The sequence below is a fragment of the Bdellovibrio sp. HAGR004 genome (assembly GCF_055397015.1).
Genome location: NZ_AP029176.1, coordinates 2,501,477 through 2,613,779, shown reverse-complemented (window position 1 = coordinate 2,613,779; position 112,303 = coordinate 2,501,477). Strand labels below are relative to the sequence as shown.

Sequence of the window (112,303 nt, the reverse complement as noted above, 5' to 3'; positions counted from 1 at the left end):
ACACGCTTGTATCGGATCAGTACGCGGATCTCCGGAGAGATTTTTTGCAGTTCTGCGATGGTTTCAGTCTGCTCGGCTTCGATGGCCTTTAAAAGTCTTTTGTCGACAACAACTTTGCCGTCTTTTCTTTGTGCTGTTTCCAACAGAGCTGGGTTGGAAAGTTTGATGATAAAGATATAAGGCTCTTCAACCGTCGGGCGGGTGCTGTAAAGGCCTTGCAGGAAGTCAGAATTGAAAATCTCGCCTTGGGGTGCTTGGGCAGAGGGACTGCAGGCTGTGAAGAGCAAAGCTGAAATCAGCAGTGATGAAAAATATCTTAGCTGTGTCGTGGTTTTAAACGTTCTCATTATCTGCCTCTTTCGTTTAAGTGCCAAAGCGACACCGAAATCGGGTTAAATCATTTCCAGTCAGGCAATGTTCCAAGAACCGTGCCGGAAATTTTGCCACCGGAATAGGCAGATTTTGTAGTGCTTTAGGGGGCTTAGCGCAAGGGAAATGCCCTTCAATACAGTGCGTTTTATGGGGTGTTTGAACTCAGCCAATCCCTAAGCAGGAGGTCGAAAACCTGGGATTCTTCAAGTTGAGGGTAGTGGCCGGATTTCTCAAAGACTTTTACCGTGAAATTGGGGGAAGTGTTGCGCAGCTCATTCCAGGTCCAAAACGGCGCAACGCCATAGTCATGAAGTCCGCAGATCAAAAGGATCGGTGCTGAAATTTCCTGCAGGGCTTGTCGGGTGTCGTAATCACGAAAAACTTCGCCGTAGAGATAGTCCATCGCATCGTCATTCGCCTTCACATCCTGCCACAAAGGGGACGCGTCGAAGTGAGGGTCAAACCAGCTTTTGGCATTAAGAGCCTGGCAATAGGTGATGAATCTTCGTCCTGATTCTGCGCCAGACAAAGAATATTGAGTTTGATCCAAAGCGAATTGGGCTTTGCGTTCGGGAGCAATGGTTTCTTCCCACCGGCGAAAGGCCTCGTTCATCGGGGCTCCGTGACTGGGGCCGGTGCAGATCATGACCACCTGGCTCACGGACTTAGGGTAACGTCGGGCATATTCCAGGGCAAGATAGCCATGGGCAGAGTGTCCGACAACGACGGATTGGGTAAAACCGCAGGCCTGGCGCAGATCTTCAGTATCTTGGCAGATTTTCCCCAGTTCATAGTCAGTGCGGTTGAAGGGTTTGGCTGTTGCCGCGAATCCGCGATAATCAACAAACCCCAGGCGAAGATGTTGGCGTAAGCTTTGTGAAAACGTGCGGGGATAAAATACAGACGAACCCAGCACCAGGGTGTTTAAGCCCTGACCTTGCACCACAAAGCGCAGATTGAAATCATCTTTATCTATTTGCCCTGAGAGGTCTGTGGAATCTTTTTTCATATAGTTGCAATATACAACCAACTAGTTGTATATTGCAACTATATGAAGGTCCGAGGGTAAAATGTCCAAAAATGATTCAGAACTGCTGGGTATAAGCCTGGCTGACACACTGGTGGCTATGAAAAGGTATCTTCTGATGTCGTTTGAGCAAAACCATTCCGCGATCACTTTTGAAGAATGGATGAACCTGCGTCCGTTGTTGGATCAGGCGCTGACTCAAAGGGATCTGGCATTTTATCTGGGAAAGGATAAAACCACGGTGTCACGCCTGTTGGACGATTGGGAAAAAAGAAAACTGGTGCGTCGGGTGCCACATAAAACAGATGGGCGGACAAAATTGATTGAAATGACCTCGACGGCGCGAAGGATTCATCAGCACCTTGCGGGATTGGTGAGCAAGGCCGATCTGAAATTCTGTTCGTTATTAAACAAAAAAGAGCGGGATCTTTTGATTCAAGGCACCGCCAAGATACGGGCGGCGTTACTTGAACCAAAAAAAGAAAGTTCCGATTGATCTGGATCTTTGCTGCCGACTTATTTAACCAGTTCCTTAGGCTGTTGGATTGAACTCAATAATGTGAGTAAGTTCTATGATATCAGCCACTTGCCAAACCAGACTTGCGGGCTGTCAAATCACAGGTATCATCAGGGGCGGAGGGTTATTCAATGAAATATGGTCTGCTGTTTACGGTTTTGTCTATTTTTGTGCTTCAAACTCAAGAGGTTTCCGCAAAAGAGATTCCCGTGCAGGCCAGGCTGTTCCGTTTCACTTAGTTTGACCGGGTTCGTTTCAGATACTTTGACCACCTGATTTTTGAGGGTTTATTGGTCTTTCTACTCGCTGTCAATATCGTTGAAAGTTATTCGTCCCTTCATGCGGTGACTGGGGCCTTCAAAAATGCAAATATGGGCATTCTCGAACATCCTGTCGATGGCAGCACTTGCCAGGATCGGATCGGTAAAAACTTGTGGCCATTCTTCAACGTCGCGGTTGCTGGTTAAGATCATAGCCGAATTGTGCTTGCGTCGATCAAATAAATCGAAGATCTCCTCACTCACGTCTCGTGGCATTGTTACGACGCCCCAGTCATCCAAGATCCATAGCTTTGATGTTAGAATTTGTTTGAATAAAACATCGAGCTTATTGTTCTCGCGCGCTTTACGGATCTTTGTCCCAAGTCTTTTTACACTCGTACAAAAAACACTGTGACCAGCCTGCGCAGCGCTCATCCCAAGAGCAATCGCAAGATGACTCTTGCCCGTGCCGGGACTTCCCAAAAACAATGCAATTTCGTTGTTCTCGATAAACTTTAAATCTTTCAGATCCTCGATTTTTTCGCGCGGGAGTTTTTTATTGAAATCCCAATTGAACTGCTCAAAGCTTCTTCGCTCTGGGAACTCCGCTTTCTTAATCCTTTTTTCTACGGCGTTATCTGCCCTTGCATCTAATTCCGTGGATAGAAGCTCACTGAGCCACTTAAGATCCTGGCTGCGTTTTCCTTTTTGAACTAAACCCTCGATCTCTGCGGATGCCGCGGGCATTCGTAACTGCTTTAACTGATCGCGTATCACATCTATTGTCATAACTGTCTTTCCTTTCAGTGGGCCTGGTTGCTATGAACCAGACGTAAATGGTTTTTATACTCACTCATGTCGCGCGCAAACTTACCTCCCACCGTCTGCGCGGATAAAACCTCCTCATGACGAGGAGCTTTGGGTTTTGGCTTTGCCATAATATTCAATAGTTGATGAACTGTTTTTAAATTTACCTGTGATAACTCCAGCGCTGAAAGGCAGGCCTTGTCGATGTCGGCATTGCTGTACTTCTTGTTCAGCGTCAGAAGACCCCATACGCTGCGTGTATCAACAAAACCTTCGCCTCGAGCCAAAATAATTCCTACAAAGCGCTCAACATTGACGCCGATAATTTTTGCTTGCTTCAGATAGTGACCATGATCTTGAAGAGTCTTCTCCCAAGACTCCTTGTAATGATCTTTACAGGCTTTACTTGTGAATTTATCTTGGATGCGCTCGTAAACTTCTAACAGTCGACCGTTGCAGTAGATACTTACTTGAACTGAATTACCAATCACCAAAGCTATTTCGCCTTTGAGTCTTGTGTCTACTCGGTAGTACTTGTTTGCAAAGCGAACATAACCATCAGACCTCACTGTTGAGCGAGTGATGGTTTCCACTTCGTAGCGTAATAAAGGAAGAGGCTTTAACAACGAGGCTTCATCGTTAAGAAACACATCCAAAGGTTTTTGTAGGTGAGTCCCGTGCTTTCTCTCATTGGCGATACTCATCTTTTTATTCATGTGTGACTGTGCGCCGCTCAGTGAATATTGGGACTTATCGTAGGATTCAAAAAGGCGACGCTTCATTGGAACCATTCGCTCCACTTTGCCTTTTTTCTCTGGAGAATAAGGCGGCAATGCCTCGACAACGAACCCGTAGTGCGAGGCCAGTCTTTCAAAGGCCGGGTTCAACGTCGGCTCGTGCTTTGATGCCTCATGAACAAAGACTTTGGGATTATCAGAAGTCACTTTACGAGGGACTCCGCCAAGTTCCTCAAACATGCTTATTAAAACTTCGGCAGTTGTTTCAAAGTCGAGTTTCTCTACAACTCGGGCCATCTCGTAACGAGAATGCCCAAGAACGCCAACGAAAATCCAAATTGTTTTTTTCTTTTTTGTGACAGGATCGACGACGTCAAAGAGCTTTCCCCAGTCCACCTGCAGACATTCCCCCGGTGAGTGAACAAGCTCCATCACATTGCGCGCAGGTGCGGATCGCATAAGTTTGTGGCGGTGAATGTAGCGGTAGAAGTTAGATCGCGGGACAGAGAGCGGAAGCTCTTCAAAAATACTTTGCGGACTCCAGCCAAGTTCAATGCGCTCCTTGATCCATTCGCGCTTGGGATCTAAGATGGCATCCGTTTCAATGGCCTTCTCGCTGCGACCATCGCGCAGCGGAAACAGCGCCTCTGGGTAAGGTGGGATTTCTTTTGAGGTTTTGCAGTAGATTTTCTTCTCTGGGTTTGCGACGGCTACATAGCCATGCTCTATCGCCTGGTCGCGGATTTTTATGACGTAACCTTTGCCTTTACCAGTTGATTTAGTCAGTGCGGTGAGTGAGTGTCCTTCGCGAAGGCCTTCGACGATTTTTCGGTCCACTGTGATTTTCTCCAAGTCCTTTTTTCTGAGTTTCCGCATGCGTATTCCTTGCTGTAGTCTGGTTGTTAAACCAGCAGCTTAGCGCATGGGATCAGATGGAGAAAATGTGCTGAAAACGTAAGCAATTGCCCGGTCAAATTAGGTGGGATTTACTTCCCCCAAAGCCGGTCCACTTACGTGGGATTTGCCCCCCTTGAAACCGGTCAAACTACGTGGGATTGGACAGCCAGGCTTTTTATGGGAATGACCACAGTAAAGCCAGATAATGCCAATGAAACTATCGAAGCCCAGGGTCTAAAAAAAATGGAAGGGATCAGTCAATTGGGAGTGGAGATCACTTATCCTCTGATGAATTACCTGGACGTTGGAGCCCGTTACGCCAAGAAGATGGCCTCAAGTGGAGAAGATCTTGTGGTTGAGGCAGATGATTATCAGGCCCGCTTGGACCAGGATGCTTTTTTGTTGATCGCCCGGGTTCCTCTGAAGAAATCGGACTTCATGAGGGTTGATGTTTTTGGTGGAGTCGGTGGCACCAACACCTCGTTTAAAATAGAAACGGCCAGTCTGAATGGCGAGCTTAAAAAGAGTGTCGGGGATGAGTGGTATGCTTCTCCTTATGCGGCTGCGGGAGCCTCGCTAGCTTTTGGTTATAAGAGGATCTATCTGGTCTTGGAGGTTGGTTATGAATACAACAAGATCGACGGCTTTAAGCGTTCGGGGAACCCCGGTGCGATTGACACCTTGGATCTTTCTGGTGGTTATTTCACTCTGGGGCTGATGTTTGATGGTATTCCGGGGACTGTGAATTAAGTAGGGTCCAGGCGGAGCGGCCTTTTATTGGTTCCCAGTTGTCCGCCGTTTCTAACAGCGGTCGCGCGCCTGGTCTGGCCTCGCGGCTTTCGTTTCACACCTACATGGCATTCGACGTCTGCTTCACCTTTTTATTGGGTCGACTGACAAACTGCCGCACATATATTGGAAAATCCGAGGATCCTTTCTCAGAATAGAATGCAAGGAGGAACATCGTGTTCAAAGACCCGAGCAGAAACTTCTTTTGGATTTTCTTGGCGTTCCTGGCCTTTGTCTGGCTTCAGAACATGTGGAGGGACCCTCTGAGGGTTCAGAACATAGCCTATAGCGAGTTTGAAGAGCTGCTTCAGCAGCAAAAGGTCGCCAATCTTGTCATTTCGGAAACGACTGTTCGTGGCGAGTTTAAAGAACCTCGTGAAGGTTTTAAAGGATTTGTCACCAATCGCGTTGCGCCGGAGATGGTTGAAAACCTCAAAGGCACAGGAGTTCAATACCGCCAGGTGGTTGAGAACACCTTCTTTCGCGATCTTTTGTCGTGGACAATTCCTGCATTGATCTTCATCGGTCTCTTCATCTTTCTGACGCGAAGAATGGCGGAAAAAGGGGGGCTGGGAGGCTTGATGTCGGTGGGAAAAAGCCGGGCACGGCTTTACGCTGAAACAGATGTGAAGATATCCTTCGATGATGTGGCCGGGGTTGATGAGGCTAAGGATGAACTTTATGAAGTTGTGCAGTTCTTAAAGAGTCCCTCTGAATATGGTCGTTTGGGGGCACGAATGCCCAAAGGCATCTTACTTGTGGGCCCACCAGGAACTGGCAAGACCCTGCTGGCTCGTGCCGTCGCAGGGGAAGCCCAGGTGCCATTCCTGTCCATCACGGGTTCTGAGTTTGTAGAGATGTTTGTCGGAGTGGGAGCCGCCCGGGTGCGTGATCTCTTTGAACAGGCCCGAAAGAATGCCCCTTCCATCATTTTTATAGATGAACTGGATGCCTTGGGAAAGGTCCGGGCTGTTGGCGGAAGCATTGGGGGACACGATGAAAAGGAGCAGACGCTCAATCAACTTTTGGCAGAGATGGATGGTTTCGATGCCCGCTCGGGCGTGGTGATTCTGGCTGCGACCAATCGCCCCGAAGTTTTGGATCCCGCCCTGCTCAGGGCGGGGCGCTTTGACCGTCAGATTCTGGTGGACCGGCCGGACAAACAGGGGCGTGAGCAGATTCTCAGTGTGCATCTGAAAAAGATTAAGGCGGAACCACAACTTAATATTGAACATTTGGCGGCACTGACTTCGGGATTTACCGGAGCTGATATTGCCAATCTTGTGAACGAAGCCGCGGTGGTGGCCACGCGAAGAAATGCCGAAACGGTCAACGAAGAGGATTTTGTTGCAGGTATCGAACGCATTATAGGTGGACTTGAGAAAAAAAGCCGTGTTCTGAGTGAACACGAAAAGAGAATTGTGGCACACCATGAAATGGGTCATGCTGTGATGGCAAGTTTGTTTCCAGGTGTTGATAAAGTGCAGAAGGTCTCCATCATCCCTCGAGGATTGGGAGCACTGGGGTACACCATGCAAAGACCCATCGAAGATCGCTATCTCATGACCGAAGCCGAACTCTTGCATAAAATCTGTGTCTTATTGGGAGGACGCATTGCCGAAGAGGTGATCTTTGGCGAGATCTCCACCGGGGCTGCGGATGATCTGGTCAAGGTGACTAATATTGCCGAAGCGGTGGTGACCCGCTACGGAATGAGCCGCCATCTGGGCAACATCGTCTTTGAGCAGCCGGCCAACACTTTTTTGGAGACCCCAGGCATGAACTATCGCAATCGTCTTTACAGCGAAAAAAGTGCCACCGAAATCGATGCTGATATTCGGAGAATTGTCTTTTCTTGCACGGAGCTGACACGAAAGGCTCTGCGTGCCAATAAATCCCTTCTTGAAAAAGGCGCAGCTTTGTTGCTAGAAAAGGAAACGCTGGAGCAGGATGAGATCAAAGTTTTGATGCAGGAACTTGTTCCGATTTCTGAACAAGCGGGGCCGGAGTTGAGGTTGTGAAGGAAGACAGATACAAAATCGTTAACGGTGTGCAAATCATTGAGGTCCGGGTTAAGGATCTGCAGCAGCTTTTTGACTATCGCGACCCGGCACCGTTTCGGCAGCGGGACCTGGACGAGGAATTCGCAAAGTATCTGGAATCCTATCTTGACGAAATATCCCCCAATCGACCTCTTCAGATTCACATTCACATCGAGTCAGCTACAGATGTTGTTTCTCATGATGACATCAAAGAATCTATTCACGATTACTTCCACTATCAGATTCAGCTCAAGCGGGGGCAGCTTTCCAAAACATATCGAACGGCGCAGATATTTTTGGGAATCGGATTGGTTCTTGTCGCGGCCTGCCTGACAATCGCTCATGCCATTTCCACGATGAAGCCAGGGCCTGTCAGTGGTGCGGTTCGTGAGGGATTTGTGATATTCGGGTGGGTGTCTCTTTGGAGGCCCATCGACCTCATTCTTTTTGACTGGTATCCTATTTACGACCGCATACGTATCTATCGACGGCTGGCCAGTGCTGAGATGGAGGTGACGATGGGAAAAAAATATTCCTAGTTTTCTGATTCCGGTTTATTTCTGTTCTATTTCGGGTTGAGGCAAAGTGAAGTGGAAGGTGGAGCCTTTGCCAGGCTGGGACTCTGCCCAAATCTGCCCACCGTGCAGTTCAATCACCTTACGACAAGTGGCAAGACCGATCCCCGCTCCGGGAGTATCTGAGGCATCCTGCAGCTTCTTATACAGAGTGAAGATGTTTTCTTTATCCTTAGGGTTGAAGCCGATCCCCCTGTCTTGAAGACTGAACAAGTAAGTGTGATCTTGCCGTTTAAATTCTATTTGAATATGGGGAGGCGAGGCTCCGTGGAATTTGATGCTGTTGGCGATGAGATTTTGAAAGAGCTGAGTCAGCAGGTGCGCATCGCCGTTTACTGTTGGCAGCACGGGCATAAGAATTTTGGCGTGAGTTTTTTTGATGGATTCATGCAGATTCTGCAGGACATGATTCAGGATCTCGTTAAGATCAACGGGCTGGAAAGGTTTCTCGGGTTTTGTAAGCCGGGCATAGTCCAGCAGTCTGTCGATAAGCCGGCGCATGCGCTCGGAAGCTTTCTGCATGACGTTGATGTACTTTAATGGTTCTTCCCCGAGAACGTCTTTTGTTTCGTCCGTAAGCAGATCCAAGTAACCGGATATGGTGGCCAGAGGAGACTTCAGATCATGCGCGGCAATGGCTGCAAAATGTTCCAGATCCAGATTGCTGGCTTCTGCTTTTTCCAGGGCCCGCTTAAGGCGTGTTTGATGAACATCCGCAAATTCTGTGGCGGCCAATGAGATCGCAGCATCCACGGCCTCGTTGATAATTGCCCCCACTTCGTAGCTGAGTAAACCCGTTTTATGGAGATCTTCCGTGATCACGGCCCTGAGAATGCTAAATTCCTGAAAAAGTTGTGGAAGAAAGTAACCTGTAAGTTGAGCTCTTTGTTCCCCATGCAGTCGCGACATTCCATGTTCCCCCAAGCGGAAGTTGGAGTTCAGTGTGGACTTCTCAAGAGAATCACAAAGCTCGTCTAAAAAGATTTCCATCGAGTTGAGCAGAGCCGGGGATGTCTGGCCTTCGGCAGCGGGAATTTTATTGCGCACTTTCATTTCCCACGCTGCTTTTATCTTGCTCTTGTCTTTTTTTATTTGTTGGGCGGCGGCTTTATGGATGCTGGATACGTGGTGCTTTTCGTTGTGTTCTTTTGGAAAGAGACTCTTCTCCATTGGCAACCCCCAGTCGCTAGTATGGTGGTGTGGATCGCATTTATTATCAGACGGGGGGAGTGTTTTTTAAACAAAGTTGTTTGGAACCGATAAAATAAATGGGCTAGGGTGGCAAATGGCATAGATTGGCTTGCTTCTCGCTTTGCTTGAAGCTCGCTTTTTGGCTCTTGGTTTTGCGACGATTGGGGCTCGTCGCATCACGCTCCTCGGGGCTTTGCCCTGCGCTTTCGCGCACCCTCGCGCTCGCGTCCTGCGAGGGCGATGACAAAAATAGCAGGATGCTATTTTTGCGCGTAAGCCCCGAAGGGGTTGAGGGCAGGAGCCCGAAACAACCCCTGTTGTCGGCGCACGATGCTTTGCTGGTGATTTGTAGGTTTTTTTGCGCCGACCTTCTAAGTTCAAGTCCGCTGAAGACAGTAAATGAAAATAAAAAAGCCCGATCTTGCGATCGGGCTTTGTTATTTTCAAAAATTGGCGTCCACACGTTGAAGAATTCAGAAAAAAGTGCTCCGAAGTGCATGGAGTACCAACTTCATGAAACCTCTCAACAAAACTCGCAGTTCGAGGGTGAAAGAAGCGGTTAAAAGTTTATCTCAAGGAGAAGCTAACAGAACCGCTTGTTCCTGTAAATATACCCGTGGGCGTACTGATGAAAATAACGCGCCGAAGTTGAGCGAGACGGATTTTGCCGCGCTCGCTCGGTTCTCTGAGGCCGTTTTTGTTTCCGCCACGGCCTTGCTGGATCGCCTCCAAAAGCTGCAACCGGATGACCCCTCCCTGGCCGAAATTGGGGCCCTGTTAAAACGCGCAGGTCTGAGCTTTGGGGGGTTCAAAGCTCGGACTCAGGGTTGCCCGACGGGGGTGACGCCGTGAAGCTTAAAACCCGGATTAAACGATTGGCGGCGGCGGTGGGACTTTGCCGCCGCCGCCATCACCAGCCCCGCATGATAGAAATTTTCAGCCGACAAACTTTGCTGGCCGAGGCTTCTATTTTGAGCGGTGGCGTTGAACGCAGAAGCTCAAAACCGCTTTTGATCCCGGAGGTCAAAAGCCTACCAAGGGGGATGACCATGCGGCTTTGAAATGCGTTAATTGAAAGTGTCAACAACCCGACAGCATGAGCAGTCGGTTCCTTCCGCATGAGTGGGCAACATTGGTCTATGGAAGGAGACTCTATGAAAAACTACGATGGAATCACCATCACGATCCCAGGTTTTGAAAACTACAACGGGAGAAAAGATATTAAGAAGTGCTCATGGCTTCGCTTGGAAAATGCCATTTCCACAAGCGAAGCCATGTTTGGATTGGACGCTGCCGAAAGATACGTCTTTGTCGAAATCCTCTGTCGTGCATCAGATAAACAGACAAAGCACGTTCGGATCAACGTCGAATATCTGGCACAAAGAGCCGCCGCCACCGCCGCGCAAGTCAGCTCGGCCATCACAAAACTGCTCTCAAACGGAACTTTTGAACATCACGAACAGATCCGTCCGAATCCGAACGGATCTGAACGGACTGGTGAGGATGAACCGCCAGCACGTTCGGACTTGGAAGGTTCACGGCCAGAATTGGCCCTTACGGACGGACGAGACGAACAGGACGAACCTGACGAGACGGACGAACGAGACGATGATAGCTCGGCACCGGAAATGCCGAGCCTTCTCGCTGAAGCCCTTCGGCCTTTTGATCCTGAATCCAAACTTGAACTGACATTTCTTCAACGCAAAGTTCCCATCGAAACTCAGCAAGCCCTGCTTGATGCGTATCCCGATCCGAAATGGGTCGCGCAGCAAGTGTTCAAGGCCCTTGCCTGGGAAACGATGAACCCCCACAAGCGAAAGAAAAACTTCCCTCGGTTCCTAGGAAACTGGCTGTCGCGGGGGTGGGATGACCACACGTCAAGGCTTCCAAGCAATTCGTCTTTCACGAAGGGGGGATATACTCGGCCTGCCGGAGCTCATGAGCGCGAAGAAGATCTTGATGCCGTAATCGAGAAAATCAAAACCGAGACTCTGGGGGAAGTTGGAGGCGTCAATGCAGCCAATGGCTAAGGCGTTCACTCCGATCCTTGTTTCCAGTGCCGATGACCTGGAAACCCCGCAGGATCGGTGCCCTGAATGCGGCGAGGTTTTTCAGTACGAAAAGAACCCCGAGTTTTCGGCAAAGGATTCCTCCGCACTTCCGCGCACGGTTTTGTCACGTCTTGCGTGGCGGCCCATCACGCACCTCAACTGTGAATCCAGAATGCGTGAGCGCGCACACGCGGCGGCCGCCATTCGGCGAAAACAAGAAATCAATCACGTCCTGAAACGCTCAGGCTTTCCGGGCAACGTGATGTCTAAAACGCTTTCAAGTTTTCAAGTGGACCCGGATTGCGCGCGAGAGTTGGAACTTGTGAAGCGATGGCGGCCAACGGATCGCTATGGCTTTTGGTTTCAGGGGCCTCCCGGCAGCGGCAAGAGTCACCTCATGGGATCTTTTGTTCACCGCTACTTTGAAGCGTCCACCGAAAAAGTGCCTCACATGGTCTGGTGGTCCGTGCCCTTTTTGTTCGATCAGATCACGAAGGACTTTGCGCGCGAGGACCGAGCGGAGCCCACGTTTCAAGATGCGCTCAACGCCGATGTGCTTTTTCTTGATGACTTGGGAACTCAGCAAGGAAAGCCCTGGGAAACGGAACGCCTTTTCCAGATTTTGGATCGGCGGCTTAACTGGGAACTTCCAACGTTCGTGACCACGAATCTTGCCACGGGCGAAGTGAAGAACCTCATGCACGAACGATTGACCTCGCGGCTTTTGGGTCTCTGTATTCCAGTCACCCTCAAGGCCCGAGACCGCCGCCGTGACGTGCTCGCTGAAAGGCTAAGGGATCTTCATGGAAGGGTTTAAAGGGGTAAAAACGCATATTTTACGAATTGCACCCACTTTAAGACTTTGGGTCGCATTCGTAAAAAATGGCGTCTCAAGTCGAGAAATGGAGGCTAAGTGATTGATTTTACTATGACTCATTTATTTACGAACTGCACCCACTTGACTTCATTGGGGGCATTTCGTAAAATAAAGGACATGAACAGACCAGAATTTAAAAAGCTCCTAGAGCTCCCATCATTCACCGGCAAAGAGGCCAAAGCCCACGGGGTCGATCCCCATGTGCTGCCGTACTATGTGAAAACCGGAGTCCTTGAGCGTGTTGCTCGCGGGGTTTACCGCAATCCGAATGTCGCCACCTCTGCACCTTTCGAGATTCAGGACCTACTCGAAACGGCTCAGAGTATTCCCGAGGGAACGATCTGCGGGGTTTCAGCCCTGAGTTATTACGGACTGACCCTTGAGATTCCTCGGCAGCTTTGGATTGCTGTCCCTCACTCTGGGGGGACTCCACGGCGGCCCAAAACGAAGATCCTCCGAATGCGTAACCTTGAGCTCGGAAGAGTTCCGCTGAAGGTGGACAAGTATCAAACTTTTATTTTCGACCGAGAGCGAAGTGTCGTGGATGCCTTTCGTTATCTTTCAATTGAATCAGCCATCCACTCGCTCAAGGAATATCTGAAAATGACAAAAGACCATAAGCCTGACATCGCAAAACTTGGAAGATATGCGCGCGAACTTCGCGTGAATATCAGCCCTTACCTGGCGGCACTTACATGAGTCAGGGCAAAGAACAATCCGTCAAAGACCGCGTGAAAAAGATTGCGGACCAACACGGGAGAACTTTCGGGGAGGTCTGGCAAGAAGTCGTCCTTGAACGCTGGCTGGCTCGCTTGGCTCAATCGAAGTATCGGAAGAATTTTATTTTTAAAGGTGCCATGTGCCTTGCAAGATATACGGATCTGCAACGTCAAACAAAAGACTTGGATTTTCTTTTGAGGGATCTCCAAGGCAGCATCGAGGACGTAAAAAACTATCTCGGTGAAGTCGCGGCCATTTCCATTGATGACGGATTCACGTTTGAGTCGCTGGATGTGCAGCTTCTCTCGCACACTCACATGCAATATCCTGGTTATTCTGTTTCAGTCGTTGCTCACCTGGGGAAAACGCGAACGAAAATTTTCATCGACGTGGGCGTCGGTGATGCCGTGAAGCCGACAGAAATCACAATGCGTCTTCTGAGCACGGACAAAGCTCCACTCTTTGAAAAAGACATCGAGCTATGGGCGTATCCGGTTGAGTTCATCTTTGCCGAAAAGCTGCAAACCGCAATCGCTCGCTCGCAAGAAAACAGCCGCATGAAAGACTATCACGATTTGATCTTCCTCATGCGGGGGGAGATCGTCGAAATTCCGAAAGCGAAGTCTGCAATTCAAGACACGTTCACGAATCGCGGAACGGCAATTGGTCCTATCGACATTCCTGCCGAAGACACGAAGAAGCTTCAGGCTTATTGGAACGCCTATCGTGGGACCCTTGCTGAAACCACGTCTGCGGAATTGAACGCGGATATTTTGGAAATCATCAAAGAGATTAACGAGTTTTTAGAAAAGCACGAATTGTTAAAATAGGAAGTCACATGAAACCGAAAAACATAAAACCAGATCCAGATGACGTAAGCACACTTTGCATTGAGCGCGATTTCACTCCTCAAGCGATCAAAAAGTTTTACGAAGAGACTTTCCCTAGAGCCCCAGACTGGGCAATCCCGAAATTTGAAAGGTCAGGATACAATCCTCCCAAAAAACCGCCGATCTTTGAATCCAAAGAAGAAATGAATCCTTATTTGCGGGACGTTTTCATGCTTGTTGATGAAGATGAAATGAGTATTCGAGACGATATGTTTTCACAGGCTGGAATCAAATACGGAATGCTGATGACGATTGCTCGGCGACGTTACGTTTACAAATACGCATGGGCCATTCCCTGCAAGGCGGCGCTTGAGGCCATCACGAAAGAAGGACCGATTGTTGAAGTCGGCGCTGGAAGCGGATACTGGGCGCATCTTTTGAGTCAGATGGGCTGCGATATTATTGCCTACGACATCGAAAAAGAAAATCGCTACGCACTTAGCGGCCCGACGAGCTTCCATCACCGATGGTTTGAAGTGATTCAAGGCGATGAAAAGTCAGCAGCTCGCCACCCAGACCGCGCTCTTTTTCTGTGTTGGCCGCCCTACGGGGAGACAATGGCCTACAACTGCTTGAAGAGTTACAAGGGAGACACGGTGATTTTCGTGGGCGAAGACAAAGGTGGATGCAATGGCGATGACAAGTTTTTCGATCACCTTGAAGAACATTTTCACGAAGTCGAATCCATCGAGATTCCGGTTTGGTGGGGTCTGCACGACAGACTCTACATTTTTAAGAGGAATAAAAAATGAAAGTGAAAGACCTCATTGAAAAGCTGAGAGCCTTTGACCCCGAGATGCTTGTCGTCACTCGGGGTCTTGATGAGGAAGGGTTTGCCGATATTTATAATCTTGAAATTGTATCTGTTCAGGAGCGCACTTCGGAGGCTGCAAGGCAAGCCCTTGGAGAATACAAGAAAGCCGGCGACGATGCGGACTCTACACGCTTAGCGGCTGTTTTGGTTGACCACGATTAAGGGTCTCGAGATTCATTACGACTTCTTTTGCGTTTTAAATTGTGCCGATTCCTGCTGCAACATCTGGTCTTTTTCTCTCAAGATAAATTGCTTCGGCGAAATGCCAACTTGAAATCGAAAACTCTCTGAAAAGGCGCTCGTGGTCGGATAATTCAGTTCCGCGGCCACTTCCGTCACGCTCTTTCCCAGCAAAAGCAATTTGATTCCCTCATAAACTTTCGCTCGCTGCCGCCAAATGGAAAACGACAGACCAGTTTCCTTGAGGAAGTAATCCGTAAAAGACCGTCGTGACATCCCGGCAACGTCGGCCCAGTAATCAAGTCCGTTCTTATCTGCGGGGTCATTTAAAATTCGAGCGACGACAATACAAAGCGCCGATGACGTTGGCATCGGAACAATTAAATGACGGACGCTTTGAAGTGTTTCAAGCTCATCGAGGAAAGTTAAAACAAGCCGCTTCTGCGCTGCCGTTTTGTTGTGACTCATGATCGGTCCCCAGCGAGTGATCTCTCCGGCGATCCTCAATATCAAACTTGAAGGTTTCAAGACGTGAATTTTGTTGGGCGCAAGAACCGAACGGTCTCCTGGGATATTGATATAATAGCCTTCAACTTTTTCCGTGAGGACTTCTGAGCGGAAAATCACACCTGGCGGAACATAGATCAGCATTCCCGAAGAATAGACAACGCACTCGTTATCCGTTCTTGTCGAGAGCAAACCGGATTCAACCACAATAAGAATCCCATTCTCACACTCGGACCATTCCATCCGAAAAGATGAATCAATTGAAAAACGAAAACCGGCAACCACGTCGGGACCTTGCACCTTTGCAATCGACAAGGCGGCATCAGGAAGTGGAATGGCTTTAAGTTTCTTCATTCGTTTTGCCCAATAATGATATTTTTATGCCGTAATGGGATAGCAAGATAAATCAAAAGACTCTAAAATCAATCAACTTGATTGGTTCGTCGCATAGCAAAACGGTTTTCTATTTAGTTTTCATTAAGTAAACCATTTAAGTTCAAGTAAACTTAAGAGTTCTTAAGTTCTAGGTGTTGAAAACTATACGGCGAACTTTCCTTCTAAGGAATCTATCCTGAAGGGGTCGCGCCCTTGGCGCGTCCTGCACTTCAGGAGGGAGTCCGCATGAAGGCCAGGGACGGCCACTTTAAAAGCCGTTTTGCTAAAAAATCAAAGTTAATGAATCGTCGTGTGTCCATCGACGGAAAAACTTTTGCCTCAAAGCTTGAGGCCGCAGTTTATTTAGAACTCAAGAATCTTTCAAGGACAGGCATTCTTCAGATTCTTGAAGTTCAGCCGCGTGTCTATTTGACCGAAGCAAAGATTCTCTACATCCCGGACTTCAAATGCCTTGATCTTAGATCCAACGAAGTTTTTTTCGTTGAGGCCAAGGGACAAGAAACAACAGACTGGAAAATCAAAAAATGTCTCTGGGAACATTACGGACCCGCAACACTTCACATCTGGAAAGGCACGTTCAAGCGGCCTTCTCTTCAGCAGAAAATCCCAATCATAAAAAATAACTAAGTTTTGTTTACCTTAATTCAGCTTCGACTGCATGGGGCACCTCTAGCCTTGGGCAAAAATCGCAATTCCGCAGTTTTTTTAAACCAAGGCGGAAAGAGGAACGCCATGAGCGAAAACAAGAAAACTGAAAAACAGAAGCGCGTCGCTGTGCTGAGCCGTTATCCCGGCGAGACGATTCTCGTTGGTGAAACGGTCATCAGGATTCTGAAGGTCGATAAGAAAAGGATCTCAATTTACGTTGAAACGTCATTGGATCAAGAAATCAAAAGACTTCCGAAAGATCAGAGTGAAGCTGTTTCGTCAGTGATTGCAAATGAGGGGGTGAAGAAGAAAGACTAAATCACCCTTAGAATACCTTGGGGACGGATTCCCGAGGCGTTCTTTTTAGAACGCCCAAACTTAAAGACACAATCCCGTCTGTCTGACCTTGCCAATGATGGCAGGCACTTTTGAATACTTCCCACCATCACGAAGCACGGCCCAATAAACGCCGCTCGCTAAAATCACGTTTCCTTTCTTTTTAATCTGATTCGCCAGGATTCGCATTCCGCACTCTAAGTTTATGAGTGGATCAAGAATCGTCTTTTTTGAACTGGTGACTTCAAGACCTTTATCCTTCTGCCATTCAATACGACAAAGCGGATATTTCAAGACCGCACCATAATTCGGAACATCTTGATAGCTCAACTGAAGCAGTCCCTCGCTGACGACTTGTTTCTTCGTCACGGGATCTGTGCCCATCGTCGTTTCAGTCATCCGACTGACTGGACTCCATCCACTTTCATAGTAGGCCGTGGCCGAAATCAACTCACTCCAAACCGCAATCCTTTGATCCCTCGCAAGAGTCTCATACTTCGGACAGATCCTGGTCGCGTCCTTTGCAAGATCGAACGCTTCAAACAGTTCAGCACTTAAGAGTTCTGAAACGAAGGCGCTCCACTCTTTTCTTTCGGGGTGATTCTTCTCCCAACTCAGTGCCAATTTCTCAACAGGCTTTTCAGGTATTGGCGTCGGCTTCACCTCAATAGGTGTCGTCGGCACCTTCCTCGACATCGCAAAACTTTCGTTCTGCTCTACAAGCCATAGCATTCCGATCAGTAAAAAAAGTGACATCATATATTTCACGCTCATCCTCCTTGTGAATGAATTTGAAATCCATTCTGTCAGCGATGGGTGGCGCGCATAATGTTCCTGATTCGACAGTTGAGAGTTTGACGGCGACGACTCGCGGTAAAATTTAAAAATAATTTTTCCGCCCAAGGATAAATTCGGAACTGCTTTTGCGCCCGAAAATCGCTCGTCTCTTTTTTGAGTTTAGATGACGGTTCATCTCGTAGGGCCAAGGAGTAGAAGTCAGAAATGGTGTCGAAAAATACGCGGTGACGTTGAAAATTTAGCTGCGCGAAACTCGACAGTGTATGGAAACTAACAGTTTAAATTTTAACGGCGACGATGAAATCACAATATCAGTAAAGCTTCCTCTGAATCTTCCAGATGTCTTGGAGAAGTTCCAAGCCACTCTGCTTGAAAAAGCGATGGAGCGAAGTCAAGGGAACCGCACTCACGCGGCTCACGCGCTTGGACTGAATCGAACAACTCTCATTTCAAAAGCTAAACGTCACGGGGTGATCTCAGACTCTGGCAACGGCCACGACTAAAGAGGTATCTGATGAAATCAAAAAGAACCTCCTTAGCTCAACTCCCTGGGAATCCGAAGAATCCGCGAAGAGTGACCGATCAGAAACTCGAAATGCTGAAAAAAGCATTGGCAGAGTTCGGGGATCTTTCCGGCATCATCTTCAACCGAAAGACAGGACAACTCGTTGGGGGTCATCAACGGGTCAAAGTCCTGCCTCCTGACGCGAAGATCACGCTGCGAAAAACTTTTGATAAACCCACGCGCACCGGAACCGTGGCCGAGGGGTTTATTGAAATAGATGGCGAAGAGTTCGCCTATCGTGAAGTTCAATGGAGCGAAACGAAGGAAAAGGCTGCCAACATTGCCGCCAATAAAGGGGCTGGTGATTGGGACTTTCCGCAGTTGACCGAATGGATGACGGAGCTTGAGGCCGAAGGCTTCGACAAAGAACTGACCATGTTTGATGAGGAGGAACTGGATCGACTTTTCGGGGGGTGGGAAACCGGAACTGAATCCGTCGATAAGACTTCAGAAAATCTCGATGGCATCACAGCCACGATCAAAATCAAATGCCCTCAAGAAATCTATGACGAAGTTTGCATCTACCTGAAGGCAAAAATCATGGAGACCAGTTTCACGGGGGTGGAAATTGTCTAAGCGGCCTCCGTTGAATCTTCTGATGGCTTATCCCTACATCAAGCCCGATGTCTTACGTTTTTTCGTCGAAAGAAAAAGTGAGATTCGGGTCCTGATTGATTCGGGCGCTTTCACAGCTTGGAAAGCCGGAACATCCATTTCAGTTGATGATTATTGCCGCTTCATTGAATCGCTTCCGATCAAGCCTTGGAGGTACTTCACCCTTGATGTCATCGGTGATCCTCACGGGACTCTTAAAAATTACGAAATCATGCTGAAGCGCGGATTTAAGCCTGTTCCGATTTTCACCCGTGGCGAAGATCCGAGTCTTTTGGAGGAATACTATAAGACTTCGGAAGTTGTCGGCATCGGCGGCCTTGTCGGAACCGAAAAGAATAAGGGATTCGTCAAGGGCATCATGGGAAAGGTCAACGGTCGCAAGGTCCATTGGCTGGGCTTTACGAACTTGGCATTTCTAAAAGTCTTTAAGCCGTACATGGCCGATTCAAGCACCTGGGAAATGGGTGCTCGATACGCTTCTTGCTCACTCTATTTAGGACGAGGCTTGCCACTTGTCCAAGTCACGAAAAAGGCCCTGGGAAATCAGCTCCGGGACCCTGTGATTGTTCAAGCCATTCAACGCTACGGCTTCAACCCGAATGATCTTTTGAAACCTGAAAATTGGAATGGAGGCCGCAGCATCACTCGGCGTTTGGGGGCAAAGAGTATGCGCCAGCTCAGTGATGATGTCGGCAAAAACATTGGAACAAATTTATTTTTAGCGGCTGCCACGAGGTATGCCGCGGAACTTCTCTTGGAGGAATAAGAAATGAAAACACTCGTCGTCCTTTCCGGTGGCATGGACTCCACCGCAGCACTGGCCCAGGCAAAAGAAAACGGTCATGAAGTAATCGGTGCCGTTCACTTTCAATATGGGTCAAAACACAATAAGCAAGAACTTGCAGCGGTCAAAGCTGTCACAGAGTTTTTCGATGTCCCGTTGAAGGTCGTTGATCTTCCGTTCATCAATGACCTTTTCAAAAGTGATCTTCTTCAATCCGGTGGGGAGATTCCCGAAGGCCACTACGAAGATCAATCCATGAAGCGCACCGTGGTTCCCTTCAGAAATGGGATCATGCTCGCTATTGCGGCGGGGTTAGCGGAGAGTCTGGGGGGTGAGATGGTCACGATTGGCAATCACATCGGCGACCATGCGATTTATCCAGATTGCCGCGAAGAGTTTATCAAGCCCATGTTTGAGGCCATTGAGCGCGGCACCTACGCCCGAATCAAAATCTGGTCTCCGTTCATGCACAAGACCAAAGCTGAAATTGCCAAAATCGGATCGGAGCTCGATGTCCCATTTAAGCTGACTTGGAGCTGCTACAAAGGCGGCAAAGTCCATTGCGGGAAATGCGGGACTTGCGTTGAGCGCATTGAAGCCTTCGCAAAAGCGGGAGTGAAAGATCCGACCGTTTACGAGGTGAAATCATGAGCCGCGCCCAACTTCGATCAACGAAATCGTTTTGGAATTATCCTTGCTCACACCGCCAATGGCGTCACGCGGGTCACTGCGCCTTCATTCACGGCTACTCTCGAAGTTTTCACTTCACATTTGAAGCCTCGGAATTGGATTCGTTCGGCTTTGTCGTTGATTTTGGAGCTTTCAAAAAATTCCGCGCAAAACTGGATGAATGGTTCGATCACACTTTGCTGCTGAACGAAGACGATCCTTTGCTTGGTGAGTTCCGAGCTCTGGAAGCTAAGGGGGCTTGCAAAATCACTGTTCTTCCCAATGTGGGCATGGAAGGCACCGCGCACTTTCTTTATGAACAAATGAACGAGTTCTTGTCTGTTGAAACTGCGGGACGCGCAACGTGCGTGAAAGTCGAAGTCCGCGAGAACGACAAGAACAGCGGCATCTATATGGATTGGAGATAGAGATGAAAACCTATCAGGTGAAATCTATCTTCGGCCCCACAATTCAAGGCGAAGGCAGTCATGTCGGAACTTGTGTTCTCTTTCTGAGGTTTGCGGGGTGCAACCGCTGGTCCGGTTTGGAAAAAGATCGAGCGCGTTCATTTTGTCGCTTCTGTGACACCGACTTCAGGGGAGGAAATCCCATGACTGCGCAAGGTATTGCAGCGGCTCTGAATGACTTGAGCGGCCCGAAGACCGTTGTCATCACGGGGGGAGAGCCCACACTTCAGATCGACAAGGATCTGCTCCTCACTCTTCGAGAGAACGGCTTTGCAATTCATCTTGAAACCAACGGCTCTAAGTCGTTGGGTGAGCTTTTGCCTTTGATCGACCATGTGACGATGAGTCCAAAGCAAGGCCGCGCGCAGACAAAACTTGAAAGCTGCGACGATCTTAAAATTCTGTTTCCGTTGAGCGATCCGCTCGTCACGCCGGATGCGTTTTCTGACTTTCCTGCAAAACAGAAGTTCCTTCAGCCCATCGCTGAAGATGGTTACGAAATCAACCGTGACGAGACGCTTGCCTTTATTTTCAGACGCCCTGAGTGGCGGCTCTCGTTACAGACACACAAAATTCTTGGAGTTGAATAATGAAAAACTATCCTGACTTGATTCGTGAAGTATTGGTCGCCATCGGCGAAGACCCAGACCGTGAGGGTCTGAAAGACACTCCAAAACGTGTCGTGAAATCTTGGTCCGAGCTCTACGCCGGATATATGCAAAAACCCGCAGACATCCTTTCGACGGTTTTTGAAGATGGTGCGTGTGATGAGGTCGTGATTTTAAAGAACATCGCGTTTTCGTCCATGTGCGAGCATCACATGATTCCTTTCATCGGGGTGGCGCACATTGCGTATCTTCCCGCTGGAAAAGTCGTTGGACTGTCGAAACTTGCACGTCTGACCGAGTGCTTTGCTCGTCGTCTTCAGATTCAAGAGAAGATGACGGCCCAGATTGCCAACGCCATTGAAGAACATCTCAAGCCCAAGGGCATTGCGGTTGTCGTTGAGGCCCATCACCAGTGCATGAGTGCCCGAGGGATTAAGAAACAAGCAACGACGATGGTCACTTCCGCCATGCGCGGAGTCTTTCGTGAGGACCAGGCCGCAAGGAGCGAGGTTCTGGCATTGCTGAAGGCTTAGGACTGTCGAGCTTTCAACGGCTGGCAGCGATCCGGCAGCGATAAAAACAAGGATGTGAATGGTGGCAAAGGGTAAGAAAACCGGAGGGAGAGATTTTAAAAAGGGGCAATCTGGTAATCCCAGAGGCCCTAAACCCGTGCCTTTAGAAGACCGTATGAAGTTGCGGCTCTCTCACGCGCAGTTTGTACTCACCGCGAACAAGTATCTGTTTTCGACGAAAGAAGAAATCCGCTCAATTCTCAACGATCCCAACACAATTGCCCTGGATCTGGCCGTCGTGTCGTTGATCCATGAAGCGATCAAGGGCGACGGACGAATGCTTGAACTTCTTCTGAGTCGTCTTATTGGCAAGGTCACTCAGCCTATTGAACACTCAGGTCCTGCGGGTGGCCCGATCCCAGTTCAAGACCTTTCACACCTAAGCGATGAGGAGCTGGACCAAGAAGTTCGCAAGATTCGCGCCCGCCTGAATATGGCGGTCGGTGATGAGTCGTGAGGCGTTGCTACGCGCTTACCTCGATGCCCGAGCCCGTGAGTACGAACTTTGTACTCGCTCCCTCAATCAATTCGTCGTCGGCGCGTGGGATGTCCTAGAGCCTCAGACACCGCTTCTCTGGAATTGGCACCATGACTTAATTTGTGAATATCTGATGGCCGCTGAGCGCGGCGAAATCAGACGCCTCATTATCAACATCGCCCCTCGTTCAACAAAGTCGCTCCTGGCAACTGTTTCCTTCCCTGACTGGATCTGGACTCACTCGCCAGCGACGCGCTTTCTATTTGGATCTTATGCGGAGACTCTTGCAACCAAGCACTCTCTTCTTCGCCGAAACCTGATTGAGTCCGACTGGTATCAAAAAGGATGGGGGCACAAGTTTCAGCTTTCGGGCGACCTGAATAAAAAGACCGAGTTTGCCAATAACAAAACCGGACAAATGAAATCCGCCGGCATCAAGGGAGCGATCACTGGTGAAGGTGGCGACTTCATTCTTATTGATGACCCTCACAATCCAAAAGGTGCTGAGAGTGACGCTGATCGTGAGGCGACACTTCAGAACTTTGACCTGGCTTGGTCAAACCGACTCAACAACAAGAAAACGGGCCGAATCATTCTGATTATGCAAAGGCTCCATCACCAAGATCTAACAGGTCACTTGATTGCAAAGAACCTGGGCTACGAAGTTTTAAAAATTCCTTCCGTCTGCGAGAAAAAAACGATCATCACTTTTCCGATTTCTGGAAAGGAACTGATTCGTGAGCCTGGGGAGCTGATGCACCCCGAGCGCGACGGCAAAGAGGAACTTGAACAAGCAAAGAAAGACCTCGGTTCATACGGGTTTTCTGGACAACATCAGCAAGATCCGTCGCCTCGGGCTGGCGGTATCATCAAACGTGCGTGGATCAAGTATTACAAAGAGCTTCCTGATAAACTCGATGAGAAAATCATCGTCGCGGATCTTACCTATAAAGATGCAAAGACTTCGGACTTCACGGTGATTGAAGTTTGGGGGCGCAAGGGTTCAAGTTTGTATTTGATCGACCAGATTAGGGATCGAATGGGTTTCCCGGCGCAAGTTCAGGCGATTAAAGCCATGTCTGCGAAGCACCCCGATGCCATTGCAAAGGTGATCGAGGAAGCTGCCAACGGTGCGGCCGTCATTCAAACCCTTCAAGATGAAATCATGGGGATCGTTCCCTATAAACCGCAAACCGGAAAAGATGCGCGTCTTGCGGCGGTGTCTCCGATTTATGAGGCTGGCAATGTCTTCTATCCAGATCCGACAATCGCGCCGTGGGTGGGAACCAATGTTGAGGAGATCGTTTCGTTTCCGAATGCGGCTCATGATGACACCGTGGATTGCGCTTCGCTTGCGATCATGCGCTTGCGCGAGACCTCTTCAAAACGACTTGAAATGCTCCTGAAAATGTAACCTCTGACTTGATTCGGGACTGCTGGGAAGCATCAGGCTTGATTTACGACGGGTGTTCAGTCTATTCTTGAGTTCAGGCAATGGAGTCTGCCTTGAACCGCCGCTCAATTTAGAGATCGTGCTAATGACTCCTACCAATCAAAGGTAGGAGTGTATCTTGAAGAAACCAAAAACCCTTCAATCAATTTTCCAGCATTACATTAAGTGGATTTTTCTCTCAAGCTTGATCGGCGTCGGTTGCGGCGTTGCCTCGGCCATTTTCTTTCGGACTCTTGAACTGACAACGGAGTTTCGGGAAGCCCACTCGTGGCTGCTTTTTCTTCTTCCCCTGGGGGGCCTTATCGTGGGGGCTGCTTATCACTACTGGGGAAGGTCCGTTGAGGCCGGAAACAATCTCATCATAGATGAATTTCATGATTTAAAAAATGTGGTCCCGTTTCGTATGGCTCCGCTTGTGTTATTCGGAACGATAGCAACGCATCTCTTCGGCGGATCGGCAGGACGTGAAGGCACTGCCGTGCAAATGGGTGGCTCGATTGCCGATCAGTTCACACGCATTTTTAAAATGAATCCTGAAGATCGGCGCACACTTCTCATGGCAGGAATGGCCGGAGGCTTCGGCTCTGTTTTCGGTGTTCCGTTTGCTGGAACTATCTTTGGCCTTGAAGTGCTGGCGATCGGAAAGCTTCACCTCTGGGCGCTTGTTGAATGTGCCACCGCAGCTTTCACCGCGCACCATGTGACGCAACTTCTAGGCGTTCATCACACAAGTTACGTTCATCCGACTTTAGAAATTCCAAACTCGTTCGTGTTCTGGGCATCCGTGATTTTCGCAGGGGTGCTTTTCGGTCTGACTGCAAAACTGTTTGCGCTGATGACGGAACAAATTAAAGCGAGCTTTAAAAAGATTTTTCCGTATCTGCCAATAAGAGCACTCATTGGGGGCGCGTTTATTTCACTTGTTTTCTTTTTGGTTCCTCTCACGACTCGCTACGCGGGGCTTGGAGTTCCGATCATTGTTGATGCTCTCAAAGTTCCACTTCCGGCCTATGACTGGATTGGAAAACTGGCTTTCACTGCGTTCACGTTAGGAGTGGGATTTAAAGGCGGCGAAGTGACTCCGCTTCTATTCATTGGCGCGGCTCTCGGAAATTCTTTGAGTGGGTTTCTACCGATTCCGTTGCCGATCCTAGCTGTGATGGGGTTTGTCGCTGTGTTCGCGGGAGCGGCCAACACGCCACTGGCTTGCACGATCATGGCACTTGAACTTTTCGGGCCGCAAATTGGAATCTATGCTTTGGTTGCTTGCTTTGTGAGTTACGCCGTATCGGGCCACCGAGGAATTTATCACGCGCAGAGAGTTCACAAGCGAAAGAATAGTCGGATCATTCTTTCGCTTGTGCAAATCAGGGTCAGTGTAAAGCGCGTCTTAGCGGACCCTGGGCGAAGAAAAAAGTAGAACACGTCATTTAGATTTTGGTTTTTCTAAACTGCAAATGGCAACACCATCCCAGTCCACTCCAACGGTGGCGTGTTCAATTTTGAATCTTTCTCTTAATTCATGTTCGACTTGTTTTGCCACTGTCGGAACGTCAGCGTCAGGTTTTGGTTGAATCTGTAAAGTTGCTAGAGTTCGACCTGACGTGATTAACCAAACGTGGACGTGACTGACTTTATTTAAGCCCTCAACACTTTTAAGCAAATGAGTTTCAACGTCAGATGCAGTCATGTCAGGGGGAGCGCCTTCAAGCAGGATATGAAGTGTGCTTTTGAAAAGGCTCCACGCACTGTTAAGAACTAGAAGCGAAACAAGAACCGAGAGAATTGGATCAATGGGGGTCCAGCCGGTGTACCAAATCACAACGGCGGCAATCACGGCTCCCACTGAGCCCAGAAGGTCTCCCATCACATGAAGGATCGCACCCTTCACATTGACGTGATCCGTATCACCACGAGTAAGGAACCAAAGAACAAAGATATTCACGAGCAATCCACCGATAGCAACGAGGAACATTGAACCCGCTAAAACAGGCTGTGGACTGTGGAATCGCTCATAGGCCTCAAATAGAATCCATCCCACAATTGCAAAGAGTGTGATTGCGTTGATAAGACCCGCGATGACTTCAAATCGAAGATAACCAAACGTGCGGCGTTGGTCGCTTGCGCGACGACCAAAACGAAAAGCCATGTAAGCCAAACCTAGAGCCGCAGCATCAGTCATCATGTGACCCGCATCGGCCAAGAGCGCGAGAGATCCCGAAATGTAGCCGCCCACGGCTTCAACGACCATGAAACCGAGAATAAGGATGAAGGAAATTAAAATCTTTTTTTCATTTCCCTCAGTGACAGCCGGAACGTGCGAATGGTCATGGTCATGGTCATGGTCATCACCGTGATCGTGTCCCTTGTGATCTTTGTGACCGTGGTCGTGTCCTTCATGGCCTTTGTGATCGTGCTTGTGATTGTGCCCTTTGTGATTTTCGTGGTTGTGATTGTTAGCCATAGTAAAACTTTAAACCTTAAATTTTTCTTCGTTATCAATTTTTGCGGATCTAAGTCTGAGTGAGTTCCCGATAACAGAGACGGAGCTCAAACTCATAGCTATACTTGCGATCATTGGACTCAGCAAGAGGCCAAAGACTGGATAGAGCACTCCGGCAGCGACAGGAACGCCGAGGGTGTTGTAGCCGAAAGCGAAGAAAAGGTTCTGTCTGATGTTTTTCATCGTGGCTTGGCTCAGTTTGTGAGCGCGCACAATTCCAGACAGGTCGCCTTTCACCAAAGTCACTCCGGCGCTTTCAATCGCAACGTCAGTTCCGGTGCCCATTGCAATGCCGATGTCAGCTTGCGCGAGTGCTGGGGCGTCATTGATTCCGTCTCCGGCCATCGCCACGCGCTTGCCACTTTGTTGAAGCTTCTTAACAATTTCACCTTTTTGATGAGGAAGCACATCGGCTTCCACTCTGTCGATGCCAAGCTCTTTTGCCACGACGCTTGCGGTGTTTTTGTTGTCACCAGTGAGCATCACAACTTCGATGCCTTGCTCGTGGAAGTATTGAATCGCAGGTTTAGAGGATTCTTTGACCGGATCTTTGACTGTGATTACTCCCGCAGCTTTTCCGTCGATTGCCACAAGCATTGCTCCGTGACCTTTCATTTGAAGGTCTTGCGCGATCTGCGAAAGTTCGTTTGCAGAGATGCGATTTTCTTCCATCAGGCGTTTGTTACCGATGAGAACGGTTCGGCCTGAAATTGTTCCTTTCACTCCCATTCCGGTGACAGAAGAGAAATCCGCAACATTTAAAATCTGAGCGCCGCGCTCTCTTGCGCCCGACACAATGGCTTCAGCGAGTGGATGTTCACTCGAATTTTCAAGGGAAGCTGCAAGCGAAAGCACTTCAGCTTCGTTAAATCCGCCAAGCACTTTCACTTCAGAAAGTTTTGGCTTTCCAAGTGTCAAGGTTCCAGTTTTATCGACAACGAGAGTTGTGATTTTCTCCATGCGTTCTAAGGCTTCGGCGTTTTTAATCAAAACCCCGTGAGTGGCACCTTTACCAGTTCCCACCATGATAGCCATTGGAGTTGCAAGGCCCAGGGCACACGGACACGCAATGATAAGAACCGCAACCGCGTTAATCATCGCATGAGTGAGCTTCGGATCTGGTCCGACCAGATACCAAACCACAGCCGTTGCAACGGCAATCAAGACCACAATCGGAACAAAGTACGAAGACACGGTGTCAGCCAGCTTTTGAATCGGCGCACGACTTCTTTGGGCTTGCGAAACCATCTTTACAATCTGCGAAAGAAGAGTGTCTGATCCTACTTTGGTTGCCTTCATGACGAACGACCCCGTGGTGTTCACGGTCGCTCCCGTAACTTTATCGCCAACTTCTTTTTCAACTGGGATCGGCTCGCCCGAAATCATTGACTCATCAATGACGGATCTTCCATCAGTGACTTCGCCATCGGTCGGAACTTTTTCACCAGGGCGAACGCGCAGGAGGTCGCCTGGGCGAATGTCATCAATTGAAACATCCTCTTCGGTTCCATCTGGTCTGATTCGTCGCGCAGTTTTCGCGGCAAGACCTAGAAGGGCTTTGATTGCGTTTCCGGTTTGGCTTCGTGCGCGGAGCTCAAGGACTTGGCCTAGGAGAACTAGGGCCGTGATCGTGGCGGCCGCTTCAAAGTACAGAGGCACTTGTCCACCGTGCGCGATCATGCTTTCAGGAATGATTGAAGGGAAAAAGGTTGCAACGACACTGAACGCGTAGGCAACGCCGGTTCCAATCGCAATCAGCGTGAACATATTCAGGTTCCAAGTTTTAATTGAATACCAGCCACGATGAAAGAACGGATAGCCTGCCCAAAGAACGACAGGCGTCGCAAGAAGAAGCTGAATGCCAGCATAGATCCAATGCGGAAGACTCATTTGAACAGGTTGCCCCGGAATAATGTCCGACATCGCAAAAAGCAGAAGCGGAATTGCGAGGAACGCGCTTACTTTCAATCGCTTTTTAAAGTCCGTGAGTTCAGGATTTTCACCTTCATCCAAAGAGACTTCTTCAGGCTCAAGAGCCATGCCGCATTTTGGACAGGTCCCAGGGCCGACTTGCCTGACTTCGGGGTCCATTGGGCAAGTGTACATTCGTTTATCGCTGGCATCGGCTTTCGGCGTTTCGCTTTTCTTATGAAGATACGCGTGAGGGTCCGCATCGAACTTGGTTTTACATTTCGGGTTGCAGAAGAAATAATCCTTGCCGTCAAAAGTGCTCTTGCCCCCTTTGGCATTATTTGGATCTACTTTCATTCCGCAAACCGGATCAATTACGGTTGATGCTTTTTGAATGTAGGATTGAGGGTCGGCGTCGAATTTCGTTTTGCACTTGGGGTTACAGAAAAAATAATCTTTTCCGTCAACGGTGCTTTTGCCGCCCTTGGCAGTTTGAGGATTGATCTTCATTCCGCACACGGGATCAGTCACAAGCTGATCTGCGGCTTGCGCCTTTGCTTTTGGGGCGCAGCAGCCGCCACCATGTTCTGCATGAGCTTTATTTTCGCCCTCAGCGGCGCTCGGTGTGTGACAGCTATCTTTTCCGCCGTGAATATACGCGAAGGGATTCTCATCAAACTTCGCTTTGCATTTAGGATTGCAGAAGAAATAGTCGTCGCCTTGAAAATTGCTTTTGCCGCCCTTAGCGGTTGCGGGATCAATTTGCATTCCGCAAACTGGGTCGGTTACTTTTTTGGTCTCTGCTTTTGAGTTGTGAACACCACAGCAGCCATGTTCGCCGTGGTCATGCCCCTGATGATTGTGGTGATTGTCGTGTGTCATATACTGCTCCTTGAATGCAAATATCCTTAATCTGAGTTCATTCTGCACCTTCCAAGCGTTGGAAGGTCAATAGACTATCCAAAGAATTGTAATCTTCCGAGAATTTACGCGCTGTTTCAATATGTTGCACCATGTTCATGTAGAGCCCTCTTGACCTTCCAACTATTGGAAGGATTACGCTGGAATCATGAATATAGGTCAAGCCGCGAAAGCCTCAGGAGTAAATGCAAAGTTGATTCGTCACTACGAATCTATTGGAATCATTCCCAAAGCCAGCCGTTCAGAATCCGGCTATCGAAAGTACAGCGAAAGCGATGTGTACACCTTGTGTTTTGTGAAACGCGCTAGAACTCTAGGCTTTTCCATGAAAGATATTAAAAAGCTCGTGAGCCTTTGGCGCAACCGCTCAAGAAAGAGTTCGGACGTGAAAGCGTTGACTCTGGCTCATGTAAGAGAATTAGAAGACAAGATCCAAGCCCTTCAATCCATCAGAAATACTTTAGTGGATCTTGCCCTTCACTGTCATGGCGATGATAGGCCGACGTGCCCCATTTTAGAGGACTTTACGAAGAAAAAATAAACCACAAAACAAAGAGGAAATATGAAACATCAAAATCACGGCTCTCACGATCAGCATCAACAAGGCCTGAATCCCTACACGGGATTAGCCCTCATGACCTTTCTGCATTTCTTATTTATGTACGGAATGAACTTTCTGATGGTCGATGCCGCCAGCAGTATTTTCATGAACATCAATGCGCTCTACATGACACTTTGGATGGTCGCTCCTTCGGTCGTGATTATGATTATTTTAATGAAGGAGATGTATCCAAACAAAAAACTAAACGCTGCGCTCTCTGGCGTTTCGATTTTGATTTTTGTGCTGTCCTTTATTTTCATCCGTCAGCAGACATTCGTTGGGGATAAACAGTTTGTCCGCTCTATGATCCCGCACCACTCAGGCGCGATCTTGATGTGTCAGGAAGGTAAGCTTGAAGACGCAGAGTTAAAAAGCCTTTGCGCCGATATTATCAAGGCACAACATGACGAAATTGAGAAAATGAAAACCATCTTGAAAAGACTCGAATAGGAAATTTTATGAAAAGTTTGTTGTTATTTGTTTTGATGAGTCTCCCGCTTTCGTCTTTCGCAAAGACCGTTCGCTATGAACTGACAATCAGAAATGAACCCGTCAACATGAGTGGAAAAAAGACCGTGGATTTTGCGCTCACCGTGAACGGCGGTATTCCTGCGCCAACGTTAGAGTTTACTGAGGGAGATGATGCTGAAATCACGGTCAAAAACGAGCTTAAAAACTCCAACGAAGACGTTTCAATCCACTGGCACGGCATTCTTTTGCCGCCGCTTGAGGACGGAGTTCCGTTCGTAAATACTCCGCCGATCTATCCAGGGAAATCTCGCACGTTTAAGTTTCCAATTCGCCAGAACGGAACCTACTGGTATCACTCTCACACGATGCTTCAGGAGCAAAAAGGTGTCTTTGGTTCAATCGTCATTCATCCAAAAAAAGAAACGATAAAAGTAGATAAAGAAGCCGTCGTTGTTTTGAGCGACTGGTCGGATGAAAACGCCGATCATATTCTTCGCAATCTCAAAAAAGATGGCGACTACTATCTTTATAAAAAAGGCACCATGCGATCCTACTTTGAAGCCATCAAAGAAGGAAAGCTCATGAACCAATTCAAAAACGAGTGGACACGCATGGGGGGCATGGACCTCTCAGACGTTGGCTACGACGCATTTTTGATTAACGGTAAACCCGTGTCACAACTTTTGGAAGCGCACCCAGGACAGCGCATTCGTCTCAGAATTATCAATGCGGCCGCTTCAAGTTATTTCCAGGTTTCGTTAGGAGGATTGCCGATGACGGTCATTTCTTCGGATGGAATAGACATTGAACCTATTCAGACAAACGAAATTCTGATGGGCATGGCTGAAACCTACGACGTACTTTTCACGGTGCCTGAGCATAAAAACTACGAGTTGCGCGCAACCTGCCAAGACGGAACTGGTTACGCATCTACGTTCATCGGTATGGGTGAAAAGGTTTTCGCAAAGGATGTTCCTAAGCCAGATCTTTACGCCACGATGGACCACGATATGTCCGGGATGGATCACTCTGCGATGGGTGGAATGGACCACTCGAAAATGAGCGGTATGGATCACAGTAAAATGCAAGGCATGGATCATAGTCAGATGAAAGACATGGACCATTCTAAAATGAAGGAGATGGATCACTCCAAAATGGGCGAAATGGACCATAGCAAAATGCAAGGGATGGATCACTCGAAAATGAAAGGCATGGACCATTCTGAATCTAAGCCCAAGAAATCCACCCCAGCAAAAGAAGATCACTCTGGTCACGATATGAAAGGCGCTCAAGCCACCCCAATGACGATGGCATCAGGGAAGGTCATCGAACAATTGAGCGTCGATAAACTGAAGGCGTTGGAGCCGATCAATTTCCCAAAAAACGCGAAGGTCCATGATCTTAAGCTTGTTCTTAACGGTGATATGAGACGTTATGTATGGCACATCAATGGAAAAACGATTTCCGAGGATCGCTTGCTTACAGTGAATCCGGGAGAGATTGTTCGCATCACTTATCAGAACGACAGCATGATGCACCATCCGATGCACTTGCACGGCCATTTCTTCCGCGTCATCAATGAAAACGGAACTTATTCGCCTTGGAAACATACCGTGGACGTACCTCCAATGGGTTCGCGCACAATTGAATTTTACACGGATGAAGTTGGTCAATGGATGCTCCACTGCCACAACCTCTTCCACATGGATACAGGTATGGCTAGAGTCGTTAAATACTCAAATTTCGCATTAGAGGGCGAAATGGCCGAACACGATAAGCACGATCATCATCGCATGGACCCTTGGTTCAATTACGGCCGCGTGGAACTTTCCTCTAACCACATGGAAGGCAACTTCAGAATCTCTCAAGCCTGGAATGAGTTTTCTGCTCGCATTGAAGGCGCAAATATCAAAGGCAAAAACTTTGACTATAACTTCAAGGATGAATGGGACTACGAAGGCGATGTCTTTTACCGTCGCTGGTTTAATAATTGGACGAATCTCATCGTGGGGGGAACATCCTACGGAGAAAAAACTCACGGCGTAATTGGTATCGGACATTTCCTTCCGATGATGATCGAGACGAATTTATTAGTGAATCACGATGGGAAATTTCGATTGGATATTGAGCGCGAATTTCAATGGACGAAGACGGTCTTTTCAGAGCTTGAGTTTACATGGCGACCGGACAATCAAGGGGGCGAACACGAAACGGAATTTGAACTCTCTTTGATGTATTCACCGAAATGGGAATGGGCTGCCGGATTGATGCTGACGAATGATAGTTTAGGGGCTGGCTTTGAGTATCAATTCTAAGGGCTCTTGCACGGCGCGAGGAGTTTCAAATTAAAAAATGGATTCAATTTAGAAAAGAAGAACTTTAACCTAAAAGAAGAGGAAAAAAATATGAAAACAATCACGACGCTTTTATTCTCAGTATTCGTTTCGGCAACTGCATTTGCCCAGTCGCCCCATCAGGGGCACGACATGAGCTGGAAAGTTGTTCCGAATGAAACTGTGTGCATGGTCACGGAAAAGCACTTCGGTAAGCCACAAATTCCCGTGAAAGTGAGCGGCAAAACTTATTACGGGTGCTGCGACAACTGCAAGAAAACCCTCTCTGAAGATAAAACCGCAAGAACGGCCACTGACCCGCTTACGAAAAAGTCGGTCGATAAAGCCACAGCTATCATCGCCGCAAACGACGCAGGAGATGTGATGTACTTTGCGAACAAAAAGAACTTTGAGAAATACATGAAAGATCCTTCGCTGCACGGATCTGAGGGTTCGTCGAAATCGACAGACTCTCACGAGGGTCACGGCGGTCACTGATAGGATAGATACAATGCGGCGGGAGAATCTAACCATTCTCTGACTGAAGTTGCGGTCAACCCCTTGACCTTACAATAATTAGAAGGTTTAAACTTAAATTATGAATATAGGTGAAGCGGCGAAAGCCTCCGGTGTAAATGCAAAATTGATTCGTCACTACGAATCAATCGGAATCATCCCTAAAGCTAGTCGGTCGGAGTCCGGCTATAGGAAGTATTCTGAAAATGACGTTCACATTCTTACGTTCGTCAGACGTTCTCGAAGTTTGGGTTTCTCCATGAAGGAAATCAAAAAACTTGTGAGCCTCTGGCGAAACCGCTCGAGGGCAAGTTCCGAAGTTAAGAGCATGACCATGACCCATATCAAGGCTCTGGAAGAAAAAATCCAAGATCTTCAAGCGATCAAGAACACGTTATCTAACCTCGCAAAACACTGCCACGGCGACGAGAGGCCGACTTGTCCGATTCTCGAAGACATTTCCGAGAACCGACAAAGTTTATAAAAATAAATGCTCTCCCAAGAGACCGCGCTGACGGTCTCTTTCTTTTAAGCTATCTCATCGGGCTTGTAAGCTTTGAATGATCCGGCAATCCTTTGGATCAAGTTCGGAATTGCACACAGAGCGAAGCTCAGAGAGAGTTTTCTCCAACCGCTTAAGCTCCAAAATCCGTGAGCGAAGTTTAGCAAGCTGATCGTCAATCACCTGATTGGCTTCTCGGCAAGATTTGGTCGAGCCCGCGCGCACTCGCAAGAGCTTTTGAACTTCAGGCAGAGGAATATCCAATGATCGACAGTGCGATATGAACTCAAGCACTGCTTCGGCATCTTTCGAGAACTCTCGATATCCATTTTCGGCGCGAACAGGGCTTTTAATAAGCCCCTCTTTTTCGTAAAAACGAATGCTGTCTATACTCACGCCGACTTTTTTGGATAGCTCTCCGATTCTCATAAATCTCGTTTACTCTTGACCCTTGAGTAACTCAAGGGTTTTTAATGTACATGATAAGGCGCGGTGAATTATGGCAAAAAGTTGTTGCGAAGAAAAATCAACCGAATTGGAAGCTCTACGAGAAAGACAGGGCTCGGTTTTAAAATGGGTTCTCGCAATCAACGCGATCATGTTTTTCGTGGAGTTTGGCTTCGGAGTTTTTTCTCGTTCATCGGCATTGATGGCGGACTCTCTGGATATGCTTGGGGATGCGGCTGTCTATGGTTTTAGCCTTTATGCTTTAAATCGTGGCAGTCTATGGCGAGCAAGAGCGGGTCTTTCCAAAGGACTTGTGATGGCGGTGTTCGGTCTTTTTGTATTGGTCGAAACTGTTTCTCGGTTGCTTGCTGCTTCCGTTCCACTCGCTGAGCCAATGGGGATCATTGGCGCTGTCGCCCTGATTGCTAACGTCGTTTGTTTGATTTTGCTCTATCGTCATCGAGCTGATGATGTGAATATGCGCTCCACTTGGTTATGCTCACGAAATGACATCATTGCGAACGTAGGAGTTCTAGGCGCTTCCGTTTTAGTTTCTGTCACACAATCTGGAATCCCAGATGCCGTTATTGGGTTATCTATTTCATTCTTATTCTTAAAGTCTGCTCTAACTGTAGTTCAGGAGGCAAAAACAGAAATGAGGTCAATATCTTAGTTTTACGTTTCGCCGAGAGACTTGGCTTCCTTCTTCAGATAGCTCTTGGGCGAAAGGCCGAACTGACTACGAAACGCATTCACGAAGGCACTTGGAGTTGAAAAATCCAATAGGTCCGCAAGCTCTTTTACATTTTGCCCATTCGATAAATGAATCAAGGATGCTTGAAGAAGTACGCGCTTTCTCCATGCAACGAATGACAAACCCATTTCTTTAAAGAACCTCTCAGTGAAGGTTCTTCTCGACATCCCGGATTTCTTCGCCCAGTAATCAATGTTTTCTTTGATGCCAGGGCTCATCAAAATTTCGTGCGCTACTTTAAAGATTTTTGGACACTTTGGAACCGGAATGACTAAATGACGAATGGGTTCGGAGCGATCCAGCTCGTCAATGAAAGCCATGACCAGTCTTTTCAAGGTAGAATCTTTTTCTTCTGTCGATGACACCTTCGTATTGACGATCTTTTCACAAAGACCCTCGATGAGCAGACGCGCTTTAAAAATCTCAGGACTTACGCAGTGTTTTCTCACGGATTTTTTGATAGGGATATTGATATGCCACACGAGGACATCAACCCTGAAAGACAACTCGAAATAAAGCGAATCAGCAGGAATGAAAATCATCATGCCTGCCGAAACAACGTGATACTCGCTTTGAAAAACGTAACCGATCACGCCTGAGCGGATAAGGATAAGAACATGATCCGCGTGAGTCCGCGGGGTTCTTGATACCATGTCCGCAGTAAAATTTAAGATGCCTCCTGTGACAATTCCAGAAGGACCGAAATTCCTACTTGGAAAATCGGTCGAAGCAGATTCAAGCTTTTTCATACGTCAAAAAAGCCAGCGAACTTCTACAGATCCTGAAGGCATAGCTTTATCAAGAACGATATTTTTTAATTTGATGATTGTTGAGATCCAAGATTCCATTTTGCACCTTTATCTCTCTGACAGTTTGTCTGATGAAGAGGCGGTGCGAATGGTATTTCTGTCGATTTCTCCTTGTTGATTTAGCATTTTAATTCTCCTTGATTATGACCAACCCTCATCCTCGGGCTTCCAACAATTGGAAGGTCAAGGGGTATTTAGAAAAAATGGAAACAAAAAGCGCAAGTAATTGAATGAGATCAGGCTTTTTCCGGGTTTTAATGACTGCCGTAAACGAGCCTTAGTAAGATCCTCCGTCCGCGAAAGCCATCGCGGAGCGGAGGACGAACTTTTTCGCTATTTAGTTACTTGCCCGTGAAGTTGGAACCATTCAGGTATCCATTGTCTAGCTTTTTTCTTTCCGGAAGTTTGACGCAATAATTTAGTGTAGAGTTTTCATTTTTTCTTCCCGATTTTTTGACTTTCGATCTGCTCTGGCATTTTCAATTTTTTCACGGCGTTCATTTAATACCAGACCACCGCGACCAAAAAACATATCTGCTGGGCGTAAAAAGTTGATTCCCGCATGCAGCCGCTGGTGATTGTATTCGTAGCTGTACTTGTTCAGTATTTCCCAGGCCTCTGCAAAGTCGCTAGGCTGCCCTGGGCGAAGAGCTTCTTGTTTGACCGTGCCGTTGAGCCTTTCGATCTTTCCGTTGGTCTGAGGATGATTTCTGCGCGTAAATACCTGCTGGATCTCGAGCTTCTGTAAAAGTCTTTTAAAATCGTGACTGATAAATTGGCTGCCATTGTCGTTGATCAGCCTTGGCTTGGCATGGGGGTACTTGTCTTTCACTCGCTGAACAAAGCCTTCAACTGAACCACCCAGCATGTCAGTCATTAATTCCCAGTCGAGCAAGTATCTTGAGTACCCATCAAGCATCATAATTAAAAAATAAAAAACTCCACCAACTTTGACGTATGCGATGTCCGTGTGCCAGTGATAGTGAACATGCTTGGGCTTGTGGCGGTATTCTTTTTCAGTGCCGCTATTTTCGACTCGGTTCCAGCCTTGAAGTCGATTGTGTTCAGATAAAATATCGTACACTTTACTCTCTGATAAAAAGGCCACATTTTCGTCGACCATTTGCCAGGTGAACTTGCGGTAGCCAATATCCGGATGTAGATCTCGATACGCTAACACTGCCGCCACCTCATCAGGACGAACGCTTGCGGCACTTAGGACAGGCTTTTTTTCTGAAACGACATTCGGCAGCTTTTGCCAGTCGTAATAGGTGGATTTTTTTATACCAAATAATTCTAAAATAATTTCTAAAGAAAGATCCGTTCGCTGCTGAAAATTAGAAATGTCAGCGGCCGCAACGGATCTTAAATGCCTCGGAATCTCTACAGAAGGCCCGATTCCCCAAGACTTTTTTTTAATTCAATAACTTCACCGGCGATGTCGGCAATAATGGCTTGTTGGCGTAAGTTCTTCTTTTCAAGTTCCTCGATCTTACGAAGCTCCGCCTTAGTGGGGCCAGAGTCAGGCTTTTTAAACCCATTCAGAGCAGCTTTTAAAAACTGTTCCTGCCAGCGATAAAACCCGGCGGGACTGATATCATACTTCTTGCAAATCTCCGACACAGAGGTCTTTGTCGTCATCTGCTCTTTTACGATTTTGAATTTCTGGTCTGGCGTGTAGTGCCGACGTGCTTTACCCTGATCTTGTTCCATTTGCTTCAACTCCTTTTGACGCAATATCGAGATTAAATCATCCCTTAAATATCCGCGTCAAAAGTCCGATTAACAAAAAAGCGGGACACCATCTTGCGTGATAAAGACGAAAAGAGACTTCTTTCCTTCAGGCTGACTTTCGCTATTGAAAGTTGCGACCCATTCTTTTCCCTTTGCAAAATCACGAAGCTCCGCTTTCGATGGCTTAACTGATGCAAAGCTGGCTTTGCTAGGATCTTTCGCGGCGATCAATTTGATTGCCGACTCAGCTCCTGCCAAAACTTCAGATTCAGTACATGCCTTCGCTTTTTGGCACTTCGCCACCTGCGGTGGATGTTCTCCGTGAGCCCAAGTGTATTGGGCACAACCTAGTGCTAGTAACAATGCTACGATTTTCATATTGCCTCCTTTGGCGTTGTTGTTGTGGTAGCGGTTAATGGGTGTTCATTTCTTCTTGTTGCATGTCTTGATGGACGTGAGAGTGATCGTCACGATTCAATGGAAAAGCATCTGGATCAGATCCATGCCAGTATCCGTGGAACTGCATGAAGAACAGAAAAACTCCTCCGGCGATCAGCCCTACATTCGCGGCTTTTGCGAACTTCATATAGGCAGCAGCTTTTCTCCAGCCGCTAAGTAGTATCAGCATTGCCGTAAGAGCCACGATTTGCCCGATTTCAACTCCGACGTTGAACGAGAGGATTCTAAACAGCATCTGGAAACTGTCATCTCCGAGAGGGAGCTGTTGTAGTCTTGTCGAAAGACCAAACCCATGAATAAGACCGAAGAAAAAGACCATCTTCAAAAGACTTGGAGCCTTCCAATCGAAGAACTTTTTAAATCCGTCGATATTCTCGAAACCTTTGTACATCACACTGAGTGCGATAACGGCATCAATCAGATAGTAGTTCGCGGTGATCTTAAAGAAGGTCGCAAACACCAAGGTGATACAGTGTCCGAACGTGAACACGCTGATGAATTTAACAATGTCTCGGAAAGACGTTAGAAAGAATATGACCCCAAAAATAAACAGTAAGTGATCATAACCCGTCAGCATATGACTGGCTCCAAGCCAGACATACTTTCCATATCCACCGCTAAGCATTGCGGCTCGATCCGCGGCTGAAATTCCATGCGCCCATGCGCTGGAACTCGCTAGAATTGTCGTTAATAAGAAAATTAGTTGTCTCATTTTTTACTCCTATGGATGAGTTGTTTCATTGTTGTTAAATTTAAAATGGCGTTCAAAAGCTAGGTAAAGTGCCGGCAGCACGAGCAGCGTGAGAAGTGTTGACGAAACAATTCCGCCAATTACGACCGACGCCAGCGGCTTCTGAACTTCGGCACCAATTCCAGTAGAGATCATCATTGGCAGGAATCCAAAAATGTCCACCAGAGCTGTCATCAAAACTGGCCGTAATCGAAGAAGCGCACCGCGAGTCACGACTTCATGCGCGCCGAGATTCTCTTTTCGGAGCTCGTTGAAGTAGTTCACGAGAACGACGCCGTTTAGAACGGCGATTCCCGAAAGCGCAATGAAGCCAACGCCCGCCGTGATACTGAACGGAAGCCCATTCAGCATGAGTCCTAAAACTCCACCGACCAAAGACATCGGTACGCAGACGAAGATAAGTAGCGTCTCTCCGATGCTCTTAAATGCGGCGTAGATCATCATAAGAACCAGAAGCAGTGCTAAGGGTGCAAGAAGCATCAAACGCGATTTAGCCGTCTGAAGATTCCTAAATGTTCCGGTCCATTCGATGTAATAGCCTTCAGGCAATTTAATCTGGGCTTCCACGGCGGCGCGCGCCTCATTGACGAAGCTCTCAGTGTCCCTTCCGTGAGGATTGATAAGAACTGCTGCGCGACGTTTTCCATCTTCGCGGACAATAGTTCCGTAGGCTTCTTCAAATTTAATGTCGGCCAGTTCGCTCAAAGGTGCGGTGGCATTGTTTCCATACCCCACGGGAAGGCCACGAATCGCATCTAAATCAGATCGTCGGTCTTCACTTAAGCGCACAAAAATTGGAAATCGTCGTTCGCCCTGATAGAGCATTCCAGCTTCTGCGCCACCAAGTGCAACACCCACTGTCTGTAGAACGGATTGAGTAGGAATGCCCATTGACCGCAAAACATCTTTCTTTGGCGTCACACGCAAAAGAGGTGATGTTCCGCGGAGTTCAGTTTCAACTTCTCCCGCACCTTCAATTTTCTCTACAATTGCGGCAATTTGTTTTGTGATCGACGAGAGCGTTGCCATGTCATCACCGTAAAGCTTCACGGAAACATCGGATTTTGAACCTTCAAGAAGATCGTTGAAACGCATTTGAATCGGCTGACTGCGGAGAACCGATTGACCTGGCAATTCAGCATCAAGTCTCTCGATAATTGCATTGGCAACTTCCGTGCGAGTTCGCTTCCGTCCCTCGATCAGCGGCCACTCTTTCTCTGGCTTATAGATCACGTATGTATCCGCTTGGTTCACACCCATCGGATCATTTGCAATTTCAGAAGTGCCGATTTTCGAGAAAGTAAATGCGACCTCGGGGAAATCTGAAGCTATTTCCTCGGTTTTTGCCTGAAGCACGACTGACTGATCAATGCTGACATTCACCGGACGAGTTGTCTGAACAAGAAGCGTTCCTTCGTCGAGCTGAGGAAGAAACTCGCCCCCTAAGCGCATGAAAAGAACTGCTCCTAAAACAGTGGCTGCAATGCCGACACCTGCGGTTGCAAGACGGTGCCGAAGAACAAAGGCCAAGACCGGAGCATAAAGTTGCTCTAGCTTTCTCATCAGCCAAGGTTCTTTATCGACCACTTTTCCTGTCATCAAAATGCTTGCGAGTGCTGGTGCAGTCGTGAAGGACAGAATTAGCGCCGCGACAATAGCGATAATGAAGGTCGCAGCCATTGGCCGAAACATTTTACCTTCAACTCCAACAAGTGAAAAAATAGGTAGGAAAACCACAACGATGATAAGTTGTCCGAATCCCGCCGCAGTACGAATGTGAACTGTAGCATCGTAAATGGCTTTCTGAAGTTCTTCCTTTGTGAGAGTTCGCTTTAGCGCGGTTGAACGATCTTGAATGACCCGAACGCAGTGATCCAAAAGGATAACTGTTCCATCAACGATGATCCCGAAATCGAGAGCGCCAAGACTCATCAAATTCCCTGAAATGTTAAAATATCTCATCGCGATAAATGTGATCAGGAGCGAAAGTGGAATGGTGACTGCGGTGATAATTGCAGCGCGGATATTCCCCATCAGGAGAGCAAGAACCACAATGACAAGAAATGCCCCTGTTAAAAGGTTGTGCTCAACTGTTCCGATAGTAGAACTCACGAGATCTGAACGAATATAAAGCGTCTCGATCCTATAACCCTTGGGCATTCCCTCTTGAATTTCCTTAAGGCGATCCGCCACTCTGATAGCAACTGTCCGGCTGTTTTCACCCATGAGCATCATCACGGTGCCAACGACGGCCTCTCGTGCTCGAACGAGTCCGGCACCGGATCGAAGTTCAGTCGCTAGTCTGACGTCGGCAACGTCTCCAATGGTGATCGTTTTAAAGTTTTCAAGAGACTTTAGAGGTACTGACTTGATGTCCTCCATGTCTTGAAGGAGGCCGACAGCTTGAACAAGAAACTGCTCTCCGGTTTGTTGAACATAGCCGCCACCCAGATTTTTATTAGTGCGTTGGATTGCGTCTATAATCTCGGAGAATTGAACTCCGTACCTCGCCATCTTTTGCGTGTCCGGCTGAATATGAAACTGCTTCTCGAATCCACCGATGGTATTCACTTCTGCGACACCTTTTACGGTTAGAAGTCGCGGCTTCACATACCATTCCTGGATCGTTCGCATTTCCATCAACTGCTCAAGACGCTTGTCTCCGGTTTCAATTTTTTCCGCTTCAACCGAATAGTGAACGATTTCACCAAGGCCGGAGCTGATAGGGCCAGGTTCAGGGCGAATGCCTGCCGGCAGAGAACCCGAAACAGATTGCAGGCGTTCACTTACAAGCTGACGTGCTCGATAAATATCAATGTCGTCTTCAAAAATGACTGTAACCTGGGAGAGATTGAAACGCGTGAGTGAGCGCACTTCTTCGACCCCAGCGAGCCCTCTCATTGCTGTTTCGATCACGAAGGTGACATTCTTTTCCGTCTCTTCTGGTGAAAGGCCATCGACCTCAGTGTTGATTTGAACTTGGTTGTTCGTAACGTCTGGAACTGCGTCGATCGGCAAATTCTCAAAGGTGATCCAACCCGCAATAGCGATCCCCACCGTAAGAGCAAGCACGGCCATTCTGTTATAAATTGAAAATGCTATGATTCGGCTTATCATTCTTCACCTCCGAAAGCGTCCATCTCACTCACCCGCAGGAGAGCGACGCCTTGAACTGCGACTTCATCATTGTCACGAAGTTCGCTGCTGGAGATTTCAACAGCCTGAGATTTCTTTTGTATCTGAACTTCAATCAGTTTGAACCAGCCATCGCGGTAGCGGTAGACACCTGCTTTATCTCCGTAATGAACAATTGAAGATTGCGGAATTGAGAATGGTCTTGTGCCGAGTTTTTTTGTTTTCACTCCAATGACTTCTCTGGCTTTGTCACTGAGTCTAAATCCGTCTTTAAGATTGGCTTCTTGAACTGCGAGAGTTGGTCCCGCTCTGAAACCTTCGGAGCCTTCAGGTGATTGAGCGTGGGAGAAGTTAAAGCCAATAAAAATAGAAAATGGCAGTAAGTAGATTTTGAATCTCATAGCCCCTCCGAAAGCAAGCGACCCTGAACTGAATAGATTTTTGCCAACGCTTCAATTGCAGACGTTTCTTGTTCATTTATACTTCGAGTGTAATCGGCCAATTGCCGATGAATTTCGATGATGAGTGAGCTCGGAACAATTCCATTTGCAAAAGACGATTCGACTTCTCTGTGTTTGCGTTGAAGGTCAGATGCGGAAATTGTGGATTTGAGTAACTGGACAATTTCCTCATAGGTCTGACGATTTAAGTTTAGCTCGTTGCGTTCTTCCCGTACTGTAGCCGTGGCAGTGGCTTCTGCGACCGAGACGCCTGCATTTGCGTATGATTTTCCTGCACCGTTGAGATTGAAAATGGGAATTGCGAAACTGATATTAACGCCTAGTTGTTGATAGCGTTGACTGCCTTGCGACTGAGTTTCAAAGGTAGGTCCAATTTGAAGATCCGGCCAAGCAAGGCTTTTTGCAGACTCAAGTTCGGCCAATGCAACCGCAACCTCTGCTTGAGATTTTCTGATCGCGGCGCTTTTCAAATTAGCTTCTTCTGTCCCATCTGAAATTTTCGGCCAGTCTTTGCGACGGGCGGGATAGAAGTCTCTGCGGACATCAAGTTTTCGTCCAACTGCGATTTCAAGGTATCGTTCATGAACTCGCGCTTCGCGCACAAGCGGCTGTCGGCGCACCCGATAGTCACTAGCTGCAATATCCAGAACCGAATACGTCGCACGTTGTTCAGGAGTCATGCGGGGGCGTGAGCGGTATTGTTTTTGAATTTTCTCGAAGGTGGATAAAGCGTCGTCGTAAATCTCAATTTCCTCTGAGATCTGCCGCAGTCTAATCATGGAGAGATACGTCCTTAAATATATCTCCTCTTGAGTAAGCTGAAGATCTATCTCGCTCACTTCAACCAACGCTTTCGCTTTTTTTATTCGAGACCCACGCTTGCCACCTAACTCGAATGGCTGGGCTAAATTGACTTGCGTGTAATCAACGCGTTCGTCGCTATTAGTCTTGCCAGACAGAATCTGGGTGCTGATTTGAGGGTTTGGGATTTGTTCCGCAACGCCGGTCAAATTTTGGTTCTGATCAAGCACCAGCCTTGATCGTTGGGTGCTCGGATGATTCTGAATAGAGCACCGAAGAACGTCTTTATAACTGGATAGACTTTGGCAAGCCTGAGTTTGCGTCTGGGCAAATACTGGTATGCCAAGCATTCCTAGCCATAGAGACAAAAGTAGTCTCGCCGACATAAATACCTTTCGCAGCAGAGTGCTGCTGTTTTAATTTTGAATTTTGTTGATGACGGCGTTAGGACGCAGCAATGCCTATGACGGCAAAAGTGGGCCAGCTAACGCGATTTGAAGACGTGTTTTTTAGACGATTGGAGGTCTGAAAAGAGATCCAAGATAAGGGCTTGGATGCTCAAGGTCTTCAGCAGAAGACAAGCTCAGCGAGGTACTGATAGCCATTTCAAGAAGAATGCTGTCACGGAACGTGCAAAACGATTGTTGGGCGTTTGGAAATGAATGCTGGTGACTATGAGAATGTTCTGGCTCGCCAGGTCCATGACTGTGTGTGTGTTCGTGAGAGAAGTTTTCCGCAGAACCGTGTTCCGTACTTTCACTCTCGTGTTCGTTTAGTTCCGCAGGATGTTGATGGTGCCCTTCGGTCGAAGCAGACGCATAGACTCCGAAAAGAGAATCAAGGCCACCAAAAGAAGTGACCTGCATCGTTAAAAAAGTGAGAATTATCAAGAATTTCACAACATCCTACTTTAAACCTAAGCGTTTGGCATCGCAATGATGAATTACAAAACGTCTCACAATGACAGAACGCACCATGTAGCTATCCACGAGCTGCCTCATGTTCCACTCCCAAGAATGCTTTATCCTTCGTTCGCCATGCCCAAAAGCTAAAAACCAGTGCAGCCAAAATCACGAATACGACTGATGCGATGATGAGATAAACAAAGTCGTTTGTGGAAGGCAGCAGAACGCCCGATGCAAAAAGTCCGAGCGTTGCAATCCCAGTCAGAGCACTTGCAAACCCGTTCACTTCTCCGCGAACGCTCGGACGAATCCCCAGTTGGCGAATTTGCATTTCACCTAAGCCGAATCCATACACGCCGATTCGTGAGAGCAATACAAAAGCCAGAAATCCAATCTGTCCCATTCGAGAATCGGAAAAGAAAAAGGCCAAGGCAATTGCAACAGTGATGGCCTGATAAATAACGAAAGATTTTGAGCTTTGGATAAGACCGATTTTTTTCTCAACGAATGGGAAAATGACTGTAGCCGCTAAGCCGAAGACAGCGCCCAATCCACGAAACAAACCGATCTCCCACTCCGGCAACTTCCAGCCGTCCTTCAGGAAAGCTGTAAGTAAAACTCCATGAGGACTTAAAACAGAAAGCCAAAGAATTGCATAAGCGGCGACGACCAGGGCGACAGGTTCTCTAAAGAATGATCGCCATCCTCCGGTGAGCTTTTTTAGGAAAGAAACCTTCGCACTCTTACTGACGACAATACGTTTCTCGGATAAGTCGGGGCGCTCATGAAATATCGAAGTCAAAATTCCATATTCTGGAAAGAATGAAATAAGATTCCAAAGTGCAACAAGATAAAATCCGAGCATTGGCAGATCGGAAGACCCCATCACCAACAGAAATCCCGCAGCAATTGGAGCCGCTACCTCGGTGAAAAGATCAACTTGTCTGAAGCGGCTGTTGAATGCGGTCAATTCAGCTTCGCTAATTCCTGACGGAACAAGATCATTTGCAATCGCAATATCCATGAAACTTGATCCGAAACTGCTCAACACTCCTCCGAAGAGAAGCACAAGAAAAGCACCGATAATTTGCGGACTGGAAACGGTCAATGACTGCGATTTAAAGTAACTAAGAGCGAAAAATGCAATCGCTCCGAGTAAAACACCAATGAACTGCAACGATATTCCTAGCCTTGCTGCTCGCAAACGATTCATTTCATCAATGAGAGCTGTGATTCTCGGAAGTAGCACCACTAAAAACAGACGAACAATAAGATAGTAAAGAGCTGCAACTCGAACCTCGCCGGGAACAAGACTTAACAACGCTAACGGAACCGCAAAATCCCAAGCTTGATCACCAGATCTCGTGAGAAGTCGTCCAATCAATAACTTTGAAGAGAGTGACCAAGTTTTCGTGCTCAATGGTGTGAACCCTTGCTGGCTGAAGTTGACAACTCGCTAACAAGGATTTTGAGTTCGTTTATCACAGACTCCTGACCTGGCTTGAGCGCAGATTGCACGCAGGACAGCAAGTGATCGTTTGCAACCAAACTTTTGCATTCGATCAGCGTCGCCACGACGCCGGAAAGTCGTCTCACAATTTCAACACAAGGCTTTCCATGAACGAGCATCTCCTCGGCCATTTCTAAATTCCTAAGTGATAGCCGTATAAGCGTGAGTGCTTCAGATGTGTGATGATGTTCATGTTTTGATTGTTCGTCGTTCCCCATAATTTAATCTCCTAAAGTTTTCTGACTTTCGCTATTGATCTGAACCCAGTTTTGGGTGCGCCGTATTTTTCATTTTAAAAAGCTGCCTAAGACTTGGATCAGTTCGTCCCCAGCCTCTGCCGCGTCCTGCTTATTTGAAGCGAGGACAATGTGGTCTTTGATGTGTCCATTTACAATGTCACCCATAAGGCCATTTAAAGCCCCTCGGCACGAAGCAAGAAGCTGCATGACTTTGTAGCAATCATCTTCCTCAGCCTCGATAGAGTTTTGGAGAGCCGACAATTGCCCTTGGATTCGCTTTATTCTTGTAATTACTTTTTTCTTGTCTCTAATTGTGTGCATAGTATAGTACCCTATACTATCAGGATATAACGGCGTCAATCCTTTGCTGATAGTAAAATCAGGCAAAAAGATTGCAAAATTGGGCAACGCAAAAACGAAACTCTCCAGTTTATTGTGGGCGTTTCTTACTGATTTCCCTAGGAAATTGGGGGGATTTGATAGCGCGCCTCGTATTCACTCAAGATGCACTCGGTGATAAGGTGGCTCGTTCCAAGAACCCATATTTTATCTTCGGGTTTAAATAACTATGTTTTTGAAAGGAAACTAAATGAAACAGCCATACTTAAATTTTCAAGTCGATCACATGACGCTTCTTCTTCAGCCGCGTCTATACTCGGTGGCCTATGCGATCTTTCGCGTGGTGTTCGGAGTGCAAGCTGCGGACATCCTCTACGATAAACGCAAAGAGTGGGAAAAAGGTCAGGGGGAAAAATCCATGACTTATGCCCTTATGATCGGAAAGGCCGACGAGACTCCACGCGAGCTAATGAATACAATTGTGGCTGTTGTTCAGCCTTCGGAGCCGCTGTCACGTCCGTCCCACGTTAGAGAAATGCTCGACGGCCATCAGGCTGCGGCCCATTGGCAACATATTGCGCTCAGAACACCGGATCTGATTTCGTTCCACGAACACGCACTTTCTTTGGGCGTGAACTTCGTGACTCCGATTTTAAATGACGCTGAAGAAGACTTGATTCAAGTGTTCAGTGGCGAGTGGTTCTTCCCTGGAATGAAAGCCAGTGGAATGTTCTTTGAGTTCCTTGAGCGCCACCCAAGTCAAACCAAGCAGCAGAAACTTCAGGAGCAAAACCGTCAGTCCTGGTTCCGTGACCGCACCTTTGATGGCCTTTACGAAGAAAAAGAACGTGAATATCAATCAGGAAAAGTCACACCATTTATCGACTTTGAACTTATTGAACTTATTGAAAAGCAGATCAACGGTAAATCGACATTTCAACTTAATGCTGACGACTTGAAAGCCTGCGAGGACATCATGAGAAACTACGCGGCAAAAAAGAATAAGTGATAGCTGAAGAATCTAAAGACCTCAGATTTTGGGGTCTTTATAAAACGATTCCTTTCAACATCCTCTCGGGGAATCCTCCATAATTCCATTTTTCAATGTTCTAAGCGCAGGACTTCCACTCAACGAAACAACGGCTTAAAATATCTTTGTCACTGTCATCTCTTCAACACGTTGAAGAGTAAGCGGTGATCTCTTTGAAGGCTCGATATTCAATGATCTCATGGATCGTAGAACCTTCGTTGCCAGACTTGATGGCTGGCTCAACTTAATCACAGGTATAGGCGTTCGAGGAAAAGACAAAAGAACTTCGTCGGAAGCTTTTTGGACTCATCACGACGAACTTTTCTTTGAGCATCTTTACGCCTCCGACGGATTGGCAACGAGAATCGTCAATTTACTTCCAGAAGAAGCGTGCCGCAAAAAATGGTCTTACAAAGGGATTTCACAGAAAGACTCAGACGCCTATACGAAACGGATCAAAGAGCTTGGCGCTCGTCTGAAGATTATTGAGGCTTGGAAGCAAGCCCGAAAATATGGCGGTTCAGCCATTCTGTATTTGAGTCGCGGAAGTAGTCGCATGGAAGAACCCATGCTGGAAACGGAAGAGGTCACTGGCCTTCAAGTTCTTGGCCGTTTTGAACTTCAGGCCGATTTTAGTTCCATCGACATGAATCCGTTTTCTCCGTACTTTCGCCTTCCGACGAAGTACAGGCTTAATCTTCAACAAAGCGTTTCGAGTTCACTCAACTCGCTTGTCATTCATGCCTCGCGGCTTGAGATTTTCAACGGGGCTATTCTTCCGAGAAGACTCTTTATTCAGAATGGCTATTGGCATGATTCCGTTCTTACAAAGCCTTTTAACTCCCTCCGCAATTTTCAAACGAGTCACGACGCTGCATCAGCGATCTTGCAAGATTTTAACGTGGGCGTTTTTAAAATGCGCAACCTCGCGGAGCTCGTCGCCGCAGGAAAAGAAGATCAAATTCGGGAACGCATTGAGCTGGCTAATTATTCAAAGTCAGTCATTCGTTCTTTGATTATCGACGAGTCTGAAACCTACGAAGAAAAATCCCGCACCGTCACCGGAATGCCTGAGCTTCTAAGAGCCTCGGCAGACAATCTCGTTGCCCAGACGGATATTCCGCACACGAAGCTCTTGGGCGAAAGTCCAGTCGGTTCAAATGCAACCGGAAACTCAACCGTTTTGGCTTGGTATGATTTTGTCGATTCCCAGCGCCAAGAGTACCTAGCGCCTAAGATCCTCAACCTGACAAGAAAACTCAACCGTGGGGCGATAGAGAGCTTAGAAATCGAATTTGAACCCCTATGGCAACTTGATGAAAAGGAAGAGGCCGATGTGCGGGTCAAGGTTTCCCAGGCAGACGCCGTGTACCTAGACCGAGGGGTGTTAGATCCTGCCGAAGTTGCAGTTTCGAGATTTGGTCAGGGTGGGTTTTCGATGGAAACCAAACTCGACGTTTCAACGCGAGTAAATCCAGAAAAAGAAACTCCTCCTGCACCCGAAAAAGAAAAGCCCGAGGAAGAGTAAATGAAAGCGGCCCGACGCTTTGATGCCGACACTATTGCCCAGATTCGGGAGCGAAAACTTAAAACACCGAAAAGATCCCGCCGGTTGCCAAGGCCACTCAAACCCGCGTTTCCTCACGGAGCGCAAAGGCAATACCAAAGAGAACTCTCTGGATTTGTCGCTGAGGCCAAAGCCATCACAAAGAGAGCGATCCTTCCAAACCTTCCGTCCCTCATCTCAGAGATAAATTCAAAAGTTCCTAGCCGAGTTCGGCAAGACGACATGATTGATGACCTCGCGGCTTTGATTGCCGAAGCACGAGCGCGCTTAGGCGTTCTGTTTACGGATTCAATGATTTCAGCAATTGCATCCCGCATGGGGGCTGCCGTTGAATCCGTGATGCGCGGAAATGAAAGTCGGCAGCGCGATTCTCTGATCCCTTTCAACATTCGTCTCGGATCAGGAGCTCTAACAAGCGAAGTGCGCGATTATCTCCGCTTAAGAGTGAGCGAGAACGTTCAACTTATTAAAACGCTCGCAGATCGACACTTCGGAAAACTTCAAACTGAAATCATGCAAGCGATCACTCAAGGCAAACGCGTTGAGGACATCGAATCCGTTATTGACGATCAGTTTGCGTCGATGGACTCCAACGCGGAGCTTATTGCGCGCGACCAAGTTGGAAAAATAAACGGACAGCTCACAGAAATTTCGCAAGTCGGTCTTGGCATCACTCACTATCGTTGGCGCGGTGTCGGAGATGAGCGCGAAAGGTCTTCTCATCGAGATCTTGAAGGGGAGATTTATTCTTGGAACTCTCCGCCTATCGTTGATGGTGAGGCCGTTCATCCAGGTGAAGCTATTCAGTGCCGATGTTATGCAGAACCAGTGATTGACGATTTTGCAGAGTGAAATTTGAAAATCAACGTTGAACATTCAACTGTCGAACGTTCGACGTGTTGAAAATGAAGCGGTGAAAAGTTTTTTGCGCGTGTTCACACTGAACCCAATCGCGCATGAAAACAAAATCAGTAAATCGTTTTGATAAAGGTGAACTTCAGTCTGCGGAAAAAACTCCGCAGGGATTTTTGCGCGTTCCAATCTTTGCAACTCGCGCGGGAGTTTTCACTTACAAAACGGGCGAAGGAAAAATCATCCGTGAATTTCGTCCACCTGATGAAGTTTTCAAAGAGGACTCGCTTTCAACATTAGTCGGCGCACCTGTCACCCTCAGACATCCTCCCGAAATGATTACTCCTGAAAACGTATCGCTTTATCAAAAAGGATACGCCTTAGAGTCGATCAATCGTGATGGTGACAAGGTTTCAGGGACCATCATCATTTCACACGCTGACGCTATCGGTGCCGTTGAGTCCGATGGAATGCGCGAAGTCTCTTGCGGCTATACCGCAGATCTTGTCGAGGAACCTGGCGTTTACCAGGGTCAAGCCTACGACTTCATCCAACGAAACATCAAATACAACCATATCGCCATCGTCGATAAGGGCCGCGCCGGACCTGATGTCCGCATTCGCCTCGATTCGGAAGATGCCGTGATGGAAGTCGAACCAATTCAAAACCCAAAACCAAAAAAGAAAGAGGAGATTTTAATGGGAAAAGTACGCCTTGATGGAAAAGAACATGAGGTTACATCTGAGGTTCAGGCCGCTGTCGAGGCTGACCAAGCAGTTCACCAGAAAACGAAAACGGATCTGGATTCTGCAAACTCAACAAATGCCACTCTAAAAAAAGAGAACTCAGATCTGACAACGAAGGCCACAAGCGCCGAGACAAAGCTCACGGAAACAGAAGCGAAACTTGAGGCCACTCAAGCCAAGCTTGATGCAGCGAACGAAGAACTCAAAAAGAGAACCGACTCCGTTGATCCGAGCGATGCCAAGGTCCGCGAATTTGCGAAGGCTCGCATGAGCTTGGAGAAGATTGCGGCCCACGTTCTTCCGCAAGAGCAGATCGAAAAAATGGACTCGATGTCTGATGTCGAGATCAAGAAGGCCATCATCCAAGCCGACAGTCCAACGGCCATTCTTGACGGCAAATCTGAAATCTACCTCGAAACACGTTTCGACTCGGTTGCCGAAAAAATTCGTGCGCGTTCTGACTTCAACACAAATTTCGGAAAAGCAGTTGTGAAAAACGACTCTCGAAATGAAGCCGCACCGGACTCTGATGAGAAGCGCAAACAAATGCGCAAGGACTCAGAAGACGAATGGAAAAAACCACTTTCAGCAACCAAGTAAGAAATTTTTAAAAAAGGAGATTTCAAAATGCAAACATCTTACTCAACAGATCAGGGAGCGGCAGCCTACGAAGGACAGCTCTATGATTCTGGCTTTACAGACAAAATCAGCATCAAGTGTCTGACCGCAATTCTATTCGGACGCCTTTTAGTCAAAGACACGGGCGATTTCCAAGGAAAACTTCCTTCGTCCGCGCTCGACGTTACGAATGCGCAGCGAACACTTGGACTTTCTCTTTCTACTCAAGCCCTTGAGCAAAGTCTTACGGGTGATCCGCAATACCCTGAAAAGTCCGTGGTCTCCACTCTTCGCAAGGGCCGTGCATGGGTGAAAGTCGAAGACACCGTGACGCCAGGATCTGACGTTTATGTTCGCCACGCGGCAGGTGGAAACGGTTTGGGGAGTTTTGCGGGAGCCGCCAACACGGGTCTTGCGAAATTAGCCGGTGCCCAATTCCTGACAGGCGCTTCGGCAAATGGCCTGGCTGTCATTGAAGTGAACTTCCCAGCAACAACTTTTACTCCTCCGGCGTAATCCAAAACTTAGGAAAGGAATCCAATTTATGAAAAATCAAAGACAACTTCTGCATCTGGACGCCGCTGAAAGTGCGTTCTTTCAGCGTGAACTAGAGTATGTGAAGTCAAACACCTATGACGTGAAATACGCCGAGCTAAAAGCCCGTCGTCTTTTCCCTTTGAATCCTGATGTTGATCCGGGTGCGACAAAAATCACCTATCAACAATATGACGGATTCGGGATCGGAAAAATCATCTCCAACTATGCAGATGACTTGCCTCGCGTTGACCTGAAAGGGAAAGAGTTCAGTTCTCCCGTCAAAGAACTGGGTGCGGCCTACGCATACACCATCAAAGAGATTCGTTCTTCTAACATGGTGGGAAAACGTCTCGATCAGCGTCGCGCAAGTTTCGCTCGTCGGGCGGTCTCACAAGCTGAGAACAAAATCGCGTTCGTTGGTGACGCTTCAACGGGACTGCCTGGGTTCTTGACGAATCCGAACATTCCGACGGTCACGATTCCTGCCGATGGAACCGGAGCGTCCAAAGCATGGAGCACAAAAACTCCGGCGCAGATCATTCGTGATCTGAACTTGGTCGCAAACTCCGTTCCGGCCAACACCAAAGGCATCGAAGTTCCTGACACACTTCTTTTGCCGCTTGAACAGTACACCTATATCGCAAGCACTCCGCGCTCGGACAACTCCGACACGACGATCCTGAAATACTTCTTGGGAAATAATCCTTTCATCAAGCAAGTCGAATGGGTCAATGAGCTTGCCGATGCTGGTGGTGCTGGAATTGATCGCGCCGTTGCTTACCGCCGCGATCCCGAAGTTCTGACTCTGGAAGTCCCTTCAGACTTTGAACAGCTCGAAGCTGAAAAAAGAAACTTGGAGTATGTGATCGACTGCATCGAGTCCTTCGGTGGCGTCATCATCTACTACCCATTGAGCATTTCTTTCGGCGACGGAATTTAAAAAAGAAAACCTGCTTACTGGCGACAGTGAGCAGATAGGAGCTGGCCTGGGGTTTCCTAGGTTTTCCAGAGCCAGCTCCGACCTTCCAAAAGAACCCAGGAAAAAAACAAAGGAGAAAACCGTGATCGTAAAATACAACAGACCGAACATTCATTATGCCTACGGCATTCGTCTGATTCCAGGCATCAACAACGTTGACGAAAAACTTTGGGCTATCGCCGCAAGCGATTCCGAGATCAAACGTTTCGTTGATACCGGAATCATCGAAGTCGTCACTCCTGACCAGGGCGTTCCAAAAGCACCGAAAGACCCGCTGGCAGGACTCAGTGATGAAGAGAAAACAAAACTCGAAGAAAAAGCCTTTGGCGATAACAAGGATGGCGTCAAAAAGAACGCAGCCCCTCCCGAGCTTCCTCCTGTTACGCCATTGACTTCATTCAACGAGAAAAAAGCCTTGTCGATGGTTGCAGAAACCTACGACGTGAAAATTCTCAAAGAGTGGCTGGATTCTGAAAAGAGATCCAAGGTCAAACGCGCCATCGAGGAGCAGATCCAAAAACTCGAAGCTCCAGCGGCGACCAACACGAAAAAAGATGAGGAGTAGTCTCCAATGGCTATTCCGACCGTCGTCGATCCCAGCTATGTGAAAGCACTTTTTCCTGAGTTCTCTGCCGTCAATGACGTGAGGATTCAGGCGCTTCTCGACATTGCGAATCTTTCTGTCAGTCAGAAGGTTTGGGGATCTGCCTACGCGCCCGGAATGGCCTATCTGGTCGCTCATCTCTTGAAACGTTCAGGGGCTGCAACCGGAGTTTCTGGCGGCAGCTCGAATGCTGGAACGGTTTCGTCAGAAAAGGTCGGAGAACTTCAACGAAGTTACTCGGCCCCTGGCGGTTCAAGTTCATCCGGCGAAGACGCACTTCTTTCGACAACTTCTTACGGCATGGAGTATTTGCGGCTTCGCCGCCAGCTTCTTGTCACTCCGATGGTGACATAGCTATGGCAAAAACGAAGATCATCGACAAAGACAGAGGTTGGAAGAAGATTGCGGCGGACTTAAGAAAGACCGCGAATCATCCCTATGTGAAAGTTGGCTTCGTCGAGCCTTCGGCTGAAGCTCCTCACAAGGGTTCAGCCCTGACGGTCGCGCAGATTGCGACGATTCATGAGTACGGATCTGAAGACGGAAGAATCCCACCACGGAGTTTCATCCGTGGGACTTTGATTCAGGAATCTCAGGCGATTCAAGGTGCCATTTCTTCGCTTTTAAAGAGTGTGCTTTTCCAAAAGCTCAACGTTGAAACGGCCCTTGGAAGACTTGGCCTTTTCGCCGTTTCTCTCATTAAAAACCGCATCACGAATGAACACATTCCACCGGAACTAAGCCCCGCGACCATCAAAGCGAAAACTCGTGACGGTAAAAAAGGCGATGTTCCTTTGGTCGATACGGGCCAGATGCTGAACTCCATTCGTCATCACGTCGTCATGGATGGGAGGAACGAATGATTCTCTCATTTGCAACCGGAGTCTATTCAGTCCGACGACCTGTCACGAATGGCTATTACCTTGAAGGAGTTTATCAACCTTCGGCAATTGAAACCGTTCAAGTTATCGGATCGCTGCAACCTCTGTCGCCGAAAGAATCCTTACTGCTTCCAGAGAACGATCGTAACCGCGAGTCATACAACCTCTTCACGGATGTTGAACTTTCTCCTGCGAGCGAAGACGGACTGCGCGTTGCTGACTTGGTTGAGGTCAATGGGAAGTTGTTTCAGGTTCGATCTGTAGAGGCTTGGCGCAACGTCGATATTCCGTATTTCAAATCTCTTCTTCTACGAGTGAATAACCAGGAGGACTCGCCATGAGCGCCATCACGGTCACTCAATTTAGAAAAGCGGTTTGGGATTTGATTTCGGCGCTCTCAGCTCCTCTCGTTCCAGCGGCGCGAGTCGTTTGGCTGGAACAAGGATCACCGCGTCCGAAGAATCCTTATATCGGCTTAAACGTTGTTTCGGGTCCTCGCTCTTATGGCGAAGACGACATGAGACAGAGCTCGCCAGGGGTTTACTCGTTTGAAGGCCAAAGAGCTTTTACGGTGTCCGTCAATGCTTACGGAAAAGACGCGGATGAGATTGCGGCACTCATCACCAACGGCCTGTCAAAAGTTTCCGCTATGGATCTTCTGGCAGCACGTTCCGTAGCCCTTCTTTCTAACACCTCACCAAAGAACGTGAGTGTGCCGCTCGAAACCAATTTTGAAAACAGAACCCAGTTCGACATGGATTTTGGTTGCGTCATGGCAATCACAGAAAACGTCGGATTCATCGAACAGACCGGAATTTTGAACAACGCAAGCGGAGACCAAACCGACATCGGCTGACGCTTACAAGGAGGAAAGCAAAATGAGCTTAGATCAAATCGTCAACATTCAAATCACCTTGGGGAGCAAATCCGTCACTCGTGCCGGATTCGGAACTCCGCTCGTGCTTGGCCCGAATGGAGATTTCGGATCGGACCTCGTTAGAACCTATACGAGCTTGCCGGGAGTGGCCGAGGATTTTGAAACAACCGACGACGAATACAAATGGGCGCAGCGCCTCTTTTCCCAGGAGAAAAAGCCTCGTCAGATTCGTATAGGAAAAAGAGCCGTTAAGGTCGCGCAGATTGAAACACTGACGCCCACGGTGGCAAACACCACGGCCTACAAAGTCACTATCAATGGCGAAGACTATGAATTTACTTCGGACGCTGATGCAACGGCAACCGAGATCGTGGCCGGCCTTATCGCTCTTATCAATGCAGATCCACTTTGTAAGATGAGCGGGTCCGGGACGACGACTTTGATTTTGACTGCCGAAAATCCTGGTGAAGCCAACTCGGTCAGCGCATCCAGCAATCTTGCAATTGTTCACACCACGGCAAATCACGGCGTCATTGAAGACATTCAGGCACTTCAGCAAGTCAATGACGACTGGTATTGCCTTATTCTGACTTCGCGTGATGACTTAGAGATTCTTCAGGCTGCGGCTTACATCGAAGCCTTGAGAAAGATCTTTATCGCCGCGAGCGATGGCCTTTCCATCAAAACAGCCAGCACGACCGACCTCGGAAGCGTCCTCAAACAAAAAACCTACAACCGCACGGCACTTCTTTGGAGTGGCGATGAAGCGAGTGGCCCCGAAGCGGCTTGGGCCGGACGAAAACTTCCCACTGATCCAGGTTCTGAACAATGGCGCTATGCAAGTCTCTCGGGAATTTCGACCGACGTGTTGAATGCAACGGAGCTCGCAAACCTCAACGCAAAGAACGTGAATCATTACACCACGGTCGGCGGCGTCGGAATCGTTCAAAAAGGAAAGATGGCAAGCGGCCAATGGATTGATGTCACACGCTTCTTGGATTGGTTCACGGCGCGAGTGCAAGAAGGAATCTATGGACTTCTTGTGAGCGTTGAAAAGGTCCCTTACACGGACGGCGGCGTGACCTCTCTTGAAGCGATTGTGCGCGCCAAAATTGAAGAAGGCATCCGCGTGGGCGGTATTTCCCGCGATGACGGATACACAGTCGAATCACAAAAGGTCGCCGAGGTTGATCCGCAACTTCGTCAAGATCGAATTTTCCCAGACATTGCCTTTGAGTTCCGTCTTGCTGGCGCGATTGGCGAGGTAACGGTCAAAGGCTTTGTTTCAGTTTAAGGAGGAACTTTTAGATGAAAACGTATGATCCAAGTCAAGTCGTGGCTACGGTCGGAGGAAGATCACTTGCGGGCTTCGCGCCTGGGACATTCATTGAAGCTGAGCGCACAGAAGACGCTTACTCGATGACGGTCGGCATTGATGGCGAAGGCACAAGGTCTAAATCCAATAACAAATCAGGTCAGGTTCGTTTCACTCTGCTTTCAAGCAGTGACTCGAATGACATTCTTTCGGGGTTCGCGGCAGCAGATGAACTCAACAATGGCGGACTCGTTCCTGTCCTTATCAAAGATCTCAGCGGACGCGCTTTGATTGCTTCTGAACAAGCCTATGTGAAGAAGCTCCCGGTCTTGGGCTTTGATAACGAAGTCCGCGAAGTCGAATGGGTTCTTGAAACCGACAACCTTCAATTGTTTTTGGGAGGTAACTAATGCGGTTTGAAGAACAGTTCAACATCGACGGAGAGAACTACAAAGTCAGACATTTTTCCGCAACTCGCGGCACCCGAATTTTCGCAAGGCTTGTGAAGTTTGCGGGTGAACCCGTTGCAAAGTTTCTGAGCGCCGGAAAAGCCATCAAAGAAAATGACGAAGCGGCCGCAAATGCCGTTCTCGGACAGGCCATCAGTGCGCTCAGCTCACGCATCGACGAAAACGAAGTCGAGCTGCTGATTAAAGACATTTTGGAATCCGTGCAAGTCATTGATGCCAAAAGCGGACAGCTCCGCGGCGTCGGCGCTGAATACTTCGATGTCCACTTCCAAGGTCGCATCGGCCACTTGTTCAAGGTTCTAGGGAAAACCGTCGCTTTCCAATACAGCGATTTTTTAGGCGGTCTCGCGGGGCTGCAAGGGCTTCAAGACCTCGCGAGCAGAGCGGACTTTCAGTCCCAGAACACCTGATATGGCCCGTGTGGAGGGTCGTCATTTCTGGAATGGCGACCCTTCACGAGATTGAGGAGCACTGGTCAATCCTTGATCTGCTCGATGCCAACGAAGCTCTAACACTGGACCAGGAAGCGAAACGAAAGGCGGAAGAAAAAGCTGCCAAGGGGCGAAAATGATTGTTCGTGAACTCTACGCAAAGCTTGGTCTCGAATTTGACGATACCAAACTAAAAAAAGTCGAAGAAAAACTTGATGGTTTAAAAAGTACGCTTTCAACCATCGGTCTTTCTGTTACGGCGGCGTCTGCAACTCTTTTCGGGTTTGCAAAGCTCACGGCCAATGCCGGTGATGAAGCCGGAAAGACAGCGATGAAACTGGGCCTCAATGTTGAGACCCTTCAGCGTCTTCAGACTGCCGCCGAATATGCGAACATTTCAAATGGGTCTCTTCAGCAGGGACTTGGATCGCTTGCAAAAAATCTCACGTCTGCGCGTGACGGTTCTGCCGACACAGCCAAGTCACTCAGAAAAGTTGGAATCGACATTGGCCGCATGGGTGGCCGAATCCCATCGGCAACCGAAGCCCTCAATCTGATTTCTGATCGCTTTTCTAAAATGCCGGATGGCCTGGAAAAAACGGCTCTCGCTATGGACATCTTCGGAAAAGCCGGAAGAGACATGATTCCGTTCTTAAATAAGGGCTCGGCTGAAATCGAAAAGGCCGCAAGCCTTGCTGACCGTTATGGCCTTGTGATGGATCAAGAGGCCGTTCAAGCCTCCTCTGAGTTTAACGACACAATTCAGGAAAGCATTTTTGCCCTGCGAGGTCTGAGAAACATCCTTGGACTGGGCTTGATGAAAGTCATCAAACCTCTCGCGGAACAGTTCAATCAATTTATCTCTGAAAACCGAGTCCGCTTGGCTGACAAAATCAGATTCGCCTTTGACGGAATGGCAACCTTCGTCCGACTCGTTTGGCGTGGAATGTTAGCCCTCGTTGAATCCGTAGGCCGCTTCGTTGATATGTTTGGGGGCCTTGAGCGAGTGGCAAAGATCGTCGGAGTAATCGCGGCGGTTTTTCTTGCTGGAAAACTCGTCTCTGGAATTGGTTCCGTCATCATTGCCGTGTGGAGAGCCGTTGCCGCTTTCGTGGCGATGGACGTTGCAGCTCTCGCCATTCCTCTTGCGATTGGGGCCATCGCTCTTGCGGTCGGACTCATGATTGAAGACATTGTGACCTTCTTCCAGGGGGGAGAAAGTTATTTTGGAAAGTTCCTAGCGAATTTTCCGGTGCTTGGAAAAGCCATCCTCGGAGTTTTCTCACTCATCAAAAAAGCAGTCATGGACGTGGTTGAAGCCTATTCGATCATGTTCGGCTGGATCATGAAGATTGCAAAGGCCGTGGCTGAATACCTCGCGCCCGTTTTCTCAGCGATTGGAAAAGGTCTTGGATGGGTCGGAGAAAAGATCGGAGCCAAATTAGGTCAGCTCGATACAACGGGAGCCTATGAAATTGTCGAAAGAAATAAAGCTGCGCAACAGAAGGCGCAGTCTTCGCAAGACGCTCCGGGAAAACAATCAAATAAAGGTGCGAGCATCTTCAATGGATTCAATCCAGCCGGAGCCTTCAGCTTCTTTGATAAAATAAACTTAACTCCTCAGAGTCTTCAGGGCGCACAAGAAGCCCTTGGCAAAAACGCCAGTCCTCTTGCCGCGCCGACGACTTCAACTTCAAACGTAACCTCGAATGTCCAAAGTCCGGTCAGCGTCGAATCACAAATGACGTTCAACGTGGGACCGAACGTTGATCCGACGACCGTCGCTCCAAAACTTCAGGCGTCCGTTGAAGAAGGTTTTTCTTCTCTCATTCGCAAAGTGAACAGTTCTTATCTAGGAGAGGGGGCACCGATTTACTAATGGCACTCCTCTCTCTTTTAACTGGTGAACCAGTCAGAACAAAATTCAGAAGCCAAGATGTTGCAGCAGATCTGTTTTTAGTGGATGCGACCATCACGGAAACTCCAACTTACGAGTCGGACATCACTGAACACGCCGTTGAAGATGGACCGGACGTTTCAGATCACATCCGTCCGAAAAATATCTCGCTGGAAATCGAAGGCGTTATTTCCTCAACGCCGCTCAACCTCAGCGCGCAAGCGCGTGGCCTTGTTTCCGCAGCCGGAAGTATTTTGGGTTCTCAGCTCGGTGGGTTTGGGTCCGCTTTGGGTGCTATCGGTGGAGCTTTTGCGGGGGCCTCTCTTTTTGCTGATGCCGATGATCCTGCGAAGGTCGCCCACGACATGCTGACCGCGATCTGGAAAAACCGACGACTTGTGACCGTCATCACGGGCCTCACACAGTACGAAAATATGGCCATTCAATCCCTGTCGTTCCCTCGTGACCAGAAGACAGGAAAGCAACTTCGTTTCCGGGCAACCCTGAAAGAAGTAAGACGTGTCACTGCAAAAACCGTTGCGATTAAAAAAGTTCAACCCTCAGTCAAACACACAGCACCGAGCAAAGCCGATCTAGGAAATCAATCCGCGACTCCGGCTCCCAACGTCAATTCGAGTTTGGCCGTTAAGATCGGAAACTTCTTTGGGGGTGGCAATTGATCCTCCAAATTCCAGTTCGTTCCGATATTCCATCCTACGAGTTTCAGATCGCGCTTGAAGGCACTCCGTATCGTTTGGCTTTTAGATACAACCGCCGCCGTGAGCGTTGGGCGATGGATATAAGCAATCAACAAGGCATCACTCTACTTGCAGGGATTCCGATTCTGGTCGCAATGGATCTGACCTCGCGCTTCCGTGTCGTCGGTGGGCCTCCGGGTCGCTTCTTTGCGGTCGATACTTCCAATCAAGACCTTCCACCTTTGGAAGCTGATCTCGGCAACCGTGTCCTTCTTTATTACGAGGAGGCCGCCGGTGGATAGCCAAGAGCTTTTTGATCGTCTTGCGGTTTTAAATTTCGGCCTTGAAGGAGTTGCGGGACTTAACTTCGCCAGCCGCATCTATTCGGAGGACCCACAAGACACAGGGGTTCCGGGTTTTCGCATTGGCTTTAAAATCGAAAAAGATACCTCAAGCACCATCAATAAAGCTGAAATCCGCATTTACAATCTTTCGTCAAACTCTCGAAGTCTTGCCGAGAACAAAGACAACATCATCGAGCTTTTTGCCGGATACGGAAAAGAACCGAAACTTCTTTTCCGTGGAAATCCATCAAGAGTCATTTCCACCATTGGGGGGCCTGATTCCGTTACGACGTTTGAAGTCGGTGACGGTCTTAAGTCATTTCAAAATTCCCGCGTTGACGTGAGTTTTAAGCAAGGAACGCCTGCAAAAGACATTTTCCAAACCCTGACAAATACGATGGGCCTTGCTCGCGGCGAACAAAAAGGAATCCCCGAAAAAGCATTTTCAGGGGGGCTCTCACTCTCTGGCCCTGTGAGAGATCACATGAATTATCTCACGGACAAAATGGATCTTGAATGGTCCGTGCAAAATGGCGCGCTTCAAATTCTTCCCAAGGGAAAAGCAACGGATCAGGCCGCATTTCTACTTTCCGCAGAAACCGGATTGATTGGAAGCCCGAACAAAAAAGACAAGGGCCTTGAAGTCGTCTCGCTTCTTCAACCTGACATCAACCCAGGCCGAACGGTTGAAATTCAAAGCAAGTTCGTCAACGGACAGTTTCGCGTCGAGAAGGTTTCCCACGAGGGAGACACCGCTGACACGGCTTGGTTCACAAGGATTGAAATTGCATGAGTGAAACCCAATTTTCTCCGCAACTTGAAGAAGTATTAAAAACCGCGATGGAACAACGCCTTGTTCAGCTTCACACCTCCATGCCTGGGGTCATTGCGAAGTACGATCCGCAAAAGCAAGTCGCCGATGTTCGTCCGGCGCTTAAAAGAAAATATCCCGATGGAAAAACCGTCGAGCTTCCATTGTTGACGAACGTTCCCGTCGCCCATCCTCGCGCCGGAAAAGCCCGTATTCATTTGCCTCTTAAAGAAGGCGATTCAGTTGAAATCTGCTTTAGCGAAAGAAGCCTTGAAAACTGGAATGCGAAAGGCGGCATCGTCGATCCTGAAGATCCTAGAAAACATCACCTGTCGGACGCCTACGTTAAACCTTGTCTCTATCCGAACAAGGAGCCTTTTCAAGTCACTGAGCCGGAAGCGATTGAAATCGTAAACGACACGGCAGAGGTCTTCATCAAGGCTGACGGCAGTATTTCGATCAAAGCTTCGCAGCTCTTACTTGGAGATCACTCGCTTTCGGAGTTCGTAGCCATTGCCTCGAAAGTGAAACAGGAAATCGAAGCCTTAAGTAACTACGTCAAAACCCACACACATCCCTATGTGGACACACCTGCGGGGCCGTCGAACACAAGTCCGCCAGCCAGTCCACCTCCCACGGTCAATGACGTGGCAAGCGCGAAAGTGAAGGTGGCTCCATGAGTGATTTAAAACTTGGCGCTGACGGCGATTTAGAAATCAAAAACGGAAGCCTTCAACTGACCAATGGAGACGACGCCGTTAGACAGCATCTTCAACAAAAACTCCGCACGTTCTTGGGCGAATGGTTTTTGGATTTGGATGTTGGCGTTCCTTACTTCCAAGACATTTTGGTTAAGAACCCGAACGTCAATCAGGTCGATGGCATTTTAAAACAGATCATTCTCACCACGCCCGGAGTTATCGAGCTTGTCAGTTTCACGATGAGTTTCGACTCCACGGCGCGCGCATTAAGCGTCGAATTTGAATACACGTCCTATTCCGGTGAGATCAATTTTTTTACTGAAACTTTCGGAGGCTAAGGAATGGCTTTTGGACTCTCTGCAACCGGACTTGAAATCAAAAGGCTTGCTGACATCAAGCCTGAAATTGAAAACGTACTTAGGCAACGCCTGGGGAACTCGATCAATCTTTTACCGGAGACGGTCTTTGGACAGATCGTTGGGGTGTTCGCGGATCGTGAAGCCGAAATCTGGGAACTGATCGAAGACGTTTATCACTCACAGTATCCAGACGATGCCGAAGGTGTCAGCCTTTACAATGCGGCCGCCTTCAACGGAATTGAAATCATTGACGCTGCAAAATCGGTTCAGAAAAACCAACTCCTTTTCGGGGACGTTGGGGCTTCGATTCCTATTAACACGCAGTTTTCAGTCGATGGAAACCCAGACGCAAAATTCAAAACCCGCAACACGGTGATCCTCGTCGCGGGATTAAACGCGATTCAAGCCATCAATTTTGCAATTGCACCCGATGGCGGTTCCTTCTCGCTTCGGCATCGAGGCTTTGTCACAAGCCTCATTCCCTATAGCGCAACGGCAGCCGACGTTCAAAATGCTCTGAATGCTTTGGTCAGACTCAGTGGCGTCGTTGTCACGGGCGATTTTGCAAGCGGATTCACGGTTGAATTTGATGGCGCTGATGGACTTCAGCCTCAAGATCTTTTGGCGGTGCAAACGAACACGCTGACCGAAGAATCTGATCCGGTGCTCATGACCATCGCTCACGATCAAGTCGGCGAAGTTCAGGGCATCGTTGACCTTGAAGCCCTTGAGACTGGCCCAATTGATGCGCCCATCGGAACACTCACGGTCATTGACACTCCGGTTTCAGGTCTTACGAGCACAATCAACGTTGAAAGCACCACGATTGGAAGGAACCGCGAGACAGACGTTCAATTCAAAGCTCGCAGAAAAGAGACGTTGGCCGTTGGGGGGAATGCAACCCTTGAGGCAATCCGCTCGCGCATTTTGAATCTTGAAGGTGTCACGAATGCTTTTATTTTCGAGAACGACACTCTTGAAACTGATGGTGATGGCCGCCCTGGAAAGTCTTATGAAAGCGTGATTGATGGCGGCACGACTGCGCTGATTGCTGAAACACTCTGGAAGTCAAAACCTGCTGGAATCAGAACGCATGGGGTACTGACCGAAAGTGTTCTTGATTCGCAAGGTGTTTCGCGGGTCATCCGGTTTAGCAGACCCACGCAGGTTGCAATTTTCCTGAGTCTTGATCTGACAATTGATCCGGTCGAGTTCCCAAGTAACGGAGCTCTCACAGCAAAGAACCGAGTTCTGTCTTGGGGGAACGCTCTCGCCATCGGCCAGGATGTGATTGTCTATCCTCGTTTAATTTCACAGTTCGCGGATATTCCGGGAATTTTGGATGTCCGAGTCCGCATTGATAAAGTTCCCGTTTCCAATACTCCGGGTGATCCGGCCCTCGATGACAATATCAATATCCTTCCGTTTGAGGTGGCTTCGTTTGCCGAATCAAACACCGTGGTGAATGCGCTATGAGTTCAACATATATTTCCGACCACGTTACGAGAGCCAAGAACCGACTGATTCAACAGTACAAAGGAAAACAAAAAGTCGAAGGCATTGTTGAAGCTTTGGTGACTCCGCTTCAAGACATCGAGGACGTACTTCTTCAGCTTAAAACCGAGCGATGGATTGATTCAGCCGTCGGCGTTCAGCTCGACAAAATTGGCGAGATTGTGGGCCTTGAAAGAGAGTACGCCCAAGAAGACGAAGACTATCGTCTTCTTATCAAAGCCAAAATCATCATGAATCTAAATCAAGGAACACCGGAAGAAATCATTGCGGCGGCGAAGTTTTTCATCGGCTCAATTTTCATCTGGTATCTGGAAGTCTATCCGGCTGCGGTTGACATCTTTTCGTCAACGGTTGTTCCCCCAGAGAACCGCGCCAAGATTCGCGGCCAACTTAAAAAATTTCTTCCTGCGGGAGTGTCTTTGGATTCCTTCGGGCAATTCGACGAGGCGAACGCCTTTGTTTTTAACGGTGGAACCGGATTCGGCGACGTGAATGACCCGAATGCCGGAGGACTTCTTGCGGATCTTTATTGAAAGGATGAGTTATGGCACGACCGACAGTCCCATTTTTAAATTGGACACCAGACAACGACCCTCAAAAGGTTGTCGAACCTTCAGGCTCTAAGAAAAACCAAGGGTGGAGTCCTAACGAGCCTCTACCAGCACAGAACATGAACTGGCTTTTATATTCAATCGACCAGTGGCTTCGGTATGCCGTTGAAAGCGCGGATCGTGTTGGTGGACAGATCAGATCGGTTCTTGGAACGACCGCGCAAAAGAATGCAGGAGCCGCCACTCACGACGACCCTCAAGAAGCCTATGACGAAGCAGTCGCCCAGGGCGGCGGCGTGATGCTCGTTCTTGAAGGCTCGATGACCGGAAATTTGAATCTCAATGACTCGACCGGAGTCGTGGTGAAAGGTTTGGGTTATCAGTCTGAAATCAACGGCAATGTGACCATGAGTGCGCCAAGAAACGTATTCGTCGGCTGCCGTGTTGCCGGAAATTTTACGATCTCTTCTTCGGATTGTTTCGCGGATCAAGTTTGGCTCGCGTTCACGAGCACCTTCGTCAACTCGTCAACCAATCAGCGAAACTTCTATCGCATCACAGGTGGAACGAACGGTCTTTACATGAGTCACCCAGGTAAGGGAGGCGCTGGCGTCGGGATGATCCTTGGAGGGCCGTTTCAGCTCAATGAATCTCATAACGGCAAAACGATGCTCGTCGATCTGTCTTCAGGGCCGATGGAAGTTCTGCTGCCGAGTCCGCGGCTGAATTACATCGTGACGCTGAAAGATTATCAGGGCTTCGCGGCGATCAACAACTTAACGATCACACCGCCAGGCCTCTCAAAGATCGAAGGGCTTAACGTGCCATTTCTAATGCAAATCAATCATCAGTCCAAAACGCTCATTTCAGATGGAGCGGACTGGTTTTCAATCTAGGAGGATTTATGAACGGATATTTAGCTTTCCGATACAAAGGAACATGGAAAGTTCCAGCCGGCGTCACAAAAGCAGTCGTCACTTTTAGAAGTGCTTTGTTCAGAGTTTCAATGAACAAGGCATCCCACTTCGTTGATGAGAACGGACTTCTCTGGGGCACGGGAGACGCTTTCAGCGGCAACTTAGGCGACGGAACAAACGTTTCAAAATCATTTCCGATCAATCTCGCTTCCGCGAAACGCTGGATTGCTTGCGGCACCGGAGAAGATCACGGCATCGCCATCGAGCAAGTCACAGGGATTGCGTATTGCTGGGGATCTGCCAGCGGCTTTGGATTCAACATTGGTGATGGAACGATCATTCCGAAATCAACTCCAACGGCTGTTGCCGGAGGCCGCCGATACATTGCTTGCGATGTTGGTTCAAATAACGGCGCGGCCTTAGAAAAAGACACTCTCAATCTTTTTATGTGGGGAGGAAATTTCTATGGCGGCGTTGGAGATGGAACAACGACAGGACGCTCCTCTCCGGTCGCCGTGGCTGGCATGAGACGAGTGATCGGTTTTGACGTAGGTGTTTCGCACACGGGAATGATCGACGTGAACCAGGATCTTTATACCTGGGGGGATGGTCTTTCCGGCAAGCTCGGTCATGGAACCGGCAATGAGGTTTCGTCTCCGACTCTTGTTGTGGGTGGAAAAAAATGGCTGAAGGTCGCCGTTGGAAACAATCACACAATGGGTCTGACGACAGATTTTGACGTTTACGTTTGGGGCTCACACTCCTTCGGACAGATTGGAAACGGAGTTCCTGGCAGTTACTCGGTTGAGTATTCATCTCCGGTGCTCGTTGCTGGTGGCCGCAAGTATATCGACATCGCAGCTTCAAATGATTCCTGCTACGCGATCGAGAAAGACACTTATAAAGCGTTCTCTTGGGGCTACAACATTGGGGGGAGCCTTGGCGTTGGTGATACCACGGCAAGATCCACTCCGACGGAAGTTGTCGGCGGCCGCAAATATCTTGCGATCAAAGCCGGAGGCACTGGCGGCTGCTTTGGAATGATGAAAGACACGAATCTTCCCGAAGTTGGCATTCTTGGATGGGGTTCAAATTTCGGGGGTGAGCTTGGCAACGGCACCACTTCCCAATTTAACAGCCCCGTTGCGGTTCTTGGTTTCAGAGATTTCAGATCTGGAAATGCACCGAATACTTTCACGATTGATGTCACACCTGGCGCGACAATCACAGTCAGTCCGACGGAGCGAATCTTTGGCGGGTTCTTAGCGCCTCACGCCGAATCCGTTTATGACCTCATCGAAGTCAGATGGTCGGAGTAAGGGGGCATTATGAATTTACAATTGAAAACTCCGCAAGTGTTGATTCCGGGTCCGATGATTCCGTCTTGGAATCTTGAAATGGCAAAATTGAAAGGTGTCACGGGCAAAGTTCTGCTCGTGACCTGGGGAGGTCTTGGCGATCAGGTTTGTGCCGAGCCAGCAATCAGATGGGCACTCAAGAACTTCCCGAATAAAAAAATCTATCTTGCATCTGAGTGCCCAGAGCTCTTTTCCCATTTGAAATTCGAGGGAGTTTTTGACCTGAGAAAAGAAAGAATTGATCCATCAGATTTCATGGCGTTCTATTCGATAGTTCCAACGGAACATCTAGCCTGGGATTTCTACAGTCATTGTCTGACCCAAGCCGTGGACTACTGCTCAATCTGTATGTTCAAAAAGCAGCTTCCAATTCGGGACCGCGAGATCATTCTCACCGCTGAAAAACCGCATACGGACTGGGCTGATTCTCTTGAGAAGGACCCCAAGAAATATGTCGCAATTCACGCCGGAAAGCACTGGCCCTCAAAAACATTTCCGAAAGTATGGTGGGATTCTGTTCTTAAAACGATCAGCGAAAAAGGTTTGATCCCGATCTTGGTCGGCAAAGACGGAAAAATGCTTTCGACCGATGGAACTGGAACCGTCGATGTGAACCCCGAAGGCTGCATTGATCTTCGCAATCAGACCAACTTGAAAGAGCTGGTTTGGCTTCTTCAGAATTGCAAGGTGCTGATCTCGAACGACTCATCACCCATTCATATTGCCGCTTCAGGAAGCGCGCACATTGGCTTCATCGCTTCTTGTAAGCACCCAGATTACATCACTCATTGGAGAAATGGATCTTGGGGGTGGAGAACGAAAAACCTTGGGCATGATGGCATCTGGAATTACACCGACCATTTTCCGGCGCAGGATGAAGAGGTCAAAGTTGATGTTCTGCCGGATGGGTTGATGGAAAAAATTCTGCCGACTCCTTCTGAGGTTTTATCTTTCATCGAAACCTCTCTTGCAGACTAAAGAACTGACGAGAGTTCAACACGTCTAAAACGAAACATTATGCGCTCTATTTGACATCGTTAGCATGAAGCTACAGATGTCAAATAGAGAACGTGCCGACTCCAACACAATAAAACTTAAGCCGCTTCACTTCGCGGCCATTCAAACATTCATCGCAATTGTCGTCGGCGTTTCATCTTTCTTTTTCTCCGGCGCAAGCAAAATCACTTCCTTTGTCGTCGCAGTCGAAAATCGTTACGCCACAAAAGAACAACTCAATGCTGAATCCACTCAGCGCAAAACGGACAACGCTCGAATCGAGCAGATGATCCGCGATCAGAGCCAAAAAATTGATTCCATTTACAACATTTTACTGACGAACGGTGGATCAAAAGCTCCCGGCGTCAGCAAAGGCACTCGATAAAAAAACTTTCCAAGGAGGAAAAATGAAAAACGCCTTTAGAACTCTCACGCTCGCTTTTTCGATGATGATCTTTACGATCATTGTCTTTGCCCAGGAAACGGTTCCGTTGCCTGTGGAGACCGTCGATGGATTCTTTACGCAGGTTCTGACTTTCGTGAAACAGTTCGGGGGGCTTCCCTGGGTTTTAAAAATCGCAGGGATTGCAGCGATCTTGATTTCGACATTGAAGGTCAGCGTCCTTCGAGAATTGATCTGGGACAAACTGGGAAACGCGAAAGCCTGGGCCGCACCTTTGCTCGGGCTGATATTCGGTATCGCCTCGCTCGGCTCTGATCTGAATTGGGCAAGCGCACTTGCGTTTATCTCCGCCGGTGCGGGGGCCATCATTCTTCATGAACTTCTCAATACCATTAAAGCCATTCCCGGAGTTGGCAGCGTTTGGCTTTCCATCATCGAAGTCATTCAGAAAATTCTCGGCGGCAAAAAATCAACCTGACCATGAACCGCGATGATTATGTCAATTCGATCCGGTCGGCTTTCGTTCTGCTTGGGACGAAAGCTGTCATGGCTGAACTCATAGCCCTTGGCGGTTTCTTTTCTCTTCCGCTCATCAACCCATTGGTCGAATGGGGAATTTCCAAAGTCTTAACACTCGCAGCGACGAAAGCTGAAACCCAAGTGTTTTTTCTCTTCATAGATATGCGAGTTGCAGCACAAGGGCGCGACTTCGAGTCTGCGGCTTTGAACTACTGGAAATTGCAACGTGAGGGAAAAACAGACGCTCTGAAGGAGGCTGAGAATGAACTCATTCAGAAGTTTGTTCCTCTTGTTAAGTTTGCTTCTTGAAGTCGGATGCGCAACCAAACCGCCGGACGTTCCCATCTGCACAGAACTCTCGATGACGAGAGGATTTTGCACCAACACAATTTCTGACAAGTCTTTCTTCGTCGATGAAGAAAATAAACTCAATGGTCTTTCCTGGTGGGAGCTCAGGCCCACGATGATTCAAGTTCCCATCACATCCTGGGTCGAAATCAAAACGTTCATCATCAAGGTCTGCAAAGAAAAAAACAATTGCGGCGATCAAATCTCCAACTGGGAGAGGCGCGTTTTCGACCTTGACGAACAAATTCAACAAAAACGGCTGCCGTAAAGACGAAGCCTAAAAACAAGGAGGACCCATGGAAAAAATCAAACTAAACGCTTCAGGTGCAAGTGTTGAGCTGCTTCAGGAAAAACTGAAAGAGCTGGGCTATTACGGGGGTGCCATTGACGGAAAGTTCGGCCCAATCACTGAAAGAGGCGTCCAACTTTTTCAGAAGTCGCGTGGACTGAAAGTTGATGGAATTGTCGGCCCCAAGACTTGGAGTGCGCTTGATATTCAAAAAGCGCCGCCAGAAAACGCTCGCGCTCCAAAGCGTCCGAGAAACTACACCGAGGTCAAAGAAACTTTCGGCGATCCGCTGTCTTCGGGATGGTCCTCGGCAAACCTGGCCTTCTGCGAACTCGCACCCACGCTGAAGGCTTTCCCAATCAAGAAGGGTTCAACCGCACGAGGGTTCTACTGTCACAAGCTTCTGGTCGCGGTCTTTCAAAAGGTGTTTGAGGAAATCGTTTTGGCGGGTCTTACCGATGAAATTAAAACCTTCGACGGCTGCTTCAACATCCGAAAGATTCGCGGCTCTAGCACGACCATGAGCCTTCATTCGTGGGCAATTGCCATTGACCTGAACTATAAGGGCAACGAGCTTGGAAATAACAATCCCGAAATGAATCCAGAGGTCGTCAAGATTTTTGAAAAGAATGGCTTCTACTGGGGAGGAAGATTCAAGCGCAAAGACGGAATGCACTTTGAGTATTTCAATCGAGGCTAGATTTTTAGATTCAAAGCAGTTCACGAGAAAGAGGCCCGCAAGGGCCTCTTTCTAATTGCGGCTAACGTTTTGATTTCTTCGTTGCTCGATCGCGCTCTTTTTCATCTGCTTCTTTGAGTTTGTCGCGGACAAAGCGACCGACAACTTCCGCAAATTCACCCACGATTCGACGGGTTGATTTTCCCGTGTGATCTTGCCGATTAAATTCCTTTAGCGCCGCTTTGAGTTCTTTATTTGCTTTAGAATTGCGATCCTTTTTTCTAACGCCTTTTTTCTTTTTACTTTTCTCCACTTTAACCCGTACCTGTTTACTTGGAGCCAGCTCCGTTGCAGGTTTAAGGTCATTGCGAAGGCAAGTTCTGGCAAGTCTTTCACAGACAGTCTGCTCATTGAGCTTCGGCGTTAATTAGGGCGAACTCATTTCTTAGGGCGTTTAGTTTTTGCGTTCTTTTTGCTGCCCTGGGGTGTCTGCGCCATCTCTTCCATTTTGATGGGTTGTTTTGAGGCGAGGTCCAAGTCCTCTTTGAGCCCAAGGGTTGTTCCCATATAGCTATTCATCAAGCTTTCGGTGACGGATTTCACCAGGCAGTTGATGGTCGATCCGGCATCTTCAGAATTGAGTTTGTCGTCGATGTCGATCTGAACTTCGTCTTTATCGGTCAGGTAGGCTTTCACAAGATTGTTCGCGCTGGATTTAGCATCAACGGCTTGAACAAATCGCGCTCCAAAACCGTTCGTGTAGGGAGCAACGATTTCGCGGAACTGTTCTTTTTTGAAGAGAAGACGCCGGCGACGTGCGCGCTCAAGGATCTCCCATTCCTCCCGCATGATGCGGTTTTCTTCTGCGTTCATTTCCGCAGCCGTTTTAAATGGGGTCTCTCTCAGACGGATAATAGTCGAATTTTCGGACGATTTTTTGCCTCTCACATCATTCTCCTGCTTGCCCAGGTTAGGCTTGTTTCGGGCAATTCGCAATAATTTACCTAAATCTGCCTAAATCCCCAGGAACAGCGAGACCCTCGGGAAACTAATTCGAGGGCTTAAAATACCTAAATAAACCTAAAAACACTTAAATATACCTAAAGGAGCCTAAATTTGCTTGAATATATCACCTGAGATGCAATAACATGGCGAATCAAGGAAGACCCCTCGAAGGCTTGAGGGTTGTTAGCCTTGCGAAAGAAGATGGTTTGCCCGATTTCGATATTTTTATACCTAAAGAGCGGTATCCAAAAATTGACAGTTCGATAGCATGGTCATCTTGTGCGAAGTTTATAAACAAAAACAAATGAGCAAGATGAGCCGCGCTGATTTCTAAGCTTGTGGCCTCTGCAAAGAAAAGGAGCCATAAGATGCTTGAAGCATTCACCGAGTTAAGAGAAGAAATGGATCGTGAAACAACGGTCGAAAGTCCTACTCCATTTTCCCGCAGCGTTCGACCGTTTCGGCAAAAGTTTTGCCAACTAGCTAGAGCACAAAGCGGCTTGAGCTATGAGGATCTTGCGGCCGCTTTAAATCAGCACCCTGATATTTTGAAACTCGATAAGCTTCCGGCTTACAAAAATTTTTATCCCATCACGCCGGATTTTCTTAAAACCCTTGAAACAGAAATCACCAAGATCTGGGAGTACAATCCCTATAATCAAGGTCTCTTGGGAATCGGCGCTTTCGGTACTCCGACAAAAGACATTGCGGCTGCCATTGCGAAAATCTGCGGTGTTCATGATGTCTATAAGAGATTTGAGAATTGGAGTTTGGCATATGAATTTGGCACTGCGACCGTAGCGAAGTGGAATCTTCATTGACGCCCTTAGAACCGAACTTTGATCCCAAGGAAAGCCTGGATTGGAGCTCTCAAGTTTCCATGTCTGCGCGCTTTTTCAAAGTTTCGTTTCGGAAAATGTTAGACATGCTGAAATTGGTGAACGACTTGGATCACTCTCTTATCGCAATGAAAGAGAATGAAAAATCCGGGGATAGTTTTTTGAGTATTGTGGACGCTCATGAGCGAATCGCGTCACGCATGAGATTCATCGAGTTCCGTATTTCGTTTGAGCTTGGGCATAGTCTTCCGATGTTAAACGGCGAAGAAATTTCCCATCACCAGCTCGCTCGTGACCTTTACGAAAAAGGGGCCATCACGGAGCAACGCCTGGAAAGGGCTTTGCGCGGAGAACCGAGCGAGGATCTTCCGGCTGTTTTCATTGCAATTGAGAAAATGCGGATGGGCCAAGAGCCCTTTTGATCTACTTCCAAAACCTTTTAAAAAGTTCCCAGAGCGGCACTTCCAAGAGATTTTCTTTTTCGGGGGCTTCGTCTTTGTAGCCGACTGATTTTTTATAATCTTCGGGTTTGAAATGTGGGCACCAATAAACGTTCTTCCTAATGGCAAGCTGAGTGATCGCATCGCCAGGGGTTGAAACGTTGTCCTCCACGATATGCTGAGCGAAGCCTTGAAGCTTTCGGCAAGGAACAAGATGGCGGTGCCGTCCTTCAAGTCGTCGTCCAAACTTAAAACCAGAAAGATCGCTGTGAATATAATGGCAGTGCGCGCGGTGATCCTTTGGAACAAAGCTGTCCAGGTAACACGCGACAACTTCTTCAACCTGATAGTTGCTGGTGAGAATCCTGCCGTGGGTGAAGAACTTTGTGCCTTTCCAGTCACGAGCGGCTTTCACGACCATGTAAGCATAGGAAGCTTGTGTTTGATCGAGGCCGAACACGGCTGAGTGATAGAGTTTTGTTCCAAGATGAAATTCGCCGTAAAACTTCGCTCTTTGAGCAAGGGCCACGGTTTCGCTGTAAGCTCTGGATGGTGATTTTGGAAATGCAATTGCGATCAGGTTGCCAGCAGAGGTTTCTTCCGCCGCGACCATCGAATTGATGACTTTCGGACTATTCACGATTCATCTCCGATTCCTTATCTAAAAGTTCGGTGATGACTGCGCGAAACTCTTTTGCGGTCTCGCCACCTTCGGCGAGCAAATTCACTGCGAGCTCTCGAACAAATTCAATGCGAATTTTTTCTAGCGGCTCTTTATTGCCCATCATTTCGTAGATGTATCCGGTCATAGAGTCGTCCGTGAACTGATCTGTAAAGTCTCGAAGTCGGCCACGGGAGACCTTCTGCACGTTGACCGGAAGTGATTCATCGCCTTGCTGAAGCGCCTTAATTGCTGGCTCTAAATTAGTAGCAATAGTTTTAAGAAGGGCCAGGTTCTCGGCGTTGGCATTTTGAACGGCGACCTTCACTTCGTCACTTAGACTTGTCACCATCGGCGTCGGAACCGAGTTGTCATTTTCAAAAAATTTGTATGCGGGAACCTGTGTGGCTAGTTCAATTCGCGCAAGACTGTCGAACGTGGGATTGGCTTTGCCGTGCATGTATCGTCCGGCCATTGCTTGCGTGGTTCCCAGGCGTTTTCCGAACTCTTCCTGGCTCCATCCCTGGCTTTGAACAACCGCAGTTAGTTTCCGGGAAAAAATCTCTGCGTAGTCGTTTAAGCCCTGTTCTTTTGGAACCCGAACCTTTTTACCCTGGTATTTCATAGTCTTTTTAAGCACTTACCCTCCAATATCATTGATATTGACTTTATAATATCTGATGGTATATTTGCGTTTATGACACACACAAAAACTCATAAACACAATGGTTCTACTTTAAAGGATGGGGTGCTTGGTCTCGGCTACACAATTACGGACTTCTCAAAGGAGTCGAAGCTGAGCCTGACCTCATTGAGAAAGATTTTTGAAGATGCACACGTCCGTGAGTCCACGCGAAACAAAGCATGGGTCGCACTTCGGCGGTTACAACGCCGGAATGAGGCCACCACAATCTAAAGCTCACATCATCTTTTAATATCAATAGTATTAGCAGTCAATCTTTGAACACCTTGAACGCTCCGGGTGAAGGGATCACTGCGTTCAAAAACTGGAAGGAACGAAATGAAAAAGGCAAAGGCCAAAGCAAAACCGAAATCGAAGCCGAAACAAAAGCCGCTAGAGAAGCGGATCGTTCGCATTCAATACCGTCACGTCATCGTGCGCGCGTGCCTGAACCTTCCGCTGGGACTCAAGGCCAAAGAAATAAGAAACCTTAGTTCGGTTCGCCTGATCGCGGTTCTCTTCCAAGCAGACCAGGACAGGGTCGCAAAAGACATCGCTCGTTTGAACGCAACCGTCACCGCAATGTTTGAAAAAGAAGAATCTGAGCGCAAGGCCAAAAAATGAAAGTCCGTTGCGATTACTGCGGGAATCCCGCTCAGCTTGTAACTGGTTCAAAGATCTATCCGCACAGGACAGATCTTCGTCACCTCCGTTTTTGGAGCTGTGAACCGTGCTCCGCTTATGTGGGCTGTCACAAGAACAGTAATCGCAACGTTCCACTCGGTCGCCTTGCCAATGCCGAACTCCGCATCTGGAAACAACTCGCACACTCCAACTTTGATCCGATCTGGAAGTCAGGCCGCCTAAATCGCCGCGAAGCTTATAGCTGGCTCGCTGACGAACTCAATTTGGATTTAAAGAAATGCCATATCGGCATGTTTAACGTCGAGCAATGCAAGCGCGTTGTTCAAATCATCGCCGCAAGAGCGGCAAAAGGAGTGCGCATGAGTGCAGTTATAGTCTCCCTTATTCAAGGGACCTCCGAGTGGAACACTTGGAGGATGAACGGTATTGGCGGGTCTGATGCACCTGTCATCGAAGGAACAAGTCCGTACAAAACGGCCCGAGAGCTTTACTTCGAGAAAACAGGGCTCAAGACTTCAGAGGAAGACAAATCTAAAGAGTACATCTTCTCACTGGGTCACAAGGTCGAAGCCCTTATTAGAAAACAATTTCAGGAGCAAACCGGAGTCGAAATGAAGCCCGTTTGCATGGAGCATGGGGATTTCCCATATCTTCGTGTTTCTTTCGACGGGTTTGATTCAAGCCGTGGGGTTTTGGAAGGAAAACTCGTTTCCAAAGAAGTTCTTCTTGAGGCTTCAACGACAGGCCGGATTCCTGATTTCCATTACACACAAATGCAACACGGGTTCATGGTCAGCGGTGCTGATATTGGACACTGGTTTGGGCACGACGGAAAAAAGACTGGGATCGTGATTCCCATTCGCGCAAACCAAGAGTTCATCAAACGTCAGGAAGAACGCGAGCACCTTTTCTGGGACAACGTTCAAAACCGCATCGTCCCTCCGCTTTCAGATCGTGACTATCTTATTCCCGAGGATCAAAGCCTTCTGGCCGAACTTCGAGACGCCAAGGAACTTGCGGAAAACGCGCAAGCTCAATTCGAGACACTTCGTTCGCAAGTTGTTCATCTTTTCAACCATCCAAAAATTGCGGGTGGCGGTTTGAAGATTTTCAAAGTTACCAAGCAAGGATCTTTGGACCTTCTCTCGGTTCCTGAAATTGCAAAAACACGCGCCGAACTGAAAGACGACTATCTCGAAGCGTTCCGCAAAAAGGGGTCGGAGTCTTGGACTGTGCGCTTGGATGCCGTGAAAAAGTCTAAAGGGGCCCATGTATGAAAAACGCCGTAGCAGAACTTATTCCGCAACAGCCGTTTTCCTTGGCTCAGACGCCTTTGATTACGAAGCAAGATTTAACGGCCTTGAAAGCTCACAAAAAGTTGCTGAAAGAGTTCATTTCCTCGCAAATGCGGGAAGCTCAGTTCAGCAACCCGAATGCCGAGGACTACGGCGAAGGCGATTACGGCATCATCCCAGGTTCAAAAAAGAAAAGCTTGCTCAAGCCAGGGGCCGAAAAACTCCTGAAGCTTTTCAAGCTGGGGTGCCGTAACCGTCAAGTTGATAAACTGATCGACCGCCAAGGCAATTTTGCAATGTTCACTTATCGCTCGGAGGTTTACGACCTCCGGTCTGGTGTCGTCATCGCGGATTGCGAAGGCATCACCAATTCCCAAGAGAACAAATATCGTGAGCGCACCGTCTGGAAGAAAAAGCAAATTCCGGGGGGTGAGGAAATAACGGAATCGCTGAAAGAGGAAACTCCGGTCTGCGACATCTTAAACACGCTCATGAAAATGACTCAAAAAAGATCCATGATTGGGGCGACCATCATTGCAACTGGCGCGTCCGATTATTTCACCCAAGACATGGAACTTGACGAGACTCCGGCGCAAACCAAGAAGGCACTTGCTGAGGGGGCTCCCGCAAAAAAGCAAGAACGAAAAACCGTGGCGGCAGCGAAAGAAAAACTCGCTGTCGTTTCGCACCTAAAAATTCCCGTTTGCTGTGGAAAGGACATGATTGTTTCAAAGTACCCGGATCGTGATTCCGGCTTTCATCCTTACTACTGCATGACGTGCAGAAAAAAACAGCCAGGGCCTGACGAACTGGCGAAAGGATTAAAATGAAAAGTCAACTTTGGCGCGGTGGCAATAGTCACGCCATCGCTATATTAAGAGCAGCTTCCATCAATCAAGCCGATCCCGAGGCAAGTTTTCGGAATCAAGACATAGCCGTTCGGTCCTACGCACGAGCGAACGATCTACGTTTGCCGGACGAATCCATTGCCCGAGTGATTGAGCCAGGACTTCGCTTCAAAGGATCTCAGCGCGAATACTTCATCAAGTTGGCTGTGCGGAAAAAAATCCGTCATGTCATCTTTGAGCAAAGGTCGCGCTTTGAAAGGAACTTGGCATCTGATGAATGGTGTTCCGATCTCATTTTAGCAAACAAGATTGTTCTGCATTTTGTGAAGGAAAAATGCGTCGTCTATACCGATGGTGAATGCGTGGTGATGGAAGTCGCAGGCAGCTTCGAGCTCATAAAGAGCTTCAAGGGGGAAACATGAAAACCATCGCGCAAAAGAACGACTTGTATCGCCAAACGTTCATCGGCTGCCGAGTGAATATCACCCATGCCTTGAACGCATCACCGAAGAAAGAGGACGTTATCACTGCGGTTCGCAGCTTCAATGCTTTCACACCACAGAATGATCCTCATGGGGAGCATGACTGCGCCTTCTTTGATGTTGATGGCGAAACGTTTTTCTTCAAGTTCGACTACTACGACGACAACTATGAATTTCACCAAGAAGACGGAAACCGAGTTTTAACGATTGGGTTTGCGTCCGACTACTGATTTCTAAATTTAAGCGGAGGCCTCATGTGTGGGCCTCTTTCACGAGTACCTAGTTTTTCTGGGCTCACCCGCATGAGTGGGAAACGAGCGCGACGGTTCTGAAATCGTCGCTGAGATGTGAAGCGTTCAACGCGCTTCGGTCTCTGGGAAAACGAGGTCCCTAGTGGAAGAAAGCGTTCTGTCTCCTGAAGAACAGGAGAATTTAATTGATGTTTTTAGGATTTTAAAACTCTGGCGGGAAAAGCGCCACGAGCGTCTGCGCTTGGAGGAATGCGAAGCCGCCGATAACGGTGCGGAATTTTCCGCACAAGAAACGGAGGAACAATGAGTTCAAGCTACTCATCAAGAAATAACCAATATGAAAGAAAACGCCTTGAAATGGCGGAGCGTGATGGGGCTCCGGTATGGATGGGAGAAAATCGTCAGGGGTTCGCCTTTGTTCGGCGCAGTTGGTACGGACAAGAAGACAACTCTTCGGCGATGGTGCAGGAAAAAGAGATCCGCGCTTACTGTGAGCACAACGGCATCGAACTGGTGAAGTTGGAAAACATGATCGAGTCTGCAAAGGATTCCGATTTTCGTCGGAAGTTTCATGCGGCCGTCGAATGGGCCTTAAAGAATAAGATCCGTCACTTCTTGTATTACATGACTGATCGTGAAGTCAGAAATTTCACGGATTTAGAAAAAATGGAGAAGCTGATCCTGAGTGATCGCATCGTGGTTCACTACGTTCGAGACAACCGCCAGCTTCATCGCTTCAGCGCACCGTCGGATTTTAGTCACCGGGAAATTGATGCTTGGAGGGATAAACAGTTAAGCCGAACAATCAGCGTGAAAGTTATTGATGCCATGAGGGACAAGGCAGAGCGCGGCTGGTTCCCGAGCAATCACGTTCCTTTGGGATATGCTTTGAAGAAGAGTATGGACGATGACGGACGCGAAAGAAAACGCGGGGCTATTGTCGTGCCTGATCCAAACCCTAAAAAGGTTTTACAAGCGCAACTTGAGTTTAAGTATCGCGCATTAGGGCTTTCTTACGAAGAAATTAGACGCAAGATCATGGAGCACCCGGATCGTTTGTTGAACGATAAGGAAATGAAGACCTACTACGTCTCCGCAATTGAGAGAAGAATTAGGAATCCCTTCTATGCAGGAACCTTCATGTGGCAAGGGATCGAATACAAAGGCAAGCATGAGTTGATTATCCCACACAAAACCCACGCGGCGGCGGTTGCAACCCTTCGGGGCTTTAAGAACGTGAAGCGTATCTACGGCAAAGAGCACGGGCATTTCGGTGCGGGTGCCATGACGTGTTCGGAGTGCGGTTGTTACATCAGCTATGAGCCTAAAACCAAGACGACCAAGGCCGGAAAACAAACGACCTATCATTATTATCATTGTACGAACCGCAAACGGGTTCACTTAACGATGAAGGGTTTGGTGATTCGTGAGGAGCAACTGTGGGAGCAAATGAGCAAAGTTGTTGATGCAATTTCCATCACTCCGAAGCTTGCAAAAGAGATTGCGGTTGAATTGAACGCGACTCACAAAAAGTCGGTCGCGGACTGCAACAGAAAGATTTCTTCCCTGCGAGACAAAATCCGAACTCTGGAAACGAGCGAAGATCAGGCGTATGAAAACATGGTTTCGGGAACGATTGATGGCGAAGGTTTTAAGCGTATTGTGGCGCGCTTTCGCGCAGACAGAAAGAGCATGACGGAAGAAATTATGGCGCTCGAAGAACAAATGAAGGGTCATTTCCGCGAAACTGCTCAATCTACGTTAGAACTAGCTAAGGATGCGAAATCATTATACTTAGAGCAGAATGCTGAAGAACGGTGGAATTTTCTAAAAAAGATATGTCAGAACCTGCGGTTTGACGGATTAAGTGTGCAGTATGATTTAAGAAAACCCTACTGCACACTATCCCAAATAAGCCAAAAAGAAAGTTGGCGTTCCCAAGGGGATTTGAACCCCTGTATCCTCCGTGAAAGGGAGGTGTCCTAGGCCCCTAGACGATGGGAACGTTTAGAGATTTCAACGAACTAAAAAATGGTGGCTCGCGATGGATTCGAACCATCGACCCCTTCATTAAAAGTGAAGTGCTCTACCAGCTGAGCTAGCGAACCACTGTCCGTTGAGGAAGTGCTAATTTGTAGTAAGAGGGGTTTAAAGTCAATACACTTTCTTGCAGTTTTTTAAAAATTTTTGCGATTTTTTGATAAAAAAAAGGCCTTTGCTCAAGCTCTAAGCAAAGGCCCCGTAAAAACTGCTAAATATGCTTAATTGTTGAACAAAGGCTTGACCCACAGTGTCTGTTCTCGGCCCGGTCCGACAGAAATTACGTCAATTGGAGTGCCCAATTGAGAGCCCAAGTAGTCAATGTAGTTCGTTGTCGGGCGTGGAAGATCCGAGAGTGTTTTTACTTTCGACAAATCTTGTGTCCAACCTGGGATCCATTCGATCACGGGCTCCACTTTTTCCAGCTCGTAAGGGGAGGTTGGAAGATCTGTGATCACTTCGCCATTTAATTTGTACGCTGTGCAGACGCCAATACGATCATGGCCTGTCAGGACGTCCAACTTCATCATCGCAAGATTCGTAATACCATTCACGCGGATGGCGTATTTCAATGCCACTAGATCCAACCAGCCGCAACGACGCGCACGTCCTGTGGTGGAGCCGAACTCGTGCCCATCCATTTGCAGTTTCTTGCCAATGTCATCATTCAGCTCTGTCGGGAACGGACCGCTGCCCACGCGAGTGGTGTAGGCCTTAAAGACGCCAATGACTTTCTGTACGCTGGCGGGGCCAATACCTGCACTGGCGCACGCATTTGACGCCAGAGTGGAAGAGCTTGTCACAAACGGATAAGTTCCATGCAGAATATCCAGCATCGTGCCTTGTGCGCCTTCAAACAAAACGCGTTTGCCGGCCTTCAGGTTTTTGCTGATGAACAAAGAAGTGTCTTTCGTGCGGTACGGAGCCAGTTCTTCGGCCACCGCCAAAAGATCCTTCATCAGCTCTTCAGACTTGAAGGTGGAACTCTTATAGTAGTTCTCCAGCATGAAGTTCTTTTCCGTCAGGGCCAGTTCCAGTTTCTTTTTCAAAGTTTCTTTGTCGAAAAGATCGCCGAACAAAATCGCACGACGAGAAGCGCGGTCTTCGTAGGCAGGGCCGATGCCTTTGCCTGTGGTGCCGATCTTGCCATCGCTCAAGGCCGCTTCGCGAGCGGCATCCAGCGCTTTATGATATGGCAGAATCAGTGTCGCCGTGTCCGAGATCAAAAGTTGTTTTGGATTCTGCAAAAAGCCTGTGTCTTTCAGCTTTTTGATTTCATCGCGGATCGAGAAAACATCAATCACCACACCCGATGCGATCACGCAGGTCGTTTCCGGGCGCAGGATTCCGCTGGGAACCAAGTGCAGAACGGTTTTTTGACCGTTGACCACCAGTGTGTGACCTGCGTTGGCGCCACCTTGATAACGCACAACCATGTCCGCTTTTTCTGCGAACACATCGATCAGTTTACCTTTACCCTCATCGCCCCATTGAGCTCCGACAACTACCACGCCTGACATATAACGTACCCCTTAAACAGACCCTAAAAATGTCTCTCAAACAGGGGGATTCAGGCAAGTTTATTCGCCCTTAAATGGAGCCGCTCCATACCATGGTGCTCTTGGCGGGAGGGTGTCAGAGGTCGAACCGTCCACAAAAAACGCCATAAGCTTATTAGCTGCGATCTGGGACGCTTTAAAGAACGCGTCTTCAGTATTGGCTCCAATGTGCGGAGTCAAAACCACATTCGGGTATTTCAACAAATTTGAGTTTCTATGCAGGGGTTCTTTTTCAAACACATCCAGGCCCACAGAGCGCAGCCAGCCTTTTTCCAAGGCCTCGCACAGGTCGTTTTCATTGATGACAGAACCGCGCGAGGTGTTGATCAGAACAATACCGCGGTGGATGTATTCAAACTGCGAGCGGTTGAGCATATGCTCTGTTTCCAGAGTTTTTGGCACGTGGAAGCTCAGAACATCGGCAGTCTTTAGAACCTCTTCATAGCTTAAGCGAGGAATATGCAGGCGTTCAAAGACTTCGTCTTCTTGGTACGGATCGTAAGCCACCACATTCATGCCGAAGGCCTGTGCCAGCTCCGCCACGCGGGAACCAATGCGGCCCAATCCGACGATGCCATAAGTGCGTCCGGTCAGCTCCATACCTGTGATCAGATCGCGGTTCCAGTCGCCGGCTTTGACCATCTTGCTGGCCTGAGGAATGTTGTTCACACAACTGAGAACCAGCCCCCACGTCAATTGCGCCGCGGATTCAATATTTGCGGTTGGGGTGTGCATGACAGTGACGCCCCACTTTTGGGTCGCATCCAGATCAATGTGATCAAAGCCACTGGTGCAAGTGACGATCAATTGCAACTGCCGTGCTTTTTTCAACAGCTCTTCATTGATTTTCGTGCGACTGCGGATGATCAGGGCATGAGCGCTGACCAAATGCTCCAGTGGAAGATGTTGAGGGTTGTCGCTGCGGACCACTTCAAAGTGACTGTGCTGTTGCAAGTACAAGTAACTGTCATGTGCAAAACGGTCCGTAATCAGAATCTTTTTCTTCATGGATTTTGCTCCAGCCAGTTCTTAGCTTCTGTCGCGATGTTGGAGATATGCTCCAGCGACATAAAGTCGGGATCAAAGTGGCGCAACGTATGCCCCAGGCATTCAATCAGGCGCACCATCTCGAAGTCCTGGATATAACCCATGTGACCTACGCGGATGATCTTTCCTTTGGCCTGATCCTGGCCCCCCATGATGGTGATGTTGTGAATTTCTTCCAGGTGCAGGCGGATTTTCTGCCCGTCCATTTGCGGCGGCACGGTCAAAGCCGTAACAGAATCGCTCGGGGAATGAGCGTACAACGTGAAACCCAGCTTCTGCGCGAAGTGACGGGTGAATTCGGCTCTGCGATGAATGTCATGGAAAAGTTTTTCCAACCCTTGTTTGGTGATCAAGGACAGCACCACGTCCAGCGCCCGGATGATCGCCACGTTGGAGGAAAAGAAGGTTTCTCCATTTGAGTTGGCTTTTTTCTCTTTGCGGATATCGAGGTAGTATCTTGAACATTTGGCGTCGGGGATAAACTTCCAGGCTTTTTTCGAGAAGGAGACAAACGCCATTCCCGTGGGCAGCATAAACGCTTTTTGTGAGCCCGCCACAAGACCGTCGATACCCCAGGCATCCATCGGAAGAGGATACGCGCCCAAGGCTGTGATCGCATCGACCAAAAGCAATGTGTCGGGATAGTTTTTTGTCAGCGCCGCAAGGGCCTCAATCGGATGGGCGACGCCGGTGCTGGTTTCGCAGGCCTGGCAAAGAACGGCGCGGGTGTCGGGATTTTGTTTTAATAGATCGTCGATGTCCGAAACTTTGACGGCCTCGCCCCACGCGACGTTGTGAGTGATGACGTTGGCGCCGAAGTATTGAGCCATATCAGCCCAGCGCTCGCCGAATTTGCCTGAAACAACGGCGATGACTTTGTCGCCCGGCGAAAGTGTGTTTACCAATAAAGCCTCCATCCCGCCAGAGCCGGTGGAGGTCAGAAGAAAGACATCTTGTTCCGTCTGAAAAACAACCTTGATGTCCGCTAAAACTTTTTTCAGGATCTTATCAAATTCCGGCGTGCGGTGGTGGATCATGGGAAGTGCCAGAGCTTTGCGCACCTCAGGATGAATATTCACAGGCCCCGGAGCTAACAAACTGTAATCGTCTTGAAAAGTTGTCATTTTTCTTCCTTGATTCCTTGCTAATTTTATACTCAACTGGGCCCGTGGACGCAATATTTAAAGCTTTTCGCATCACTCTGATCTTGTCGCTGTTTCTCTCGGGATGTGCCTATCGTTTGGGCTCTGGCACACGCAGTATTCCGGGGGGTTATAAGCAGATTTCGGTGCCGATCTTTAAGAACAAAACACAAGAGACGGGGATCGAAGTGGCCTTCACCAACTCCCTGATTCAAGAGTTTCAACGTTCCCGCATTGCCCGAATTGTGGACAATTCTCTTTCCGAAGTGGCGGTGATTGGCCAAATCGACACTGTTCAGTATCTGCCGGGGGCAAAACGTGTGGCCGGGGACTCTTCGGCGCCTTATCTTCCTAATGGAACTGTTATTGCCTCAGAATACCGCATTTTGTTGACGGTGACTGTTAAAGTTGTGCGTCAGGCAGATGGCACAGAATTGTGGAGTGGGTCCTTTAGCGGAGAAAGAACATACGCAGCTCCGCAAGTAACGCTGGCCGGTGTTAACTCTGTGAATCCTCTTTACAATCTTTCTGCGCGGAGGCAAAACATTGACCTCATGGCATTCGACATCATGGCTGAAGCTCATGATCGTATCACCGAGAATTTTTAAATCGGTATAGCTTAAAAAGGGACAACAGTGGCACTCATCGATGCGCAGAAATTCTATCGTGATCTTGAAAAAGGTCAGACTGCGCCCTTGTATTTTCTTTTCGGTGAAGAACCTTATCTGTTGAATCAATCCGTTGAACGCTTCAAGTACGCCGTTCTTACCGAAGGCGCTGTGGATTTCAATTACAGCCTTTTCTATGCCAGTGATGCCGACGTGGTGGCGGTGCGGGATGCTGTTGAAACTCTGCCGATGATGGCAGCGCGCCGTCTGGTGATCTTAAAAGAAGCGCAAGAACTGACCGACAAAGAGTGGGCCGAGCTGGAGCCACTCTTTGAATCCCCGGTGGATAGCACCGTCTTTGTGATTCTGGCTTCGCGCGTGGATAAGCGTAAAAAACAGATCCGCCTGCTTTTGGATAAAGCCGACTGTGTAGAGTTCAAAAAACCTTACGAAAATCAGATTCCATCCTGGATCAACTACATCGCTCAATCTTTGGGTCTGACCATCAGTAACGATGCCATTTTGCTTTTGCATAAGTTGGTAGGCCATCACCTGACAGAGATTGAAGGGGAGCTGAAGAAGCTCGGCGAATACGTCGGTGAACGCCGTATTGAGATGGCAGACGTGGCCCAGGCCGTGTCCCGGTCCAAGGAAGAAAATGTTTTTGATTTCACCAAAGCCATTGGTGAAAACGACCGTGTGAAGGCGTTGGAGCTTTTGGTTCATTTGCTGGATCAGGGGCAGAACGAGATCGGGATCGTGTCTTTGGTGGCCCGTCACGTGCGTATTTTGCTGACTCTGAAAAGAGGCATGGAAGAAGGCCTGCACGGGGCGAAGCTGGCTCACTATGCCCAGGTGCCCCCTTATTTCCTGGAAAGCTATCTGGATCAGGCCCGACTTTGGACTGCCAAGAAACTAGAGCAAACCCTGGTGGTTTTGGCTGATACGGACAAGGCGTTGAAGTCCTCACCATTGTCCAGTCACATTTGGCTGGAAAACCTGGTGCTGAAGACCTGTGGCAATCAATACGCAGCGATTTAAGAAGTCTCCCCAAAAGACCGATAAGTGCCTTGATGAACAAGGCTGTCACGAATTCTCCATTTGAAGATAAAGGTTATTTCCGCCGCCAGTATCCGCGCCGTGCGATGAAACGCAAGGTGGGTATTCTGTGCGATGGGACGTACTTTGTCTGTGATTCCGGGGAAATCGGTGAAGGGGGCATGTCCATCTTGTCCGATTATGTGCTGACCGAAGGTCATGAACTGGTTGTCAGCTTCCAGGTGCCGGGTGGGGACTTTGTTTTTCTTCGCGGGACCGTTCGATCAACGCAAAAAAAAGAGGGTGACCCAAGAGTCACCCACGGATTGAGCTTTAATCAAATTGCGTTTTCCACAAAAAGACAAATTCGCGCCTTTGTATCCGCGCGAACTCAAAACGAATCTTTTAACTAAGATTACCAAAAAAAAGACCGAACTCTTCGTTGCTCGTCGTCGGCATACGGTCAATATGCGTCTTCCTTGCGCCTCGATTTCGGTCGTTTTTATGCGTAATTGAAACTACTTAGTTGCAGAAGCGCGAGTAGAAAGACGGCTGATCTTGCGGGATGCAGTTTCTTTCTTGATAACGCCAGTTTTAGCAGCTTTCATTACTTGAGAAGAGAAGTTCTTCAACAACTCAGGAAGAGCTTTCAGATCTTTAGCTTCGATAGCTTTAACAAGTTTTTTCTCAGCTGTTTTTACAGTGCTTTTACGAGCGTTGTTAACAGCAGTTTTACGGATAGACTGACGAGCTCTTTTTGCTGCAGACTTATGATTTGCCAAGGGATAACCTCCACAGTAACTTTTATAGACGAACCAAAGGGATTAACATAGGGTGTCTCACGAAGCAAGTGGATTAAAAGAAGATCGAAAAAAGGTCCTCAAAAGGGCTTTTTCTATGGCATCCGGTACCTTAACGAGCCGCATCTTGGGGCTTTTTCGGGATATCGCGCTGGGGGCTCTCTTTGATCGGGCCGTCACCGATGCGTGGACCGCGGCCTTCCGTGTGCCCAATCTGTTCCGCCGTCTTTTGGGGGAAGGCTCCCTGTCTGTGAGTTTTATTCCCGTTTTTATGCAGGCTCAAGCGGAAGACTCCACCGGTGTTCGGGGGCGCAATCTGGTCAATTCGATCTATTCCCTGCTTTTGATTGTTCTGGGGGTTGTGACCCTGCTGGGGATTGTCTATATCGAGCCGCTGTTCCGGCTGCTTTTGGCAGATGACTATGTCCTGTCCGCCGAAAAGTGGGAGCTCACCCTGCGTATGGGGCGGATCATGTTTGGGTTCGTCTTCTTTGTCTGCACCTATGCTTTCTATATGGGGATTTTGAACGCCCTTGGCAGTTTCGGACTGCCGGCCCTGGCTCCAGCGCTATTAAACGTCTCTATGCTGGTGTTCACCTTTATGCCGCCGCAGTGGTTTGCCGTCCACGGGGACGGCTTGGCGTGGGGTGTACTGATCGGGGGGCTGTTGCAGGCGCTGCTCTTGGCGGTGGCTTTAAAACAGCGAAACTATCTGCCGCGATTGCAGACGACGCTCTGGACGCCGGAAGTAAAAGCCGTGGTGCGGGGAATGCTGCCGGGTCTGATCGGCATGGGGCTTTTGCAGTTTTCAACTTTGGTGAACCTGTACTTTGCAAGCTCGCTGCCGCAGGGTTCGATTTCCTATATTTACTGGGCCGACCGTTTGCTGGAACTTCCCCTTTCGTTGATTTCAGTCAGTATCGGGGCCGCGCTGTTGCCGACCTTGAGTGATTTTGCCAACCGGGGACTGAAAGAAAAATTTCAGCAAACCGCGGAAGAGAGTTTCCTGATGAATCTGTTCCTGGCGTGGCCAGCGGCGCTGGGACTTTATATTTTGGCCGAGCCGATCATTGAGGCTCTTTTTCTGCGTGGCAAATTCACGGTGCAGGACGTGAAAATGACCGCCTTGATCTTGCGTGTTTATGCCGTCAGTTTGTTGCTGGTGTCCTGCAGCCGCGTCTTGATGCCGCTTTATTATGCGGTAAAAAACACGAAAGTTCCCATGGTGCTGGCCTTGGTTTCTTTGGCGGCGCACGTGTCTTTGGCGCCGCTGCTGATGCGACTGTGGGGACTTGAGGGGCTGATGATTTCGGGTGTGGTGGCCGCGTTTATAAATGCCGTATTGCTGATGGTCCTTCTGAAAAAATACTCTCCGGGAATCCGGCTTTCCGTGCTGCTTCGTCCGGCAATGAAGTTTGTGCTGGCAGGGGCGGGGATGGTGATTTCTTTGCAGGCTTACGAGTTGCTGAGGGTCCAAACAGGAAGAGGGCTGCAGATGCTGGCCCTCTTTATCACAATCCTGTTGGCGGTTGTCGCCTATTTCGGTCTGGCTTACGTTTTGGGATGCGAACAGATTTCTAGAATCCGTCGGTCGTCCCCACCTTAGCTCTTTCATCGTCATCAAACGGGATAACTTCCTGGGATTCCTTTTTCTTCGCAGGGGCTGCGGCTTTCATTGGAATCACATTGCTTTTCTTGGCAGCAGGGGCCGGAGCCTTTTGCTTCTTCTCTGATGTCGATTTTTCTTTCGGAGCGGACGTGGCTTTGGCCACATCGCTAGTGCCCATGATCACTTCATTGAGCTCCACGGTCAGATTTAGGGACGTTGTTGCCAGGTTATTGATCTCGCCACTGGTGGCAGCGATCTCTTCAGCGGAAGCGGCATTGCTTTGTGCGGCCTGATCCAACTGGTTCATGGCTTTGCCGATTTGCTGGATTCCGGTGGTCTGCTCAGAACTCGCGGCGGCGATTTCGTTGTTCAGATCCGCCACTTTCTTGATCGAGTTCACAATGTTGGTTAAAACGGCACCGGATTTGTCGGCGGTCGCGCTGCCTTCTTCAATTTGTGATACCGAGTCTTTGATCAAAGAAGAGATGTCCTTGGCGGACGCCGCACTTCTTTGTGCCAAAGTTCTGACAGCTTCTGCAACCACGGCAAAACCTTTACCCTGTTCTCCGGCACGAGCAGCTTCAACGGCCGCGTTCAGTGCCAGCAAGTTGGTCTGGAAGGCGATATCATCGATCACATGAATGATCTCTTCGATTTTTTTGGAGGACTGGGAGATCGACGTCATGGAGGCGATCAGATTTTGAATCTCTTTTTCACCTTGTTCGGCCGAGTCCCGAGAGCTGGCGGACAAAGCCGCGGCCTGTTTTGCGTTGTCGGAATTCATTTGCACCATGGAAGTCATTTCTTCCAGCGCGGCTACAGTTTCTTCCAAAGAAGCGGCAGCTTCCGTCGAGGACTGGGACAAAGAGTTTCCGGCTTCATTTAGTTGCTCAACGGCAGAAGCCACTTGGCCACCGGCAGTCGTCAGGCGTTCAGCGACGGAACCCACGGCGCTTGAAATGCGCGCGGCAATCCACAGAAGCACAGCAAACACGATGACACCCGTGGCTGCAGAAACCAGATAGATCAGATTTTTGACATAGGCTTCCGTTGAATTTGCTTCGGCGACGCCATCTTTGGCGATCTTTGCATAGATGTCGGTGACGGCACTATTCCAGGTGCGGACGGTCTTTCCGATCTCAGAGTAACGGCCATCCAGCAGGACTTCGGCTTCTTTGACTTTGGCAGGGTCTGCGTAGCGGATCAAGGCGATGATCTTTTCCATCGAGGCGTAATATTCCGGGAATAGCGGTTTGGCCACTTGGTAGGCCTTGTCCTCTTCCGGTGTTCTTGGGATCGGGTCGTAGGTTTCCTGGGCCTTACGGAATTCCTCAAGACCTTCGGTGGCAGCCTTCAGATAGGACGTCAGCTTTTCAGGTTCGTCGATGTGTTCCATCGCGGCCCATGCGCCGTATTGAAACTTATTGCTGGCTTGGCGCATCTCTCCAACCATATCAAAGGTGGGGATAACTTGTTCGTTGGCGACATCCAAAAGATTGACGACACTTGTGATTCCGTTGATGGCGATAGAGCCCAGAATTGCAAAGCCGATCATGGGCATGAAAGCAGCCATCAGGAGTTTTCCTTTAATTCCTTTGAACCAGCCTGATAATTTAAAATCTGACATGCGTATGAGCCTCCGTATAATTCTTTATGGTTTTTTAACAGATATTTATTCGGAATCTGCAATAGTGCTTCGTAGTCCAGAATTTCTAATACGAGAAATGAGGAAAAAACAAAAAAACCCCTCTTAAAGTCGAGGGGTTGTTAATAAATCTTGATGTGTTTGTAAGACTAAAAACCGTCTGTTGTTCCAACCTTTGCACGATCGTCTTCATCAAACGGAATCATGTCCTGGGAATCATTGCGGGGCGGGGAGGTCTTCATCGGGACCACATTGCTTTTTTTAGCAGCGGGTCTAGTGAGGGATGAGGCTGTTCGGACCGCTTTGGGGGGAGTCTCTGGAAGAGTTTCAGGTATTGTCGAGCCGGTGCCCAGGATGACGGCGTTGAGTTCCACCGTCAGGTATTGATTGGTTGTTGCCAGGCTGTTGATCTCGCCACTGGTGGCGGCGATTTCTTCAGCGGAAGCCGCGTTGCTTTGAGCCGCTTGATCCAGCTGGTTCATGGCTTTACTGATCTGCTGAATACCGGTGGTTTGTTCCGAGCTGGCGGCGGCGATTTCGTTGTTCAGGTCAGACACTTTCTTGATGGAATTCACAATATTCGTCAAAACGGTGCCGCTCTTATCAGCGATCTCACTGCCAGCATCTATCTGAGAAACCGAGTCCTTGATCAAAGAGGAGATGTCTTTGGCCGACGCGGCACTTCGTTGCGCCAATGAGCGAACGGCCTCAGCCACCACGGCAAAACCTTTACCCTGTTCGCCAGCGCGAGCCGCTTCCACTGCCGCATTCAAGGCCAGAAGATTGGTCTGGAAGGCAATGTCGTCAATCACAGAGATGATTTCTTCGATCTTTTTGGATGACTGGGAAATTTCCGTCATGGACAAAATCAAAGATTGAATTTCTTTTTCCCCTTGTTCGGCTGAATCGCGGGAAGACGCAGACAGAGCCGCGGCCTGTTTGGCATTGTCAGAGTTCATCTGAACCATCGAAGTCATTTCCTCAAGGGCTGCCACGGTTTCCTCTAAGGAAGCGGCAGCCTCTGTAGAGGAGTGTGACAGGGCATTGCCAGCCTCGTTGAGCTGTTCAACAGCGGCCGCCACTTGTCCTCCGGCCTGTGAAAGGCGCGAAGCAATGGAGCTGACGGATGAAGAAATTCTTGCGGCGATCCAGAGCAAAATACCGAAAATCGCAAACGTGGAGGCCAGGGTCACCAGCATTGTCATAGTGTTTATTCGTGAAGAGGCCGCAAGGGCATCTTTTGCATCAGTAGCTGCGGCTTCGTTGTAGTAGGCCACGGAGGTTGCACTCATCTTGTGCATGATCGTGCCGAGTTCCCACAGACGCCCATCCATTTGGGCCTGCGCTTTTTCAAAGGCCTCGGGCGTGCCTTGACTGACCAGTTCGATATTTGCGTTAAGCAGCTTCAGGTACTCATCGCGCACCGCCTTGGCCGGTTCAAAGACTTTCTCCATTTCTGGAGTGAATGGGGTAGAGGCATAATCCTCAAAAGCCTTCTTGTATTGCTCAACTGCTTCGCGGGCAATCTTCAGGCGCTCTTCTCTTTTTTCCGCTGTCTTCATGCTCATGGCGGCAAAAAGCTGATAGCCGTAGGAATTGCGGGCTTGGCGTTGTTCTGCCAAGGACTGTAGATTTGGAATGATGTTGGAGTGCGAGTTCTTCAGATAGGATTCGAATTCCTTCATCCCTGTGTGTGAGATGTAAAAGACGATTCCAAATCCAACAATCGGAAGCACCGCTGCTATTAACAGTTTACCTTTGATCCCTGTGAACCAGGAACTGATCCCCGTGTGATTCATGTGGCCCCTATGATTTTTAAATTGGTTAGGTTGCTTAATAAATACCAGCAGCATTTCTGTGCATATACTAGTGGGGTGGAGTCTAGATTATACGCAGGTGTGTAATGATTGGGGATCGAAGTCGGGTAAAAAGAAATGGGACCCTTCAGTTAAGAAGGAGTCCCTGGGTGGAATCAAAATGAACTCACGAATTTATTTTACTTCTGCCAAAGAGTTGTAACTGTCGCTGATCTTTTGCTGTCTTTCAACTTCTTTGCCCCAGCGCTTCACTTCGCCCTGATAGCCACGCTGTTTGGCTTTCCATTCGTTTTCTTCGCTGGCCAAGCTGCGCAGTTTTTGGTTTACCTGTTCGTTTTGTTCTTTCAGAGTACTTTGACGAGAGCTCCAGATTTTCTTTTCCTCAACGAGCTGATTCAGTTGCAGTTGATAGTCGCTGATGTTGAGTTCGCGTTTTTTCTGGTTCTCTTTGATTTTGGCAATCATAGCTTCCAGCTCTTGAATCTTCTGGTTTTCCTGATTCATTTTGTTTTGCTCATCCGCGATCAGGGCCTGGATTTCTTTCTCCTGGCCATTGACGCGGCTGATGGCCTGGTTGTTTTCTTCGGCTTGTTGCAAAACTTGCTTTTGCTGGCTTTCGACCTGGGCCTTGGCTTTACCCACTTCGGCCAGGTTGGAATCCACCGTTTTCAGATTCTTCTCATACTCCTGCAAATTGGCTTTGGAGTTGTTCAAATTTCCTTTGATTTTTTCCAGGCCTTCTTTGGCGGAGTTTTGTGCCGCCGCAGTTGTTGCCAGGCTCATCAATAGGCTAAAAGTTGTCAGTGCTTGAGTGAATTTCATCTTGAAAGTCCCTTTCTTATTGTTCAGACAAACCGGCTACATTGCCATCTTGAGCGCACACATTTTTCAGAGAGGAGCGGTAGTGACCCACCTCATCCTCCCAGATTTCGCCTTTAAATTTCCAGTTCAAACTCTTTTCCTTTTGAACCTTTAATTCAGGGCGTTCCTTTTCGTTGATTTCACCGCCGGCCATCTGATAGCGGATGTGCTCACCCGCGCCGGAGTAAAGCTCATACTGAAGGACATCGTTTTGATCCAGTACCTTGTCCAGACCCGCCAGCATTTCGCCAAAACGGTTGTGAAGAGCCTGGGACGCCTGGGCCCGCAGAACAGTTTTTTCCTTTTCGATGCGGGCTAAACCGGTTGCACGAAGATTTTTGATCGAGGTGCGGGCTTTCTTTGCGATGTGATACTGGATGCGGTAGCTAAGTAGTTTCTGTTCGGCCTTTTGGACCTTGGCAACTTCACTTTGTGAAGGGCTTTGGCCTTTCACACCTTTTTTGGCGTCTGCAAGTTCTTTGTTGGCTTCGTTTTGCTTGGCAATCAACTCGCGCTCCATCTTGATCAATGTCAAAGCGATGCGGTTGAATTTTACGATCTCATCCTCATAGGCGTTGATCTGCTTTTGCACGCTCATGTAAGCCGGATGTCGGGCCAGCTCTACAATAAATGAACGGGGCAGACCGTCGACTTCCTTCAGGTCTGAATTCTTGATCCAGCTTTTCACGGTCTCATAGTATGCAGAAGAATCCTTGTGCGACGCCTTGTAGTCCTCTAGCTTTTTCTTCCAGGGAGAGTACTTCTTTTTCATCTCGTTCAGCACCTGGACACCATCACCGTATTGACACAGATTCAAATAACCCACGGTGCGAACCACATAAGATTCAGGAGAGAAGGCGTTTTTAAAGAAGTCCGTGTGCAGCGAGAACATATTCCCGGCGGCACCTTCGTAGTCCTCGCCCAGAATCTGGGTCCACGCACTTTCCACCATGGCTTGCAACCACAGGGGATTGGATTTATCCACTTTCAGGTAGGATTGGAAGGCTTCCTTGTACTGGCTTTTCTGGAATTGCATCCGAGCCAGGGTCAACGCTCCCACAGAACGCAGTTGTGATGTTTTGTCGTTCTCGGTTGCTGCCATCAGTTTATCCAGATAGATTGTGGCCTCTTCGACTTTACCCTGACGATAGTTAAAGAGGGCGTTGAGCAGCAGAGCCTCAGGATAGCGCGGTGATTTTTCCCCGATAAAGATCAAAGCATCTTCCATCAGACCCAATTGGCCTTTGTCTGAATAGTACTTTGCGCGCGTGATCTGATAGTCGTCATTCTTGGTGACGTCCATGTCGTACTTGATGATCAAAGGATCAATCAAGGCGATATCAGAGGTCTCCAGAACGTTGATGTGCTGAACCAGGGCTTCTGTGGCTTTTTGCTGCCATTCCTTGGATTTGGTTTCCTGAGCCACCTGGATCATATACTGGCGGAATTCGGAGTTTAAACCCAGGCCCTTGGCAGTCATGGCGTAGTGGTACAAGGCTTCGATACGATGCTTCGGGTCCTCAATCAATTCAGAGAACAGACCCATGGCCAGTTCGTAGTTCTTCTGGATTTCCAGAAAGATCAACGCTTGCAAAAGTTTGTAGTCATTAGGCTGCAGGTCTTCAAGCTTTGTCAGTTGAACCAGAGGTTCCTGGGTGACGGGATCCATCACAGGATTTAGAACTTTGACATCCGGAATCTTTTTGAAGGCGTCCGCGCTGGTCAGGTTCTTTGCTGGCGCCACAACATCAGTATAAGGCTTCAGCACAAAGTTGATGACAGGCGGGGATTCGCGGCGGCGGGTTTCTTTCAGTGCCACTTCGCGAGAGGCGGGCAGGCGAAGTGGACTCAGCACTGCGGCTTCCACTTCACGTTCTTCCCCGACGTTAAGCAAAGGAATGTTTTTAACTTTGAAGACTTCCGTTTTGCCTTTGACGACACGCTTTTGATAGACATCAAAGGTTGGGACCAGACTGGATTTCACCTTCAGGCTGGGGTCCGCAGAACGGCCGCTTTTTTTGACTTTCAGGGCAGGATCAGCAAAAGCTGAACTGCCCAGGAAAGAAAGTGCAATTAAAATACTTAGTGACTTACTCATAAATCCCCCCACCCTGGAGAAAATTAGTGCCAGTACGTGATACCAATCATCAGTGATGTATCGTTGATTGTTTCAGATCCCAGATCGCGAGCTCCGCCACTTGTCGTTGTTGTCCCGCCACCAGGTAAGTTGATGGTCGAATTGGGCGCATAGAACTTCATTTTATCCTGGCTGGACCAGGTGTTGATCAGATCTGCACGTATCGCGAAGTGCTCAGAGAAGAAGATCTGCTGGAACACTCCCAGTTTATAGGCGAATGTGTTCTTGCTGACATTACCTTCTTTCTGTGTGATCTCGTAGTCCAAGGTTCCTGCTCCAGCGGATATCCCCATGTCGAAGTAGATGATGGCCTTGTCGACCACGCTCATTTTTGCATAGAAGGGGACCCAGATGCCCGAGACAAAATAAGAGGACTTAAAGATGTTATGGTCGGGCATGACGCCGTAAGTGTTGACGAACTGGCCTACGGCATCGTTGTCCTTCATGCTGGCGGAGTTGTAGCTCGCCTCCAGACCCCAGCGCTCATTGAAGAAATACCCCAGACTTGCGCTGGCGATAGTTCCCGTGCTGTAGGGGTCGTTAAACGGAATGCCGGCGGCTCCGGTTAAATAGAAGCGCTCGGCTTTGACGTAGCGGCGATTTTGCACGACGCTAAAGTCATCGTCTTTGGCTGCCCAGTATTTTTGCTCCAGTTTTTTGATGTCCAGCTTGTCGCTACCGCGTTGATCAGCTTTGCTGTCGGCCGCTTGTTGTGCGAATGCTTGAGATGCCGTCAAGATGAACATTACAATGGTCTTCTTCAACATGATAATTTACCCCCGCCTTAGTTTGTACTCTTGAATAAGAATGGATAAGTCACAAGCACGCGCGTTCCCCCCTGTGGAGCAGGAAACTTCCACGCGGCAACCCTATTCAATATACATCCCTCAACGGTTGCGTTCTTAAGTGTTGTGTCACCAATCAGTTGTTGTTCCACCTTTCCAGATGGTCCGATGGTGAATTTAACTGCGACCTTACCGAACAAGTCCGGTTTGGCACTCAGTTGTCTTTCGTAGCAATAAAGGATCTGACCCAGCTGGGACTTGATGTATTGAGCGATGATCTCGCGATCCAAACCGCCAATAATTTCACTTTCCTCTTCGATCAGACCGACGCCACCAGATCCGGTGCCGCCAGCCGCCAAGCCACCCATGCTGGAGGCGCTTCCGCCTCCACCACGACCAACAGTGGAAACCCCACCGCCAGATCCGGTGCCTTCACGACCCCAGTCACGACCTGAGCGTTCCATGCTGCCAACGGCTGCCAAGGCACGTCCGGATGCACCGCTGCCGGCTTTAACACCATTGGCGATGACCACGTTGCCGCTTTTTGCAGCCTGCGCGGAAACCTTTCCGATCAGTTGTGAAATACGGCCGCCAGAGATCGACTTCATCATCTGAGAAACCTTACTGCCGCCACCTGTAGGCATTTGTGCCTGCTTTTGACCGGCAGCTGCAGGAGCCTCTTTCACAACCACTTTTTGAGCAGGTGCGGATTCAGCTTTCTTACGCTTGGGTTTGATTTCAGTTTTTACAATAACTTTTTGCGCTGCCTTCGGTGGTGTTGCCACCACTTCAAGTTCCTGACTCTTTGGCGAGAAGATGCCAATTGTCACCAGAAGAAGAGCGGCACCAAGAACGACAAACACACCTTTTTTCGAGTCTTCATCGACCAGTTGATCTGTTGAAAGGCGAGCCATGCGGGCAGCGTCTTCCAGAGAGACTGTTCTTTGTTTGACCTCAAGGTCACCCACCATCTGCTTATGCCATTCCTGGGAAGGGACGCAAGTCACCGTAGTCGGTGTCAAAGCAGACAGAGGTTTGAACTTCTTATTCATCGGCAGAATTTTGGTTTCAAGCACCTGATCGTTTTGTTTGACGATGTAGAGCTGGAACTGTTTGCCGGCTTCACGTTGCTCGCGACCTGCCTGTTCCAGGCGCAGATAAAGATCTGCTTCCTTGGTCACCGGCGTGAAGTTCAGCACGCAGTCGCCAAGAGTCAGGGACTTTTCCTCGTCCAGACGCAAAGCAGGGGAGTTCTTGCCGGAAGCGCTGGAGTTCATATCGAGATCGACATACCACCAGGCACCATCACGGAATTCAAACATGCCCTGGATGCCCTTGGAGTCTGGAGCGATGGAAATAACATCGGCCAGACGGGAGGACCCGAAGGTATGTGCTTTATTGTTGGATCTTAACTTCCAGGTTTTTGCAGTCCCATCTTTCAGGGATTGACGTACAATCAACGTGAGCATGTGACACCTCATGAAATCTAATTATTTAGATAGAGAGCTGATTCGCGGATACGGCCATCCATATCTTTTTGCACATCGTAAAGAGGCATGAATTTGATACCTCTTTTTTGTACTAGATAGGCGCCGTCAGGGTTGCGAATCGTCCCCTTAAGGTTCATGTCACCGAAATTGACTTCCTGGACTTTACGGACTGTTCTTTGTTTGGCAAAGCCAGTCGATGTTCCCAGAAGAATGAAAGCGACCATCGCTGTGATGATAGTTTTCACTTGTACCCTCCATACTACAAGTCTCCCGAGATAACGTGCTGACCGACTTTGTTTTGATTTTTCAAATACTGTATCTTCTTACCCAACCAGTCGCGCATTTCCAATTGCTGACTGGCTTTAAGTGCCTTTTCGTAGGAATCCAGCGCAAGCGTTGGACTGCCTTTGTAAGTCTCGAACAAGTGAGCCTGCTGCAAGAGGAAGTCGACATTGTCTTTCTTGCGACTAAGAAGGTCTTTCACCACACTCAGCGCTTTCTCGACTTCACCCTTCTGAGCGTATGCTTCACTCATCACGGTTCCTACATTCAAAGTATACAATTGTTCTTTCGGCATTGCAGAGAAATTTTCAAGGGCTTTCGTAAAATCTCCCTCTGAGAAAGCCTTCACTGCAGCGAAAGTTTTCATTTCCGTCGAAGCCATTTGCATGTCTAAAACTTTATCGAAAAATGGCATCGCGGAATTCATACCGTCTTCCTTGTAAAGCAGACGGGCTTTTTGATAGACGTAAGGCGATGCTTCGGGTTGCGTCTTCAAAGCGGCTTCCACCATCCACAAAGCTTTGTCATTGAAACCCCGAGCTTCGGAACCAACGCTGGCATAGAACAGACCCAGGGCGCGCGAGTCTTTGTTTTTGGCAAGCTCAAGACCCAGTTTTTCAACCATTTCGTACTGTCTAGAATAATAACAATTTCCCGCAACTTCAGTGACGTTGAGATTGGCCAGTTGCCCAGTCATGATTGCGCTTTTGTTGCAGGCTTTCGGTGTGCGGGTCTCAAAGCGAGACACCTTGCCGATCGTCATGTCTGTCGATTCCGGCAGGAAAACCGCCATTTTGTCAGGCGCAGGGTACTGCACTTGCGGTGGCACCGTCTGATCCACGCGAATGGCGGCAAAGCTGCGTTCATTGGAAGATGTTTGTCCTTTGGAGGCCGCCAGAACTTTCAACTTCGCTTCATTGTCATTCTTCTTGTCCTGAATCGGAGTCGTCAGTTTTGCGATTTCAGCGCGCAGGGCTTCCTGATCCTGTGGAGTCAAAGACGCTGGCAGCGGCATTGTTGTCAGGCTGTCGATGAAGTTCGCATAACAGCGGTCAATGCCGCGCATGGCTTCAAGTTGCTGGAACGGATCCTTCGACATTTTCAAAGTGGTGTAGTAAGCCGTGTGAGCTTTGTCGAGCTTTTCGGTCTTCATTGCCAGAACCAGAGCGAATTTTTCTTCGCGAGCCTTGACACTTTGGCTGACCAGCTCTTTTTCCAGAATGCGTGCCTGGATCAGGCGGGCCTCCGCGCGAATTTCCGGAGCCACATTGCGTCCGTTGGCTTTCATCGCCAGATCAAAGGCGGCGGTGCTCTTGCCGGAATCCAAAAGTGATTTCGCGCGATCAATCATGATCTGGGTTGTGAAAGGCTCTATGCCTTTAGCCAGAATCTGATTCTGCAGTTTCTCAAGTTCAGTCGAGCGTGGTTCGTTCTTATAGGAATCCAGCAGCTTGCCATAGATTCTTTCCAGAGTCTTGTTGTCAGCCCCGGCTAGAATTCCGTGGTAGGCAGCTCGTGCCTCCTTGGTCTTCTTTTCCAACAGGTAGATATCGGCTGCAAGCTCCAGGTGGGCGTTGCGGCCCTTCTTGTCCAGATCGGCAACTTTGACCAGCGTTTCAGCTGATTTTGAAATCTGGCCGACGTCGGCATAAGCTTTGGCCGCTTCTTTTAAGGCATCCAGATTGCGTTTGTCTTCTGGATACTTCTGCACAAACTTAAGGGACAGTTCTGCTGCCTCAAAGACTTTTCCTTCGGTGTATTGCAAGCTTAAAGCCTGCCACAAAGCATCCTGGGAAAGTTTTGAGCCTTCGTGTTCTTTGGCGAACGCAATCAACTTGTCAGAAGCTTGATTCTTGTCGCCGGTTTTGGCGAATTCCTGAATCTCTGTGAAGTGAGCCTCTTCCATGATTTTGTTCATGTTCTTCTTGCGGCTTTCGTCAGAGCTGGAGGTCAGGACTTTCTTGGAGAAGGCCTTAATTCCTGCATAGTCTTTGCGGATGTTCAGAATGTCCAGGATCAAGTCTTCAGACTTACGTTTGATGTCAGCATTCTCGCTGCCTTTCAAGGACGCCAGCGGAGTCAGCCACTTTTCAGCCTCTGGATAGTTGGACTCTTCATAGGCGATATGGCCCATTTTGAATTTGACCAAAGTGGCGAATTTGCCATTGGCATGTTTGGCCAGGTAGTTGGCAGCCAGCTCTTTGCGTTCAGCTTCCTTGAGAGCATCTTTTTTCTTTTCGATGCTTTTCTCTTTGGAATAAAGAGCGGCATAGTTGGCGTCATGGCGCAGTGGTTCCTCGGAAGACTTGTCGCCCACCATTTTGTATTGGGTGCTGGCTTCGTCAAATTTTTCCAGTTTGAACAGAAGCTCCGCGTAAGCAAAGCGAGTTTTGAGATCCGGTTTGGCGGGATCTTCATTTTCAAGAATCAATTTGAACAAGCGCTGTGTCAGGTCAGAGAACGCGACATTTTGTTTGTTCTTCAGCCAGATTTCCCACCATTTTTTCGCCATATCCAGACTGGTGCGACGGAAGCCTTCCACGCAAGAGGCTTCTACGACTTCCACTTTTTGCAGCCCTCTCCAGGCCGAGTCGGCTTTACAAAGGTCACTGGCATATTGAAGATGGTCGATCACCTTATCACGTTTTTTCAGAGTTTCATTGGCATCCACCAGGAACAGGTGAGAGCGCACCACATCCGGTCCGGAAGAGCGTTTGTCGATATATTCTTCCAGGAAGATGTTCATCTCTTTTTGACGGCTGTGGGACTCATAGAGTTTTGCCAAATCAATCATGGACTGACCCAGCTCATCTTCCGTGGCGATGTCTTCAAAGAAAGAATAAAGTTTGTTGGCAGGGTAGGTGTCGCCAATAAAGATGGTCAGATCGCGCATGGCCTCGCGGCGCAAGTTGTGGCGGTTGGTAGGAACCTCGCCCTCTTGCAGCGGAGGGTTGGTTTTTACGACCTGAACCAGTTTTTTGATGCCGTTTTCACTGTCGCGCATATTGTAATAAGCCCAAGCGGCTTTATACATGCCGTAGGAATAAACACGGCTGTTTGGGAATTTTTCCACGCGCAGGAAATGTTCCAGAGCCTGTTCGAACTTGCCCTGGTCATATAGCAACTCACCGACGGCCAAAGTACCGTCGGGAATCAGGGGGGACTTGGGGAATTGAGTCAAAAGTTTGTGATATAAAATTTCTGAAACTTTAAACTGACCAATCTGCTGATTGGCAAAAGCATTGTTGAAAAAGACCGCGTCCATCTGTTTGAATTTCGGGAATTCCATTTCAATTTTTGTATAGATCTTGATGGCGCGTTTGATCGCCTCAGCCCCACGTTCGTTGGGGACTGGAAACGGCGAAAGCTTCATCAGAGGTGTGTTCTGATGAAGATCAAAGAATCGGCCCGATTTGGAGCGACGCATGTAAAGCTCTGCCAGTCGGTACCACAGATCGGCTTCGTTGGCAGCGCCCTTGTTCTTTTTGATGATTGTTTGTAGGGACTCAATAGCTCTGTTTTCAGAGCGAGTGATCATGATCTCGCTGCTGAAGGCTTTTTTTTCATTTTCGCTTTCGCTGCCGTTGTCCATGCGAACTTCAGGCAAAAGCCCTTTGGCATTTTTGTCAGCCGCGAAGCAGTACAATGAAAACAGATGAAATGCAAGAAGCAGAACTACTGTGCGAATCATAAACTTATTCTCCGACCATGGTAACAAGTTTCAACTGAGGAAAGCCTGCCATGGATGCCGTATACATGACTTTTCTCAGAGTGGCGTAAGGAAGATCCTTGTCCGCCTGCAGAAGGATTCGTCCTTCTTTTACGTGGGCCTTGTCCTTTTGATCCTCAGACTTGGCAATTCTATCCAGTTCCTGGAACAGGGGCTTGATGAAGTTGGTGTCCTTGTCCTCAAGATCCTGTGGCAGGAAATCCGCATTTTTGACATCGGCTATTTTGGTTTCATCCATTTTCAAAGCAGAGCCACTCAGGGAAAGCTTGATGGCTTCTGTGGCGTTGGTCATTGATGCAGATGAAGGCAGGCGAATCTCTTTATCCGGATTTAGCTGCACCTCGGATGTTGAGTAGCTTTGCAGCAGGAACACCAGCATGATGGTGAACATGTCGGTCATGGATGTGATATTCAGGCCAAATGTGGAGTTCTTTTTTGTTGTGGGTTCGTATCTACGACGGCGTGACATGTGTTAGCCCTCCATGGTGTTCGCAAAGACAATCTCTGGGAACATATAGTTTGTTTCCACGTTCTTGCCTTGTTTGGTGTCAAAGACCGGGAACTTGGTCTTGGCATCGCGGGCCTGACGGGCCTCATCCATGATTTTTACAATGACGTCGTAAGGCACCTTGCCATCGGGACTGAGTTCAATTTTGAAGACTTCAGGATGTGCTTTCTTGATGTCGACCAGTTTGTTGTGCAGCCCTTGAAGATCGTAGGCGCCATCTTTCATTGCGATGGTTTCTACTTTCTCCTGGCCTTTTTCCGTTACGACAATGCGGATGGCTTGTGGATCGACTTCCAGCGCCACGTTCGTGGGTGTTTTCTGGTCTTCCTGGCGCTGAATGGCTTCGCTGACAACCTGAGGAAGTTCAGTTTCAATCACCATCATCTGCACAAAGGCAGAAGAAACCAGAAGGACCGGTACCAACTTAACCATCACGGCCAGCAGCGGAGCCAAATCCAGTTCGAACTCGCTGTTATGATCTACTTTAATCTTGCGTGCGCGTCTCATGTTTTATCCCATCCTTAGTTAAATAAGGTCCACCACTTCGGGAAAGGTCTCTGTTAAGAGACCTTTTGACCTGGAGACGGAGGAGTCACTGTCGGAGCCGTAATGTGATCAGGGAACACATTCTGTCGAGTCAGGTTCGGGATATGAGCGCTGGTCAGAAGTTCTGTCAGTTTGGATGTCTTTTCGGAGATTTCTTCAATCAACTGATTCTGACGAGCGGTTAGGAACGAGAAGAACACCATCGCGGGGATCGCCACGGCCAGACCCAATGCTGTTGTATACATGGATACGGAGATACCGTGGGCCAGCAAAGCCTGCTTCTGTGCGGGATCGGCTGTTGCCACCGCTTGGAACGACAAGATCAGACCGTGGATCGTTCCCAGAAGACCCATCAATGTTGCCACGTTGGCCAACATGGAAAGGTAGTGCAGGCGTTTGGTGTACAAAGGCACATTTTCACTCAAGGCGATATCATGTGCCTGGAAGATGGTGTCGTCATCGCGATCGGCTTTTTCCAAAATGGTTTTGAAAGCGGATGCAAGTGGCTTCTTTTCAAGTTGAGCGCACAGCAGAAGTGCCTCATCCAGTTTTTTAGCCAAAACCAGGTTTTGCACTTTGCCCATGAACTCATCGACGTTCATGCCGTAGTCTTTGTAAAGAGCTTTAGCTCGCTCGGCGACAAGGACCAATGAACCGATCCCCACGAGCAGGATGCACCAACCGACGAAGCCGGAATCATTCATGAAGTTTAAGAATGCCATTTGTTTCCTCCTTGGAAACGCCACCGCGTGTCCATTTAGTTAGTTGAGCCATACCGATTTCTTGCACTGAGAGGAAACGAACAGCGTAATGCAAACCGGATTTTACGTTGAGTCTTTGCTTTGAGTAGTTCTTGCGAATAACTTCACAAAGCGCGTTGAAGGTCTGAGGGTTTTCCTCAGATGTTCTAAAGTTGAGTAAGATCTTTTGGCCGGGCAGAAGCAGGGGATCGTTCAGCAGAACCAGGGCCCCGTTTTCACTCACACTTAAAGTGTGGCCGTCAAAGAAGTTGTGATCATTGTGGGCGTAGACCGGGATGATCAGATCCACGCGCGGGCATTTGCGGTCTTTGAAGGAACCCGCCAAATGGTCTTTGGTTTCGATCAGTCTGCACAGGCGGTCTTTGGAAAACTCCTGAAGATCGCCCAGCAGGGTCCAGTTTTCCAGATGCGATGCCCAGACATAGTTGTAGTCATAGAGCTCGCCATTCTGGATCATCGTGATCAGTGATCTGTACTCGTAGGGACCGTATTTCATTTCCCCACGCAGTATATACCACTGCTGCTGATTAGTTGCTGATTGTACCCCACCCATTACAACATCCTTTTACAGTTTGATCGACTTAGGATAGAAGTCGATTGTGATGTTAGCATCCGCTGCCGGCACTGAACTTCCATGGAAGGTGATGGTCAGATTGGATGCGTCGTAAGTCCATCCGTTGACTGGATCATTAGGCACAGAAACTCCATTGACTGTGATTGTGATCGTGTCTTCTTGCGGCTCACGATTCAGTTTAAAGACGCTGGAAAGCTGGATGATGGAGTCAGAGATGAGTTCCAGAGATTGGCCGAAGTTAGAACACAGGGAGGCCTTTACGCCACCGGTCAGGTTGGCCATCTCGATAAGACGGTTGGCGATCTTGCGCTCTGTGAAGGTGTTGTTCAGGGATGTTTTGCAGGCATCATCGAGAATGGCGATTGTGTTCACGGAGTAGTTGCGGCTACCCACATACTGGTCCATGAAGTCCACATAGCTTTGCACCGTGTGAAGATTTGGATTGGAATAGCTTTCGCTAAACTGGGCAGAAGAGGAAGAGAAATCTTCTTCATCTGTTACCACGATCACGGCCAGGAAGGCCTCGGGACGGCGGAAGCCCAGGGTGTTGTTGTGCGCATCCAGCAGCGTTTCCTTGATGCTGGAAAGGGCGCGTTCGTCTCCGTTGCCATTGATGCCCTGCTTGGCATTGATGGCGAAGACATCAGACAGGTTTGGAGTGTTCTTGTCCATTACGAACACGCCAGAGTGATTGGTGCCCGCACCGTCCTTGATGCGTGCAAGAGTTGAAGTGGAATCGAATTGTTTTCTCCAGGCCTCGGTTGTTGTGACGGCCATGTGGAAGTCATAGTTGTAGGTCTGGAAGCGACTGATGAAAGAGGCGAAGTTTTGAGTCAGGTTGTCTTGGGAAGTTGCCATGGAGCCGGAGTTGTCGATAACCCAAAGGATGTCGATCTGCTTGGGGATGAAGACGGCCTGCTGTTTGTAGTCAGCGCCATCATCCAGCAGGGAGTAGGAACCTGTGCCTTTACTGCATCCTGCAATTAGTGCCACAGCTGAAGCCATCATTGCTGCTTTGCTTGCCACTGTTTTTCTCATACGGTTATGCCCTCCTGAGCCCCACCACGCTACTTGATGGATTCAGTTTCGTTTAAAAGGACACAAAACTGAAATTTGCGATAACTGTGTGATTTTGTTTTTTTATTTTTAAGTGGTCTCAGTGTGAGACATGCTAAGTGTTTGAAAACAAAGGAAGTTATATAATCAATCACTTTCAAAAAAAAATTCTTGTGTCGAACCTCTCAACACTTTGTGAGGCTTTGGGGCCCGCTGTAGGTCCTAACTACGCGTCGAAATTAGAAGATCCCACAAACTGCCAAACTTCTATCCATCTCTAACCCCACCTCTTTTGGGGGACCCTCGCCCCAGAGGCTACGACCATGTCCACAGCACGCCCTCAAATCCGGCACAGCGCCATCGCACATCGCGCTTCATAATCGATTCGACGACCATCAACCCTTGCTCAGCATTCCTCTCAACATACTTCTTCACTATCTGGAACCCTCGCCCCCAAGTGGCGACACGAGTAAAAGGCAGCAGATCCCACATGCCCGCTGCTTTAAAGATCATCTTTGAAATAGTCCCGGTCAATGCGCTGATGAAGCTGACGTAGGCTTGGCGATCCGGCACCCGGATGACGATATGAATATGATTGCCGACGTTGGCAAAGCTATAAAGTCGTACATGAAACCTGAAAACAAATCGGCGCGTGTACTTCAGCAGCATTCTTCGATTCTTTGGATGTAGCAGGGACCTTCGCCCGAATGCTTTGTTGCTCTTTAAAACCAGGTGAATGGGAGAATTCGTGCAGAGTGGTCTTTGTGATTTTCTTTTTCCGCGGGACAGTTCCCCGCCGTACGAAGTGCCATCGAAGTCATGATAGTTGTGTCGGTAGGACTTTCTTTTTGCCATGGATGCTCCTTTTTTGTTTTGGAGCAAGTCATCAGCAAATAGAGGGCGAGGGTCCCCGGGGAAAGGATGAGGGACGCAGTTCGCTTCCGTTTCCGAAGTCCGGAAGGATTACTTCTTTTTCAATAGAGATTTGGCTTTTTGCCAGTAGGCTTCTTTTTCCTCGAGGGCGAGGGTGCTGAAGTCTTTGTTGTCGGAGTGGGCGAGTTCGACCATTTTTGTGAAGCGTTCCTCGAAGCGCAGGTTGGCTTTGCGCAGGACTTGTTCTGGATCCAACTCCAGATGACGTCCTAGTTGTGCCAGGGAAAACAGAGCATCGCCCAATTCATGTTCGATCTCGGCATCCGAACCCTCATCTAGGGCTTCGTGCAGTTCGTTGTATTCTTCGTCCACCTTGGTCATGACCTCTTCCACCGAGCTCCAGTCAAACTCCAGTTTCTCGGTGCGTTTGCCGATTTTGTAGGCTCTTTGCAGGGCGGGCAAGGGTGGTACGTTCAGGGAGTAGGGCGCAGGTGCAGCAGACGAGGCCTTCTCTTGTTTCTTGATCTCTTCCCAGTTGCGGATGACGTCCTGGGTGCCGGCGACCTTGGTGTCAGAAAAAACGTGCGGGTGTCGGCGGACAAGCTTCTGCGAAATCTCCGCGATCACATCTTCCAGAGTAAAAGCTCCACGTTCGGCGGCAAGTTGAGTGTGGAGAACCACTTGGAAGAGGACATCTCCGAGTTCTTCTTTGATTTTTTGGTCCTTGTCTGGGCCGGGGCGAGGGTCCTCGAGGGCTTCGACGAGTTCGTGGGTTTCCTCGATTGCGTATTGAGTCAATGTTTCGTGGGTTTGTTCCTTATCCCAAGGGCATCCTTCCGGTCCGCGCAGATGAGCAACGATCTCGACTAAGGACTCAATATGACGTAAGTTGGATGGTGCTTGTGGCATGGGGACCCCTCGACTTTCTGATGGAATCTCTTTATTGCTAGCACAAATGCATAGTGATTTCGACAATTTTCGCATTTTGGAGTAACGTAGAAAAACCAGATATGCAACGAGGTAAGAATCAGAAAAAGGGCGAAAGCCCAGCCACGCGTGTGAACTACGAGGATCACAGTCTTAAGTTTTTAGACTGGGTTGATTCCATCGGATTGGAGAAAACTTTCTTCGGCCGCATCGTGCAGCTGATGGAAGAAAGATTCTTCATTCGTCGGGCTGCTTTGATCTTTTTGTACTGTGTTCTGTTGTCTTACACCATCTTCTATCAGTTCGATATTCCTTACAATTTTACTGTCGGTGATGTGGCTAAATTTGACGTGGTCTCGCCGATGGGCTTTGAAATGACCGATGAGGTCACCACCGAGGAAAAACGCCTTAAGGCCGAGTACTCCGTTCCCATCGTGTATGACTACGACACCAGCGTGTTTGAGCGGGTTTCTGTTAATCTGATTCACTCTTTCCGCACGATGCGGGCCTATTATCGCGAAAACAAGTGGCCGACAGCACCAGCGCAGTATCGGGCGGCAGTGAAGGACTTCTTCCAGCACAAAAAGCAGTTCGAAAAAGAACTGGGTGTGGGGGTTTCTGACTTCATGTTTGAGTGGCTGATTGATCTGAAGTTCAGTCCGCGCATCGAAGCCATCGTGATCCGAAACCTGGAAAACTGGTATGACCGTAAGGTGGCAGAAGCGCCGGATCGATTTATCCCAGCCAGCCAGTCCGCGGTCCTCGGTCGGGTTGTTCATAAAAACAACCTGGGTAAAGAGTTCTCTATTCCGCGCGAGGAAATCCTGGATCTTCAGTCGCCGGAAAACTTTGAATTGGATCTGAAAAAGGATCTGAATCGTTTCTCAGAAAGTGATCAGGCCAATATTCTGTATTTCGCAAGATCCCTGGTCGTGCCAAACATGACCCTGAATAAGCAGGAAACGGCCAGTCGTCGTCAGGCCGCCCGCGATGCGGTGATTCCGGTGACGATCACTATCAAAAAGAATCAAAATATCATTGCTCAAGGCTCTGTCGTGCAGCCATTCCAGATGGCGGTGATCAAGCAGATCGAAAACATCCGCGCGGATAAGCGCAAGGACATCATGTCCCTGGCGATGGCGCTGATGCTTTCAGTGGCGATCTTGGTATTCTTCTCTTACCTGAAGCGCTTCACCATCAATAAAGTTAAAATCGAATTCAAAGACGTGTCTGTGATGATGTTGATTGCCTTTGGCATCATCTTCTTCACCAAGATCTATTTGTTCATCACGGATGCTGCATTTGCCTCGAAGCTGGGGCACTTTCTGCCGCCGTCGATCTTCTTGTTCGCGGCTCCAGTGGCTGCCGGTCCGATGCTGGTGGGGCTGTTGATCACTTATGGCGAGATCGTGTGGCTCTTCACAGCCTTCCTTTCAGTCTGCCTGGGGATCATGGTCGACTATAACTTCAGCTTCATGTTCGTCAGTCTGGTGGGGGGCATTGCCGCGGCTCGGGGAGTGTATAACTGCAAGACCCGAAATGACGTTTACTTTGCCGGTGTGCGCACGGGGCTGGTCAACGCTGCCATGATCGCCTTCATCCTGACCATGACCAAGTTCGATCAAGAGGGTGGGGTGAAAGAGATTCTTTTGTCCATCCCAGCGGGCTTTATTGGTGGTATCTTCTCGGCCCTGGTGGCGATGATGTTTGTTCCTTTGTTGGAATCCGTTTTCAACTACACCACCGATGTGAAGCTTTTGGAGCTCAGCAACCTGAATCATCCACTGCTGAAAGAAATGATCGTCAAGGCTCCGGGAACCTATCATCACTCGATGATGGTGGGATCCATGGTGGAGGCAGCGGCTGAAGAGATCGGAGCAAATCCGCTGTTGGGTAAGGTGATGTGCTACTATCACGATATCGGGAAGATGGAGCATGCCAACTACTTCATCGAAAACCAGAAGCCCGGCCACAATCCACATGATCATATTTCGCCATTTATGAGCAAGACGCTGCTCATTGCTCACGTCAAAGACGGCGTGGAAATGGGGATGGCTTATAAACTTGGTAAACCCATCATTGATGGGGTTTTGCAGCACCACGGAACGACGTTGATTTCTTATTTCTACAACAAGGCCCTGGATCTGAAGAAAGAGGACGATCCGGAAATCAGCGATCAGGACTTCCGTTATCCGGGTCCGAAGCCGCAGTTCCGGGAAGCGGCTCTTTGTATGCTGGCTGACAGCATTGAAGCAGCCGCGCGTTCGTTGGATGAGCCCACTCCGACTCGCTTGCAGAATATCGTTAAAAACATCACGCAAAGAAAATTCTCTGACGGACAGTTGGATGAATGTAATCTGACACTGAAGGATATTTCCAAAGTGGAGGCCGCATTTATTCGCATTCTGCTAGGGATCTATCACCAGCGCATCGACTATCCACGCAGTGCGGGCGGTGGCCTGGGTGACGTTGCTCAAACCACTCCCTCTCAAGGTTGATCATGGAAGTTCTGATTGTTAACGAGTCTAAACACGCAGCTCCGCGCAAGTTCATTCTGAATTGGATGGAGCTTCTGACAGCAGAACTGAAGAAACGGAAGGTTTTGCGGGCTGATCAGGCACGTCGCGAGCTGACTATGGTGTTCTTGGATAAAAAACCGGCGCAAAAGATCAATAAAGAGTTCCGGGGCAAGGACTACGCTACGGACGTTCTGAGTTTTGATTCGATGGATCCCTCCTCCTTAGGGGAGCTGGTTCTGTGTCCTGAAGTCTTAAAACGCCAGGCCGTTGAACATGGGCTGACCTATCAACAGGAGCTGGGGTACATGCTGTTACACGGAGTTCTTCACTTGTTGGGCTACGATCATGAAACCAATGAAAAAGACGCTCGTGAAATGTTCAGCATCCAGGATGCGGCGTTCGAGGTCCTTTTGAAAAAAATCTCAGCCCTTTAGGGGCTCTTCTCCTTTTAAAATTGCTATAAAACCCAAAAAACACTCGGAAGGGCGAAAAGAGTCCTTCTGCGGCAACTGTTTTGTCGAAGCTTTGGGCAATTGGGGCGAGGGTGCCGGGGTGTGTGGGGGTATATTGCAAATGGTCGAGGGCTGTGGGGGTGGCATCGAGTTTGTAATAGGGGTCTGTGTCGTCCCTGACTTCCGCCTTCGAGAGATATCCCCTCCCTTCTCTCGAAGGCGTTTTTCTTGACAGACTGGGCTTGGTGATTACACTGGGCCTATGTCTATCGTTACTGAAGCCTCTGAAATTAAAAGCAAAATCGTCTCTCTCGAAGCCTTCTCCAAGGAGCTTCGGGGGTATCTTTGACTTAGATCGCAAGAAAAAGCGCCTGGAGGAAATCTCCATTCAGGCCGAGAATCCCGCGCTGTGGGAAAAACCTGCTGAAATGCAAAAGCTCAACAAAGAAAAGACCCTGCTTGAAAGAGCGGTGGGGGAATTCGACGCATTCGCAGGTCGATTGAGTGATGCCAAAGTTTTGCTGGAAATGGCAGAAGAGGCCCAAGATGAAGGCAGTTTCACTGAAGCTAAAACAGAAGTGATAGCTCTTGAAAAGCTGGGGCAGGATCTGGAGTTGAAGCGAGTTTTGAATGGCGAGTTGGACAGCAACAGTGCCTATTTGTCGATCAACTCCGGTGCCGGCGGGACAGAGTCCTGTGACTGGGCCTCTATGCTGCTGCGTATGTACACGCGTTACGCCGACAAACATGGATTCAAAGTTCAGGTGATTGAGATGACCGAGGGCGAGGGTGCCGGGATCAAGTCCTGCACACTTTTGATTGAAGGCCCTTATGCCTATGGCTACCTGAAGGCGGAATCCGGGGTGCATCGTCTGGTGCGTATTTCTCCGTTTGATTCAAATGCTCGCCGCCATACGTCTTTTGCCTCTGTCTTTGCTTGGGCGGAGGTGGACGACGATATCAATATCGAGGTTCGCCCCGAAGATTTGAAAGTCGATACCTTCCGCGCCAGCGGAGCCGGTGGACAGCACGTCAATAGAACGGATTCGGCCGTGCGCATGACTCACATTCCTTCGGGTGTGATTGTCACCTGTCAGGTAGAACGTTCGCAGATTCAGAACCGTGAAAAGGCTTTGAAGATGTTGAAAGCCCGCTTGTACGAGATGGAGATTGAAAAGCGCAACGCCGAAAAGGATGCAATGAACTCTCAGAAGAAAGCCAACGAATGGGGTTCGCAGATTCGATCTTATGTGATGCATCCTTATCAAATGGTGAAGGACCATCGCACGGACTTTGAAACCAATCAGGTGGATGATGTCATGGATGGTGATCTGGATGGCTTTATCATGGCCTATCTGAAGTCCACGCTGCAGGCAGAAGGCCAGCCTTCGTGAAGTCCTCACTTCCCTGGATTGCTGCACGATTGCTTTTTTCCCGCCAGACTTTGTTTGGTGGATCGGCTCCGTTAGCCCTTTTGGGGTTGGTGCTCGGGGTGGCCGCTCTGGTGGCCTCAATGGCGGTGATGAGCGGGTTTGAAAACACGCTGAAAACGGCGATGGCCGAGGTGTCTGGTCATATCCAGGTGGTGAAGCGTTCGCGTTTTCCGGATGACTGGAAAGAACTGGAAGAGCGCATCCGCAAGGCCGAACCCACGCTGGTCAGCTCCTCTCGCTTTGTCTTTATCGAAGCCGTGCTTGCACACAAAGGACAGATTTCCGGTGTCCTGATTCAGGGTGTGGATACCGATCGAGTGGGGCAGGTCTTGAATTTCAAACGCCGTATCATGTCGGGATCAGACAATCTTTCCGAGCCCAGTGAAATCCCTTTGGCTCTTTTAGGTAAAAATCTGGCGCAAAAAATGGATTTAAAAGTCGGCGATACCTTCCGGGTGGTCGTCCCCGTCGCGGACTCGGTGGATCCGTCCAAGTTTCAGCGCCGGGTAGGGGCCTTTAAAATCCAAGGTATTCTGGATCTGGGAAAACATGACTGGAATGAGCGGTTTATTCTGGCAGATTTGAATGCGACGCAAGCCTTGGCTGACATCGGGGATCGGTATTCTGGATTGATTCTGCGTCTGGAAGATGTGGATCATGCCCGCGAAGCGGCGTTCAATTTAAGTGCGACGCTGGGGTCTCCTTACTGGGTGCGGGACTGGCGTGATTCCAATGAAAACCTTTTTGAAGCCATCAATGTCGAACGTCCGGGTATCTTCTTTGTCGTTCTGGTGATCACTATTGTGGCGGCGTTCAATGTGTCAGCAACTCTTTCCATGAATGTGCTTCGTCGTTACAAGGACATTGCGATTCTGAAGACAGTGGGGCTGTCGCAAAAAGACATCCAGAAAATTTTCATCTTCCAAGGTCTTTTCATGGGCACTGTGGGCCTGATTCTGGGCTTCTTGGTTGGGGTGGGGATTGCTTACTTGTTTGAATGGCTGCAAAGCAGTCTGAATCTGATTTCGGGTGAAGTGTATCGTCTGGAAAACATTAAACTGCAAATTCGTTTTATCGACAGCATCGCCATTTGCGTTGCGACACTGCTGGTATGTTTGATCGCAACCATTGCGCCAGCTCGTCGTGGGGCAAAGTTGGATCCGGTGGAGGGCCTTCGAAGTGAGTGATGAAAATATTCTTCTGCGCGCCATTGATATTCATAAGTCCTACGCTCAAGGTGTGGGAGAGCTGGAAATTCTGCGCGGTGTAAGTTTGGATATTCGCCAAGGGGAAGCGTTTGCAATTCTGGGCGCTTCCGGCGCCGGGAAAAGCACCTTGTTGCAAATCATGGGCACCCTGGATCGTCCGAATAAGGGCGAGCTGTACTGTGAAGGTCGTGACCTGCTGGCGATGAATGATGAGGAGCTGTCCCGCTTCCGCAATGCCGAGATGGGTTTTGTTTTTCAGTCCCATCATCTTCTGACGGAATTTACGGCATTGGAGAATGTGATGATTCCTTGCCGTGTCGGCGGTGAGTCCATCAAAGTTGCGCGTGAAAAAGCTTTGCAGCTTCTAGAGTTTATGGGGTTGGCCGATCGCCGCGATCACCACCCGAATCAACTTTCGGGGGGCGAACTTCAACGTGTGGCCATTGCTCGTGCCTTGGTGCGGCATCCGAAGATCCTGTTTGCGGATGAGCCGACAGGGAACTTGGATTCGCATACCAGCGCGAAGATCCAGGAGTTGTTCTTCCGCTTAAAGGAAGAAATGAAGCTCGCACTGGTCATTGTGACGCATGACCTGACATTTGCGACACGATTCCCCAAAGTCTATCGAATGAAAGACGGCCAATGGCAATCCTAAGCCTGAGGGTCGATAAGGCCCCAGCTGACTGCGTTGTGCTGCGGGCTCCTGCCCTTGCCCTTTGGGCTGACGCGCAAGAATAGCCTCCTGCTATTCTTGTCGTGCGCTCTCCTCGCTCCGACGTGCATTGAGCACGCCTCCGCTGCGGGGAGCTTCTCCGCCTTGCATCTGGAGCCTTCTCGCCACTCAGGGTTTTTGCTCGAGTCTTTTTTTAAGGACTGCAGGGGGGAAGCTGCTTTGTGGGTTGTGCTTTGCGGCTAAAAAAGTGCGGGTGGCGGTCTGGCAGCTTTGACAGGACCTTGGTCTTAAGTTACGATTCTTCATCGAAATTGTAAGTACTTAGAAATCTTATAGATTTTTAAAAATCCGGGCCGGGCCCGATGATGGGGAATGGGAACTTTGAGTAAGCTTCTTTGTGCACTGTTAATCACATTCTTAACTTCTGCGGTTGTGGCGGCTCCTGCCAAAAAGACCACGAAGGCGAAAGCTCCTGTGCAAGCAGCAGCCGAAGCTTCTTCGGGGTTGATTGTCAAAACCATTGAAGTTTCTGGCAACCGCAAGATTGAAAAAGACGCTATTCTTGCAAAGATCACCACCAAAGTGGGCGAGCAGTATTCAGCCGACCATATTCGTGCGGACGTGCTTTCATTGTTCAATCTTGGTTTCTTCAACGACATCGAAGTCAGTCGTCAAGTCACTGGCAAAGACGTCGCGCTGACGTATAAAGTTCTGGAAAAGCCTTCCATCGTGGAGATCACTTACGAAGGCAACAGTGAAGTTAAATCAGAAGACATGGCGGATGCATCCGGGATCAAGGCTTATCAGCTTTTGAATATGGCCAAGGTGAAAGAAGCCGTCGAAAAAATCCAAAAGCTGTACGAGGACAAAGGTTTCTTCCTGGCGAAGGTGGATTACGAAGTTCAGGAAGTGACCAAGGACGAAACAGTTCGTTTGGTTTTCAAAGTTCGTGAAAACGATAAGGTGAAAGTTAAAAAGATCACTTTCCTGGGGAATAAACACCTGGGTGACAGCGCCTTGAAATCCAAAATGCTGACCTCTGAAGGCGGCTTCTTCTCGGGCTTGAGTGGTTCTGGTCAATACAAACAAGAAATGTTTGAGCGTGACGTGCAGATCCTGCGTTTCCTTTACTGGAATCAGGGTTATGTTCAGGCCAAGGTGGATCGTCCTCAGGTGACGGTGACTCCGGATAAGAAAAACATCTATATCACCATCCGTATCGAGGAAGGTGAACAGTACAATGTCGGTGACGTGGATTTCGCCGGGGACCTGCTGTTCCCGAAGTCTGAACTGCGTGAAGTGATCAATATCGACGACAACGGTGTGTTTGCCTACGATGTTCTGCAGAAGGACATCAGCGAGTTGACGGCAAAGTACGGGGATCTTGGATACGCTTATGCCAACGTGATCCCGCGCACACGCTTTAACGATAAAGAGCGCCGTGTGGATCTGGTGTTTGAGTTCGACAAAGGGAACAAGGTTTACTTCGGTAAGATCAATATGATCGGCAACACCAAAACCCGCGACAAAGTCATTCGTCGTGAGCTGAAGGTGCACGAGGGTGAGCTTTACAATGAAACCCGTCGTCGTCAGTCTTTGGAAAACATCCAGCGCCTGGGCTTCTTCGAGGAAGTGAACTTTAAGACGTCGATTGATCCAGAGCGCACTGAAGTGATGAATGTGGACATCGCGGTGAAAGAGCGTAACACCGGACAGATCCAGGTGGGGGCCGGGTACGGGACGTCTCAGGGCTTCACATTGCAGGGGTCCGTGAATCAGGCCAACTTCCTGGGTAAGGGTCAGAACTTGGGTGCGTCCCTGAATCTGAGCAACACAGGCAGTTACTATAGCTTGTCTTTCACAGAGCCTTACTTCCGCGACACTTTGTGGTCATTGGGAGCGGACATCTATCAAAGTGCCAACTCCGGCCGTGTGGACTATGACGAGAATCACCGCGGGGGCGCGATCCGCTTGGGTCACCCTATCGCTGAGTACACTC

123 protein-coding genes, 2 tRNA genes, 2 pseudogenes and 1 riboswitch (2 of these 128 cut by a window edge) are annotated in these 112,303 nt (G+C 48.7%); of the genes and pseudogenes, 78 read left to right on the top strand and 49 right to left on the bottom strand.

Going from position 1 to position 112,303, the window contains the following annotated elements; all coding sequences use genetic code 11:
- Both ACZ5ZV_RS13075 and ACZ5ZV_RS13070 read right to left on the bottom strand, forming a co-directional pair.
- Positions 1-347, bottom strand: the beginning of a protein-coding gene (locus tag ACZ5ZV_RS13075) for a S8 family serine peptidase (protein ID WP_464117516.1). Its footprint begins 2,812 nt before the window's first position; 347 of the gene's 3,159 nt are visible here — the first part of the coding sequence; its start codon is at positions 345-347; its stop codon lies off the left edge, out of view.
- A 170-nt stretch (positions 348-517) separates the two neighbouring features.
- The gene (locus tag ACZ5ZV_RS13070) at positions 518-1,381 is read right to left on the bottom strand and encodes an alpha/beta fold hydrolase (RefSeq protein ID WP_464117515.1); all 864 of its coding nucleotides are present in this window, start codon (positions 1,379-1,381) and stop codon (positions 518-520) included.
- A 61-nt stretch (positions 1,382-1,442) separates the two neighbouring features.
- On the opposite strand from ACZ5ZV_RS13070, the gene ACZ5ZV_RS13065 reads away from it, so the two are divergent.
- Positions 1,443-1,895, top strand: a complete 453-nt coding sequence (locus ACZ5ZV_RS13065) for a MarR family winged helix-turn-helix transcriptional regulator (protein WP_464117514.1) — start codon at positions 1,443-1,445, stop codon at positions 1,893-1,895.
- A 320-nt stretch (positions 1,896-2,215) separates the two neighbouring features.
- Here ACZ5ZV_RS13065 and istB read toward each other — a convergent pair whose 3' ends face one another.
- Positions 2,216-2,965 (bottom strand): IS21-like element helper ATPase IstB, encoded by a 750-nt coding sequence (istB, locus tag ACZ5ZV_RS13060; RefSeq protein WP_464117240.1) that lies wholly within the window; start codon positions 2,963-2,965, stop codon positions 2,216-2,218.
- Between the two features lie 14 nt (positions 2,966-2,979).
- Entirely contained in the window at positions 2,980-4,596 is a 1,617-nt protein-coding gene (gene istA, locus ACZ5ZV_RS13055) for an IS21 family transposase (RefSeq protein WP_464117241.1), read from the bottom strand.
- A 204-nt stretch (positions 4,597-4,800) separates the two neighbouring features.
- On the opposite strand from istA, the gene ACZ5ZV_RS13050 reads away from it, so the two are divergent.
- The 3 genes from ACZ5ZV_RS13050 to ACZ5ZV_RS13040 all read left to right on the top strand — a co-directional run bounded on the left by ACZ5ZV_RS13050 (position 4,801) and on the right by ACZ5ZV_RS13040 (position 7,987).
- On the top strand, positions 4,801-5,367 hold the full coding sequence (locus ACZ5ZV_RS13050) for a hypothetical protein (RefSeq protein WP_464117513.1): 567 nt from the start codon (positions 4,801-4,803) through the stop codon (positions 5,365-5,367).
- Between the two features lie 215 nt (positions 5,368-5,582).
- Positions 5,583-7,427 carry an ATP-dependent zinc metalloprotease FtsH gene (ftsH, locus tag ACZ5ZV_RS13045; RefSeq protein ID WP_464117512.1) on the top strand — a complete coding sequence of 615 codons (1,845 nt, stop codon included), beginning with the start codon at positions 5,583-5,585 and terminating at the stop codon, positions 7,425-7,427.
- Positions 7,424-7,987 carry a hypothetical protein gene (locus ACZ5ZV_RS13040; protein WP_464117511.1) on the top strand — a complete coding sequence of 188 codons (564 nt, stop codon included), beginning with the start codon at positions 7,424-7,426 and terminating at the stop codon, positions 7,985-7,987. Before ftsH ends, ACZ5ZV_RS13040 begins: the two co-directional genes overlap by 4 nt.
- A 15-nt stretch (positions 7,988-8,002) precedes the next feature.
- On the opposite strand, the gene ACZ5ZV_RS13035 is transcribed toward ACZ5ZV_RS13040, so the two are convergent.
- Together ACZ5ZV_RS13035 and ACZ5ZV_RS13030 are read right to left on the bottom strand one after the other, a co-directional pair.
- Positions 8,003-9,193 (bottom strand): sensor histidine kinase, encoded by a 1,191-nt coding sequence (locus ACZ5ZV_RS13035; protein WP_464117510.1) that lies wholly within the window; start codon positions 9,191-9,193, stop codon positions 8,003-8,005.
- A 103-nt stretch (positions 9,194-9,296) separates the two neighbouring features.
- Positions 9,297-9,713, bottom strand: coding sequence for a hypothetical protein (locus tag ACZ5ZV_RS13030; protein ID WP_464117509.1), 417 nt, complete (start codon positions 9,711-9,713; stop codon positions 9,297-9,299).
- Between the two features lie 349 nt (positions 9,714-10,062).
- Between ACZ5ZV_RS13030 and ACZ5ZV_RS13025 the strand changes: the two genes are divergently transcribed.
- The 7 genes from ACZ5ZV_RS13025 (at position 10,063) to ACZ5ZV_RS12995 (ending at position 14,728) form a co-directional block, all read left to right on the top strand.
- Positions 10,063-10,275 (top strand): hypothetical protein, encoded by a 213-nt coding sequence (locus ACZ5ZV_RS13025; RefSeq protein ID WP_464117508.1) that lies wholly within the window; start codon positions 10,063-10,065, stop codon positions 10,273-10,275.
- Positions 10,276-10,368: 93 nt separating this feature from the next.
- Positions 10,369-11,244 carry a hypothetical protein gene (locus tag ACZ5ZV_RS13020; protein WP_464117507.1) on the top strand — a complete coding sequence of 292 codons (876 nt, stop codon included), beginning with the start codon at positions 10,369-10,371 and terminating at the stop codon, positions 11,242-11,244.
- Complete coding sequence (locus ACZ5ZV_RS13015; RefSeq protein WP_464117506.1) at positions 11,228-12,082, top strand: ATP-binding protein; 855 nt, start codon at positions 11,228-11,230, stop codon at positions 12,080-12,082. The genes ACZ5ZV_RS13020 and ACZ5ZV_RS13015 overlap by 17 nt, the downstream gene beginning before the upstream one ends.
- Before the next feature lie 96 nt (positions 12,083-12,178).
- Positions 12,179-12,841 carry a type IV toxin-antitoxin system AbiEi family antitoxin domain-containing protein gene (locus ACZ5ZV_RS13010; RefSeq protein ID WP_464117505.1) on the top strand — a complete coding sequence of 221 codons (663 nt, stop codon included), beginning with the start codon at positions 12,179-12,181 and terminating at the stop codon, positions 12,839-12,841.
- A complete protein-coding gene (locus ACZ5ZV_RS13005; protein ID WP_464117504.1) occupies positions 12,838-13,692 on the top strand; it encodes a nucleotidyl transferase AbiEii/AbiGii toxin family protein in 855 nt (284 codons plus the stop codon). The genes ACZ5ZV_RS13010 and ACZ5ZV_RS13005 overlap by 4 nt, the downstream gene beginning before the upstream one ends.
- Positions 13,693-13,700: 8 nt before the next feature.
- A complete protein-coding gene (locus tag ACZ5ZV_RS13000; RefSeq protein WP_464117503.1) occupies positions 13,701-14,504 on the top strand; it encodes a class I SAM-dependent methyltransferase in 804 nt (267 codons plus the stop codon).
- Positions 14,501-14,728 (top strand): hypothetical protein, encoded by a 228-nt coding sequence (locus ACZ5ZV_RS12995; RefSeq protein ID WP_464117502.1) that lies wholly within the window; start codon positions 14,501-14,503, stop codon positions 14,726-14,728. Before ACZ5ZV_RS13000 ends, ACZ5ZV_RS12995 begins: the two co-directional genes overlap by 4 nt.
- Positions 14,729-14,743: 15 nt before the next feature.
- On the opposite strand, the gene ACZ5ZV_RS12990 is transcribed toward ACZ5ZV_RS12995, so the two are convergent.
- Positions 14,744-15,607, bottom strand: a complete 864-nt coding sequence (locus tag ACZ5ZV_RS12990; RefSeq protein WP_464117501.1) for a helix-turn-helix domain-containing protein — start codon at positions 15,605-15,607, stop codon at positions 14,744-14,746.
- Positions 15,608-15,874: 267 nt separating this feature from the next.
- Between ACZ5ZV_RS12990 and ACZ5ZV_RS12985 the strand changes: the two genes are divergently transcribed.
- Positions 15,875-16,276 (top strand): DUF1064 domain-containing protein, encoded by a 402-nt coding sequence (locus tag ACZ5ZV_RS12985; protein ID WP_464117500.1) that lies wholly within the window; start codon positions 15,875-15,877, stop codon positions 16,274-16,276.
- 105 nt (positions 16,277-16,381) lie between these two features.
- Complete coding sequence (locus ACZ5ZV_RS12980; protein WP_464117499.1) at positions 16,382-16,615, top strand: hypothetical protein; 234 nt, start codon at positions 16,382-16,384, stop codon at positions 16,613-16,615.
- A 60-nt stretch (positions 16,616-16,675) separates the two neighbouring features.
- Here the strand turns inward: ACZ5ZV_RS12980 and ACZ5ZV_RS12975 are convergent, their stop codons facing one another.
- A complete protein-coding gene (locus tag ACZ5ZV_RS12975) occupies positions 16,676-17,401 on the bottom strand; it encodes a hypothetical protein (protein ID WP_464117498.1) in 726 nt (241 codons plus the stop codon).
- Positions 17,402-17,694: 293 nt separating this feature from the next.
- On the opposite strand from ACZ5ZV_RS12975, the gene ACZ5ZV_RS12970 reads away from it, so the two are divergent.
- The 10 genes from ACZ5ZV_RS12970 to ACZ5ZV_RS12925 all read left to right on the top strand — a co-directional run bounded on the left by ACZ5ZV_RS12970 (position 17,695) and on the right by ACZ5ZV_RS12925 (position 25,062).
- On the top strand, positions 17,695-17,934 hold the full coding sequence (locus ACZ5ZV_RS12970; protein WP_464117497.1) for a helix-turn-helix domain-containing protein: 240 nt from the start codon (positions 17,695-17,697) through the stop codon (positions 17,932-17,934).
- Between the two features lie 11 nt (positions 17,935-17,945).
- Complete coding sequence (locus ACZ5ZV_RS12965) at positions 17,946-18,572, top strand: ParB N-terminal domain-containing protein (RefSeq protein WP_464117495.1); 627 nt, start codon at positions 17,946-17,948, stop codon at positions 18,570-18,572.
- Positions 18,565-19,377: a hypothetical protein gene (locus ACZ5ZV_RS12960; RefSeq protein ID WP_464117494.1), complete on the top strand. Its 813-nt coding sequence runs from the start codon at positions 18,565-18,567 to the stop codon at positions 19,375-19,377. The genes ACZ5ZV_RS12965 and ACZ5ZV_RS12960 overlap by 8 nt, the downstream gene beginning before the upstream one ends.
- Before the next feature lie 3 nt (positions 19,378-19,380).
- Complete coding sequence (queC, locus tag ACZ5ZV_RS12955; protein ID WP_464117493.1) at positions 19,381-20,046, top strand: 7-cyano-7-deazaguanine synthase QueC; 666 nt, start codon at positions 19,381-19,383, stop codon at positions 20,044-20,046.
- Positions 20,043-20,492: a 6-carboxytetrahydropterin synthase gene (locus ACZ5ZV_RS12950; protein ID WP_464117492.1), complete on the top strand. Its 450-nt coding sequence runs from the start codon at positions 20,043-20,045 to the stop codon at positions 20,490-20,492. Before queC ends, ACZ5ZV_RS12950 begins: the two co-directional genes overlap by 4 nt.
- Before the next feature lie 2 nt (positions 20,493-20,494).
- Positions 20,495-21,121, top strand: a complete 627-nt coding sequence (locus ACZ5ZV_RS12945) for a radical SAM protein (protein ID WP_464117491.1) — start codon at positions 20,495-20,497, stop codon at positions 21,119-21,121.
- Positions 21,121-21,672 carry a GTP cyclohydrolase I FolE gene (gene folE / locus ACZ5ZV_RS12940; RefSeq protein ID WP_464117490.1) on the top strand — a complete coding sequence of 184 codons (552 nt, stop codon included), beginning with the start codon at positions 21,121-21,123 and terminating at the stop codon, positions 21,670-21,672. The genes ACZ5ZV_RS12945 and folE overlap by 1 nt, the downstream gene beginning before the upstream one ends.
- 58 nt (positions 21,673-21,730) lie before the next feature.
- The gene (locus ACZ5ZV_RS12935) at positions 21,731-22,168 is read left to right on the top strand and encodes a DUF5681 domain-containing protein (RefSeq protein ID WP_464117489.1); all 438 of its coding nucleotides are present in this window, start codon (positions 21,731-21,733) and stop codon (positions 22,166-22,168) included.
- Positions 22,158-23,603, top strand: a complete 1,446-nt coding sequence (terL, locus tag ACZ5ZV_RS12930; protein ID WP_464117488.1) for a phage terminase large subunit — start codon at positions 22,158-22,160, stop codon at positions 23,601-23,603. Before ACZ5ZV_RS12935 ends, terL begins: the two co-directional genes overlap by 11 nt.
- Positions 23,604-23,670: 67 nt before the next feature.
- A riboswitch (Fluoride riboswitch) is annotated at positions 23,671-23,744 on the top strand.
- 16 nt (positions 23,745-23,760) lie between these two features.
- Positions 23,761-25,062 carry a voltage-gated chloride channel family protein gene (locus ACZ5ZV_RS12925; RefSeq protein WP_464117487.1) on the top strand — a complete coding sequence of 434 codons (1,302 nt, stop codon included), beginning with the start codon at positions 23,761-23,763 and terminating at the stop codon, positions 25,060-25,062.
- 6 nt (positions 25,063-25,068) lie between these two features.
- Here the strand turns inward: ACZ5ZV_RS12925 and ACZ5ZV_RS12920 are convergent, their stop codons facing one another.
- The 3 genes and pseudogenes from ACZ5ZV_RS12920 to ACZ5ZV_RS12910 all read right to left on the bottom strand — a co-directional run.
- Positions 25,069-26,106: a cation diffusion facilitator family transporter gene (locus ACZ5ZV_RS12920; RefSeq protein ID WP_464117486.1), complete on the bottom strand. Its 1,038-nt coding sequence runs from the start codon at positions 26,104-26,106 to the stop codon at positions 25,069-25,071.
- 9 nt (positions 26,107-26,115) lie between these two features.
- Positions 26,116-28,566 carry a heavy metal translocating P-type ATPase gene (locus tag ACZ5ZV_RS12915; RefSeq protein WP_464121419.1) on the bottom strand — a complete coding sequence of 817 codons (2,451 nt, stop codon included), beginning with the start codon at positions 28,564-28,566 and terminating at the stop codon, positions 26,116-26,118.
- A gap of 198 nt (positions 28,567-28,764) precedes the next feature.
- Positions 28,765-28,824: pseudogene (locus ACZ5ZV_RS12910) on the bottom strand (hypothetical protein); the annotation flags it as partial.
- Positions 28,825-29,125: 301 nt separating this feature from the next.
- Here ACZ5ZV_RS12910 and cueR (ACZ5ZV_RS12905) point away from each other — a divergent pair.
- From cueR (ACZ5ZV_RS12905) to cueR (ACZ5ZV_RS12885), 5 genes are all read left to right on the top strand, one after another.
- Positions 29,126-29,518: a Cu(I)-responsive transcriptional regulator gene (gene cueR, locus ACZ5ZV_RS12905; RefSeq protein ID WP_464117485.1), complete on the top strand. Its 393-nt coding sequence runs from the start codon at positions 29,126-29,128 to the stop codon at positions 29,516-29,518.
- 21 nt (positions 29,519-29,539) lie between these two features.
- On the top strand, positions 29,540-30,028 hold the full coding sequence (locus ACZ5ZV_RS12900) for a DUF305 domain-containing protein (RefSeq protein ID WP_464117484.1): 489 nt from the start codon (positions 29,540-29,542) through the stop codon (positions 30,026-30,028).
- Between the two features lie 8 nt (positions 30,029-30,036).
- Positions 30,037-32,364 carry a multicopper oxidase domain-containing protein gene (locus ACZ5ZV_RS12895; protein ID WP_464117483.1) on the top strand — a complete coding sequence of 776 codons (2,328 nt, stop codon included), beginning with the start codon at positions 30,037-30,039 and terminating at the stop codon, positions 32,362-32,364.
- A gap of 90 nt (positions 32,365-32,454) precedes the next feature.
- Positions 32,455-32,880, top strand: a complete 426-nt coding sequence (locus ACZ5ZV_RS12890; RefSeq protein WP_464117482.1) for a hypothetical protein — start codon at positions 32,455-32,457, stop codon at positions 32,878-32,880.
- Between the two features lie 100 nt (positions 32,881-32,980).
- Positions 32,981-33,382: a Cu(I)-responsive transcriptional regulator gene (cueR, locus tag ACZ5ZV_RS12885; protein WP_464117481.1), complete on the top strand. Its 402-nt coding sequence runs from the start codon at positions 32,981-32,983 to the stop codon at positions 33,380-33,382.
- A 54-nt stretch (positions 33,383-33,436) separates the two neighbouring features.
- On the opposite strand, the gene ACZ5ZV_RS12880 is transcribed toward cueR (ACZ5ZV_RS12885), so the two are convergent.
- Positions 33,437-33,829 carry a MerR family transcriptional regulator gene (locus ACZ5ZV_RS12880; RefSeq protein ID WP_464117480.1) on the bottom strand — a complete coding sequence of 131 codons (393 nt, stop codon included), beginning with the start codon at positions 33,827-33,829 and terminating at the stop codon, positions 33,437-33,439.
- 70 nt (positions 33,830-33,899) lie between these two features.
- Between ACZ5ZV_RS12880 and ACZ5ZV_RS12875 the strand changes: the two genes are divergently transcribed.
- Complete coding sequence (locus tag ACZ5ZV_RS12875; protein ID WP_464117479.1) at positions 33,900-34,520, top strand: cation efflux transmembrane domain-containing protein; 621 nt, start codon at positions 33,900-33,902, stop codon at positions 34,518-34,520.
- Between the two features lie 2 nt (positions 34,521-34,522).
- Here ACZ5ZV_RS12875 and ACZ5ZV_RS12870 read toward each other — a convergent pair whose 3' ends face one another.
- From ACZ5ZV_RS12870 to ACZ5ZV_RS12815, 12 genes are all read right to left on the bottom strand, one after another.
- A complete protein-coding gene (locus ACZ5ZV_RS12870) occupies positions 34,523-35,350 on the bottom strand; it encodes a helix-turn-helix domain-containing protein (RefSeq protein WP_464117478.1) in 828 nt (275 codons plus the stop codon).
- Positions 35,351-35,828: 478 nt separating this feature from the next.
- Entirely contained in the window at positions 35,829-36,590 is a 762-nt protein-coding gene (locus ACZ5ZV_RS12865) for a transposase (RefSeq protein ID WP_464117477.1), read from the bottom strand.
- A gap of 203 nt (positions 36,591-36,793) precedes the next feature.
- Positions 36,794-37,123, bottom strand: a complete 330-nt coding sequence (locus tag ACZ5ZV_RS12860) for a transposase (RefSeq protein WP_034953877.1) — start codon at positions 37,121-37,123, stop codon at positions 36,794-36,796.
- Between the two features lie 69 nt (positions 37,124-37,192).
- Complete coding sequence (locus tag ACZ5ZV_RS12855; protein WP_464117476.1) at positions 37,193-37,522, bottom strand: DUF6488 family protein; 330 nt, start codon at positions 37,520-37,522, stop codon at positions 37,193-37,195.
- A gap of 34 nt (positions 37,523-37,556) precedes the next feature.
- Positions 37,557-38,315, bottom strand: coding sequence for a HupE/UreJ family protein (locus tag ACZ5ZV_RS12850; protein ID WP_464117474.1), 759 nt, complete (start codon positions 38,313-38,315; stop codon positions 37,557-37,559).
- Positions 38,316-38,324: 9 nt separating this feature from the next.
- Positions 38,325-41,471 carry an efflux RND transporter permease subunit gene (locus tag ACZ5ZV_RS12845; protein ID WP_464117472.1) on the bottom strand — a complete coding sequence of 1,049 codons (3,147 nt, stop codon included), beginning with the start codon at positions 41,469-41,471 and terminating at the stop codon, positions 38,325-38,327.
- Positions 41,468-41,890: a hypothetical protein gene (locus ACZ5ZV_RS12840; RefSeq protein ID WP_464117471.1), complete on the bottom strand. Its 423-nt coding sequence runs from the start codon at positions 41,888-41,890 to the stop codon at positions 41,468-41,470. The genes ACZ5ZV_RS12845 and ACZ5ZV_RS12840 overlap by 4 nt, the downstream gene beginning before the upstream one ends.
- A complete protein-coding gene (locus ACZ5ZV_RS12835) occupies positions 41,887-43,137 on the bottom strand; it encodes a TolC family protein (RefSeq protein WP_464117470.1) in 1,251 nt (416 codons plus the stop codon). The genes ACZ5ZV_RS12840 and ACZ5ZV_RS12835 overlap by 4 nt, the downstream gene beginning before the upstream one ends.
- 123 nt (positions 43,138-43,260) lie before the next feature.
- The gene (locus ACZ5ZV_RS12830) at positions 43,261-43,650 is read right to left on the bottom strand and encodes a hypothetical protein (RefSeq protein WP_464117469.1); all 390 of its coding nucleotides are present in this window, start codon (positions 43,648-43,650) and stop codon (positions 43,261-43,263) included.
- An 82-nt stretch (positions 43,651-43,732) separates the two neighbouring features.
- Positions 43,733-45,076: an MFS transporter gene (locus tag ACZ5ZV_RS12825; RefSeq protein ID WP_464117467.1), complete on the bottom strand. Its 1,344-nt coding sequence runs from the start codon at positions 45,074-45,076 to the stop codon at positions 43,733-43,735.
- Positions 45,073-45,384 carry a metal-sensing transcriptional repressor gene (locus ACZ5ZV_RS12820; protein WP_464117465.1) on the bottom strand — a complete coding sequence of 104 codons (312 nt, stop codon included), beginning with the start codon at positions 45,382-45,384 and terminating at the stop codon, positions 45,073-45,075. The genes ACZ5ZV_RS12825 and ACZ5ZV_RS12820 overlap by 4 nt, the downstream gene beginning before the upstream one ends.
- Positions 45,385-45,453: 69 nt before the next feature.
- Positions 45,454-45,726, bottom strand: coding sequence for a metal/formaldehyde-sensitive transcriptional repressor (locus ACZ5ZV_RS12815; protein ID WP_464117464.1), 273 nt, complete (start codon positions 45,724-45,726; stop codon positions 45,454-45,456).
- 268 nt (positions 45,727-45,994) lie between these two features.
- On the opposite strand from ACZ5ZV_RS12815, the gene ACZ5ZV_RS12810 reads away from it, so the two are divergent.
- From ACZ5ZV_RS12810 to ACZ5ZV_RS12665, 30 genes are all read left to right on the top strand, one after another.
- Complete coding sequence (locus ACZ5ZV_RS12810; RefSeq protein ID WP_464117462.1) at positions 45,995-46,753, top strand: VOC family protein; 759 nt, start codon at positions 45,995-45,997, stop codon at positions 46,751-46,753.
- A gap of 220 nt (positions 46,754-46,973) precedes the next feature.
- Positions 46,974-48,302: an anti-CBASS protein Acb1 family protein gene (locus tag ACZ5ZV_RS12805; protein WP_464117461.1), complete on the top strand. Its 1,329-nt coding sequence runs from the start codon at positions 46,974-46,976 to the stop codon at positions 48,300-48,302.
- Positions 48,303-49,193: a phage head morphogenesis protein gene (locus ACZ5ZV_RS12800; protein WP_464117459.1), complete on the top strand. Its 891-nt coding sequence runs from the start codon at positions 48,303-48,305 to the stop codon at positions 49,191-49,193. It abuts the gene before it with no gap.
- A gap of 104 nt (positions 49,194-49,297) precedes the next feature.
- Positions 49,298-50,539, top strand: coding sequence for a DUF2213 domain-containing protein (locus tag ACZ5ZV_RS12795; RefSeq protein ID WP_464117456.1), 1,242 nt, complete (start codon positions 49,298-49,300; stop codon positions 50,537-50,539).
- Between the two features lie 27 nt (positions 50,540-50,566).
- Positions 50,567-51,073, top strand: a complete 507-nt coding sequence (locus ACZ5ZV_RS12790; RefSeq protein ID WP_464117454.1) for a structural cement protein Gp24 — start codon at positions 50,567-50,569, stop codon at positions 51,071-51,073.
- Positions 51,074-51,101: 28 nt separating this feature from the next.
- Entirely contained in the window at positions 51,102-52,034 is a 933-nt protein-coding gene (locus tag ACZ5ZV_RS12785; RefSeq protein WP_464117452.1) for a DUF2184 domain-containing protein, read from the top strand.
- Between the two features lie 121 nt (positions 52,035-52,155).
- Positions 52,156-52,638: a hypothetical protein gene (locus tag ACZ5ZV_RS12780; protein ID WP_464117450.1), complete on the top strand. Its 483-nt coding sequence runs from the start codon at positions 52,156-52,158 to the stop codon at positions 52,636-52,638.
- 6 nt (positions 52,639-52,644) lie between these two features.
- The gene (locus tag ACZ5ZV_RS12775) at positions 52,645-53,031 is read left to right on the top strand and encodes a DUF4054 domain-containing protein (protein ID WP_464117448.1); all 387 of its coding nucleotides are present in this window, start codon (positions 52,645-52,647) and stop codon (positions 53,029-53,031) included.
- Between the two features lie 2 nt (positions 53,032-53,033).
- Positions 53,034-53,540, top strand: a complete 507-nt coding sequence (locus ACZ5ZV_RS12770) for a hypothetical protein (protein ID WP_464117446.1) — start codon at positions 53,034-53,036, stop codon at positions 53,538-53,540.
- Positions 53,537-53,899, top strand: a complete 363-nt coding sequence (locus ACZ5ZV_RS12765; RefSeq protein ID WP_464117444.1) for a hypothetical protein — start codon at positions 53,537-53,539, stop codon at positions 53,897-53,899. Before ACZ5ZV_RS12770 ends, ACZ5ZV_RS12765 begins: the two co-directional genes overlap by 4 nt.
- The gene (locus tag ACZ5ZV_RS12760; RefSeq protein WP_464117442.1) at positions 53,896-54,414 is read left to right on the top strand and encodes a phage neck terminator protein; all 519 of its coding nucleotides are present in this window, start codon (positions 53,896-53,898) and stop codon (positions 54,412-54,414) included. Before ACZ5ZV_RS12765 ends, ACZ5ZV_RS12760 begins: the two co-directional genes overlap by 4 nt.
- Before the next feature lie 22 nt (positions 54,415-54,436).
- Entirely contained in the window at positions 54,437-55,729 is a 1,293-nt protein-coding gene (locus ACZ5ZV_RS12755) for a DUF3383 family protein (protein WP_464117440.1), read from the top strand.
- 14 nt (positions 55,730-55,743) lie between these two features.
- On the top strand, positions 55,744-56,160 hold the full coding sequence (locus ACZ5ZV_RS12750; RefSeq protein ID WP_464117438.1) for a phage structural protein: 417 nt from the start codon (positions 55,744-55,746) through the stop codon (positions 56,158-56,160).
- Positions 56,160-56,630, top strand: a complete 471-nt coding sequence (locus tag ACZ5ZV_RS12745; RefSeq protein WP_464117436.1) for a phage tail assembly chaperone — start codon at positions 56,160-56,162, stop codon at positions 56,628-56,630. Before ACZ5ZV_RS12750 ends, ACZ5ZV_RS12745 begins: the two co-directional genes overlap by 1 nt.
- Positions 56,631-56,787: 157 nt before the next feature.
- Positions 56,788-58,530, top strand: coding sequence for a phage tail tape measure protein (locus ACZ5ZV_RS12740; protein ID WP_464117434.1), 1,743 nt, complete (start codon positions 56,788-56,790; stop codon positions 58,528-58,530).
- Positions 58,530-59,228 (top strand): phage baseplate protein, encoded by a 699-nt coding sequence (locus tag ACZ5ZV_RS12735; protein ID WP_464117432.1) that lies wholly within the window; start codon positions 58,530-58,532, stop codon positions 59,226-59,228. Before ACZ5ZV_RS12740 ends, ACZ5ZV_RS12735 begins: the two co-directional genes overlap by 1 nt.
- Positions 59,225-59,548 carry a phage baseplate plug family protein gene (locus tag ACZ5ZV_RS12730; protein ID WP_464117430.1) on the top strand — a complete coding sequence of 108 codons (324 nt, stop codon included), beginning with the start codon at positions 59,225-59,227 and terminating at the stop codon, positions 59,546-59,548. The genes ACZ5ZV_RS12735 and ACZ5ZV_RS12730 overlap by 4 nt, the downstream gene beginning before the upstream one ends.
- Entirely contained in the window at positions 59,541-60,383 is an 843-nt protein-coding gene (locus ACZ5ZV_RS12725) for a phage protein (protein WP_464117428.1), read from the top strand. Before ACZ5ZV_RS12730 ends, ACZ5ZV_RS12725 begins: the two co-directional genes overlap by 8 nt.
- Positions 60,380-61,081, top strand: a complete 702-nt coding sequence (locus ACZ5ZV_RS12720; protein WP_464117426.1) for a Gp138 family membrane-puncturing spike protein — start codon at positions 60,380-60,382, stop codon at positions 61,079-61,081. The genes ACZ5ZV_RS12725 and ACZ5ZV_RS12720 overlap by 4 nt, the downstream gene beginning before the upstream one ends.
- Positions 61,078-61,440, top strand: a complete 363-nt coding sequence (locus ACZ5ZV_RS12715) for a contractile injection system sheath initiator (protein ID WP_464117424.1) — start codon at positions 61,078-61,080, stop codon at positions 61,438-61,440. The genes ACZ5ZV_RS12720 and ACZ5ZV_RS12715 overlap by 4 nt, the downstream gene beginning before the upstream one ends.
- Positions 61,441-61,443: 3 nt before the next feature.
- Entirely contained in the window at positions 61,444-62,937 is a 1,494-nt protein-coding gene (locus ACZ5ZV_RS12710; protein WP_464117422.1) for a hypothetical protein, read from the top strand.
- Entirely contained in the window at positions 62,934-63,509 is a 576-nt protein-coding gene (locus ACZ5ZV_RS12705) for a baseplate wedge 1 family protein (protein ID WP_464117420.1), read from the top strand. Before ACZ5ZV_RS12710 ends, ACZ5ZV_RS12705 begins: the two co-directional genes overlap by 4 nt.
- Positions 63,510-63,520: 11 nt before the next feature.
- Complete coding sequence (locus ACZ5ZV_RS12700; protein WP_464117418.1) at positions 63,521-64,423, top strand: hypothetical protein; 903 nt, start codon at positions 63,521-63,523, stop codon at positions 64,421-64,423.
- An 8-nt stretch (positions 64,424-64,431) separates the two neighbouring features.
- Positions 64,432-65,763 (top strand): RCC1 domain-containing protein, encoded by a 1,332-nt coding sequence (locus ACZ5ZV_RS12695; RefSeq protein WP_464117416.1) that lies wholly within the window; start codon positions 64,432-64,434, stop codon positions 65,761-65,763.
- Between the two features lie 9 nt (positions 65,764-65,772).
- Positions 65,773-66,780 (top strand): glycosyltransferase family 9 protein, encoded by a 1,008-nt coding sequence (locus tag ACZ5ZV_RS12690; RefSeq protein WP_464117414.1) that lies wholly within the window; start codon positions 65,773-65,775, stop codon positions 66,778-66,780.
- Positions 66,781-66,856: 76 nt separating this feature from the next.
- Positions 66,857-67,183, top strand: a complete 327-nt coding sequence (locus ACZ5ZV_RS12685; RefSeq protein ID WP_464117412.1) for a hypothetical protein — start codon at positions 66,857-66,859, stop codon at positions 67,181-67,183.
- 22 nt (positions 67,184-67,205) lie between these two features.
- Complete coding sequence (locus ACZ5ZV_RS12680) at positions 67,206-67,679, top strand: hypothetical protein (protein ID WP_464117410.1); 474 nt, start codon at positions 67,206-67,208, stop codon at positions 67,677-67,679.
- 68 nt (positions 67,680-67,747) lie between these two features.
- Complete coding sequence (locus tag ACZ5ZV_RS12675; RefSeq protein ID WP_464117408.1) at positions 67,748-68,029, top strand: hypothetical protein; 282 nt, start codon at positions 67,748-67,750, stop codon at positions 68,027-68,029.
- On the top strand, positions 67,983-68,336 hold the full coding sequence (locus tag ACZ5ZV_RS12670) for a hypothetical protein (RefSeq protein WP_464117406.1): 354 nt from the start codon (positions 67,983-67,985) through the stop codon (positions 68,334-68,336). The genes ACZ5ZV_RS12675 and ACZ5ZV_RS12670 overlap by 47 nt, the downstream gene beginning before the upstream one ends.
- Before the next feature lie 28 nt (positions 68,337-68,364).
- Positions 68,365-69,057, top strand: a complete 693-nt coding sequence (locus ACZ5ZV_RS12665) for a peptidoglycan-binding protein (protein WP_464117404.1) — start codon at positions 68,365-68,367, stop codon at positions 69,055-69,057.
- 61 nt (positions 69,058-69,118) lie between these two features.
- Here the strand turns inward: ACZ5ZV_RS12665 and ACZ5ZV_RS12660 are convergent, their stop codons facing one another.
- Both ACZ5ZV_RS12660 and ACZ5ZV_RS12655 read right to left on the bottom strand, forming a co-directional pair.
- Entirely contained in the window at positions 69,119-69,349 is a 231-nt protein-coding gene (locus ACZ5ZV_RS12660) for a hypothetical protein (protein WP_464117402.1), read from the bottom strand.
- A gap of 125 nt (positions 69,350-69,474) precedes the next feature.
- Positions 69,475-69,984, bottom strand: coding sequence for a hypothetical protein (locus ACZ5ZV_RS12655; protein ID WP_464117400.1), 510 nt, complete (start codon positions 69,982-69,984; stop codon positions 69,475-69,477).
- Positions 69,985-70,409: 425 nt separating this feature from the next.
- Here ACZ5ZV_RS12655 and ACZ5ZV_RS12650 point away from each other — a divergent pair, with 425 nt between their 5' ends.
- A complete protein-coding gene (locus ACZ5ZV_RS12650) occupies positions 70,410-70,862 on the top strand; it encodes a hypothetical protein (RefSeq protein WP_464117398.1) in 453 nt (150 codons plus the stop codon).
- Positions 70,859-71,302, top strand: coding sequence for a hypothetical protein (locus ACZ5ZV_RS12645; RefSeq protein WP_464117396.1), 444 nt, complete (start codon positions 70,859-70,861; stop codon positions 71,300-71,302). The genes ACZ5ZV_RS12650 and ACZ5ZV_RS12645 overlap by 4 nt, the downstream gene beginning before the upstream one ends.
- Position 71,303: 1 nt before the next feature.
- Here the strand turns inward: ACZ5ZV_RS12645 and ACZ5ZV_RS12640 are convergent, their stop codons facing one another.
- A complete protein-coding gene (locus tag ACZ5ZV_RS12640) occupies positions 71,304-71,960 on the bottom strand; it encodes a hypothetical protein (RefSeq protein ID WP_464117394.1) in 657 nt (218 codons plus the stop codon).
- Positions 71,953-72,621: a helix-turn-helix domain-containing protein gene (locus ACZ5ZV_RS12635; RefSeq protein ID WP_464117392.1), complete on the bottom strand. Its 669-nt coding sequence runs from the start codon at positions 72,619-72,621 to the stop codon at positions 71,953-71,955. Before ACZ5ZV_RS12635 ends, ACZ5ZV_RS12640 begins: the two co-directional genes overlap by 8 nt.
- Positions 72,622-73,002: 381 nt before the next feature.
- Here ACZ5ZV_RS12635 and ACZ5ZV_RS12630 point away from each other — a divergent pair, with 381 nt between their 5' ends.
- From ACZ5ZV_RS12630 to ACZ5ZV_RS12600, 7 genes and pseudogenes are all read left to right on the top strand, one after another.
- Entirely contained in the window at positions 73,003-73,287 is a 285-nt protein-coding gene (locus ACZ5ZV_RS12630; RefSeq protein WP_464117390.1) for a hypothetical protein, read from the top strand.
- Positions 73,284-74,585: a lambda-exonuclease family protein gene (locus ACZ5ZV_RS12625; protein ID WP_464117388.1), complete on the top strand. Its 1,302-nt coding sequence runs from the start codon at positions 73,284-73,286 to the stop codon at positions 74,583-74,585. The genes ACZ5ZV_RS12630 and ACZ5ZV_RS12625 overlap by 4 nt, the downstream gene beginning before the upstream one ends.
- Before the next feature lie 128 nt (positions 74,586-74,713).
- On the top strand, positions 74,714-75,433 hold the full coding sequence (locus tag ACZ5ZV_RS12620) for a hypothetical protein (protein ID WP_464117386.1): 720 nt from the start codon (positions 74,714-74,716) through the stop codon (positions 75,431-75,433).
- Positions 75,430-75,873, top strand: a complete 444-nt coding sequence (locus tag ACZ5ZV_RS12615; protein ID WP_464117384.1) for a hypothetical protein — start codon at positions 75,430-75,432, stop codon at positions 75,871-75,873. Before ACZ5ZV_RS12620 ends, ACZ5ZV_RS12615 begins: the two co-directional genes overlap by 4 nt.
- Positions 75,870-76,163, top strand: coding sequence for a DUF3768 domain-containing protein (locus ACZ5ZV_RS12610; RefSeq protein ID WP_464117382.1), 294 nt, complete (start codon positions 75,870-75,872; stop codon positions 76,161-76,163). The genes ACZ5ZV_RS12615 and ACZ5ZV_RS12610 overlap by 4 nt, the downstream gene beginning before the upstream one ends.
- A 163-nt stretch (positions 76,164-76,326) precedes the next feature.
- Entirely contained in the window at positions 76,327-76,491 is a 165-nt protein-coding gene (locus ACZ5ZV_RS12605; protein ID WP_464117380.1) for a hypothetical protein, read from the top strand.
- Positions 76,488-77,393, top strand: a pseudogene (locus ACZ5ZV_RS12600) (recombinase family protein); the annotation flags it as partial. The gene ACZ5ZV_RS12605 and the pseudogene ACZ5ZV_RS12600, both read left to right, overlap by 4 nt.
- A 720-nt stretch (positions 77,394-78,113) precedes the next feature.
- Here the strand turns inward: ACZ5ZV_RS12600 and ACZ5ZV_RS12595 are convergent.
- From ACZ5ZV_RS12595 to ACZ5ZV_RS12575, 5 genes are all read right to left on the bottom strand, one after another.
- Positions 78,114-78,189, bottom strand: a tRNA-Glu gene (locus ACZ5ZV_RS12595).
- Between the two features lie 27 nt (positions 78,190-78,216).
- Positions 78,217-78,292: transfer RNA gene (locus tag ACZ5ZV_RS12590), tRNA-Lys, on the bottom strand.
- Positions 78,293-78,445: 153 nt separating this feature from the next.
- Complete coding sequence (locus ACZ5ZV_RS12585) at positions 78,446-79,744, bottom strand: adenylosuccinate synthase (protein ID WP_464117379.1); 1,299 nt, start codon at positions 79,742-79,744, stop codon at positions 78,446-78,448.
- 60 nt (positions 79,745-79,804) lie between these two features.
- Complete coding sequence (locus ACZ5ZV_RS12580) at positions 79,805-80,791, bottom strand: D-2-hydroxyacid dehydrogenase (RefSeq protein WP_464117377.1); 987 nt, start codon at positions 80,789-80,791, stop codon at positions 79,805-79,807.
- Positions 80,788-81,954, bottom strand: coding sequence for a pyridoxal-phosphate-dependent aminotransferase family protein (locus ACZ5ZV_RS12575; protein ID WP_464117376.1), 1,167 nt, complete (start codon positions 81,952-81,954; stop codon positions 80,788-80,790). Before ACZ5ZV_RS12575 ends, ACZ5ZV_RS12580 begins: the two co-directional genes overlap by 4 nt.
- A 44-nt stretch (positions 81,955-81,998) precedes the next feature.
- Here ACZ5ZV_RS12575 and ACZ5ZV_RS12570 point away from each other — a divergent pair, with 44 nt between their 5' ends.
- The 3 genes from ACZ5ZV_RS12570 to ACZ5ZV_RS12560 are packed head-to-tail and all read left to right on the top strand — an operon-like array spanning position 81,999 to position 84,031.
- A complete protein-coding gene (locus tag ACZ5ZV_RS12570; protein WP_464117374.1) occupies positions 81,999-82,580 on the top strand; it encodes an LptE family protein in 582 nt (193 codons plus the stop codon).
- 27 nt (positions 82,581-82,607) lie between these two features.
- Positions 82,608-83,621 (top strand): DNA polymerase III subunit delta, encoded by a 1,014-nt coding sequence (holA, locus tag ACZ5ZV_RS12565; protein ID WP_464117372.1) that lies wholly within the window; start codon positions 82,608-82,610, stop codon positions 83,619-83,621.
- Positions 83,622-83,653: 32 nt separating this feature from the next.
- Positions 83,654-84,031 (top strand): PilZ domain-containing protein, encoded by a 378-nt coding sequence (locus ACZ5ZV_RS12560; RefSeq protein ID WP_464117370.1) that lies wholly within the window; start codon positions 83,654-83,656, stop codon positions 84,029-84,031.
- A gap of 105 nt (positions 84,032-84,136) precedes the next feature.
- On the opposite strand, the gene rpsT is transcribed toward ACZ5ZV_RS12560, so the two are convergent.
- Entirely contained in the window at positions 84,137-84,400 is a 264-nt protein-coding gene (rpsT, locus tag ACZ5ZV_RS12555) for a 30S ribosomal protein S20 (RefSeq protein ID WP_011163955.1), read from the bottom strand.
- Between the two features lie 115 nt (positions 84,401-84,515).
- On the opposite strand from rpsT, the gene murJ reads away from it, so the two are divergent.
- A complete protein-coding gene (gene murJ, locus ACZ5ZV_RS12550) occupies positions 84,516-86,024 on the top strand; it encodes a murein biosynthesis integral membrane protein MurJ (protein WP_464117368.1) in 1,509 nt (502 codons plus the stop codon).
- Here murJ and ACZ5ZV_RS12545 read toward each other — a convergent pair.
- The 15 genes from ACZ5ZV_RS12545 to mazG all read right to left on the bottom strand — a co-directional run bounded on the left by ACZ5ZV_RS12545 (position 85,996) and on the right by mazG (position 104,001).
- Complete coding sequence (locus ACZ5ZV_RS12545; protein WP_464117367.1) at positions 85,996-87,654, bottom strand: methyl-accepting chemotaxis protein; 1,659 nt, start codon at positions 87,652-87,654, stop codon at positions 85,996-85,998. The genes murJ and ACZ5ZV_RS12545 overlap by 29 nt on opposite strands.
- A 167-nt stretch (positions 87,655-87,821) precedes the next feature.
- Entirely contained in the window at positions 87,822-89,471 is a 1,650-nt protein-coding gene (locus ACZ5ZV_RS12540; RefSeq protein ID WP_464117365.1) for a HAMP domain-containing methyl-accepting chemotaxis protein, read from the bottom strand.
- 192 nt (positions 89,472-89,663) lie between these two features.
- The gene (locus ACZ5ZV_RS12535) at positions 89,664-90,311 is read right to left on the bottom strand and encodes a hypothetical protein (protein ID WP_464117364.1); all 648 of its coding nucleotides are present in this window, start codon (positions 90,309-90,311) and stop codon (positions 89,664-89,666) included.
- Between the two features lie 16 nt (positions 90,312-90,327).
- Positions 90,328-92,448: a tetratricopeptide repeat protein gene (locus tag ACZ5ZV_RS12530; protein ID WP_464117362.1), complete on the bottom strand. Its 2,121-nt coding sequence runs from the start codon at positions 92,446-92,448 to the stop codon at positions 90,328-90,330.
- A 23-nt stretch (positions 92,449-92,471) separates the two neighbouring features.
- Positions 92,472-93,254, bottom strand: coding sequence for an outer membrane beta-barrel domain-containing protein (locus ACZ5ZV_RS12525; protein WP_464117361.1), 783 nt, complete (start codon positions 93,252-93,254; stop codon positions 92,472-92,474).
- 17 nt (positions 93,255-93,271) lie between these two features.
- On the bottom strand, positions 93,272-94,741 hold the full coding sequence (locus ACZ5ZV_RS12520; RefSeq protein ID WP_464117360.1) for an AgmX/PglI C-terminal domain-containing protein: 1,470 nt from the start codon (positions 94,739-94,741) through the stop codon (positions 93,272-93,274).
- Positions 94,742-94,758: 17 nt separating this feature from the next.
- Positions 94,759-95,007: a hypothetical protein gene (locus tag ACZ5ZV_RS12515; protein ID WP_464117359.1), complete on the bottom strand. Its 249-nt coding sequence runs from the start codon at positions 95,005-95,007 to the stop codon at positions 94,759-94,761.
- A 14-nt stretch (positions 95,008-95,021) separates the two neighbouring features.
- Entirely contained in the window at positions 95,022-98,735 is a 3,714-nt protein-coding gene (locus ACZ5ZV_RS12510) for a tetratricopeptide repeat protein (RefSeq protein ID WP_464117358.1), read from the bottom strand.
- A gap of 4 nt (positions 98,736-98,739) precedes the next feature.
- Complete coding sequence (locus tag ACZ5ZV_RS12505; protein WP_464117357.1) at positions 98,740-99,243, bottom strand: ExbD/TolR family protein; 504 nt, start codon at positions 99,241-99,243, stop codon at positions 98,740-98,742.
- 3 nt (positions 99,244-99,246) lie between these two features.
- On the bottom strand, positions 99,247-99,789 hold the full coding sequence (locus ACZ5ZV_RS12500) for an ExbD/TolR family protein (RefSeq protein WP_464117356.1): 543 nt from the start codon (positions 99,787-99,789) through the stop codon (positions 99,247-99,249).
- Positions 99,790-99,842: 53 nt separating this feature from the next.
- Positions 99,843-100,550, bottom strand: coding sequence for a MotA/TolQ/ExbB proton channel family protein (locus tag ACZ5ZV_RS12495; RefSeq protein WP_464117354.1), 708 nt, complete (start codon positions 100,548-100,550; stop codon positions 99,843-99,845).
- A complete protein-coding gene (locus ACZ5ZV_RS12490; RefSeq protein ID WP_464117353.1) occupies positions 100,525-101,142 on the bottom strand; it encodes a PilZ domain-containing protein in 618 nt (205 codons plus the stop codon). Before ACZ5ZV_RS12490 ends, ACZ5ZV_RS12495 begins: the two co-directional genes overlap by 26 nt.
- Before the next feature lie 12 nt (positions 101,143-101,154).
- Positions 101,155-102,201 carry a hypothetical protein gene (locus tag ACZ5ZV_RS12485; protein WP_464117352.1) on the bottom strand — a complete coding sequence of 349 codons (1,047 nt, stop codon included), beginning with the start codon at positions 102,199-102,201 and terminating at the stop codon, positions 101,155-101,157.
- 333 nt (positions 102,202-102,534) lie between these two features.
- Positions 102,535-103,074, bottom strand: a complete 540-nt coding sequence (locus ACZ5ZV_RS12480; RefSeq protein ID WP_464117351.1) for a transposase — start codon at positions 103,072-103,074, stop codon at positions 102,535-102,537.
- Positions 103,075-103,182: 108 nt separating this feature from the next.
- Positions 103,183-104,001 (bottom strand): nucleoside triphosphate pyrophosphohydrolase, encoded by an 819-nt coding sequence (mazG, locus tag ACZ5ZV_RS12475; protein WP_464117350.1) that lies wholly within the window; start codon positions 103,999-104,001, stop codon positions 103,183-103,185.
- A gap of 101 nt (positions 104,002-104,102) precedes the next feature.
- Between mazG and ACZ5ZV_RS12470 the strand changes: the two genes are divergently transcribed.
- From ACZ5ZV_RS12470 to bamA, 6 genes are all read left to right on the top strand, one after another.
- Positions 104,103-106,517 (top strand): HD family phosphohydrolase, encoded by a 2,415-nt coding sequence (locus ACZ5ZV_RS12470; RefSeq protein WP_464117349.1) that lies wholly within the window; start codon positions 104,103-104,105, stop codon positions 106,515-106,517.
- Positions 106,518-106,519: 2 nt separating this feature from the next.
- On the top strand, positions 106,520-106,972 hold the full coding sequence (gene ybeY, locus ACZ5ZV_RS12465; RefSeq protein WP_464117348.1) for an rRNA maturation RNase YbeY: 453 nt from the start codon (positions 106,520-106,522) through the stop codon (positions 106,970-106,972).
- A 280-nt stretch (positions 106,973-107,252) separates the two neighbouring features.
- A protein-coding gene (gene prfB / locus ACZ5ZV_RS12460) for a peptide chain release factor 2 (protein ID WP_464117347.1) occupies positions 107,253-108,384 on the top strand; the annotation gives its coding sequence in 2 pieces (ribosomal slippage) (positions 107,253-107,333 and positions 107,335-108,384; 1,131 coding nt in all).
- Complete coding sequence (locus tag ACZ5ZV_RS12455; RefSeq protein ID WP_464117346.1) at positions 108,381-109,610, top strand: FtsX-like permease family protein; 1,230 nt, start codon at positions 108,381-108,383, stop codon at positions 109,608-109,610. The genes prfB and ACZ5ZV_RS12455 overlap by 4 nt, the downstream gene beginning before the upstream one ends.
- Positions 109,603-110,286: an ABC transporter ATP-binding protein gene (locus ACZ5ZV_RS12450; protein WP_464117345.1), complete on the top strand. Its 684-nt coding sequence runs from the start codon at positions 109,603-109,605 to the stop codon at positions 110,284-110,286. Before ACZ5ZV_RS12455 ends, ACZ5ZV_RS12450 begins: the two co-directional genes overlap by 8 nt.
- 390 nt (positions 110,287-110,676) lie before the next feature.
- A protein-coding gene (gene bamA, locus ACZ5ZV_RS12445; protein WP_464117344.1) for an outer membrane protein assembly factor BamA crosses the window boundary here: on the top strand, positions 110,677-112,303 show its 5' portion. Its footprint extends 758 nt past the window's final position; 1,627 of the gene's 2,385 nt are visible here — the first part of the coding sequence; it begins with the start codon at positions 110,677-110,679; the stop codon falls past the right edge of the window.

Bases quoted from the DNA above. Each gene is read 5' to 3' on its own strand.
- ACZ5ZV_RS13070 (WP_464117515.1), bottom strand. From the start codon at position 1,381: ATGAAAAAAGATTCCACAGACCTCTCAGGGCAAATAGATAAAGATGAT.
- ACZ5ZV_RS13065 (WP_464117514.1), top strand. From the start codon at position 1,443: ATGTCCAAAAATGATTCAGAACTGCTGGGTATAAGCCTGGCTGACACA.
- istB (WP_464117240.1), bottom strand. From the start codon at position 2,965: ATGACAATAGATGTGATACGCGATCAGTTAAAGCAGTTACGAATGCCC.
- istA (WP_464117241.1), bottom strand. From the start codon at position 4,596: ATGCGGAAACTCAGAAAAAAGGACTTGGAGAAAATCACAGTGGACCGA.
- ACZ5ZV_RS13050 (WP_464117513.1), top strand. From the start codon at position 4,801: ATGACCACAGTAAAGCCAGATAATGCCAATGAAACTATCGAAGCCCAG.
- ACZ5ZV_RS13035 (WP_464117510.1), bottom strand. From the start codon at position 9,193: ATGGAGAAGAGTCTCTTTCCAAAAGAACACAACGAAAAGCACCACGTA.
- ACZ5ZV_RS13030 (WP_464117509.1), bottom strand. From the start codon at position 9,713: ATGCACTTCGGAGCACTTTTTTCTGAATTCTTCAACGTGTGGACGCCA.
- ACZ5ZV_RS13020 (WP_464117507.1), top strand. From the start codon at position 10,369: ATGAAAAACTACGATGGAATCACCATCACGATCCCAGGTTTTGAAAAC.
- ACZ5ZV_RS13015 (WP_464117506.1), top strand. From the start codon at position 11,228: ATGCAGCCAATGGCTAAGGCGTTCACTCCGATCCTTGTTTCCAGTGCC.
- ACZ5ZV_RS13005 (WP_464117504.1), top strand. From the start codon at position 12,838: ATGAGTCAGGGCAAAGAACAATCCGTCAAAGACCGCGTGAAAAAGATT.
- ACZ5ZV_RS13000 (WP_464117503.1), top strand. From the start codon at position 13,701: ATGAAACCGAAAAACATAAAACCAGATCCAGATGACGTAAGCACACTT.
- ACZ5ZV_RS12995 (WP_464117502.1), top strand. From the start codon at position 14,501: ATGAAAGTGAAAGACCTCATTGAAAAGCTGAGAGCCTTTGACCCCGAG.
- ACZ5ZV_RS12990 (WP_464117501.1), bottom strand. From the start codon at position 15,607: ATGAAGAAACTTAAAGCCATTCCACTTCCTGATGCCGCCTTGTCGATT.
- ACZ5ZV_RS12985 (WP_464117500.1), top strand. From the start codon at position 15,875: ATGAAGGCCAGGGACGGCCACTTTAAAAGCCGTTTTGCTAAAAAATCA.
- ACZ5ZV_RS12980 (WP_464117499.1), top strand. From the start codon at position 16,382: ATGAGCGAAAACAAGAAAACTGAAAAACAGAAGCGCGTCGCTGTGCTG.
- ACZ5ZV_RS12970 (WP_464117497.1), top strand. From the start codon at position 17,695: ATGGAAACTAACAGTTTAAATTTTAACGGCGACGATGAAATCACAATA.
- ACZ5ZV_RS12965 (WP_464117495.1), top strand. From the start codon at position 17,946: ATGAAATCAAAAAGAACCTCCTTAGCTCAACTCCCTGGGAATCCGAAG.
- queC (WP_464117493.1), top strand. From the start codon at position 19,381: ATGAAAACACTCGTCGTCCTTTCCGGTGGCATGGACTCCACCGCAGCA.
- ACZ5ZV_RS12950 (WP_464117492.1), top strand. From the start codon at position 20,043: ATGAGCCGCGCCCAACTTCGATCAACGAAATCGTTTTGGAATTATCCT.
- ACZ5ZV_RS12945 (WP_464117491.1), top strand. From the start codon at position 20,495: ATGAAAACCTATCAGGTGAAATCTATCTTCGGCCCCACAATTCAAGGC.
- folE (WP_464117490.1), top strand. From the start codon at position 21,121: ATGAAAAACTATCCTGACTTGATTCGTGAAGTATTGGTCGCCATCGGC.
- ACZ5ZV_RS12935 (WP_464117489.1), top strand. From the start codon at position 21,731: ATGGTGGCAAAGGGTAAGAAAACCGGAGGGAGAGATTTTAAAAAGGGG.
- terL (WP_464117488.1), top strand. From the start codon at position 22,158: ATGAGTCGTGAGGCGTTGCTACGCGCTTACCTCGATGCCCGAGCCCGT.
- ACZ5ZV_RS12920 (WP_464117486.1), bottom strand. From the start codon at position 26,106: ATGGCTAACAATCACAACCACGAAAATCACAAAGGGCACAATCACAAG.
- ACZ5ZV_RS12915 (WP_464121419.1), bottom strand. From the start codon at position 28,566: ATGAAGATCAATCCTCAAACTGCCAAGGGCGGCAAAAGCACCGTTGAC.
- cueR (WP_464117485.1), top strand. From the start codon at position 29,126: ATGAATATAGGTCAAGCCGCGAAAGCCTCAGGAGTAAATGCAAAGTTG.
- ACZ5ZV_RS12900 (WP_464117484.1), top strand. From the start codon at position 29,540: ATGAAACATCAAAATCACGGCTCTCACGATCAGCATCAACAAGGCCTG.
- ACZ5ZV_RS12895 (WP_464117483.1), top strand. From the start codon at position 30,037: ATGAAAAGTTTGTTGTTATTTGTTTTGATGAGTCTCCCGCTTTCGTCT.
- ACZ5ZV_RS12890 (WP_464117482.1), top strand. From the start codon at position 32,455: ATGAAAACAATCACGACGCTTTTATTCTCAGTATTCGTTTCGGCAACT.
- cueR (WP_464117481.1), top strand. From the start codon at position 32,981: ATGAATATAGGTGAAGCGGCGAAAGCCTCCGGTGTAAATGCAAAATTG.
- ACZ5ZV_RS12880 (WP_464117480.1), bottom strand. From the start codon at position 33,829: ATGAGAATCGGAGAGCTATCCAAAAAAGTCGGCGTGAGTATAGACAGC.
- ACZ5ZV_RS12875 (WP_464117479.1), top strand. From the start codon at position 33,900: ATGGCAAAAAGTTGTTGCGAAGAAAAATCAACCGAATTGGAAGCTCTA.
- ACZ5ZV_RS12870 (WP_464117478.1), bottom strand. From the start codon at position 35,350: ATGAAAAAGCTTGAATCTGCTTCGACCGATTTTCCAAGTAGGAATTTC.
- ACZ5ZV_RS12860 (WP_034953877.1), bottom strand. From the start codon at position 37,123: ATGGAACAAGATCAGGGTAAAGCACGTCGGCACTACACGCCAGACCAG.
- ACZ5ZV_RS12855 (WP_464117476.1), bottom strand. From the start codon at position 37,522: ATGAAAATCGTAGCATTGTTACTAGCACTAGGTTGTGCCCAATACACT.
- ACZ5ZV_RS12850 (WP_464117474.1), bottom strand. From the start codon at position 38,315: ATGAGACAACTAATTTTCTTATTAACGACAATTCTAGCGAGTTCCAGC.
- ACZ5ZV_RS12845 (WP_464117472.1), bottom strand. From the start codon at position 41,471: ATGATAAGCCGAATCATAGCATTTTCAATTTATAACAGAATGGCCGTG.
- ACZ5ZV_RS12840 (WP_464117471.1), bottom strand. From the start codon at position 41,890: ATGAGATTCAAAATCTACTTACTGCCATTTTCTATTTTTATTGGCTTT.
- ACZ5ZV_RS12835 (WP_464117470.1), bottom strand. From the start codon at position 43,137: ATGTCGGCGAGACTACTTTTGTCTCTATGGCTAGGAATGCTTGGCATA.
- ACZ5ZV_RS12820 (WP_464117465.1), bottom strand. From the start codon at position 45,384: ATGGGGAACGACGAACAATCAAAACATGAACATCATCACACATCTGAA.
- ACZ5ZV_RS12815 (WP_464117464.1), bottom strand. From the start codon at position 45,726: ATGCACACAATTAGAGACAAGAAAAAAGTAATTACAAGAATAAAGCGA.
- ACZ5ZV_RS12810 (WP_464117462.1), top strand. From the start codon at position 45,995: ATGAAACAGCCATACTTAAATTTTCAAGTCGATCACATGACGCTTCTT.
- ACZ5ZV_RS12805 (WP_464117461.1), top strand. From the start codon at position 46,974: ATGGATCGTAGAACCTTCGTTGCCAGACTTGATGGCTGGCTCAACTTA.
- ACZ5ZV_RS12800 (WP_464117459.1), top strand. From the start codon at position 48,303: ATGAAAGCGGCCCGACGCTTTGATGCCGACACTATTGCCCAGATTCGG.
- ACZ5ZV_RS12795 (WP_464117456.1), top strand. From the start codon at position 49,298: ATGAAAACAAAATCAGTAAATCGTTTTGATAAAGGTGAACTTCAGTCT.
- ACZ5ZV_RS12790 (WP_464117454.1), top strand. From the start codon at position 50,567: ATGCAAACATCTTACTCAACAGATCAGGGAGCGGCAGCCTACGAAGGA.
- ACZ5ZV_RS12785 (WP_464117452.1), top strand. From the start codon at position 51,102: ATGAAAAATCAAAGACAACTTCTGCATCTGGACGCCGCTGAAAGTGCG.
- ACZ5ZV_RS12775 (WP_464117448.1), top strand. From the start codon at position 52,645: ATGGCTATTCCGACCGTCGTCGATCCCAGCTATGTGAAAGCACTTTTT.
- ACZ5ZV_RS12770 (WP_464117446.1), top strand. From the start codon at position 53,034: ATGGCAAAAACGAAGATCATCGACAAAGACAGAGGTTGGAAGAAGATT.
- ACZ5ZV_RS12765 (WP_464117444.1), top strand. From the start codon at position 53,537: ATGATTCTCTCATTTGCAACCGGAGTCTATTCAGTCCGACGACCTGTC.
- ACZ5ZV_RS12760 (WP_464117442.1), top strand. From the start codon at position 53,896: ATGAGCGCCATCACGGTCACTCAATTTAGAAAAGCGGTTTGGGATTTG.
- ACZ5ZV_RS12755 (WP_464117440.1), top strand. From the start codon at position 54,437: ATGAGCTTAGATCAAATCGTCAACATTCAAATCACCTTGGGGAGCAAA.
- ACZ5ZV_RS12750 (WP_464117438.1), top strand. From the start codon at position 55,744: ATGAAAACGTATGATCCAAGTCAAGTCGTGGCTACGGTCGGAGGAAGA.
- ACZ5ZV_RS12745 (WP_464117436.1), top strand. From the start codon at position 56,160: ATGCGGTTTGAAGAACAGTTCAACATCGACGGAGAGAACTACAAAGTC.
- ACZ5ZV_RS12740 (WP_464117434.1), top strand. From the start codon at position 56,788: ATGATTGTTCGTGAACTCTACGCAAAGCTTGGTCTCGAATTTGACGAT.
- ACZ5ZV_RS12735 (WP_464117432.1), top strand. From the start codon at position 58,530: ATGGCACTCCTCTCTCTTTTAACTGGTGAACCAGTCAGAACAAAATTC.
- ACZ5ZV_RS12720 (WP_464117426.1), top strand. From the start codon at position 60,380: ATGAGTGAAACCCAATTTTCTCCGCAACTTGAAGAAGTATTAAAAACC.
- ACZ5ZV_RS12715 (WP_464117424.1), top strand. From the start codon at position 61,078: ATGAGTGATTTAAAACTTGGCGCTGACGGCGATTTAGAAATCAAAAAC.
- ACZ5ZV_RS12710 (WP_464117422.1), top strand. From the start codon at position 61,444: ATGGCTTTTGGACTCTCTGCAACCGGACTTGAAATCAAAAGGCTTGCT.
- ACZ5ZV_RS12705 (WP_464117420.1), top strand. From the start codon at position 62,934: ATGAGTTCAACATATATTTCCGACCACGTTACGAGAGCCAAGAACCGA.
- ACZ5ZV_RS12700 (WP_464117418.1), top strand. From the start codon at position 63,521: ATGGCACGACCGACAGTCCCATTTTTAAATTGGACACCAGACAACGAC.
- ACZ5ZV_RS12695 (WP_464117416.1), top strand. From the start codon at position 64,432: ATGAACGGATATTTAGCTTTCCGATACAAAGGAACATGGAAAGTTCCA.
- ACZ5ZV_RS12690 (WP_464117414.1), top strand. From the start codon at position 65,773: ATGAATTTACAATTGAAAACTCCGCAAGTGTTGATTCCGGGTCCGATG.
- ACZ5ZV_RS12685 (WP_464117412.1), top strand. From the start codon at position 66,857: ATGTCAAATAGAGAACGTGCCGACTCCAACACAATAAAACTTAAGCCG.
- ACZ5ZV_RS12680 (WP_464117410.1), top strand. From the start codon at position 67,206: ATGAAAAACGCCTTTAGAACTCTCACGCTCGCTTTTTCGATGATGATC.
- ACZ5ZV_RS12675 (WP_464117408.1), top strand. From the start codon at position 67,748: ATGGCTGAACTCATAGCCCTTGGCGGTTTCTTTTCTCTTCCGCTCATC.
- ACZ5ZV_RS12670 (WP_464117406.1), top strand. From the start codon at position 67,983: ATGAACTCATTCAGAAGTTTGTTCCTCTTGTTAAGTTTGCTTCTTGAA.
- ACZ5ZV_RS12665 (WP_464117404.1), top strand. From the start codon at position 68,365: ATGGAAAAAATCAAACTAAACGCTTCAGGTGCAAGTGTTGAGCTGCTT.
- ACZ5ZV_RS12650 (WP_464117398.1), top strand. From the start codon at position 70,410: ATGCTTGAAGCATTCACCGAGTTAAGAGAAGAAATGGATCGTGAAACA.
- ACZ5ZV_RS12630 (WP_464117390.1), top strand. From the start codon at position 73,003: ATGAAAAAGGCAAAGGCCAAAGCAAAACCGAAATCGAAGCCGAAACAA.
- ACZ5ZV_RS12625 (WP_464117388.1), top strand. From the start codon at position 73,284: ATGAAAGTCCGTTGCGATTACTGCGGGAATCCCGCTCAGCTTGTAACT.
- ACZ5ZV_RS12620 (WP_464117386.1), top strand. From the start codon at position 74,714: ATGCGGGAAGCTCAGTTCAGCAACCCGAATGCCGAGGACTACGGCGAA.
- ACZ5ZV_RS12615 (WP_464117384.1), top strand. From the start codon at position 75,430: ATGAAAAGTCAACTTTGGCGCGGTGGCAATAGTCACGCCATCGCTATA.
- ACZ5ZV_RS12610 (WP_464117382.1), top strand. From the start codon at position 75,870: ATGAAAACCATCGCGCAAAAGAACGACTTGTATCGCCAAACGTTCATC.
- ACZ5ZV_RS12585 (WP_464117379.1), bottom strand. From the start codon at position 79,744: ATGTCAGGCGTGGTAGTTGTCGGAGCTCAATGGGGCGATGAGGGTAAA.
- ACZ5ZV_RS12580 (WP_464117377.1), bottom strand. From the start codon at position 80,791: ATGAAGAAAAAGATTCTGATTACGGACCGTTTTGCACATGACAGTTAC.
- ACZ5ZV_RS12575 (WP_464117376.1), bottom strand. From the start codon at position 81,954: ATGACAACTTTTCAAGACGATTACAGTTTGTTAGCTCCGGGGCCTGTG.
- ACZ5ZV_RS12560 (WP_464117370.1), top strand. From the start codon at position 83,654: ATGAACAAGGCTGTCACGAATTCTCCATTTGAAGATAAAGGTTATTTC.
- murJ (WP_464117368.1), top strand. From the start codon at position 84,516: ATGGCATCCGGTACCTTAACGAGCCGCATCTTGGGGCTTTTTCGGGAT.
- ACZ5ZV_RS12545 (WP_464117367.1), bottom strand. From the start codon at position 87,654: ATGTCAGATTTTAAATTATCAGGCTGGTTCAAAGGAATTAAAGGAAAA.
- ACZ5ZV_RS12540 (WP_464117365.1), bottom strand. From the start codon at position 89,471: ATGAATCACACGGGGATCAGTTCCTGGTTCACAGGGATCAAAGGTAAA.
- ACZ5ZV_RS12535 (WP_464117364.1), bottom strand. From the start codon at position 90,311: ATGAAATTCACTCAAGCACTGACAACTTTTAGCCTATTGATGAGCCTG.
- ACZ5ZV_RS12530 (WP_464117362.1), bottom strand. From the start codon at position 92,448: ATGAGTAAGTCACTAAGTATTTTAATTGCACTTTCTTTCCTGGGCAGT.
- ACZ5ZV_RS12525 (WP_464117361.1), bottom strand. From the start codon at position 93,254: ATGTTGAAGAAGACCATTGTAATGTTCATCTTGACGGCATCTCAAGCA.
- ACZ5ZV_RS12520 (WP_464117360.1), bottom strand. From the start codon at position 94,741: ATGCTCACGTTGATTGTACGTCAATCCCTGAAAGATGGGACTGCAAAA.
- ACZ5ZV_RS12510 (WP_464117358.1), bottom strand. From the start codon at position 98,735: ATGATTCGCACAGTAGTTCTGCTTCTTGCATTTCATCTGTTTTCATTG.
- ACZ5ZV_RS12505 (WP_464117357.1), bottom strand. From the start codon at position 99,243: ATGTCACGCCGTCGTAGATACGAACCCACAACAAAAAAGAACTCCACA.
- ACZ5ZV_RS12500 (WP_464117356.1), bottom strand. From the start codon at position 99,789: ATGAGACGCGCACGCAAGATTAAAGTAGATCATAACAGCGAGTTCGAA.
- ACZ5ZV_RS12495 (WP_464117354.1), bottom strand. From the start codon at position 100,550: ATGGCATTCTTAAACTTCATGAATGATTCCGGCTTCGTCGGTTGGTGC.
- ACZ5ZV_RS12490 (WP_464117353.1), bottom strand. From the start codon at position 101,142: ATGGGTGGGGTACAATCAGCAACTAATCAGCAGCAGTGGTATATACTG.
- ACZ5ZV_RS12485 (WP_464117352.1), bottom strand. From the start codon at position 102,201: ATGAGAAAAACAGTGGCAAGCAAAGCAGCAATGATGGCTTCAGCTGTG.
- ACZ5ZV_RS12480 (WP_464117351.1), bottom strand. From the start codon at position 103,074: ATGGCAAAAAGAAAGTCCTACCGACACAACTATCATGACTTCGATGGC.
- mazG (WP_464117350.1), bottom strand. From the start codon at position 104,001: ATGCCACAAGCACCATCCAACTTACGTCATATTGAGTCCTTAGTCGAG.
- ACZ5ZV_RS12470 (WP_464117349.1), top strand. From the start codon at position 104,103: ATGCAACGAGGTAAGAATCAGAAAAAGGGCGAAAGCCCAGCCACGCGT.
- ybeY (WP_464117348.1), top strand. From the start codon at position 106,520: ATGGAAGTTCTGATTGTTAACGAGTCTAAACACGCAGCTCCGCGCAAG.